Genomic DNA, 115,343 nt, shown 5'->3' with positions numbered 1-115,343 from the left:
AATCGGCTGGTCTGATGGCGCGAACGCATGGGACAGGACTAGTACGACATAGGCGGTCGTGAACATTCCGCCGGCCTGGAGCACGACGGCCCACCACCACTGCCCCGTCCTCGCCGTGTCCTGGAGCAATAACTCCTTCGCGAGTGACGCTCCGCTCGGTTGAACACCCATCAAGGCGATGCCGCCAATCGCGAACGCCAGGACGCTCAAGGGCAGGGCCCGTGCGACACCTCGCAGTCCGGTGATGCGATCGTGGCCGAGCCCGGTGTAGATTGATCCGACGGCCATGAACATCGCCGCCTTGGCAGTCGCATGGGAAACTGCCTGCAATAGGCCGCCCGCCAGGGCCTGGTCACTTTCGAGCTTCCCGGACGCGCCGAACGCAAGAGGAAACATCAGGAAGAGATATCCAATCTGAGCCAGCGTCGAATATGCAATCAGGAGCTTGAGGCGCTCTTGCCGGAGAGCGACAACGCTTCCGAACACGATCGCTCCGGTTCCAAGCGCCGCGAGCAATTGTGCGGCAGCCAAGCCGGGCAAACCTGGCATGACGTCGAACCAGAGCCGCACAAGGATGAAGAACGATCCCTTCACGACCAAGGCGGACAGGATCGCGCTACCTGCGGCCGGTGCGCCGGCGTGAGCGGGCGGCAGCCAGAGGTGCAACGGAAAGAGTGCAGTTTTTGCGAGGAGACCGGTCGTCATCAAGGCTGCCGCGATGAGCACGCCGGAGTCCGCGCTCACGCGATGCGACAACAACTGGATATCAAGGGTGCCGTAGAGACCATAGAGCAGCGCGGTGCCCATCAGGTAGAGGACCGAGCCGAGCAGTGCGAAGAGCAGATACCGCAGCGCGGCCCGAAGCGTCTCCGCGCGACCGTCGAGAGAGACCAGAGGCACTGCGGCGAACGTCAGCAATTCCAGCGCAACATAAAGCGTGAAGAGGTCTCCCGCGACGAAGATCGTGTTCAGCGCGCCCCAGATTGCCAGAAGCAGGATCCAGAATGCGAAAGGTGCGCGCGCTTCGACAGATTGGGGACGAAGATCGGTTGCGGCAAAAATAGCGACCGCGCAGATCACGACCGCCGTCGTCGCGAGCATGACCGCCGACAATCCGTCCGCGCGGAGGGCTACGCCGAGCGGCGGTGGCCAGGCGCCGAGTAGGTAGACGAGGTGGCCGTCGCTCCGAGGCAAGAGCACGAGAACGGCGACAGCAATCGCCAACCCGACCGGTACGACCGTGGAGGCAACGTGCCGGACGTAGCGTTGGCCGAGAGCGAACGCCAGCAAGACGCCCGCGACCGGCATGACGATCGACAGCACCAGCAGGAAGCCGCCGGCGGTGGTCACCAGCGCGGGGGCGGGGGGCAGCATCAGTGACCGGACGGATCGGAGCGCGGGCTCGCCGCCGCCCGACTGTTGAGCGTCGTGGAGCCTGCGATCTGAAAAAGCCGCAGCAACAAGGCGATCGCCAGAGCCGTAGCGGAAAACGCGACCACGACTCCTGTGATCACCAGGGCCTGCGGCACCGGGTCGTTGCCAAAGCCCGCTGCGGCGCCTCGCCGCCCGACGATGCCGAACAGAAGAAACACGCCGCTGCCGAGCAGGTTGAATGCGATGATCTTGCGAAGCGGTTGCGGATTGGCAATCAGGCCGTAGAGCCCGAGCCCGACCGCCGCGGCGGCGCATAGTCCGAACACCGTCACGGCGCTCATCGCTCAGCGCTCCTTTCAGGTGCACCGGCGAGCAGCAGGCCGAGCGTCGTCGCGATCGTCAGGAGCATCGCGACCTCAATGCTCAGAATTAGCGGCTTGGCGAACGCAACGGGATAGGCAAGGAACGCCGACCCAAAACAGAGCCCGCCAAGGCCGATGGCAAGGAATAGGCCGGGGCCGCCCACCAGGATGAGACGTAGCCATCGACTACGCACGGGCGGGGTATCCACCAGCCCGGCCATGATCACCAGCAGCCACATCGATGCGAGAACCGCGCCGCCCTGAAATGCTCCGCCGGGGTGATCAGCGCCCGTCCACAGCATGTAAATGCCGACGACGATGCCGGCGGGTGGCAACAGGCGCGCAAGAAAGGCGAGAACACCATTTGGATCAGCCTGGTGGCGTGGTCCGGGACGACCGCCCCAGGCCTGGTCCGACGCAAGCGACCAGACACCGACGATGGCGAGCAGGAGCACGACCTTCTCGAGCATGGTGTCCATTCCGCGGAATGCCATGAGCACGTTGGTGACGGGGTTGGTCATTCCGGTCGCCCCGGCATTCGCGACGACGGAGGGCGCGAGCGTTGGCGCCGGATCGGGCAGCAGCAGGATCGTGACGGCCAGCGCTGCCGCGATCGACGCGGACAATATGGCCGCGCTCAAGCGCACGATCAGGCTGGGCCCTTCCGTTGTCATCGCCTCGGTATCGCGCAGCCGGGCCGCCGCACCCAACAGCACCACGCCGCCCAGGCCTCCGCCAATTGCAGCCTCGGTCAGCGCGACATCGACGGCGTCAAGACGGACCCAGATCAGCGCAACCAGCAGTCCGTAGGCGATGAAACCGACCGTGGCCGAATAGGTGTCGGGGACGGCGATCGTCCAGATGGCGAGGCCCAGCACCACGGCGGCGAGCGCGATCTCGAACACTGTTGCGATGTTCATTTGCCTGACCCGCTCTGACGTGCCGTGCGCGCGATCAATTGGGAGACGGTGGCGCCAGCGAGCAGCACGAACATCCAGATGCTGATCAGCTTCAGCCCGTCACGCAGGCCTCCTGTTTGGGGGAGCAGCCCGAGCACGACGAAACCCAGGCCGAGGTTATCGGCCTTGCTGAGTGCGTGCAGACGGGTCAGGGTGTCGGGAAAGCGAAGAAGGCCGACGGTGCCGGCGAAAAAAAAGAATACGCCTGCCGACACTCCCGCAACCGTGATGATGTCGCGTGCGACGCTCATCTGTCCTCCCCCGGATCGGCCCCATCGGTTTCGAGGCGGGAGAGCCCCTTCTTGACGAATGCGATGGATGCGAAAGTGGCGAGCAGTGCCAGTATCAATGCCACGTCGACGGCCGCCGGCACGCCTGTCACGGTGCCGAGCAGCAGCAAGACGGCAATGCCGGCAGTCCCGATCAGTTGCGCCGCCATCATCCGGTCGGCATCTGTCGGGCCACGCAAGATGGAGACCAGCCCGAGCCCCAGCATCGCCAGGATCAAGCCGACTGCGGCAGTGAGGAATTCAGTCATTGTAGAGGGCCCGAACCAACGCCGCCTCCTCCGCGGCAAGTTCGGCAACGACCGGTTGCTCGACGTCGAGACAGTGATAGACGAGCTGCCCGTTCTCCTCCCCGGTTGGCACTGTGCCAGGCAAAAGGCTGGTGAGTGTCGTGAACACGTTCCGTTGCATCCCGCGTGAGAGGCCGGTCGGATAGAACACAAATCCCGGCCGCAGCGGCAGCCGGGGATCGAGCGCGCGGCGTGCGACGTCTACGCCGGCGACCACCGATTGGTATAGGAAAAGCAGCGCCAGGCGGACCATGGCAGGAATTGACCGCCGGGATCTGCTCGGCTCCAGCAGGTGCAGGCTTGTCCAGGTTGCTGCCGCGATTGCCGCCGCCGCGGCAGGAATATCTGTCGGATTGGCGCCGGCAAGCACGAGCCAGAGGCAAAGGAAAAATGCGGCTCTGAAAGTCGCAGTTCGCCACGATCCTCCAACCGCGACGACGGCACGCCCATATCGATCACCTGAGGACCCTGTCATCCCGGTTTCCTCGGTTGCTCCCGGATTGTGTCGTCCGGGTCTGCCGTGCTTTGAGGAAGCGCGTTTGCGCGCCCCAGACGAGAATTCAAACGGCGGAGCCGCGGCAGGGGTCGCGACTGCTTCACCTGACGATTGCATCATGCGTCGTGGACGGAACCGGCGACATCGGGTGATTGCCTGATCATGTCTCAGGAATCTGCTGATGGCCGAGCACGGATTCCATCCGGCGCCACCGAGTAGATTTACCGATGTTGACGGCGGACTCCTTCGGCAAAAATGCGGATGTCGGTACCGGGGAAAAGGCGACTGCGGACTGAGCAATCCTCCCGGCAAGATCTCACTCCCGGAACGGAACAGGTCATGTTCATGCACGGCAGCCGATCCGCGCCCCGAAACATCCTCACATCGGCGCTGGTGACGGCGTTCTCGCTGATGCTGGCAGGATGTGGACGGGAAACCGAAACCAAGGACGCATCTCCGCCGCGGATCGTACGCACAGCGACCGTAGAAAAACGCAAGGTCACAACGCCGCTGACATTCTCCGGACGGGTCGAGGCAGAAGACGAGGTGAATGTCGCATTCCGGATCTCGGGACGATTGTTGAGTAATGACACCAAGATGGGCGACCGGGTCAAGGCCGGCCAGGTGCTGGCACGATTGGAGTCGCAGAATGAACTGAGCACGCTGCGGCAGGCGCAGGCCTCCCTTGCCGCCGCTCAGGGGCAATTGACCCAGGCGCGCAATCACTTCGATCGTCAGGAGACGCTGTTGGCGCAGGGGTGGACCACGCGCGTCAACTATGATGCCGCAACCCAGGCACGGCAAACCGCGCAATCGCAAGTCGATGCGGCCGAAGCGCAACTGAGTTCTGCGCATGACCTCGTTGGTTTCACCGAACTCAAGGCTGATGCACCCGGTGTGATAACAGCCACAGGTCCGGTCGCCGGCGAGGTCGTCCAGGTCGGGCAGATGATCGCCAGGATCGCACGGCAGGACGGTCGCGATGCGATCTTCGATGTCCCCGCTCAATTGATCAGGTCGGCCTCCACCGATCCAGAGATTACTGTCAGCTTGGCTGACGACCCGTCGATAACGGCGCAAGGGCGCATTCGCGAAGTCGCTGCACAGGCCAGTGCTGTGACCCGAACCTTCGAGGTCAAGGTCGGCCTGACGGATCCGCCAGCCGCGATGCGGTTGGGTGCGTCAGTGATAGGGCGAGTGAGTACCACTGCAGGGCCGATGATCGATATTCCATCTTCCGCGCTGACCAGGATGAACGAGCAGCCCGCCGTATGGGTCGTCGACCCGGCCACCGCCACGGTCGCGGTGCGCAATGTGGACGTGCTGCGATTCGATGAAGCGCAGGCCATCATTTCCCAGGGGCTCGACATCGGCGAAATAGTTGTCACCGCCGGCGTTCAGGCGTTGCATCCGGGTCAGAAGGTCCGGATTCTTGGATCCGAGCCATGAGCGGAATTAATCTTTCCGACTGGGCTCTGAAACACCGTTCGCTGGTCGTCTATATGATGATGATTGCGGTGGTCGGGGGGGCGCTGTCCTATTTCCGGTTGGGGCGCAACGAAGATCCCGCCTTCATCATCAAGACCATGGTCGTCCAGGCCGCGTGGCCCGGCGCAACTGTGGAAGAGACGATGAAGCAGGTGACTGAGCGCCTCGAACGTCACTTGCAGGAAACGCCGCATCTGGACTTCCTGCGGAGCTTCACAAGGGCCGGTGTCGCGACCGTCTTTGTAAATCTGAAGGGGAGCGCGAATGCGAAACAGGTGGCCGACACCTGGTACCACGTACGTAAGACGATCGGAGACATGCGTCATACACTACCCGCAGGCGTGATCGGGCCGGGTTTCAATGACGAATTCGGTGATACATTCGGCATCATCTATGGCTTTACCAGTGACGGCTTCACTCAGCGTGAGTTGCGCGATCGGGTCGAGGATATCCGCTCAAGGCTGCTTCTCGTACCTGACGTGTCAAAGATTGAGCTTCTGGGCGAACAGGATGAAGTGATCTTCGTCGAGTTCTCCACGAAGGAGCTCGCGGCCCTCGGAATTGATCGGTCCGCTCTTATTGCGGCGCTCCAGTCGCAAAACATCGTGCGTCCGGCAGGAACGATTCAGACCGGCTTGGAAAGCATCTCGATTCGGGTATCAGGCAGCTTCCAGTCGGAGCAGGACATCGCCAACATCAATTTTTCCGCCGGCGGCCGCATGCTTCGCCTGAGCGATATTGCGCAGGTGCGACGCGGCTTCACGGATCCGCCCCAGCCGATGTTTCGGATCAATGGCAAACCGGCAATAGGCCTTGCAATCGCCATGCGGGATGGCGGCGACATTCTCGCGCTCGGCGCCAATATCAGAAAGGCAATGGCGCAAATCACCGCGGATCTCCCCATTGGAATTGAGCCCAGCCTGGTCGCGGATCAGCCCGTTGTCGTCGACCAGGCGATCCGCGAGTTTACGGTCTCGCTAATGCAGGCGATCGGCATCATCATGGTGGTGAGTTTCATCAGCCTGGGCGTACGACCCGGCCTGATCATCGCGCTGGCCATACCGTTCACGCTGGCGATCGTGTTTCCGATCATGGGACTTCTCAGCATCGATATGCAGCGAATATCGCTTGGCGCGCTCATCATTGCGCTCGCATTGCTGGTCGACGATGCGATGACTACGACCGATGCGACGCTCAGTCGGCTCGCAGAGGGCGCCAGTAAGATCGAGGCGGCAACTTTCGCATATCGGACCCATGCAATGGCGATGCTCGCGGGCACGCTGGTGACGATAGCGGGCTTTATACCGGTCGGCTTTGCCGCGAGTTCCGCCGGTGAATACACGTTCTCGCTCTTCGCCGTGGTCACGATCGCACTGCTGGTTTCCTGGTTCGTTGCGGTCATTTTCACGCCACTGCTCGGAGCAGCGATCCTTGTTCCGCCGAAGCAGACAAGTACGGCGGATCCGGGCAGGATCTTCCGCATGTATCGGAGTTTCCTGACTTTCGCGATGCGCGCGAAATGGCTGACGATCGCGATCTCCTTGGCGCTCTTCGTTTGTTCGGTGCTTGCGCTGCCGCTCATCCCGCGACAGTTCTTTCCATCGTCGGACCGTCCTGAATTGCTCGTGGACCTGAGCTTGCCGCAGAACTCGTCAATCCACGCGAGCGAGGCTGCGGCAAAGCGCCTGGATGCTGCCCTTTCAACCGATGCCGATGTGGCGCGGTGGAGCACCTATGTCGGGCGCGGCGCCATCCGCTTCTATTTGCCCCTTAATGTTCAGCTCCCGAACGATTTCTTCACGCAGGCCGTGGTGATCGCCAAGGATGTCGCTGCACGCGAGCGCCTGCATTCCAAGCTCGAAAAGCTGCTCGCGCAGGAGTTTCCTAACGCGATTGCGTTCGTTTCTCCGCTTGAGCTCGGACCGCCGGTTGGATGGCCGGTGCAGTATCGGGTCAGTGGGCCCGACGTGGAGCGGGTGCGCGAAATCGCGCTCAAAGTCGGACAGATCGTAGCCTCCAGTCCGGACACCAAACAGGTGAATTTCGATTGGATGGAACCCAATCGCCAAGTGCGTATTCGCGTGGACCAGAACGAGGCTCGCCTTCTCGGCCTCAGTTCGCAAGCGATCGCGACAGTCCTGAATACGGTCATATCCGGCACACCCATTACCCAGGTTCGCGACGATATCTATCTGGTCAATGTGGTGGCGCGCGCGACCAACGAGCAGAGGGGCTCGCTGGACGGTCTGCGCAACTTGCAGGTGGCGCTGCCGGGTGGGCAGACTGTTCCTCTCAGCCAGTTCGCCTCCTTCGAATATGACCAGGAGTTTCCGCTCGTCTGGCGGCGCGACCGCATTCCGACCCTGACGGTTCAGGCTGCCATTGCCGGCGACAAGCTGCCGGAGAGCGTGGTTACGTCGCTCTCGATGGCGATCGAGAACTTCAGAAAGAGCCTTCCTTCGGGGTACAGCGTCGTCGTGGGTGGCACCGTGGAGGAAAGTCAGAAGTCGCAGGCGTCTGTGCTGGCAGTGGTGCCGGTGATGCTGTTCGTCATGTTTACCGTCCTCATGGTGCAACTCCAGAGCTTTCCGAGACTGTTCATGGTGCTCAGCGTGGCGCCGCTCGGCCTTATCGGCGTGGTTGCAGCGTTGATGCTGTCCGGCAGGCCCCTGGGTTTTGTCGCCATTCTCGGCGTGCTCGCGCTGCTGGGCATGATCAGCAAGAACGCGGTCATTCTGATCGGTCAGATCGACGCCGAACGCGCTTTGGGCAAGACGGCCTGGGACGCTGCGGTGGATGCCAGCAGCTCCCGTTTTCGGCCGATCATGTTGACGGCCGTATCGACTGTTCTCGGGATGATTCCAATCGCGCCAACAGTATTCTGGGGACCGATGGCATTCGCGATCATGGGCGGACTCCTTGTCGCCACCGTTCTGACGCTGGTCTTCCTGCCGACGCTGTATGTAGCCTGGTTTGCGCGGGACGAGAAAGAGCAACCGTCCGCGGGATCGCGCCCGGCCTGACGGCCGCTAAGATCGGAGCAGCCAAGGCACCAGCGCCAGGGTCGTTACCATCACGACGACGGTAAAAGGGACACCAATCTTCAAGAAATCGCCGAAACCGTAATTGCCCGGTCCGACCACCAAGGTGTTCACCGGCGAAGACACAGGCGTCATGAAGGCGGCCGAGGCCGCGACGGCGATAGTCATCGCGAAGGGATACGGCGAGGCGCCGATGTCCTTCGCGACAGCGAGCGCTACTGGCGCCATGAGCACCGCGGTCGCCGTATTCGAGATGAACAGGCCAAGGGCAGCCGTGATCACGAAGAGCAGCGCCAACAGGACTCGCGGTGATGCCTCGCCCGCAAGATGCGTCACCGCGTCGGCGGCGAGATCGACGCCACCGGTTCGTTGCAGTGCCAGCGAAAAGGGCAGCATGCCGACAATAAGAACCAGGCTCTTCCAATTGATCGAGGCATAGGCGCTGTTGAAATCCACGCAGCCCAGCAACCCCATCAGCAAGCAGCCGATCAGAACCGCGTGCACGTTCGGCACCACACCGCTGACCATCATACCGACCGTCAAAGCCAGCACCGCCAGAGCCTGAGGTGCGAGGTTCGCGGCCGGCAGAACCTCTTTGTGCTCGGTCGGTAGGTTCAGGACGACAAGATCCGAGAATTCGGATCGCAGCTTGCGGATGTCAGACCAGAAGCCGGTCAGCAGAAGGGTGTCACCGACCTTCAAGGTCTCATCGAGCAGCCCCTGGCTCACGACCTCGCGACCGTGCCGCAACCCCAGCACCGTCAATCCCATTTCGCTGCGCACCCGCGCTTGCAAAATGCTCTGGCCAATCAGCTTGGACTCCGCCGGGACGATGACTTCGACCATGCCGATCTCCTGCGAGCGATCGGTGAAGTAGCCGCAATCGCCCAAAGGGAGCTTTTCGACCATATAGTCATTCAGCATCCTGTTGGTTTCGGCAGGGGACGCGATGACGTCGAGCAGCAAGATCTGCCCCGCGGCGAGCTCGGTCCTTGCGTTCGGGCGGATCGCCTCGGACCCGAAGCGGCCGGGAAGCTCGATGGCGAGCAAATTCACGCCGCTGTTCCGGAGCGGGAGCTCTTCCAGGCGCTTGCCGACCAGCGGCGAGTCAGTCAGCACGCGCACGCGCAAGGCGCGATCGGCGAGGCCATACTGCGTCACCCAATCAAACAAGTTCGGCTGACGGCGCTCGCCGTCCACACGCTTGGCCGAGACGGGCAGAAACCGCCGCGCGAACAGCATATAGGCAATGCCGAGCGCCAGGAATGTGAGCCCAAAGGGCGTGAAGCTGAAAAAGCCGAAGCCTGCCGCACCCTGGCGGATCAGCTCGGCGTTGACCACGAGATTCGGCGCCGTCGCGACCAGGGTGAGCATGCCACTGATCAGGGCCGCAAAGCTCAAGGGCATCATCAGTTGGCTCGGCGCGGCGCCCGTGTTCTGACAGATGCGCAGCACGACCGGGATGAATATGGCCACCACGGCGGTCGAACTCATGAATGCACCGAGCCCGCTGACCGCGAGCATCAGTAGCACCAGCATGCGCGTCTCGCTGCTGCCGGCGGTCGCATTCAGCCAGTCGCCGAGGCGACGCGCCACACCCGTGCGCACCAGCCCTTCTCCGATCACGAAGAGGCCCGCGATCAGCACGATGCTGGGATCACTGAACCCCGCCAGCGCCTCGTTGATGGTAATCACCCCAGTAAATGGCATGATCACGATCATCAGCAGCGCGACCGCATCCATGCGCGGGCGATTGGCCATAAACATCACGATCGCGGCCGCAAGCAGCAGAAGAACCAAAGCAAGATTGGTGTTCATGCGGAAATACCCGGTCGGTTAAGACGCAAACCAATCATCCTGCGCAAACTGCTCATCCTGCGAATGGCCAGAGCATGGGCACGAGAAACGTGCCTACCAGGAAGAACCAGAGCAGCAACGGTAGACCCATCCTCCAGAAATCGCCAAATCGATAGCCGCCGGGGCCCTGCACCATGAGGCTCGCTGAGGCGGCGATTGGCGTAAGAAAGGAAGCGGCCGCAGCCACCGCCACCGTCACCAGCGCGGTGCGCGGCGAGACACCGACGGCTTCCGCGGAGGCAATCGCTATCGGAATGACGATGAGTGTCGTCGCCGTGCTGCTGATCAACTGGCCGATTAGCGCCGTGAGCAAAAATAGCCCCGCCAGCAGCGCGTACGGGCTCGCATTGCCGACAATGGCAACGAGTGTATCGGCGATGAGATAGGCTGCACCCGTCTTGTACATGGCGGTCGAGAGCGGGATCAGCGAAGCGACCATGATCAGCACGTTCCAGTTGATCGCCCGATAGGCTCGTTCGATCTTGAGTACACGCAACAGGATCACCGCGCAGGCCGCCGCCAATCCAGCGACGACTCTTGGCACGACGCCCGTCGCTAGCAGCGTAACCATGACCGCGAGAATGACAATGGCGCGTATGGAGCCGGTGCCCAGGGGCCTGGCCTGGCTGCGGATCATGTCAGGGGCAGCAACGACGAGCACGTTGGGATCTCGCCCGTACTCCTCAAGCGCTTCCCAACGGCCTTGCAGCAACAGCGTGTCACCCGCCGCAAGAACGGTTTCGCCCGGTCCGAGATTCTCGCCGCCGCGTTGAACGCCCAGGATAATCAGATCGCCACTTTCGGTGACCATGCCGGGGAAGACGGTCTCACCGATCAGACGAGAGCGGGGCGGCAGCACCACCTCGGAAAAGCCATGGCTATCGTTGAACAGTGCCTCCCGCATTTTGCCGATCGTCTCCTGGCAGGGCGTCAGGCCATGCTGCTCCGCGAACGCGTCCATCGCCGCCTGCTCACCGCGCATGATGAGCCGATCGCCTTCCACGAGAGAATGTTGCCACGAGATGCTGTTCTGGCGGCGAGGGCGAATAGCGATGAAGCTGAGTTCCGGGTGGTTCTCGCGCTCCAGCCGCGATTCCAGTACTGCCTGCAACGTGCCGCGATAGGGCGAGGCGGCGGTGATCTCGAGCTGGTACACCTGGTCAAACAGCTTGTATTGCTCGGTCAGCATGCGCGAATGGTGGCTTAGATCCTCCGGCATTTCCCGGCTAGTGCGCACCGGCAGCAGCGTATCGCCGAAAAGAATCACGATGGCCACGGTGCCTGCCAGGAGCGGTACGCCGATTACCGTCATCTCGAAAAAGCCGAAGGGCGCGAGGCCGACATCGCTTGCCGCGTCGGAAAGCAGCACGTTCACAAGGCTTCCGGTCAGTACCAGCATCGAACCCGAATAGGAGGCGAAGGCGAGAGGCATCATGAGTTGCGCAGGCGGCCGCTTGAGCCGGACGGAGACGATCACCAGCATGGGCAGCAGGGCAGCCACTGCGCCACCCGAGCCGATCAGCGCCGTGAGAAAGGCCACTAGCAACATCGACAGCACCAACAGGCGTGTCCGGCTTTCGCCCGCGTAACGGATCAGCACCTGGCCCGCCCACGTGGTGACGCCGGACGAATCCAGGCTGGCACTCACCACGAAGAGCGAAGCAATGAAGAGTATCGTGGTGTCGCCGAAGCCTGCCAGCGCCTCGGAGAGCCCCAGAATGCCGGTCGCGTAAAGCACGAGTGTCGCACTTAGCGCCACGACCGCGACCGGCACCCAGTTCGAGACGAACAGCAGCACCATCGTGGCGATGATGGCGAAGGTAAAGAGTATATGCGGCGTCATCGCACCTCGCGAGGGCGGTCTGGCTCGGAGCCAGCGCTGCTTGCCCGTGCCGCTCTACCGCGACAGCGCTTCCAGAATACGTGCCCAGGAGCGGATGCCCTTATGGAAGCTCTTGAGATTGTACTTCTCGTTCGGGCTGTGGATGCGGTCATCCTCGAGGCCGAAGCCCGCAAGCACCACGTCCATGCCCAGCGATTGTTTGAGCTGATGGGTTACGGGAATGGAGCCGCCACCGCCGATGAAGACTGCGGGCTTGCCCCATTCGGCCGTCAGTGCGTCGCGCGCCTTGCCGAAGGCCGGGGCCTCGATCGGGAAGCGGATCGCCTGACCCGCGCCATGCTCCAGGAATTCCACACGGCAATCGGCCGGGACGCGTGCATGCACATGCTCCCGGAAGGCTTTGCGGATGGCATGGGGGTCCTGATCGAAAACCAGGCGGAAAGACACCTTTGCCGATGCCATGGCGGGAATCACGGTCTTGAATCCGGCCCCCTGGTAGCCGCCGCCCATGCCGTTGATTTCGCAGGTCGGGCGCGACCAGACCATCTCCAGCGCGTCGCGGCCCTTCTCGCCGGCGGGAATCGAAAGCCCGATGGCGCCGAGGAAGGACTTTGCGCTGAAGTTCAGGCTGTCCCATTGCTCGCGCAGCGCCTTCGGAAGTTCCGGTACGCCGTCATAGAAGCCGCGCAGCGTGACGCGTCCGTTGTCGTCGTGCAGGTCAGAGAGGATGCGGGCGAGGATGCGGTTCGGATTGGCCGCGGCCGAACCATAGAAGCCCGAGTGCAGGTCGCGGTCGGCGGCGTGTATGATGACCTCTTCCCCGCAGAGTCCGCGCAGCATGGTCTGGATCGCCGGCGTCTCGTGGTCCCACATGTTGGTGTCGCAGATCAGGCCGATATCTGCGCGCAGCTCCGCGGCATGGGCATCGAGAAAGCCCGGCAGGTTCACGCCACCGGATTCCTCTTCGCCCTCCAGCAGGATCGAAACCGGAATCGGCAGTTTGCCGGTGACCGCCTTCCAGGCGCGGCAGGCCTCGACAAAGGCCATGAGTTGGCCTTTGTCGTCGGCGGAGCCGCGGCCCGTGATGATCTTCGCGCCATCGGACATCGTCTGGATAGACGGGTCAAAGGGATCGCGATCCCAGAGCTCGAGAGGATCGACCGGCTGCACATCGTAATGACCGTAGAACAGCGCCGACAGACCGGGCACGTTGCGGTCATGCGCCACGACCATCGGGTGCCCCGGTGTCGGGCGCACCGAGGCGTCGAAGCCAATGCTCTTGAGGTCGGCCACGTGCCATTCGGCATTGGCGGTACATTCGGCCTTGTAAGCCGGATCGGTCGAAATCGACTTGATGCGCAGGATCGCGAACAGACGCTCGAGAGCCGCATCGAGATTTGCGTCGACGTTGGATAGGACATCATCGAGCTTGGTCATGGAGCCCTCCGGAGGGTCTTCTGAGCCGTTGGTCAGTACGCGGGCGCGATCGCCACATTGTCCGTCGTAGCAAACGCTGTTTCTTGCCAGGAGGTTACGATTGCTATTCGTTCCTTCCGCGCTTACGCGGCGCCGGGTCGGGAATTTCGCCTGGCAGGAAGTTGGGCAGCTTCCCTGCCGGGAAAATCGCAAGCAAGGCAACGCCAGCCATGATGAGGAGGCCAATTTTCAACGCGCGCAATCGCACGACAGTGTTGACGCGCACCGCTTCCGCCACTTGAGCCGGAGAGGCCGTGGTTTGCTCCATCACGCTCTGCAGCCGGTCATTGCTGATGAAGGTGATGTTATCCAGGTCCAGCTGCGCCTGTATCTCAGGCGGCAATTTTGGATTTTCGGCGATGGTCCGCAAAACAGCCGCGCTTAACAGGCCGACGAGGAGTGCCCCGGCCACCGCTGTGCCGACGGCCGCGGCGAGATTGTTAGTCGTGCCGCGCAGCGAGCCGACGTCGCCCGCGAGCTCTTTCGGCGAAGCCGTGACCAGCACGTTGAACAGCAGTGTGACCAGCGATCCCTGTCCAATGCCGAAAATCACCAGCCCAAGGAGAACCGGGACGGCGCTCCAATCATTCCTCACGACAAAGGCGAGCCAAAGGAGCGCCACAGTGCAGAGTATGAAGCCATAGCGTCCGATCTGCCTCGGCGTGAATCGACCATAGAATCGCACGATCAGCATCGCAGCGAAGAAGACGGTGAGGTTGAAGGGCATCATGGCGATTGTTGTCGCCAGCGGCGTGCGCCCCTGCACGATCTGGATGTATAATGGAACCGAGAAATTGAGCATCGCTTCCAGTGCTACGACAGCAAACATCGCATACACCGCCGCCCGCTCCTGCGGGGAGTCGATCACCTCGAGCGCAAGAAGCGGGGTCTTCCCCGCAGCCTGCTGTCTGTGGGTCCAACTCAGAAAGCCCTGACCGAGCACGATACCCATCACGATCATGATCGGGGCGGGAGATACGCCAAAGAGGTCGAATGGCGCATTGGGCCCCGCCAATCCCAGCCCCCACCGATTGAGGTTGTTGAAACCGAAGCTGATCAGAATGATGGCTGCGGCAGCGAGAATGACACCTACGAAATCGATCCGGACCTCCGGACGCGCCTCATCGGGCTTGAGACGAAAGCTCAAAAGGAAAACCACAGCCGACACGGCGATCAGAATCCCGAACGCAGGGCGCCATCCGATGAATGTGCCTAGAGTACCGCCGATGACAAACGCCAGAACGCCCGCAGCGGCGCGCGCGGAACCCAATGCGCCAACGGCTGTTGCCTGCTGCCGCCCCTTGTAGTTTTCCGCGATAAGCGCGACCAACGACGGTACGATCACCGCACCAGCCGCGCCGGACAAGGATTGCGCAGTAATCATGAGATCCGCGTTTGGACTGAACGTCATCAACGCCTGCGCGGCGCCGAACACGGCAACGGCAACGCGGAATACGTGCGTCGCTCCGTAGCGCTGTATCAGCTTCGCACCGAGCATGACGAAGCCGGCAACAAGCATCGAATAAGCCACGATACCGCTGGCGACAGTCGTGGGCGGAACGCCAAAACTGTTGACCATCCCTCCCAGCGCAACTGGCAAGGAGGCGACGTTGAAAGACATGATCATCTGGCCGAGGGCGATAGTGATCATCGGCACCCAGGATGCATTCTCTTCTTCAACGGAGTGAACCGTCGTCGCAGATGCCATCGTCATGGCGTGTCCCCTGTCATTTCTTCTGAAGTCCAGCCACAGTCAGTGCGGGCTGAATCTCGGACAATTGCAAACCTACGCTTCCGGGTTGGACATGAATAAATCCATGCCCAGCCGCTGCGACAGATACTTCGCTACAAGCTGTCCCTTGACGCTGTTTCCGGCGCTGTCAAGCGGCGGCGCAAAAGTCCCCAGACCGCCCTTTCCGGGAGAGACCGTGACGATCCCGCCGCCGATGCCGCTCTTGCCCGGTAGCCCGACATCGTAAAGCCAATCGCCCGATGTCTCGTACATTCCGGCAGTCGTCATGACGGCCAGTGCGTAGTGGCAGACCGACGGATCGACCACGCGCACTTTCGTGATGGGGTTCACGCCACCGTCCGCCAAAGTCGCACCCATCACCGCCAGATCCTTGGCACTCACATTCAGCGCGCATTGTCTGGTGTAAAGATCTGTCGCCTCTGCCGGATCACAGTAAATCCGTTCGAAACTCTGGAGCAGGCGGGCGATGCTCTGGTTTCGGAAGTTGGTCTCCGTCGCCGAGGCATAAACCTCGTCGTTAAGCGCAAGCGGACGTCCGGCGAACTGTGACAATCCGTCGTAGATGAACTTCCATTTCGCATCAGCCGTCGTTCCCGGGACGAGGCTTGTCGTTGCAATCGCGCCCGCATTCACCATCGGATTTGTGCGGCCATCGGGACTTCGTTCGACGGCAGCGAGCGAGTTGAACGGAAGGCCGGTCGCGTTCGCTCCAAGCTTCTGACGTGCCTGCGCCGCGCCGAGGGCCTGACAGACCAATGCAAAGATGAACGGCTTGGAAACGCTCATGATCGAGAACTCGTATTCGGCCGCCCCCACAGCGTAGACCGCGCCGTTGGTGCCGACCACGCAAACGCCGAACAGGTCGCTCGGTACTTCGGCGAGCGCGGGATATACTTGAGAGTTCTTGCCGTCCGTATTTGATTTGTAGCGCGCGTACACCTCGTCGATCAGCGAGATGACTTCCGCTTCGGCCGGCAAGTGTCCGGTTGATACGTAGGAATAGTTGTTGTCGGCATCGGCGTTCGCATTCATTGCGCGTTCCAAGCCTCCATAATGAGAAGCACCGAGGGAGCCCCGACATGTGTCGGGTCAAACGCCCCTCACTCGCCGTTTTCGTTCACTGCCTTTAACGAGGCCCAACGGACCGTCATCTAACGTTGATTTTCCTTGGTGAACAATCAGGCCATTTACCCGGACATCTCGGGGTTTTTCCGGGTTAGGGCTGCCTTGCGCCTCATAATCCCCAAGGCAAGCCCAGCAGGTACCAGACAACGAACAGCACGGTCCAAATGATGGCTATCCAGAGAGTGTACGGCAACATCAGCGCGACAACCGTTCCGACGCCCGCTTTCTGGTCGTAAATCTGGGCAAATCCGACCACCATGGCAAAGTAGGCATTGAGCGGGGTAATCGCGTTGATCGGCGAGTCGCCGACGCGGTAGGCGGCCAGGACGGCCGCGGGATCAACGTTAAGCTGCACGAACACTGGCACGAAGACCGGCGCGAAGATGGCCCATTTGGCGATCGCCGGCGTGAACACGAAGTCCAGGATCATGACGACAATGATGAAGCCAACCAGCAGCCACAGCGTGCCGATATTCGCGCTCTTCAAGACATCGGCCATCGTCAGGGCCATCAACGTTGGAATGTTGCTATAGTTGAAGTAATCGACGAACTGGCTGATGACGACGAAGAGGAGGATGGTGCCGCTCAGCGAAGCCACCGCCTTGGTCATGGCCGCGATGACGGCCGTGGAGCTATTCACCGTTTTCGCGCCGATGCCGTATGCGATCCCGGTTGCAAGGAACAGCACCATGATGACCCCGATCAGGCCGTTCATGAATGGTGAGTTGCCGATCAGGACGCCCGTCGTCGGATTGCGCAGGGGCGCGCCCGACGGAACCGTTAGCAGAAGGAACAGGATCACGACCCCGAGCAGCGCAAAGCCGCTGTACCTCAGCCCACGCGACTCGTCGGCGGAAAGCTGCCCTCCGTTCGCCTCCGGCTGAGTGTTGGCGGTCTTCTCGGTCTGGTAAGCGCCCAGCCGTGGCTCGATGATCCGGTTGTTGATGAGCGCGATGACGATGGTCAGGACAACAACGGAGGCGATCGAGAACGAGACGTTGGCGGTCAGATCCAGCGACGTGGTGGGGTTGACCATGTGGATTGCGTCGTTGGTGATTTCCGTCAGAACGGCATCAAGCGGCTTGATGATCATGTTCACGGTGAATGCACCGGCGACTGCGGCAAATCCCACAGCGAGCCCGGCGAGAGGATGCCGGCCAACGCTCAAGAAGGCGGCGCCGGCCAACGGGATCAACACCACATAGCCGGCGTCTGCGGCAATGCTGGACAAGATGCCGACGAACGCGACGATGTAAACGAGTGCCCAGCTCGGAGAGACGGCCACGAGTTTTCTGATCAACGCGTTGATCAGGCCGGCTTCCTCGGCGACGCCGACGCCCATCATGGCGACGATCAACAGCCCAACCGCGGTGAAACCCATGAGGTTTGGCACGAGCCGGGTGTAAATATGACGAATTCCATCCGCCGTCAGCAGGCTATTGGCGGCAGAGGTCGCGGTCTCGACCTTGTGAGTATCCGGGTTGATGACCTGATAGGTGACGCTTGCCCCCAACATGTAGAGTAAGTGAGACAGCACCAACGCGATGGCGATGAGGATCAGAAATATCACGACCGGGTGCGGGACGCTGTTTCCGACACGTTCGACAGTGTCGAGGGCTCTTTGCGTCATCGTCTTGGATGGCGGCGTGTTGGTGGCGTCACTGCGCGCGCTCATGTCGGAAATCCTCCCGCTCCATTAGCGACGGCTGGAGCAGCGCTGGTACCATGATGATCCATGCTATGAGAACAGCGAGGAAAGATCGGACGCCAATGCGCGCTCGAAACCGCTGATCTCGTAATCAACGCGACGACCCCGCTACTCCTCTGACGAAGATGCCAGCGTCATCGCCGCGAGTGCGGCGACGATCTGAAAGGACCATGGAGACACGGAGGCCTCTCGGGAGAGGATTGCTCATCCTTTCGCGATCTGTCCGTTCACACGCTGCCTTACGAACAATCAATAAGGCGCTTCAAAATCCGGCTGAATACCGAATGCGCCTAGATTGTTCCGGGGCAATTACCGACCCGAACGAACGTCTGTGTCAGCAAGGCTTCCATGTCTGCCTGCGAAGCAACAAGGCTGTCTTCAGAACCGCACAGTGGCCGAGCCAAGGATGCGATTGGCGGTACCAGAGCCGGTGCTGACCGGGGCTGTTGCTGCGGTGCCGCCGTACACGTCCCGATGGGAGTAGACATATTCAAGACCGACGTCGAGCCATCCGGTCCCGACGCTGTTGCCACGAAGCTCGGCGAACGGGCTCCAGATCAAATTGAAGATCCCCTGCTGCATGGTGCTGTTCAACGACGTCGCCGAGACAGATCCCGGCACGAACAATTGCGCATAGGACGGATATTGCTGCCATGCGTAGGAGTAGACGAAATTGCTGCGTAATTGCGGTGTCCAGAAGCGGCGGTAGCCTGCGCTCGCGCCATAGGTCGGCAGGGCGTCGAGGCTGGGATCGACAACGCCGGGCAGGCCGATGTTGGACAGCGCATCCTGGCCGAAGGTATTGGCGCCGAAATAGCGCCCGATGCCTTGGCCGTAATAGGCCATGCCAACCAGCTCGTCCGGACCGAAAGCTGGTGACAGCCATCGCATTGGGAAGCGACCGCTACCTGCGACACCCCAACCGGCGGTATTGCGCTCGACCGCTGGCGGCGCCGCCGCCGTACCAGCCGTGCGGATGGTGAGATCGCGCAGCAGGCCGCGCAGGTCGAGGCCCAGGCCATCGTTCCGGTATTCGAGCCGGCCGAGTAGATCGGGCACGGAGGCAAATGACGGACTCAATCCACCAAAGCCAGCCGGGGTGCTGATCTGCGTGAATACGCCTGCCGCGGACGTGTACTGCGTATCCGGCATCTCGATCGAAACGTGCCCGGTCAATCCCGGAGCCAATGTCGCGGTCGCCCGAACCTGCGCCTGGCGCACGAATGACTGGTTGAGATTGGTCGAGAAGTTCACGGTTTCATAAACGCCCTCGTTCCACAGGCTGTTCGCCCAGCCGACCAGGACACGAAACTGTTCGCTGCCGACCTCGCCCCAGGCCTGACGGAGCCGAAAGACCGCATTGGGTGAGGCTGCCGTGCCCCCGCCGAAGTCGCCTTCAAAGCGGGTTTCTAGAGTGCCCCAGGCGGTCGCCGTGCGCGTATCCATACCGATGCGGCTGAACCGGGCGGACAATCCGGTATCGCCTCCCTGGATGTCGGCGGGGCTTCCGGAAAGCGGAATGGTTTGCACTGTCGGCGCATCGGACTGATTGCGGCCATTGAAGTCGTGGTAGCCATTGACGTTCGCGAAACCGTAGAATCGCACCTCGGACTGCGAACCCGGGATGCGCAAGGACAAGCCCGGGAGATCGGAACGCAGCGCGTCCTCGCCTTCGCCGTCGAACTGACTGCCCATCGGTTCGGGCGGACGCAGGCCCGGAATGGGCGCCGCCGCGGCTTGCGGAGGGACCGCAGCACTCGCAGTCATTCGCGGCTCAGTCGACGCAACCGGAATCGCAGGCGGCTTTTGCCCGGCGGTCGGTACGACGACGTCACGACGTGCGGTGGCGGCTTGGGACTTCGAATGCTTATCGCGCGTTTCGAGTTCGTCGACGCGACGGCGCAGCGCGCTGATCAGCTTGTCACCTTCTGTTGCGCGGGCTTGCAGCGCATCGAGACGGCGCATCAACTCTTCCATGGAAGGTTTCTGCTCCTGACTGGCGGGTGTCTGTGCCAAAGCCGGACTGGAAAATATTGCGATTGATGCAACGCCGCAAAGCGCTCGGAATGTTCGCACGCAAGCCTCCTGTTGGCACGTTCGGGGCACATCGAGTTTTGCGCTTGATTTCAGCGATCGCAAGCCGGCTCCATCGAAGGTCGAAATTTTCCGCGAGATTGTGCCATTTCGGTTGTACCGCAGCGCAGTTGCATCGCGCTCGGTCGGCTCAACATCATCCTGCAGCGCAGAAAGCGATCTCAGGATAGGGAGGGGTGCGTGAAATCGAAATGGCTCACAATCCCACCACTGTGCGCTGCATCCCGTATCGTCGCGTCTTGGGTGTCGCCGCCATATTTGCGTGGCACGAACTGCATAGTCATATGCCGGAATTCATGCCAGTCATGCGAGGTTTTGGTCTTCGGAGAATACAACCTGCTGGCTGAGGGTAAGATCGAGCGTATAATCCGATCTATCCCCTAGGGCGTTTCCTGTAGTCCGGTGATCGATGCTGGGACGACTGGAGAGGGGAGCTTTCGAGATTGAGCGTTGAGTTCGACCTCGAAAAAAGACCCGGAAAGTTGGGTGCGTACCGTGAAGCCACACAGTTCTCCTGCTTGCGAGCCGGCGCGTCCCTTTATCGACGATCACCTGATTGGTCAGGACGCAATTGGCGATCGCTCATATTGGACACACTCCGAAGAGCTCCTTTTCGCGGTCCGCCCCTCACGTGGCGGGCGCTTCGTGTACGAGGCAATCAATCAGGCCTTCGAGGCTCTCCTTGGAATGTCGCAGCAGGAGGTCCGAGAGCTGGACGTCTTCGAATGTCTTGCCAAGGAAGACGCCGAGCGTCTCTGTGAAATCCTCCAGGCATGTCTTGCGGAAGGAACCGAGGCCAAAATCCAGCACAGTCTGATGCTCGGCGGCTTGCTGCGGGATGTCGAGACAACCGTTGTTCCGATCCTCCATCCCATGGCCGGCAATGCGGCCCGGTTGATTGGCGGTCATCGGTTACTCCACAAGGAGGGGCTCGACTGTGTGACTGAAGAGGCTGCTTTCCTTCACGGGGACGTCAGCCTGATGTCCATCCGCGAGGACATCCACCAGCGGATCGCATCGGAGCTTCATGATTCGACATGCCAGGAGCTGGTTGCCGCCAGTCTTGGTGTGATGCGTGTCCGCACTTGCCTCGATAACCCGCGCGGCGTCGAGCGGCTTTGCGATGATATCGACGCGTCGATCGACGCGGCACTCAAGGAAATCCGTTCCCTGACCTATCTGCTCCACCCCCAGGATCTGACGGACCGGGGACTCAAGGCGACGATCGAGCAGCATGCCTTGGGGTTTGGTGCACGTACGTCGTTGCGGGTGAGCACGAGGATACCCGCCGCCGTCGATAAGCTACCTTACGCGAGCCAGCTCTCGGTGCTGCGGGTCATTCAGGAGGCGCTCACGAACATATTCCGCCACGCGAAGGCGACGGAGGTCAGAATCGCCGTCGAGGCGATCGAGGGGCACTTCCATCTGACGATCAGCGACAACGGGCGCGGTTTTCCGGTCGATCACACCAAACGTGGCAACGGTGCGATATCGCCCGGTGTCGGCATTCCCGCCATGAGAGCGAGACTTAAGCAGCTTGGGGGCACGTTCGAGATCCGGTCCAATCCTGCACCGCGACACACCGGCACGACGCTGTGCGCGGTGTTCCCGCATGGTCTCATGAGCAAAAGGCGCAGCCGGCGCGCGTCACTGAAATCATAAGCCAGCGTGTGCACGGAATGACGGAGATCAGGGACCCCGAGGGCAGGCAGTCTCTGTCCGTCGGTTCCCGGAGTTCCCTCCACGAAATGAAGGCTGATCGACGATGATCGTGTAGCGGTCCGATTTGGGCTGCGCGCGGGCAAGACCCGTCGATGTCTGATTGGAAACGCCGATGTTTGGTACATCCGCCCGGAGATATCAGGGTTTTGCAGGATAACCCATTGAAGGATAATCGGTAGATTGGCACACTTGACTGCTGGAAATCTCCATCCATTGCCCGACAGGTTCTGGGCCCGCATACGGGAACGACGCCGTGAAACGCATCGTGATTGCGGATGATCATGAAGTCGTACGTTCCGGGCTCCGAGCGATCGTTGAGACCCGCTCAGACTGGATCGTCAGCGGAGAGGCGACCAACGGCGAGCAGGCTGTGGCCGTGGCGGTGGAGACGCGTCCGGACGTCGTGATAGCCGACTATTCGATGCCGCTGATGAACGGACTTGAGGTCAGCCGCCGCCTCAAGTCGATGCACCTGCGCACCGAAGTATTGATCCTGACGATGCACGAGAATGAGGAATTGCTGACTGAAGCCATCCTGGCTGGCGTTCGCGGCTTCCTGTTCAAATCGGACGCCAGTAGGCACCTGATCTTCGCGATCGAGGCCTTGCTCGATGGCAGACCTTACTTCACGGGCGTTCTGTTGGAGAAGTTGCTCCACGAATACCAGGCCGGCAAGCAAAATACGTCCGATATGCTGCTCACCGCGCGCGAGCAGGGCGTTGTCCAGCTTATTGCAGAGGGACACACCAACAAGTCGATCGGCGTCATCCTGAAGCTGAGCGTAAAGACCGTCGAGACCCACCGCGCGTCAGCGATGCGCAAGCTCAGAATGTCATCGACGGCCGAGCTCGTCCGCTACGCCGTTCGCAGGAAGCTCGTCAATCCTTGATGGAGCTTTCAATGCGAGCCGCCGCCTCGCTAGCGATCAGCGACAACGCGTTCTCCCGTTGGAAATGCCGCGATTTTCGCTGGAGCGACAGCGGTGCTGTCAAGGTCCGGACTTGGGCAGACCCGCACCAGGAGCATCCGGGCATTTCCTTCCAGCGGCCCGAGGCTCGAAAGCACGACGTTGATCTCCCGAATTCGACGATACAACGTCGAGCTCGGCACACCTCGCTGACCGGCAGCGCAATGACGGATTATGATCGTCCGACGGACGCCCATTTTCAGCCGCATAAGCCTGGGATGCGACCGGCAAGTCATTGAAACCGCAGCTGACTCTTAATCAGCGGGTCCCAGGTTCGAGCCCTGGTGCGCCACCAAGCTTTTCAATAGCTTAGGGGTTTGTTACGGTCGTCATTCCGACAGACGCGCCGTGGCTATTCCGACAAACCGGCTGTCTTTGTTCTTTCTTCTCGCCGTTTCTTCGTGCCGGAAATTAGCTGTTTCCGTGTGCGCTTTGCATAGGTCGGCAACTGCCGCGACGAGCGATGGCGGCCGGCGGCTCTGAGCTCAGCGCCCGTCAGATCGCTGTCGGCTCCCTCGGTAAAAGCCGCCGTGGCGGAATGATGTAAAGGACAGCTCTTCACGGAGATCGACTGCACGGACGATCTTTTTCACGACCCCGCGCAGGTAGCGAAGATCCTGCTTGGCTGTGATCCAGGGTAGCGGGGTAGGTGTTAACTCCATCGCATCGGCTTTCCGCCGTTGGCCGCACTCTCCTGAGCAAGTATTGCGATACGCGTGGCGCGCAGGGCCTCGTTTGCCGCAATCTGCAAGGTCTCGCCGCGGGCGAGATGATCAAAGACGAAGCTGGCGGGCGAGGCGCCCACGGGCAGGTCGATTTCGCGCCGGGGTCTCGTCGCCGTCTCGACGAGCAGTCGATTTTCCGCGAACAGAACGTCAGCACGACCCTTTGTCCCGGAGATCCGCATGGCATAGTCGCCGTGCCGTGGCGATGCTTCGGGCTGGATCCAGTCAACTTCGATCGCGAATTCCGGTCCGCCATCGCAGGCGAGAATAGCACGCCCCAGCGCGGGAAAGTTCGTCGTGCCGGCAGCCGGGGTCGACGAAATCCAGCCGCTGATCGTGCCGCTGGTGTATCCCGTCAACCAAAGGGCCAGATCAATATCGTGGACCGTGAGGTCAGCGAGGATGCCGCCATAAGTTGATGGTTCGAACATCCACGCTGGACGTCGGCTTGGGACCAGCTTGTGCGGCCCGGTTGCAGTGATGGATACAATGTCTCCAAGTTGGCCGCTGTCGATCACGGATCGGAGTGCGAGCGTGACCGGATAAAACCGCTTCTCGAGCAGAAGAGTGAGCAAATTGCGCCCGGCGAGCGTCTCCTCGATAAGCGCAAGCTGGGCCAGGGTCACAGCCATGGGCTTGTCGGCGATCGCGAAGATGCCGCGGCGTAAAAGTTCGACGACGATTGGAGCGCGAAGACCGAATTCGGTGAAGACTGCTGCGGCCCGAACCCGATGCGCATCCAGAAGCGCATTCGGGTCGGCGTAGCCGGGCGTCTTCGTACGTCGTTCGAGCTCGGTGCGCCGCGCTGGGTCATGATCGGCGACGGCCACGACCCTGACGTCGGTTCTGACAGCGATCTCTGACAGTACGTATTCGACATGCGGGTGGGCTGCGCCGATGATGGCGATGTCGAGCATCTCGGAGCTAGCTGGCATGAATGGCCTCCGCTGCGATCTCATTGGGGCTGACGGCGCGACCTTCGGAAGCCGAGCGATAGATGGCGTCAACCAGTCTCGCAGCCTCGAATCCATCCCTGAACGTGCTCGCAGGCGGCCGTCGCTCCCGGACGGATTGAACGAAGTCGCGCCATTGCGCGATATGTCCTTCGATCCCGATCGCCTTGGGATCGCTCGCGGCGCTGCCAACCCCGGCCGCGCTTGGCGGCTCGGCAACATCAGCAAAATCCCAGCGCACGATGCTGTCGTTTGCGAGCTCGCAACTGCCGCGATCGGTGAACAGTCGAAGCATGGCCGGCCGTCCCGGAGGCAGCGCCGTACTCGTCACGATCACGCCGAGCGTGCCGGATGCGAAAGACAGCAGCGCCGCCGTCGTGTCCTCGACGGCGTGTGCGTGTCCGAGCGTCGTCGTCTTGCCTTGAACGCTGTCGACGGCTCCGAACAGCCAGAGCATCAGGTCGAGATTGTGAACGCCCTGATTGAACAGCGAGCCGCCGCCATGCTCCGCTTCGCTGCGCCACGGCTTCTCCGCGTAGTAGGCGTCGGAGCGGTACCAATGGATCGCCGCCTCGATCAGGCGCGGCTGTCCGAGCCGGCCAGTGTCGAGCAGGGTCTTGATCGCCTGGTGCTGCGGTTCGAGACGGCGCTGCGAAACCACGCCACAGGTCAGCTGCGAGCGCTCGGCGGCGCGGACCAGTGACGCAGCCTCAATCGGATCGACGCAGAGTGGCTTTTCGACCAGCACGTGCCGCCCCGCCTCGATCGCAGCAAGCGCGACGTCATGATGCGCGCCGCTCGGGGTGCAGACCACGACCGCGTCGATCCCGGCATTCGCGAGCATCGCCTCGGTGGTCGCGAATGCCGGAACGTCCTCGCCATTCATGCACGCAGCAATCTGCTCAGGCGTGCCGCCGGCGATCGCGGACAAGACGGTATCGTCGAGCGCCCGTATTGCCCGCGCGTGTGTTTCGCCGATCGCTCCCGGACCGATCAACCCGATGCGAAGCCGGTTCATGTCTCAGTCCTCAAGAGTTGCAGCGATAAGGACGGCCCGCGACATAGACCGTCTCGGGCACGAGAGATTCATCCTCGCCGAGATGGAAGCGCAGCAGATCGGCCGGCGCACCCACCGTCAGCGCAGGAAGGTTGAACGGGATACGCGGATTGACCGTTGCGAGCCTCAGCGCCTCTGCCAGGGTCAATCCGGCCATGCGTCTTGCCGTGGCTACTCCGAACACGAGGCTGACGGCTGCGCCCGCCAGAAAGGATGTGCCGACGACTTCCAGCCGGCCGTTCGCCTTCAACTCGACCTTGCCGCCGATCGGCGCGTCGTAGATTCCGGGTGTGCAACCCGCGAGCGCGGCGGCATCCGACACCAGGATCGCTCGCTCCAGCCCCTTTGCGCGCAGCATGGCCTTGAAGGTCTCGCGGGGAAGGTGATGGCCATCGGCGATGAAGCTCGCCCACAGCCCGTCCTCGGCCAGTTGCGACCAGATCGGGTTGGGATGTCGCGGCAGCGTGGCGGCGATGCCGTTGCCAAGATGCGTCGACAATATTGCGCCCGCCGCGACGGCGGCGGAGATCTGATCCGGTGCGGCGTTTGTATGGCCGAGGGCAACACGGACGCCGCGCGCATGAAGGCCGCGCACATAGGCGTCCGTTTCCGGCCAATGCGGCGACAACGTCACGAGGCCGACAAGGTTTCCGCAGGCCGCCTGCCACGCGTCGAACTCGTCGAGATCAGGCGGCCTGACATGTTCGGCCGGATGCGCACCGCGCGGACCATCTTCTGGCGCGATGTGCGGGCCTTCGACATGCACGAAGGGCATTGCGTGCTTGAGAAACGGATCGCTGTCACGCGCCTGTGCAATGGCGCGCAATGCATCGATGATCGCATCATGCGATGCCGTGATGAGCGTAGGGGCAAAACGCGACACCCCGCTGTTGTGGACGGCCGCGACGAGATCGCGGACCGTCCGGAGATCAGGGCGGCCATTGAGATCGTAGCCCGCAAAGCCGTTCAATTGCAGATCGAACAGGCCGAGCGACAGCCACAGCCCGTCATCGTCACCGCCGGGAACGATGTCCGTGATCCGGCCGTCCTGAATGACGATGGTGCGATTCTGTCCGGTCTCCGGATCGCGGCCCGAAACGCGCGTTGCCGGATCTGTCATGCGCGTACCGGGGTCAGTGAGAGCTGCGGCGGCGTGGAATCCTGGTCGAGATACAGCGCGCAACGTGGGTGCGTGCGGAGCGCGCTCGCCGGGCACTCGGTCCCGATCGGACCGTATAGCGATCGTTCGACGGCGGCGCGTTTGGACGCGCCGGGCACGACGCAAAACAGCCGGTCGGCATCCAGGAGCCGGGGAATCGTCAGCGTGATTGCATGTGCCGGAACATCTCCGAGCGTCGGGAAGCACTCATCGTCAACCTGCTGCTGCCGGCACACTGCGTCGAGCTCGACGATCTTGACCGACTTGGTGTCGTGCAGATCGGCGACCGGCGGGTCATTGAAGGCGAGGTGACCGTTCACGCCGATTCCCAGGCAGATGATGTCGATCGGGGCTTCGCCGAGAAGGGCCGCATAGCGTGCTGCTTCCCGCTCCGGATCCGGCTCCTGCCCGATCAGGTGAACCGCGCCGAAAGCGATGCGCGAGAACAAGTGACGCGTCAGCCAAGCCCCGAAGCGCTCCGGCGCATCCGCGGGAAGTCCGAGATATTCGTCCATGTGGAAGGCTGTGACGCGCCGCCAGTCGATATCGCGCTCGCGAGCAAGGGCATCCAGCATCTCCGCCTGGCTCGGTGCCGCCGCGAAGATCATCCGCACGTTACTCTGCCGTCCGAGGTGGTTGCGGAGCGCAGCAGCGACGTCCGCAGCGGCCGCCCGGCCCATCGCATCCCGCGTTTTAAACGTCGCGATTGAGGGAGTCACCGAAGCCGTCATGCTCATCCATGGTCTGCCGGGCCTGCACTTTACCCTCGAGCGGAGAGAATGTGATGCAACCGGTTGCATGTCAAGCTTGCGCCCCGGGCCCGGCCGGGGCATGTCTAGGTGAAGGCGATGCAGAGGAGGCGGCCTGCGGTGAAGCGCGATTCCGATAGCGGTGGGGAGGGACGTCCATCGGTCGTGCCGACGATCAGTCAGGTCGCGAAGGCCTCCGGGGTTTCGCGTGCCACCGTATCGCGCGCCTTCTCGCGGCCGGAGATGCTGACCGAGGAGACCGTCCGGCGCGTCAAGGAAGTCGCGGGCAAGCTCGGTTATGTGCCGAACCAGGTCGCGCGTGCGCTTTCGACCGGACGCCACGGCAACGTCGCGCTCATCGTCTCGGATGTCGCGAACCCGTTCTTTCCACCGCTGATCAGGGCGGCGCAACTGCGCGCCGACCAGGCCGGGCTGTGCGTCTTCCTCGGCAATTCGGACGAGGATCCCGCGCGTGAGGAGTTGCTGGTCGGCCGCTTCATCGGCCAGGTGGAGGGACTTGTCCTCGCCTCGTCGCGCCTGGACGAAGAGCGTATCCGCCGTCATGCGACGCGCCGGCCGCTGGTGCTCATCAATCGCGATATCGAAGGCATTACGCGGGTCCTGATCGACACCGCGCCGGGTGTGGCGGCTGCGATCGCACATCTGGCCGAGCTGGGGCACCGGCACATCGCCTATGTCAGCGGCCCCACGACGTCGTGGTCGAACCAGCAACGGCGCAATGCCGTCCGGCGCGAGGCGGAGAAGCGCGGGCTCAAGGTGATCGCCGTGCCCGCGCGTCCACCCTCCTATGACACCGGCCGTGTGGCGGCGACGCAGATCGTCGCGAGCGGCGTCACCGCGGCGATCGCGTTCGATGACCTTGTCGCTCAAGGCTTGATGGCAGGGTTGGCTGCGCTCGATGTCGAGGTGCCCAAATCGTTCAGTGTCGTCGGCTGCGACGACGTCCTCGGCGAAACCACCTATCCGCCGCTCACCACCGTGTCGGCGCGCTGCGCCGATGCAGGCGATGTCGCAGTCGGTCTGCTGCTCAGCCAGATGAATGGCGGCGTGTCGGGCGAGATTCGCCACAAGCTGAATTCCCATCTCGTCATTCGCGCCTCGACCGGGCCGGCGCCAGCGAAGCGGCGAGGCCGCTGACGATTTCATCAAAGGCCTTCGAAAGCGGCAACGGATCGCAATTGACACGCAACCGGTTGCATGCGAGCTTTTTCGCAAGATTTGTCCCATTCTGTATTGCGAGAATGACCCTCATGATGAGACCCGTCGGCAGGTTCGGCTACATCACGCGTTCCGAGGACAACATTCGCCCGGCGAATTCGGGGCGTCGGTCATGGATGTCGGCCGCGCTGTCGCTGGCGCTCGCTGTCGCCGTGCCGGCGTTTGCGTCTCCTGCTTCGGCGGAGAAGCTGACCATCTGGAGCGGGTGGCCTGATCTGGCCCCGTTCTACAAGCGCGTCGGCGACCAGCTGAAGAGCAAATACCCGGATCTCGAAATCAGCGTTGAGGCCATTGCGCTCCGCGAGCACGAGAAGCGGTTGGCACTGTCGCTTCCATCAGGCGCGGCCGGGGACGTCATCGAGATGGAGGTCGAGGCGGCACGGTATCTCGAGGCCGGCCTCATCCCGGAGCCGCCGGCGTCGATCGTCGATTTCGTCAAAGCCAATTACGACATGACGCGCGTGAAGACCGCCATGTACGAGGGCAAGATCTTCGGTGTGCCGTTATTCCAGGGGCAGGGCGCGCTGTTCTACAACACCGAGATGTTCGCCAAGGCTGGCCTCGACGGTCCGCCCAAGACCATGGCCGACTACACCGCTTATGCGCAGAAGCTCGCGCAGCGCGATGCCTCCGGCGTGCCGACGGTGAGCGGATGGAGCTTGCGTCTCAGCGGCGGCGGCTCGGGCATCGCGGAGAAGTACTGGACCATTCTCTATAATCACGGCGGGACGCTGCTCGAGGAGAAGGGCGGAAAATGGCGCGCCGCCTATGCGAACGCAGCCGGCCGCGCCGCACTCAAGCAGTATCTCGACAACGTCGTGGTCTACCGTACCGTGACGCCCGAGATGAAGGCGGATGCGGAGGCCTTCGAGCTCGGCCAGACCGCGATGTTCATCCGGGAATCCTGGGTGATCGGCGACGTCGCCAAGAAGGCGCCCAATCTCAAATACGCCACGGCTCCACTGCCCAAGGGCACGCTGATGGTCCCGGTCGATCTCTACGTGCCGAACAAGGGACCCAAGAGCCAGATCGCCTGGGATTTCGTGCAAAAGGCCAACGAGCCGGAAAATCTGCTCTGGCTGCTCGAGAACACGGCCTGGGTCCCGAACCGCAAAGGCCTCGACTACTCCGCCGTGCTCAAGAAAATCCCGCAGCTCGACGCCTTCGTCAACACGCCGCCCGGCCACGTTTTCTTCACGGTCCCGGCGATCAGCCCTGCCAGCGAAATCCTCACCCGGCTCGCGGCGCGGCTGGAGAAGGCGTTCACCGACAAATCGCTGGCCGGCAACGACGCCGCGATCGATGCTTTCCTGAAGGCCGCGGCTGAGGAGAGCGACAAGATCCTGGCCCGGGAAGACCTGCTGGCCAAACCCTAAACTCCATCGACAGGGACCCACTCAATCCAGGCGCCGGCGGCTGACCGGCGCTTGCCGGAGGATGCATGCGCACCACGCCGAAATGGCTGTTTCCAGTTCTGGCGTTGCTTCCGGTCCTCGGCCTCTATGGCTGTATCCGCGTCTATCCGATCATCGAGACGCTGCGGCTCAGCCTCTTCCAGTGGAATATCATCTCGCGGCGCAAGCCGTTCGTCGGTTTCGCCAACTTCGTCGAGCTGGCGAGCGACCCGCTGTTTCTCGAAGCGATCTTCAACACCACCATCATCGCCTTTAGCGTCGTAGCGATCACCATCCCCGTCGCGCTTGCGCTCGCCGCCTTGATCAACACCCGGCAGGGGCTGCGGCGCAGCGGCGTCTATGAGGCCTCGGTCTTCCTGCCGCACGTCGTCTCGCTGGTTCCGGCGGCGATGGCCTGGAAATGGATTTTCGACGCCCGGCTCGGGCCGCTCAACGCCCTGATCGGCCTCGTCGGGATTCCGGCCCAGTCGTGGCTGTTCGACCCTGTCCTGTCGCTGGTGTGCCTGATCGTTCTCTGCTCCTGGCAGGCGATCGGCTATGCCGTCTTGATCTTCCTGGTCGGACTGAAGAACGTCCCGGAGGCGCTCTACGAGGCCGCGCGCCTCGACGGCGCCTCGTCGTTTCAGGCCTTCCGCCACATCGCCGTGCCGCTGCTAAAGCCTGTCATGCTGTACGTGTCGGTCATCACGCTGATCTCGTCCTACAACATCTATGCGCAGGCCTTCGTGCTGGCATCGGATGTCCAGGGTGCGCCGGGGCGTCTCGTCCGAGTCCTCGTCCTCGACATGCTTGAAAACAGCTTTCGTAACTACCGGGTCGGCTACGCTGCCGCCGAAGCCGTCGTACTGCTCGTCATCGTCCTCATTTTGACCAGCGCGCAGTTCAGGCTGTTCCGCGACAGGAGTCGCGCATGAGCGAGCAGGAACGCGAGCATCCGTCCGTCGTTGGTCAGAACGGTGCCGTCGGCCTCGTGATCGACGCCGTTCTTGGCGTCGTCAGCCTGATGATGCTCCTGCCGCTGGTCTTCCTGATCAGCAACGCGTTCAAGACGCAGCCGGAGCTGCTGGCGTGGCCGCCGACCGTCATCCCGCACCAGCCGACGCTGGAGAACATCGTCAGCGTCCTGCGCGAAACGCCGCTGTTTCGCTGGATCGGCAACTCGCTGATCTTCGCGACACTCTCGACCGCGAGCATCGTCTCCACATCGGCGATCGCAGGTTATGTGCTCGGCAAGTTCGATCTACCGGGGATCCCGGTCATCTTCGGCGTGATCATCGCGACGGCGGTCGTTCCCTTCGAAGTCTACATGATCCCGCTCTATCTCAACGTCCAGTCCGCCGGCCTGTTGAACACCTGGCCTGGGCTCCTGGTCGGCTATCTCATCATGAGTTTCGGCATCTTCCTGGTGCGGCAATATGTGATGACGTCGATCCCTGACGAGCTGCTGGAGGCTGCCCGGGTGGATGGCGCGGGGGAGCTCTGGATCTTCCTGCGGATCGTGCTGCCGCTGATGCGCGGCCCGTTGGGCGCTCTTGCCGTGCTGGCGTTCTTTCAGGCCTGGACTGCCTTCGCGTGGCCGCTCGTGGTCATGACCAACAAGGAAACCTATACGCTCGAGGTTGGGCTCGCCTTGTTTCAGACCGGCTTCACCGTGGACATCGGTCGCCTCAGCGCGGCCGCGGCGCTGGCGCTGGTTCCGAGCGCACTGTTCTTCTCGCTGATGCGTCGAAATTTCGTACGCGGCGTGGCCTCCAGCGGCTTGAAGGAGTGACGCCATGGCAGCATCGGAATAGGCGTAGATTTTCCTAGCAAATCATCCGTCTCTTAATCAGCGGCTCTGTCGGAGCATCTCCAACTGATGAGTGGGCGACGATTACATTCGCCATCATCCAAGTCGGTCTAGCGCCATCAAGCGGATTTGCGATGCGCGAACTTGAACGAAAAGTGCACGTATCTGGTGCGGTAGTCGCGCTGAGGGAAACGAAGACCAAGTAAGATACTGACGTGATTGGTGGGCCCGGCAGGACTCGAATCTGCAACTAGATCGCCATGAGCGGCGGGACAATGGCCGCCTCCGTTGATTTTCCCGCGCATTTCGTTCTGTTGGTGATAGTGTGACAACGCCAGTCATTCCCGGCGACCGACGGCAAGCGAATTCCATTCGCATCCTACCCGCTAGTCGCTGCGGTCTGCCAAGGTCAGCGTCTTGGTTCGCGTTGATAGGACGTGAGTAAAAAGTTCATAGGAAAGCAAGCCAGGCGGGAATGGATCGTGAGTTTCTTCGAGCGTCTAAAGACAGAAGCATCTGCTGAGTGGCGGGCCTACACCGAGCATCCCTTCACGAACGGATTGGCAGATGGCTCGCTCCCTGAAGCCGCATTTCGTCACTACCTTGCTCAGGACTATCTGTTCCTCATCGAGTTTGCGCGCGCCTATGCGCTCTCGGTCTACAAGTCGCCCAAGCTTGCCGACATGCGTGAAGCTGCGGCCGGCCTGTCGGCCATCCTTGATGTCGAAATGAGCCTTCATGTGAAGCTGTGTGCTGGTTGGGGTCTATCCCCGAGTGACCTTGAACAAACTCCTCCGGCGGTCGAGATGCTGGCCTACACACGCTACGTGCTCGATGCTGGAATGCGCGGCGATCTGCTGGCACTCAAGGTGGCACTTGCCCCCTGCGTGATCGGGTACGCGGAGATCGCAACGCGGCTCGCCTCGCGACCCGATGCGGACGCTAGGACGAACTCCTATCGGAGTTGGATCGACGAGTACGCTGGCTTGCCATACCAGGAGGTCGCGGCGAAAGCGCGTGCGCATTTGGAGCATCTCGCCGATCTCTACGCCACGCCGGCTCGCGAGGCAGAACTGATTGCCATCTTCAAGGAGGCCACTCGGCTTGAGGCGGACTTCTGGGAAATGGGCTGGCGTGTGGGCCAGCGTGTTGAATAGCCCTTCGGCAATCGGTTGATTGCAGGGACTCGTTTGACGGCTGCTGTGCACGAGTTGCGGAGGCGCGTTGTTCTAGAGGAACGCAGTGCGCGGGATTGCTGGAGTAACGAAGCACGCGGCCTGGAACAGGCGCGAAAGTCCTCGCCAACGATAGGCGAGATGCAGGATCGCTAAGTCATTAGTATTGTTCAGTCGTGTCCAGTGTTGGAGATGGAGATCCTAGCACGCCATCGCTCTTCAAACGTGTCAGGGCCCTCTTTCAGTGCCAACGCTTGTGCATCGAAAGGATTGCCGGGCTTGTTAGCAATGAGGATACCTGTAGCTTCTCCGCGAGAACCGGGTTGGGGACGCTGCTCTGTAGGCCATTCCAGCAATGCTTTCGACAGCATGGGTTTGCCCGCGTACCAGCATTTTCGTCCGTCGATGATACGGTAGGACCACCATTGCCCTTGCGGATTTGGCGGCATTGCGGCGCTGCATTGTTGCTTGGCATGCAGGCTGGTCATTTCGAGCGATGAGAGCGCAACAATGCCAACGGTTAAAGAAAACGCTTGAAGCGGTTTGCTCATGGGCGCGCTCAATTGCCGTGTTGCTGCAATCGACTTACAGCAACGATCAAAGCAGGCCGCTCGAGAACTTCCACCAACTCTTCAAGGATACGCGCGTGATCCCTGGGATGGGGCCGAAGGAATTCTTCCAATATGAGTTGCGCGTCGCTAATCGCTTCCAGGGCTAATTGCTGATCAGTCATAACTACTTACTCATCAATTAGTTGCGCTAAGAAAGTCAGCGAAGGGTGAGATCAAGTCAGCTTTGAGGAATATCCCCGCTCTTCTATTCACTTTTTATTTCAACTCTCGCGGTGTCACCTCGGTCAATGTGCGAAATGATCCCACTAAGGCGTGTCGCGAGCGTAAGGGATCCCGGCGACTAAATAATCCGCTGCTCGATCCTCCTTCTTCCGCGCATCACCACCTGTTTCCTATCTCGCGGCGGCCGGAAAAAATCTGTTTTGCTATACACCGCCGCGATCCATTGATCTTATTGAATTGTTCCCGACCAGCCTTTCTCACGAACGGAGAGAGTGAAGCCCCGGCGCAAGAGCTAGGCCAGGGAAACCGTAAACTCGGAATGCCGTCGGGGAACGTAGGTAGGCGGCTTCGCCGAGTAAGGCATTTGGGCGGCCAGCTATCTCCACCGCAACTCCACCTGGTCGGGCTGGATCCCGGAACACAGTGACTGTATCGACAAGGTCTCTGATGGCTTCTGCGTCGCCGGTGACACTTTTCCCCGATGCTTCTTCAAGCCGATTGAGTTGCTCCTCATATCGTTTCAGGACGGCGGGATGCTGCGCGACTTCCTTTGAGGCAGGCGGTTCGTTCTGCAGCTCTTGGTATATCCTCTTTCGTTCGGCATCCAAGGCAGCCATGTCCGTTTGCGACCGCATCCACCAGGTGCAAAGGCCATTTTCGAGCTCAGGGCTGAGATGGTCTCGCAAGGGAGGACTCGGATGCGCCGTCGGCGCGATATTGTCCTCGAACAGCCGGGGCAGCCAATTTTGCGGCTGGAAAGACGGAGAGCTACGTCAGGGTCAAGCTGATGACCACCGTGCCAATGGCAACAGCTCTAATGTCCTAGTACGCGCCGGACGCAAAGCATTCTGATTTCGTTAGTTTGGTGTAGTTGCTCAGCACTCGGGGGATCAATGGAGCCGAGAGTCTCGATACTAAACTTCGTTTCCAACTCTGACGCCATGCAGATGCAAATCTTCGAGCAAGCGTCCGTCGAAAAGCCGCTTTGCTGCGCGCAACCGTTTCGGCACGCTGAGAGAAACTGCGGTCGCCATTCTGCAGCCGTGGCGATTGTTATAAAATTGACAGCAGCTATCGTCAGAGCAGGGAGAAACGCAGGCATTGCTTCGCTTCCTTTTTTAGTTTGCTGAGGGGCTGCTCTAATTTGAATCCATCTTTTTCGCCTCTACCAATACCCAGCTACTTGCGTAGTTGTCCCCTGAAGCGGAACCACAAATGACCGATCAGTGATAGGACTATGGCGGCCACAATTATCGGGAGCCAAATCGACGTGGTTATGATGAACAAGGAAACGATGACCACACGTCCAAAGACCGATTCGCTGACCGGATTCTTAAGACGAGCGAAATAGGCGTAGATAATAAAGATGGTGGCCGGCACCATCCACGCGGCGACAAGCACCAGTAACAGGTCAACAAGTTGGCTGGCATAATGGTGCATGAGCGCACCTCCTGACAGCGTCGGCGCGAATTGCTGTCACCGCTGCGAGAGATGCGGTGATTGTCGACGATAATTGGTCTTTGTTCGCGTTGGTGGGCATCTGCACGCTCGGCATCGCTGTCACGGCCGGTGCCCAAACTCTTGCGAGCCCGCAGCCTTCGATTCGCCTGAGCTAGGGCCTCTCAACGCGCGCTCGTTGAGATGGCTCGGGCAAGGGCTCGTCCAATGCAATCATAACCATCGGCGGTGTTGTGCAATCCGTCCCACGTTACAAGCTCGCTTTGCGCAACTCCGGCATTGATCGAGTTACGCATCAGCGCAAAACGAGAGAATAGCCCGACCCGTTCCTGCTTCGCGACATCGGCGATGATGCCCTCCATCGTTGAGTAGCTAGCGGAAGCGAGCACCTGTGGCGCATATTGCAGATCCATCAGCACGACATCGGCAGACCCCGCCTTAAGTGCCCTTACCCCTTCAAGAACGCTTCTTTTGAGCCCTTGGTCCGGCCGGCCACCCCAGGCGACGTCATTAGTACCTAATTGCCAGATAACGAGATCAGGCGTGTGCGCGAAAACGTCACGCTCGAACCGCGCGATGTTGTTCGGAATCGTATCGCCGACTCGACCGCTGTTGATGATCTCGATCGTGGCGTTGGATCTAAGCCTCGAGAGTTCTCGGCGCATCACCTGCGGATATGTGGCCGCGGACCGAAGTACCCAGAGCCCCACCGTCGACGATGATCCGATCGCGACAATCTTTAGCGGCTCACCAGATCTCAAACGCGCCGCCGTGCGGGGCAATTGTGCGCCCAGCGAAACATCCAAATTTGCAGCAAGGCATCTCTCGCCAGATGATGCCCCGTCCTGCGCTTGAGAGGGCGCTGTGCTCGACAAACCGACAATCACGGCAGCACCGATCGACGCTATTGTTCGAGCGGTTCGGCTTACGCATGGTAGAACAAATCGACCCATGTTCCCCAATAACTGGTGGATTCTCTCTTGACAACCCTTGGCGTCAAACGTCTGTTTTTGATTACAGATCGATTGAGGGGGCAGCGAGCAGCACGCATGAGTCCGGGGATAAGACAATGTGCGGCAAGCCTGTAGCGAAACGGTTGGTATTCCATATCGGTGGCTATGATCCAATCACGTCGCATGCCAGCGCGCAACGACGCTTTGTGCGCGAAATTGAGAGGTTCCAACGTACTTGGTCAGTGAAAGCGACCGTCGACGGTTCGCATGATACCGCCGACCAGATACAATGGAACGTGACGACAATCGGCCCCGATTGGCTCGTCGAAACCGATTACCGTCTGGTCCGATGGCACGATGTAATCGAGGTGTTCGGGGGTCGAGGCATCGGCTCACGCATTTCCGTCGGCATTCTTGCGTTTCTGGATTTCGTATTGGCCGGCACTCTTTGGCGTTACTTGCAGACCAATTGGCGCTACGCACTTTTCTTTCTCTATCCATTTGTCGCGTTCGGATTGCTCATCGCTGCCGCCTTTTTGACTGGCGTGGCTGCATTCAAGATCACCGGATCAATTCCCATTGCTACCGGTGGCGGCCTCTTCGGACTCGCAGCCGTGTTGGCGGGTCCGTGGCGCTGGCTGCACCTGGGCGACTTGTTCGACGATTGGATCTTTTCTTGCGAGTACATTCGATTCGGTATTTCGGAAATAGAGCAGAGGCTGGACAGGTTGGCCGCCGAGCTTGTGGTTGCGGCGAGCAACTCTGCCGCAGACGAAATTTTGGTCGTAGGGCACAGTCTTGGCGCCGTACTAGCGGTTGATCTACTTGATCGCGCCTTGAAGCTGGACCCTGCGCTCGGCCGGAAAAAGATTCCCGTCACATTCTTGAGCGTTGGATCATCCATACTCAAGATCGGCCTGCACCCGAAGGCAGTGCGCTTTCGCGGGGCGGTGGAACGCGTCGCCAATTCCCGCGCGATCTTCTGGGGCGACTATCAGGCCCTCACGGACGTGTTGAATTTTTACAAATGCCGGCCAATGGCCGAAATGGGCTTGTCGACAGAAAACGAGGCGACCGTCAGGGTCGTGAAGATTAGTCGAATGCTTAACGACGACATGTATCAACGCATCCGCTTCAATTTCTTCCGCGTGCACTGCCAGTTCGTCAGTGGAAATGACAGGCGAACATCGTACGACTACTTCATGCTCACATGCGGACCTATTTCAGCCAAATCCCAGACGCTCGCCCCGGATGGCGCTGTGTCGATGATCGCTGACGACGGAGGCCTTGTTGCGGGCGCGCCGGTGTCGGAAAGCGAACTGCTGGGAAATCCGGGCGCGGCAGCCTGATTCAAATGACGCCCACCATTTCAAAAGTCATCTTCGTTGCGTTGGTGATCGGCTGGTACCTCATACGCTATAAGTACGCGCGGCGTTCCCGCCGTGCGAGGGTTGTGCGGAGCGCTCGCGGCCCCCTGGAAACTGCGCTCCTGCTCATATCTCTTTCGGGACTCGGACTTGTGCCGCTCGCCTACGTAGCGACAGGAATGCCTCGTTTCGCAGATCACAGTTTTTATCCCTGGTTGGCTTGGCTGGGGTCTTTCTTTGCGATCGCGGCTTGGGGCGTGTTTCACCTGACACACCGTGCACTCGGCCGGAATTGGTCGATAAGTCTCGACGTGCGGGAGAACCATGAGCTTGTGACGGAAGGGATTTACCGGAGAGTTCGACACCCGATGTATTCGGCATTTTGGCTGTGGGCCATCGCCCAGGCATTGCTGCTGCCGAATTGGATCGCCGGTTTTGCAGGCATTGCCGGCTTCGGGATTTTGTTCTTTGGCCGCGTTGCAAGAGAAGAGCGAATGATGTTGCAGACGTTTGGCGACAGCTATCGCGATTATATGGCGCGGACCGGTCGAGTCTTCCCGTGGATACTCTGAGGTAGGTCCCGGCACGTCTCGACCTGTGGTACCCACGAGACTGATTTGGAACCAGACGCCTCAATTTGCGTGCCATTTCCGCAACATGCGGCAGAAAAAGCGGTCGGAACCGCGGACTCCCCGGTCTATTCGTTGGTGCCGTGGCGAGTGTCGGGTTATTCCTATGCGTGTCAGGTGAATCCAATCGTTCCGAACAATGGTGAGAACCGATGTTGAAATTCGTTGTCCTTGGAATCGCTTCTTTGGCTTTCGTGGGAACCGCAGCTGCTGCGGACCTGCCACGGCCTCAGCCGGTTGCCGTCGCGGCGCCGGTTGGCAAAGCTCCGATCGGCAAATATCCCGTGGGTAAGAGCCCCGTGGGCAAATACCCGGTCGCTGCCCCGGCTCCGTTGGTGACCAAGGGTTGATCTGACTATTCATTCGTACGCCAGCGGCGTTCGTTTGGGGTAGCAGATTACCTGTGGCATCGGATCTTGGATCCAAGAGGATTCGAAGATGGCGGGAGTGATTCGGAAATATCCGGGTCTGGGGCTTCTTGCAAAGGCCGCCATGCTGGCGGCCTTTGTAGGCTTGGGGGCCGGGATCAGTAGCGCGCAACCACTCGTGGCGCGTACCGACCAGCAGCAACGGGACGCTCTCCCCAGTTCGGCGATGAAGCATGCAGCGACCATGGCTGCTGCTACGCCGGCGATATCCGATGTAAAGCCAGCTCGAAGAGCTGCCGCCACGGGTCCCTACTACGTTGATTTTCGTGCCCGCACGGCGGCAACGTACGGTCATGCATTCGTCTGGTACGGAAAGACGGGCGAAAAGCAGGTCGAGGTCGCTGGTCTGGCTCCGGCCGGCGACGAGGTGCCCTATATCCTGGGACACATTATGTTTGTCCCTTCTGAGACGGGTGCGACCTACGGTGATCTTGACGAGCAATATCTGACGGCCAGCTATCGCGTCTATTTGTCTGAGGCAGACGCCAAGAAGGTCTTTGCTTATATCAAGCGCCAGCAGGAGTCTTCGCCGCTCTGGAATGCAGCAACGACAAACTGTACTGCCTTTATCGGCCGCATAGCGACGTTCATGGGCCTCAACGCTCCGTTTCATCTGCTAAAGCCTGAGGAATACGTCAACAAACTCAGAGAGCTGAACGGGGGACGAAAAACGGTGCAGCTTGAACCAGGTCGAGGCTAAAATCCTCGGATTGAGTTCATCCACTCTTCCTTGCGTCTGGATGGGTGTGAGGTCTTCAAGAAATTCAAGCGAGCTTGTTCTTTGAGGATGCGGTTCGATACGACCAACCTTCGTGCGCTGCCTCGCCTGGTTGATGAATAGGCCGGGAGATCATGGAACGTCCGTGGCGCTGCGCTGCAAGGCAGCTCCACCTCCGCTTGGTCGTGGCTAAGCTCTTGTTGGAAACCGTTCTGAGGGTGAAGTCCTCCTTGGCGTAGTTGAGGAAGGTTCGCAGAACTTGTCGTCGCAGACGAAGATCACGGCTTAGGCAATGGTTCTGTGTCGAGGCCGAGCATCGACATCAATCGACCAGTGCACGTCGCGTACACGGCAGGATAATAGATGCTCTCCGCGCCGGATCGAGATCTGTACCATCAGCACGCTTGTCGGCGCCGATGTTGATTCGCGATCATGATCGCGGTGTAGCCGACCTTTGCGGCGGTCACGGCGCGTAAAGCTGCGTGTTGTCAAGTCGACAAGGGCTCTCTTAGCTTTGTGGAAATGGAAGAGGTGAGTTCACTTCGCTCCTATTCGAGCGCGGTGGATCAGACGCTTTTTTTGAGCTAAGCCGTCTGAGCCGCCTGGAACGGCGCGGGCGGCGGCTCTCTTGCAGCATACTCAATGCCTGCAAGCTATCGCGCCGGTATTCGGGGGACGCGGATGCGGGTCCATATGATTGTTGCCGGCCTTATCCTAGCGATCATCGGGAAGGCCAGTGCCACGGTTGTCGATAAGGGAACCGACGCGCAAAAGTCTTGCGAGCTGCTTGTCAAGAACTCGCTTCGCAATCAGGACGAAGCTCGGTCCGCAGGCGCATGTGAGGGAATGATCGAGACCGCGATGCTCTTTTCGCCAAATCTGCCCGCTGACGTGCGTGCATGCCCCCCCGCGCAAGGCAGCCCTTTGCAAAGTGCGAAGGTTTTTCTGCAGTATCTTGATAACAATCCGGATCGAGTGAATGAACCGGGGATCACCGTCGCGATCGAAGCATTCAGGGATGCTTGGCCCTGCCGTGGGGACGGTGCCGGAACTGGACCGAAAAAGCGTGCCCCAAAAAAATCCAATTAGAACGCGTATCTGCTGATACTAATACTAGCCTTACGGTCCGCGATGTTCGCGTCCGACCTGATTGATTCGCAATGCACTACTGCCGAGGTGTGCGAGCTGAACCGCAGTGCACACCTCCACGACCAGCACTCAGCGCCTTATCGACGAGCGAAGCGAACCCTTGAGCCCCGATAACAGCGGGGCATTGTGCCATCAACGCCCGGGTTGGAACAGCATGACAATCCCCTGCCGCGTCCTGATGATCTATCCGAAGTTCGTTCCGAATTCGTTTTGGAACTATGCCGAGGCCTGCGAACTCGTCGGCGCGAAGTATCCAACGGCGCCACTCGGCCTGATCACCGTCGCCGCTATGTTGCCGAAGCATTGGGACATCCGACTCGTCAACCGCAATACCGAGGCGTTGACAGATGCGGACCTCGATTGGGCCGATCTTGTGATGATCGGCGGTATGCTCAACCAGCAGCCGGATGCCATCTACCTGATCGATCTCGCCCACCTGCGCGGCAAGCCAGTATGTGTTGGTGGGCCGGACGTCTCCTCCAGCCCGCATCTTTACGCGGACGCGGACTTTCAGGTGATCGGCGAGGCCGAGCATGTCATCGAGCAGTTCATCGCCGCCTGGGAAAGCGGCGAACGCAAGGGCGTGTTCATCGCCGAGAAATTCACGATAGATGTCACGCTGAGCCCGATGCCTCGCTACGATCTGCTCAACTTCGATCACTATCTATACATCGGCTTGCAGTATTCGCGTGGCTGCCCGTTCACCTGCGAGTTCTGCGATATTATCGAGCTGTATGGTCGCGTGCCGCGTACCAAGACCAACGATCAGATTCTCGCAGAGTTGCAGGCGCTCTACGATCACGGTTATCGCGGGCATGTCGATTTCGTCGACGACAATTTCATCGGCAACAAGAAGAACCTCCGCACCTTGATGCCGCGGCTCAAAGCCTGGCTGGAAGACCACGACTATCCATTCGAGTTCTCAACCGAAGCCTCGATCAACATCGCGGACGACAGCGAGTTGTTGCAGGCAATGAAGGATGCGAACTTCTTCGCGATCTTCGTCGGCATCGAGAGCCCGGATCCCGAGACGCTCGTGCAGATGAAGAAGAAGCAAAACACCAGGCGCAACATCGCCGAGTGCATTCACAAGATTTACGGCTACGGCATGTTCGTCACCGCTGGCTTCATCGTCGGGTTCGATAGCGAAAAGGCCTCGATAGGACAGGCGATGGCCGACCTCATCGAGGAGGCGAGCATTCCAGTCTCCATCGTTGGACTGCTTTATGCGCTGCCTGGGACACAGCTTACACGGCGGTTGGCCGCGGAAGGCCGCTTGCACCAGGGCCATGACCTCATGAATGTCGAGCAGACGGGCGATCAGTGCACGCTCGGATGCAATTTCGATACTAAGCGTCCGCTTCGTGACATCCTTGCCGATTACAAGGCCGTGCTCGGGCACGTCTACAGTCCGGCAGCATATGCAGGACGGCTGTCGCGTCTCGCCGCCATGCTCGACCGGTCCGACCGACGCCGCGACCTGCCGGATGGCGACGTGCGCAAGAGGCTTGGCGGCATCGACAGCGTACACAAGATCATGCGGGCCCTGCCGAAGGTTCGCGAGCCGTTCTGGAAGACCTTCGTCGAAGTCGCGGAGACCAATCCGGGCGCGCTACGGTACATCGTGATGCTGATGGCGTTGTACATGCACCTCGGGCCGTTCTCGGAACGCGTGATCGGCGACATTGACCGCCGCATTGCCGAGCTGGACCATGTACCTCCACTAAGGGCTACCGCAGTCAGTCAAGTGCTACCTCCAGCGACGGTGTAGCCACAGCCACTGATCGGGATATTCGCGGATCCAGCCCTCGATGACCGATGTGACCGCCTGCATCGTTCCCTGAATGTCAATTTGTCCGGCGGCATCGCGGACTGGCTTCACTTCTTCAGACAGTTCGCCACGAAAGCGCTGTACGGGCAGACGGATGACGCGCACACCATGAATCGGGCACTCAATCTGCCGCAGCAGTCGGGCAAGCATCGGATTGGCCCTGGTCTTGCGGCCGAAGAAAGTAACCTCGACGCCGTTGGTCAGATACTGGTCGACCAGCATTCCAACGTGCTGGCCACTTTTAAGGGCCTCGGCAAGTCTTAGGGGCGCATCACGACCCGCGGGAATGAGCGTGCCCATTTTCACGGCGCGCATATCCTGGATGATGCGGTCGGCGGACGCGATGTTGGGTCGGCGATACAGGATCGCAGTATCCAACCCGTGCGCGACGGCTGCCAGGGCCGGAAGTTCCCAGTTAGCGAGATGACTCGCAAAGATCAGCGCCGGTTTGCCGTCGAGCCGCAGCTGCGTAAACAATTCATATGAGCGCCTGTCGATTTCGATGCTGCTATCCTCGGGTCGCGCGGGATCGTAGTTCCAGATGTGATCAAGATGCGCGAATTCGGCGCCGACTCGACCGAGATTGTCCCAGACGCCTGCGAGAATGGTCTCGATCTCTGCAGGCGATTTTTCCGGAAATGCGGCGGTTAGATTGGCTCGACCGGTCTTTTGCTCCCGCATCATGGGCCCGATTGAGCGAGTGATCCGAGCGAATAAGTTGGCGGTCTTGGTTGGATCGAAACGGCGAGCGGTACGCAGTATTCCGATCGTCAACGCGCCCACCGCCGCTTGCCCCAGGGGCTTGGTCACGTCGCGAAGTTGGGGCCTGGTCCGCATTGCAACGACAACCTTGGCTTACACTTTCGGCTTTCCACGGGCTTCAGCGCGCATCATCATACCAGCGATACACGATGCGATCAAAGACACCGACGAGTTGCGCAGGGCGCGCCTCTCGAGTCCGCCTGCAACGGAAGATGAATCGTGCGGGTTCGATCGAGTGCTTCGCGCGTGACAATGAGCGTACTGAGGCGTAGGGTGCAGTCCAATCGCGACATGAGCTCCGAAGCCGATTGAGACGTGAGCAGCCGAAGCGACACTTCGGAGCTCGGGTCCTCGCTAGTTCTCAAGCCAGACACTCATGCCCGGCTCAAGGTCTGTCGACTCTCCCTTGGGATCGAGGCGTAAGCGCAGCGTATTGCGGTCATGATGACCGATGACACGCTCTGCCTGCCAGGTGGCAAAGTAAGCGTTTCGGGGCCGTCGGGGCAAAGGCGACATTCAACGTCTGGAGTGATTTCCAGCTTCTGTCTGATCTTCGGATGCTAGCCGGGGAAGTCGCGGAACTCCTTGACGAGATTGAACGGAAGTTTCCACCCGGCGCCTCCCCCGCGCATCAGCATCTTGATGTCTTCCGCCCTGTTTTCTTTTCCGGTTTTCGGATCGGTCTCCAGCGTGTGGCCTTGGCTGTCCCAAGGTTTGCTCGCGCTCTTTGAATAGTAGCCGAGAAAATGGCCGGATTCATGGGCAGACGTGTTAGGCCCGCGTTGCGAGCTGATGAAGGCAAGGTCCAGCCCGCGAGGAAACGAGCCATTGGCGAGGCCGCCATTGGACCAAACCTTATCGACGCAAAAAATGGTTAGATGGGCGCCCTGAACTTTGTGTTTGACGAAGATGCCCTTCAGTTTTTCGACGTCAATCACATCGGGAAAGGTCGCCAGGCTCGCATCCTTCATGCCAGTCGCATTGGCGATCTCCTGTTTGATGGCAGCCTGCGAGTCGTCGATGACCAGCCAGTCGCTTGGCACCCGCTCGAAGTGGATGTTGGCCTGCGGCCTCCATATATTGTTCATCGTCAGCAATTCATCTTGCTCGTTGCAGGGCTTCTTGGCGTGAAACGCCGGAGCGCCGCCACTCCCCGGAACCATGACATTGCGGAACGCCACCTTGATCTTGATTTCCGGTAGCACCACGACATAGAGCTTGGCTTCGATCTTCCGGCCGGCCGACCGGGCCACCACCTCCAGGCCGGGAAAACCAATCGGCTTAATCCGGCCATTGATTTCGAAAAACCGTGCATCGCCATTGAAGGTAGCGGGAATTGACGCCGCCCTGAGCTGCGGATCGATATCGGGTTTGGAGAAGGTTTCTCTGGCCTGCATGACGCGTCTAAGGGTATCGGCGCCATCGATCTCCTTGATCCCGAGGGCATGGGCGTTCGGATCGACTTTGAGCTTTCTTCCGGGATCGATCAGCGCCACGATGTTGGAGCCGCCGAACGGCACCACCATGCCCGGCGGGCTGCGGCGCTCATCGATGCCGGAGCGGCGGAAAACCTCTTGAAAGGCGGCCATGTCTGGTTCTCCTGTCTCAGTTCGGTCCGTCAACGCGAAATTTTGCGCGCGGAAATGAGAGCCTCCTTCGGCGGCGGGAAAACAATCTGGCCGGCCCCCGCGGCGAGACGCAGAAAATTTCGGCGGCGAAGTTTCATGGCCAGTTCCTCCGCAAAAATTTGGCACGGACGGCAATAGGCGTAGCCTACCCCGCTTTCCGGAGAGCGCGGAAGGCCAATCAATGTCCGCTAATGGCCCTGTTGAGGGCGCCCGCACCTCGCCTTTGAACTTCCCCGACCGCTCACGTCACTACTAGTCATAGCCGTGGTGGGAGCCGACGCTCCCTCCAGTGCTTAGCTTTGGGCAGGCCACGCCAGCAACGGGAGAAATTGCCATGGGACGCGCGCCGCAGCCACTGCCGCAATACACGCCGCCGGGCCCGGTGGAACAGATGCCGAATATGGCGACGCAACCGCAGTGCTCTGCGCTTGCCAAGGTTCACAGCGCCGCCGTCTTTCCCTACGTGGCCAATGAAGTCGCGACGTCCCGTACCGAGGTCGGCCATCTCGGTGTGGACGTCAGTCTGGTCCCGCCGGCCGGCATCTGCCAATATCTCATCATCTGGGATTTCGGCGTCGACTGGCGGCATCTCAAGAACATCGCCAAGCGCGATCCGCTGTTGGCGGCGCAGCTCATCCGATTCGAGACCGACAAGTCGTTGCAGTTCCAGATCGTCGGATACAGCGACAGCACCGGCGGCGAACGGAACAACAGCTTCCTGCGCACGGGCCGGGCCAAGAACGTCTTTCACCTGTTCGGCCCAAGCGCCCGCTCGCGCGTCTTCTCCGTCAAGCCCGCCTCACACTACGAGTATCTGAAGGACAACACGACCGTGATGAACAGGGCCGCCAATCGCGCTGTGGTCGTCGAAATCTTCGGCGGCGGCGGCGTGACGATCTAGCCACCTTCCACAACGCGAACGGAGGGGCAGGCGGCTCCTATTAGTGCAGTACAGCGTTTCAGCGCTTGCGGGGCCTAGCCGGACCACTATTGCTCGACCACGCAAGGGAGGTAGGTCATGCCACTGACCGAAGGCGACGTCCTGGACACACTCAGTGACTCGGTAGCGCTTGGCATCGAGTTCTACGTCGACAAGATCCATATCAAGGGCGAATACTTGACGACAGTTCGCGATCACATTCGTGCCGGCAATATATTGGTGAAGGGCGGCACTCAGGATCTCGCCTTCTACGATCAGGTTACGGATGTTCTGTTGACGCAGAAGAAATCGCCGCCCGCAAATGATAGCGATCGGGCGCTGCTCCTGCATGAGTGCGTCCACGCCATGATCGACGTCTATGATCCTGACGGCGCTGTTACGCGCCACATGGGCGAACTGGCGGCCTACCTCACTCAAACCACATATAGCGTTCGCAAGAATCCCTCGTCTAACCGCAACGGCACCGCCCCCTGGGACAAATTCTGGGGCGACCTCTACGCCACGGTGCGCGCCAATAAGCTCGACACCAGCGCGGGCAACGGCGTCCGGATCCCGTCGGCGACGCTCGAAAATCTGCGCCGGCAACTCGCAGCGCTGCCTTTTGTGAACTATGGAGATTTCACAAAAGAAGCGACGGGCGTATCGGATGGGCTGACCCGCAGGAACTTATTTCTGTCGAGCGATGAACCTGTGTCGATGCGATCATCGAGCGTTTCCCACGAAACTTATGTTGATCCGAGCGACGACTATTTGGTGCGCACCCTGATGGAGGCCTACGCGAGCGCCGATGTTAAAGGGTATGGCAGCCGACTGCGCCGGCTACGTCGTGATTTTCTCTATTGCTCGCTGTCTCGCGCCCATGAGCTCCGGAAGAGGTTTTCGGTGCGGAAGCGTGGAGACCGGCTCTCCGAACTGTTTCACGATCGCCTGTCGCATGGCGGCCGCGCAATTTTTCTCCGTGTGCTTGCGCTGCGAAGCTGACCAGCACGCAAGTCGGAAAAATACTTTTGAGAGGAAGAATGCGCGACCGCACCGCGTCGAATGCTCGGCGTGTCGGTGCTTCAGTTAAGTAGACTCCCGACCACTCCCTTGCAGCGGGTTCTAGTCCAGGTGCCTTGCGCGCAGATCTTGAAGGTCCTTTTTCAATGCCACAAGATCCAGCCCGCGAGGAAAAGTGAGGCGTCCAGAGCGGATCACGAGCCGGATGTACGGATAGCGCTCCTCGGCAAGCATCGGAGAACTGATTTTGTATTTGTGCCAATCTTCAACGATGTGTGCCTGTTGCTCGACGTTGTATGAGTCCCAGGAATCGCCCGGCGTGTACTCGTAGCCGGAACCGATTGTCTGCGCCCAGAAGGAGCGCGCCATCGTCCAGTTTGAATCGTTGAACGCCTGCCACACATGGGTCATTTCGTGCACGAAGAGGTCGCAAATGCGGCCGAAGTCGTCGCACAAGAGACCGAAGGTGGGGCTAGGCGATGCCAGGTTACTGAACGCGACACTGCCAAGATTGATGGCATACCGCATGCTCGGCACCATGGGATTGCTCCCCCTGAAGAACGGTCCATCGTTCGTCCACGGTCTTCCGCCTGCTCCCAGGCCATTGGTAATCGCAATTGTCTCCCACGGCGGCAGCGTCGGGCCAAAAACGTTGCGCGCGAAATCCCGTTCGCTCACGTCCAGCACGCGCGCGAAGTCGGGTCGGCTTCCTTCACATGCCGGCGGGGTCGGAGCCGCTGGGGTGGGCGCAATCGGTGGAGTGGGCGCGATCGGCGGGGGAGGCGGCGTACCTGGCGGCAGATAGATGAATCCCCCTCGCCATCCACCTCTCCCGCCGGTCGTACCGGAGGAAAACGCGAAATTCTGGCGATCGGGCGACATCGCGCGGCAGCCTACATACTCGGCCAGGTACCAGTTCACCTGCCTTGTGGCTTGTTGGAAATCGCGCTGCTTGACGAGCTTGATGCCCGGAAAATTGAACTCGATGAGGTCCCAGGGTCGATGCCGATCCGCTTGGCGAGGGATATCCAGGTCTCGCCTGCCGTCACCGCATGCCGGATTCCCGCGGGCGGTACATAGCTTTCGACGACGGGCTTCAACGGCCTTTCCTGGTTCGGCAATGTAAGACCTCGCCCGCTGATTCCTGCGGAACTACGCGTTCTCGCCACCAATACTTATTCGTCGCCGCTACCTCGAGGCGGTTCGATAGCTCCATTCATTCGGGTTACCAACGGGCAGTCGCAGATCGAAGAGCCTCATTCGTAGGTTGGAGGCGTCGACACGAAGCAATGTCGAACGAGCGATATCCGCTTTAGCGCCGGCCTTTTGACTTCGAGCCGAGCAGGTCATGCGTGCCGCTGATGCTCACGGTTCCGGAGCACTCGAAACCGCCGAAAATCCCGCAGGAGCCGGTGACCGTAACGCGCAAGTCTTTGCGCTGGTACATGTCGACCGAAATGCCAACGCGCGAAAAGTCGTTCGCGCTGTTCGGCAGGATCAGATCGATGTGCTCTGCGGCCCATTGCGGTATATGCTTGTTGCTCTTCCAGAACAGCTCATTGCCGGCGTGATGCACGAAGTTCGGCCCGACCGTAAGGGCGCCGTCCACGCCTTCGAATACGAAGCCTGTTTCGTCGATGTGCACGTTCACCCGATCAGGTGCTACGGCGAAATGCAACGAGGTGATGTCCTGGGGCTGCGGGTCCTTGCCGAATTGCGAGCTGTAGGCGTCGCTCCATTGTCCGCGGTCGCGCCCGAGCCCGAAGCCATGGCGGCCCGGGAGATCCCGCGTTGAGAGCGGCCTGTCCGACAGCTTTGGGCGCCAGATCTCCCGAAACCCCTTGCCGATCGTTGCCGCCATCGACAGATCGAGGGCCCAATGCGACGCTTTCTCCGGGCTTTGCCCTTCGGCGAAGGCGTCGAATCCGTCCGTCGTCTTGGCAATGCGCAGCTTCTTGATCAGCTCTTCCCAGTCCTTGGGCAGGAAGGTGACCCCGTCGAGCGTGGTCGTCGCGGCAGCGACACCATACTTCTCGAGCTGGTGTCGGATGTAGGGCTTCTCGTCATAAAGGCGCACATCCGGGTTGGGGCCGGCAAAATAATTCTTCAAATCGATCTGCGGCCGCAGCATGGTCAGTCGTGCCGCGATCTTCCGGTAAGTGTCGGTCGTCGTCGGATCGGTCGTCGTCATGGGGCGCACTCCGAGGCAATCCTCGCCCCAAATTGGTCTCGCCCGGACGGGTTCGGGTTCAATGCCGGCTCGTTCGACCAAGCTGCTGCCCGGCCCAGGTTATTCGAATTCCTGTCGCGCCGATGCAATGACTGTTTGAACCTGCTGATCGGAAACGGCGACCACCAACCGTGGGCTAGTGCGAACAACGAGGACGATCAAATGTCACTGCGAAGCAGGGTGTTGGACGTACTCCATGGCCCGGCGGTCGCACGCATGCGCTTCCGGTTTCCGATCCGCGGCAGCCATGTGACGATTGCGCCGCAAACGTTCCATCACGTCGCCCGCGCGATCCGGTTGGGGCAGGTCACCGTCAGACCTCCGACGGATCTCGCGGCAGGCGTTGCTGCACAATACAACGATGTCGCGAGAACCAGGGCGGACGGCACGGCGGTTGCGGCGAACACGCTGGAGGTCGTGTCGGCGGCGGGGCGGCTGGACGAGGCCTATATCGTCCACGAGAGCCTGCATGCGGCATACGATCTGTTGCGTACAGGCCTTGATGCCAATGCCGAAGAGGCGTCTGCCTACGTCTGCACGGCGCTCTATTGCCGCATGACGGGCCTGCCCCGCCCTCGCTGGGCCAACGGGCCGATCTACGCCAATGCCGCAGAGGTCGCCCGAACGCTGCTGTCCCAGTATCAGAAGGGCGATCCCGGGATTCCCTGGGTCGGCGAGCATGAATGGAAGATGCTGCGTGCAGGTGTTGGCCTTGATCCGGTCTATGCCAGCGGACCCGGTGGTATTCTCACGGGATGGCTCCTCGGCCAGCAATATACCCACGACGGCTAGAGTGCCTGGGGCCGCATCCGTTTCAGGAATTGGCAGGAGCCTCCAACTCCTGCCTTTCATGCCAAAGGAGCCGCCACACTTGAGCGCGTCACGCGACCAGCAGGCCCAGCTTGCCGACCATCGCAAGCGAGCGCTGAACGCTTTCTCGTGTCGACAGCAATAACGGCTCGGCAGGCTGCCCGGCATTATCCTTCTGGTCTATCCGGATGGTCGGGCCGAATTTTTCCGTCATTTCAGCCGTGATCTGGTCGATGGTCCGCGCTCCGTCGAGCAATTGCAGGAAATCCCTGGTCCGGTCGTCCTCCAACTGCACCGTTTGGTGGAGGAGGTTGGTGACGAGCGGACCTGTTTGCGCTTGCCTTCGCGCGAGCAGGCTCGCCTGCGGATGCTCGGTAGCTTCCTTCAACAAAAAGGGACGCGACAGCAGGAACGAAACCTCGCCGCTGCAAGCCAGGATGAACATCGCCTCCGTCAACACCTTTTGGTCACCATCCGGCCGCCGGTCGCCCAGCAGCGCGCGGGCCCCATCGAGCAGCTCGTCGAATGATAATGCTCGCGGCCAGGCCCGGCCCAGACATAGATGCGCGGCCTTCAAGAGCGGATTGGTTACCGTGACCCTGCTGCCGTCCTGGTTCTCGAATTCCATCGCGGAATCGTCGGTCACGCAGGCGTCGGGGTCGACCGGGTTGGTCGTGCTCAGCAAATGGAACCGGGTGACGAAATCGAGGTCGACCTGGCGGGATAGCGAAATGCTGTCGTGGCAGAGCAAGGTGCGCCGAAAGCCGTTGCCGTCGATGAAGTCCTGATATTGATCGCGCGCCATGAACTCGCTTTCGGGGAAGCGCTGCAGCGTCGCGCGAACTTCCTCGGAATAGCCGGCAAGATAGCGTCGTGAGAAATCAGCATCGCCCAGATATTGCAGGCCATGGCGGCTTGCGTCCTCGGCGACCTCATGCAGCAGGAACGCCTCGGCGCCATCATCGAGATCGTCGTGAAACAGAAGCTCGTCGGGGGACTTGAGGACGCGGTTGTACTGGTCGCGCATAACTGCGCCGTGCACCGAGTTGGCCTTCGAGCCGTCGCTCAGGAATTTCAGGATCGCGCGGGCCTGTCCGACCTTCTCCTTCATGCCGGTGAGACGGCGGGTGTGATACCGCATCATGTCGCGGACCATGTCGCGAAGATGCGAGAACGGGTGCGCATTGTAGCTGACGTAGCAGACCCCGCGGGGAGCCAGGTTCTGCTTGAAGATCATCATCATCTTCTCGCGCACCGCCGGCGGCACCCAGGAATACACGCCATGCGCTAAGATGTAGTCGAACTCCCCGAAGCCTGCGTCGACATTCATGATGTCGCAATGGAGGAGCTTGATGTTGCTCAGGCCCAATGTGGCGATATTTCTCTGGCCGCGCTCGATCGTCACGCCGCTCAGGTCGACACCGACGAATTCGCTGCTTGGATATTGAAAGGCCATCGGCAACAGGTTGCCGCCAACGCCGCAGCCAAGCTCCAGCACCCGGCAATGCTCCACCGGCGCTGACTGCATGCCGTAAACGGCGGCAATGGTAGCAAGGTGGTTCGGATGAGTGAGCCCGTAGACGTGGCCGGGGTAGTAGACCTCGTCGTACGGCGTGGGACCGGTGTTCGGGGGGCGATGCTCGGTTTGAATGTTCATCGTCCTCAATTCCACGAATATGCGAACTTGTCGTTCTCGATCGAGACCCGCGCTTGCTTGATTTCTTCCTTGGCAAGCGACTTGCTGAGGAACTCGCGCGACAGCTCCGGGAGCAGGGTGTTGGTGATGATGTTGTCAATCATTCGCCCGCCGGAATCCGGGTCGTTGCAACGTGACACAATGTGCTCCACGACCGCGTCATCGTAGTCGAAGGACGCGTTATGATTGTCGCGGAGGCGTCGTCCGATCCGGTCGAGCTGCAACCGAACGATCCCGGCGAGCATCTCGTCGGATAGCGGGAAGTACGGTATCGAGACGATGCGTCCGAGCAGCGCTGCAGGAAACACCTTCAGCAATTCCGGCCTCAGCATCTTGGCGAGCTCTTCCGGCTCGCTGCGATACTTTGGATCGCGCGAAAGGCCCATGATCAGATCGGTGCCGACGTTGGTGGTAAGGATGATCAAGGTGTTCTTGAAGTCGATCCGCCGCCCGTTGCCGTCCTCCATGGTTCCCTTGTCGAACACCTGGAAGAAGATCTCGTGGACGTCGGGATGAGCTTTCTCTACCTCGTCGAGCAGGATGACGCTGTAGGGCTTGCGCCGGACAGCCTCGGTGAGCCGTCCACCTTCGCCATAGCCGACATAGCCGGGAGGTGCACCCTTCAAGGTCGAGACGGTGTGCGCTTCCTGGAACTCCGACATGTTGATCGTGATCATGTTCTGCTCGCCGCCGTAAAGGGTCTCGGCAAGTGCCAGGGCGGTTTCGGTCTTGCCCACGCCGGACGGACCAGCCAGCATGAACACGCCGATCGGTTTCGACGGGTTGTCAAGCTTAGCGCGGCTGGTCTCAATTCGCTTGGCGATCATCGTCAGCCCATGAGACTGGCCGACGACGCGGCGGTTGAGGATCTCCGGTAGCTTCAGCACGGTTTCGATCTCGTCGCGCATCATCCGGCCGACCGGGATGCCGGTCCAGTCAGAGACAACGGACGCCACCGATTGCTGGTCTACATGGGCATAGACCATCCGCTTCTCCGGATGGATGCTCTCAAGTGTGTCGAACTTGCCGCGCAACTCCGCGCGCCTGACAGCCGGATCTTCGCCTTCTTTGGGCTGGGACAGAATCTCTCGGATGCTCCGGATGTCCTTGACGAGTTCCTGCTCTGCGGCCCAATCGGCTTCGAGGTTCGTCAGCTTGTCCTTCAGTGCCGCAATGTCGTTGTCGATCGCCGTGATGCGGTCGCTGTCCTTAAGCCCAAGATCGCTGTCGCTGACGAGTGCCGATTTCTCGGCTTCACGAGCGGTAATCGCAACGCGTGCATCCTCGATCAGGGCTGGCGTCGCGCTCTGGCTGATGGCCACGCGCGCCGAGGCGGTATCAAGCAGGCTGACCGCCTTGTCCGGCAACTGCCGTGAAGGAATGTAGCGGTGGGACAGGTTGACCGCCGCGACGATCGCAGCATCGGAGATGCGAACGCCGTGGTGCTTTTCCATCGGGCCGAGAAGTCCGCGCAGCATGATGCAGCAGGTCTCCACTTCCGGTTCATCGATCTGGATCGGCTGGAAGCGTCGTGTGAGCGCGGGGTCTTTCTCGATATACTGGCGATATTCTGCCCATGTGGTGGCGGCGATCGTGCGCAGCGTGCCACGGGCGAGAGGGGGTTTCAGGAGATTGGCCGCATCACCGGTGCCGGCCGCGCCGCCGGCGCCGATCAGTGTATGGGCTTCATCGATGAACAGTATGATGGGGGTGGGTGAGCTCTGGACCTCGTCGATCACCGAGCGCAAGCGCTGCTCAAACTCACCCTTCATGGAAGCACCGGCCTGCATCAGGCCGATGTCGAGCGCACAAAGCCTTACACCGCGGAGCGGTGGCGGCACGTCGCCGGCGGCGATTCGCTGGGCGAATCCCTCGACAACTGCGGTCTTGCCGACGCCAGCCTCGCCGGTAAGAATTGGATTGTTCTGCCGCCGTCGCATCAACACGTCGACCAGTTGGCGGATTTCTTCGTCCCGGCCAAGGATCGGATCCATCTCACCTGATTTGGCCTTGGCGGTGAGATCCTGGGAGAACCGGTCGAGCGGCGTCGTCCCCTTGGGACCCGCTTGGGCCGCGCCTTCCGTGCCTGCGCCGACCAGGCCCGAACCGTCCATCGGCCGCATGGTTTCCTCGTCGGAGCCGGCCCAGACGTTGCGGCGCTCCGCGGCGAGTGCGTCGACGTTGACCTTGGCGAATTCCTGCGAGAGGTTGTTCAGCGTCCGACGAATATCGTTCGATTTCAGGCCCGCCACGAGCAGATGACCGGTGCGGATCTGGGTTTCGCCAAAGAACAGCGTGGCATAGTGCCAGCCCCGATCGAGCAGGTCGATGACCGGATTGGCGACGCCCGGCATGTCGGTTTCGTTCTTACGAAAGCCATTGATCACGCCGGCAAGGTCCGACAACAAGCGTGCCCGGTCGAGCTTGTAATGATCGACCGAGAGGCTGAGATCGTTGCGTTCCTGCTGCAGGATATGAAACAGCCAGTGCGCTAGCTCGACGTTGCGATTGCCGGCGCTCTTTGCGTGGCGCAGGGCCTGTATGAAGGCATCATAGCCGGCCCGGTTCAGCTTGCCCGTTACAGCCTCAATGCTGATGTCGGTCACGGCGGATCCTCCTGCTTAATCCATCCGCGGATGCCTGGCATCAAGCGGAAATTTCATCGAATCCCATAGCTTTAGGCAATCGGCGCTACGGATAGGTTCAAATCGCCGGGGCATCGGCTGCGGCGGCCCGACGGGCGCTCAAGCGCTCGCCGAGCTGAAAGCGGGCATCGCGGCGATATTCTTCCGTGGAAGTCCAGTTCGGCGAGACCCAGGTGGTCCATCCAAGTCGTCCGCTCTGTCCGAGTCTGACCGGGACGACCTCTCCCGCCGGAATGGCGAGCTCCACCTCCCATTCCAATTCATCGCCGATATAGAAGAACACGGCGTCCGCCAGAGGCTCCGACAAGTTGCGCGCTTCGGTCGGCAAGAACTGTTCGTACTGGGTGAAGTTCTTGACAAAGACCCGCACCCTGATCTTGTCCTCGACGCTGAATACGCGTGAGCCCAGAAGCGCGTCCCGGCCGAGCCTGGCATGGGTTCCGCCGAGCCGGCTGCAATGACTTGGGTCGAATGACAGCCAGGTGCCGACAAATTCGTCGATCTCGACCTTGACGTCGAACAGCCCCTGCAGGAACCGCGTCAACCGTGACGCACACTTCGCTTTGGGGGAGATCAGTCCGGCAAAGCTGAGCTTCGCCATATCCGGTACGGTGTCTCGATCGGCGAAAACATCGGAGCCGAGGCCGGTGAAGGAGCCGACATAGGCGATGAAGCGATCATCCGCCGGACGGTCGTGCTGAGCGATCGGCCGCGCATCGGCCCAGGCGCGAAAGAAGAGTTGCAGAAAGCGTCCGTTGAGCAGATCGAGAAAGCGCGGGAAGGCGTCATCCCGCATCAGCCACCAACTGAGGCTTTCGTCGGTGGTGGCAAGCGGCAGCGCGCCCTGCGGCCCCAGGAGACCGAGAAATTTGACGAATATCCTGAGCCGGCCACCCACGTCGTCGACGGCCGCAAGGTTGGAGGCGGGGAACTCCAGATAAGGCACTTGGCCGAGGTCGATATACTCCTCGCGGCGTGCAGCGCTGTCACCGATCCGCGGTCGATCCGAGTTGGCGCGCTCGAGCTGGCGCAACGTATTGAAGAAATCGAACCGCCAGGGCTCCGCCTTCATCTGGTCGATCAGCGTCATAGAGGTCTCCGCGTGCCCATGCGCGGCGGCCAACGCATGATCTCGCCGCGCTCCGGCGTCGAGACGACCGTCTGTGTGAAGGTATTGAAGCCCGAATAGTCGGCGAAGAAGCGCTCCAGCACGGCTCCGAGCAAGAACACGCCGCTGCCCTCGAATGCCTTCTCGTCGAGCGTGATGGTAATCTCCAGGCCGCGCGCTGCGCCGCTGCCGGTGCGCTCGCGCACCCGCCGTACGACGGGCCGGCTTTCTATGCTGCGCACGCCGCGGATCTTGCGTTCCGTGGCGTCGTCGAACTGGTCGGCGAACAAGGACAGCATTTCGCGCAGGGCTCCGGCGTTCTTGCCGCCACCGCGCTCGACGAGGCCAAGATAGTTCAGGCTCAGCATGTTGATCAGCCGCCAGCTGACGATTCCGCTGTTCGCGATCTCGCTGCGGCTGCGCATCTGGGCCACGATCGGTTCGCGTGGTCGGGTGGGACCAGCGACGCACATCAGATCAAGGGAAGTATCGTCCAGCAGGCGGAAGTCGGCGCCGCCCTGGCCGACCGGCAAGTGTTCCGTGAGATGCCGGTTGGAGCACAGCGCCCGGACGCTGAGTTCGGCGACCGCACCTTCGCCGCTTAGTTCACCGGGCTCCAGCAGAGACAGGAACATGTCCGTCCCGGTGTAGTCCGAGGATGCGCCATACGTCTTTTCTCCCACTGTACGGCGCCGGGGCAACCGTCGAACGGTGAAATAAAGCCCCTCGACCGATCCGCTGGTCCGGTCGACGGCGGCCGAATACAGCGGGCGCACCGGCCGCTTGTCCTTGTCGGCCGGAAAGTGCGCGTAGACTTCGAGTACCTGGTGCGGTTCGTATTCCAGATAGCGGCTGCGATCGGGCACCACATGGTACTCGTGCGTATTCGACTTGACGGGGATGCGATCGCTCGTCTTCTCGAACAAGTTGATTGCCGGCGCGCTGTAGAGCCTGAAGGTATCGGGACGCACCGCGGCGGCAAGCCGTGAATTGTGTTCATCGAAAGCGAAGACGATATCGATCGATTTGCTGCGCAGCCGGGGCATCACGCTGCGAAGTCCCGTCAGGTTGAAGCCGAGGAACTTGCGTGGAAACATGAAATATTCCCGCAGCAGCTCCGAGCCGCGAAAGACCCGGTTGTCGTTGGGAAACAGCGACTCGTCCTCGTCGAAACCAATCTGCTGCACGCAGTCATGGGGCGCACGAGTCACCACCGGATCGCCGAAATCATCGAGATGCCGGAAGTAGACGCCCCTGCAGTTCGAGATCAATTGCTCGTAAAGCGCAATGGCGTCGGACTCCGCGCCTGAAAGGTAGATCGGAAGTTCGCTCGTGCGGCAGCCTGCAAACCAGGTATCCGGCTTGGCCCTGGCCTCTGCGTCCGGCAGCTCCTCATCGAGCCGGGCCGCGGTACGGTGGGTCAACGACAGCCTGAGCCCGGCGATGACGTCGCCGCCGACGGGAATCCCGAGCGCCTGCAGCGCGCCTGCCGTCGAGAAGTATTCGGCGCCGGTGACGTCAAATGGCCAAAGAGCGATATCGCGGCAAAGTCGAAATCGGCAGGAAAGACTTCGTTCTCTCTCGCGATAGGTGGCATCGAAATAGGCGCCGCGCGCGATCTTCTTGCCATCGCGTAGCGCTGGGTCGGCATAGGGGGGGCGTGCCGTGACCAGCATGGCCGACGGAGTCGGGGCAAGGTAATTCGGAACCAGCTGCTCGAGCAGGTTTGCAGTGAACTCCGGAAACTCGTGCTTGAGCTTGAGCTGAACGCGAGCGGCGAGAAATGCGGCACCTTCCAGCAATCCTGTGATCATGGGATCTGAGCGATCCCGGATCAGCCCACCGAGGCGTTCTGCGATGCCGGGATACTCTTCGGCGAAATCCCCGGCCTGCTCGTAGAGCAGTGACAGTTCACGATTGTAAAAATCCAGGAATTCGCGGTTCATGCTAAAGTCGGTTGATCTGGATATCGCCGCTGTCGAGGTCGACGTCGGCGACGAACTCCACGGGGACGTTGAGCGGCTCGGCCTTCAGGTCGGCGTGAACGATGAAGCGCAGCTTGAGTTGCTCGGGGCCGACCGAGCCGTCGCGTCGGACCCGGATGGTGTTGCGATCGAGCCTCGGTTCATAAGTCGTGAGCGTCTCGCGCAACGCGTCGGTGAGCTCGTCGTCGGCGACCTCGTCGATCGAACGGTGGGCAATATCAGGGAAGCCAAAGTTCAGGATTGAGGTTCGGACGCAATCGCGGCCGTCCAGATCCAGGGTCGATTCCAGGGCAATGGTATTGAGGAGCGTTTCGAGGTCATGGGAGACCTCGCGCCGGAGCAATGTTTCCGAGATTGGAAATCGGCCCGCGCTCCGCCGCCCTGCAATGACCCGCTCGCCAGACTCATCGCGCAGATTGAGCTTCTTGCGTGCGTCGCGCGCTTCATGGGCTGAGCGAAATGCCAGCATCAGTGGGGGAGAGAGCCGATCCTTCTTTGGTGCAATGGTCATTCACGGTCCCCATGACGCCCAACTCGCATGCAATCCCGGGGGGCGCGCGTTGGTGTCCGACTTGGCGTCGCCCAGCAGGCTTTCGGGCCCGCAACCGGGCCGGACGAGAGGTGCGATCAAAATCGCACCGCTTGGCGCCGGTTCGCCATTCGCAACCGGCGCCAGGCGAGGGGCCGACAATCAGGCCCATTCCTTGTTGGCAGGAACATCCCAGCCAAACGTCGGCGAAGCTCCGGCGCCACCCTTCTCCGTCTGGGTCTTGTAGATCATCTTGACCTTCGCGAAGTTCAGACTCACGTTTTCGGTAAGGCGATCTTCGCCGTGCGATCCGCCTGTCGATACGCTCGTCACGAGAACCTGCTTCATCTCGATCTTGAGATATTCCAGCGGGTTTTCGCCGGCCTTGCGGACCGTCAGGATCGCGCTGTCGATATGCTTGCCGTTTGCGCAGACCTTGAAAAGTTCCGGCGTGGCCTTGTCAACGAAGTGCGTGAAGTGAAGATCTTGCACGCTGACCTTGCCGGCGCCGCCGCCCGATCCGCTGTGGAAGGTGCCGGTCTGGCTCTCGCCAAACGACCAGCTCAAAATATCGATTTCGTCTTTGTGCTTGTCGTCCAGCGACTCGCCCTTGATCGGATCGAGTTTCAGGAAGATGTCGACAGCCATAGCATGGTCCTCTCAAATTTCTGTGTGTACGGTTGCGATGCTGCAGCGTCAGGAGCTGGGACCTGGCAGGCGTGAAACCAGACTGAGGCCGACATCCATCGCTTCCAATTGAAAGTGCGGACGAAGAAAGAAGCGCGCGTTGTAATATCCCGGGTTCTCCTCGTTTGCTATGACCTCTACCTTCGCAGCGGCCAGCGGCTTGCGCGCTTTCTGAGCTTCTGACGATAGGGCTGGGTTGGCATCAACGTACTCGTTGATCCAGGTTTGCAGCCAGACCGTCAGCTCATCCTTCTCCTTCATGGATCCGATCTTGTCGCGAACCATGCACTTCAGATAGTGCGCAAAGCGAGACACTGCGAACATGTAGGGCAGACGTGACGACAGGTTGTCGGACGCGGTTGCATCCACGCCCTTCTCGCCGAAATACTTCTTCGGCTTGTAAAGCGACTGGGCGCCGATGAAGGCGGCCTTGTCGGTGTTCTTGCGATGGATCAGCGGGATGAGGCCCGCCTTTGCAAGTTCGTGCTCGCGGCGATCGCTGATGGCGATCTCGGTCGGGCATTTCAGATCGACGCCACCGTCGTCGGTCGGGAATGTGTGCGTCGGCAGATTGATGACCTCTCCGCCGGATTGCACACCGCGGATGCGCGTGCACCAGCCGAACTCCTTGAAGGCGCGGTTGATGTTGACCGCCATCGCATAGGCGGCGTTGATCCAGCCGTATTTGTCACCAGTGTGCCCGTCTGTCTCCTCCTCGAAGGCGAACTCTTCCACAGGCTCCGATTTCGCGCCGTAGGGGAGGCGACCCAGCGCGCGCGGCATGCACAGGCCGAGATAACGCGAGTCGTCCTGGTCGCGCAGTCCCTTCCATGCGGCATATTCCGGCGTGTCGAACACCTTGCCGATATCACGAGGGTTGGACAATTCGGTCCACGAGTCCATTCCCATCAGCGTCGGCTCGGCGCCGCTGAAGAAGGGGGCGTGTGCGGCACCGGCGATCTTGCTGAGATCGCGCAGCAGCTGCACGTCGGTGGGGAGGTGGCTGAAATAGTAGTCGCCGATAAGGCAGCCGAACGGCTCGCCGCCCAACTGGCCGAACTCGTATTCGTAGATCTGCTTGAACAATGGGCTCTGGTCCCAGCGCGCATCGGGGTAAAGCCGCAGATTACGGTACAGCTCGTTCTTCGAGACGTTCATGACCCGGATCTTGAGGTTGGCGTCGGTCTCCGAGTTGAAGACGAGGTAGTGGAGGCCTCGCCAGGTACTTTCGATCGCCTGGAATTCGGGTGCGTGAATGATCTCGTTCATCTGCGCGGTCAGCTTCTGGTCGATCCGCGCGATCATCTCCTCGATAGTGTCGAGCACGTCCGACTTGATGACGCTCGAGTCCTTCAATGCCTCTTGAACGAGCGTGGATACCGCGTTGTCGACCTCGGTCGCTGCGCGCTCGGTGCGCGGTTTGAAGCTTTGCTTCAGCAGAGTGGCAAACTCGTCAGCTTCGACGGTCTTGACCTGGGTGGTGCTCTCTTTGTGAACAGCTTCTTTTGCCATGGTCCCCGTTCCTTCCTTAGCTCTCGGTGCCAGGTTCGGTCGACTGGCTGATCGCGCGTTCCCGAAGCGCTGCCATCAGTTGAGGATCGGCCAGAAGTTTTTTCAGCTGGTCCTCGGCGGCTACCTTGCCATCCATGTAGCGCAGCAGGTTGGCAAGTTGTTCGCGCGCCTCGAGCAGCTTGGCTGTAGCCGGTACCTGGCGGGCGACGGCCACGGGCGTGAAGTCGGCCATCTTGTTGAAGCGCAGATTGACCGAAAGTTTTTCGTCTGATCCGTCGCTGAGACGATTGGCGACGCGCGCCGTCACGCCGGGCTGGATTGCCGCCATGCGACTGTCGAAATTGTCCATGTCGAACTCGAGGAATTTGCGCTCCTCGACCTTCGTCTTCTCGACGCCGGGGTTATTGCCGGAAAGGTCAGAGAGGACGCCCATGACGAACGGCAGTTCGATCAGCCGCTCGGCGTCGTATGGATCTTCGTATGTGATGTGCACGCGTGGTGCGCGATTTCGACGAATGAATTTTTGACCGCTATCTGTAGCCATGGTTCCCTCACTACGAAATCGCTTTAGACGTCGAATTTGCGCGACGCAGATCGGCTAGGGGACTTCAAGTTGCTGCGGTCGGCAAACATCCTTGTGTCCATTTAGTGCCCTCGAGCGAAAGCTGGGTTCAATGCGATCTGTCGATTGTTTTAAGCGCTCCCTCAGGAAGAACATCATTCAAAAGGCTGAGAAAGTCTCGTTGCGCGAGGTCGCGCGCGCGATCTGCCAAAAAGGGGATGGGGCTGGACGGCTCTGCGGTTCGGAAAAACGACGCCACCTTCGCCAGCAGGCCCAAGGCTTGCGTTCTGCTTTCCACTGAAAATACAATGTCTTGCGTGTTGTTCTCGGCCGTCGATGAGAGCGACGTGGCGAGTTCCGCCATCCGTTCGATCGGCAGGTCGAAGACCTTGTCGCGCCCGATGTTGATCGCAGCGCTCTCCACGTGCGCAGGCACCAGCATCCGCATGACTTCAATGAATGACTTGCCAACCATCTCCTGCGCTTGACGCACCAGCAACAGTGCCGGGTTGGACGGTTCCATTCGGGCAAAATAGTCTGCCACTGCTGCAAGCGCTGCAGATGCCTGTGCGGATGAAGTCACCACACCGGTCGTGTCTGACGGCGCCTGTGTATCGACAGGTCCGACATCTTCCGCGGTTGCGGCGATCGCGGCCGGATCGCGCGACGCGACAAGACCCGCAAGCCAGGCAGCCATGCCGTTAACCAAGCCAGAGAGCCTGTCGAGGCTGATCGGTTGCCCCGCGTTCAACTTCTCGTGCCAGGTTTGCTTGATACCCGCGATTTCAGCAGCGACCGCGGAGCACCGCCCGCTGGTTGCCTTGAGAGTGTCGAGATCTGTCTCGCTGACGATGCGCTCGATGGCCGCCAGATCAGGCCCGTCGGCGTCGGCGTCGCCGGCGGGAATTTCGCCCTGAGCGATCTGATAGGCACGGTAGTTGAGGTTGCCGTGTCTGCGGTTCTCGATCAGGGGAAGGAACTGGAGCGGGTTGATCACGGTCGGGAACACGTCGATCGCCTCGACTGTGACGGCGCGAAGTGCGTAGTCGCCGTCCTCGCCCTTCGGATGCACCGCCTCCCACTGCTCGCGCAGCAGCAGGTTGGTCGCCTTCAGGCAGCAGAGAAAGCCGTCGAGATCGCGGTTGAGGATTGAAAACTTGGCCAGCAGCAGGTTCAGGCGCAGATCGCGGGTACGCGCCAGAAGGGGCTGCGCGGCGGCAAACTGGCCGGCAAAATCGACTGCCTTTGGATCGAAGCGTCCACGCTCTCCGTTGGCATTGACGACCTCGAAGAACGACATCGGTAGCAGCGATTCCGCACCTGCGAAGAAGTTCAGATATTGGACGTCTCCGATGGCGTCGAGATCCGGCCCGCAGGGATCGTCAGCGGCAATGGGCTGCGTCAGGGAGGCGACGTCAAGCATATGCGGACCGTCCATCTGCTCGATCACGGCCCCGCTGCCGAGCCCGTGGCGACTAGGGGATCGCGCGGGGGCGCATGATCCGGAATCTATACCTATGGGTCAGATGCCTGCCGACCTTGGTTCATTCCCGAAGATCATGCCATTTTCGCGTGAACCGGCAAGCTCTTGGAGCCGACTACTTGATGGCCCGGGGTAGTTCTTTGGCGGCCGTTGTGGAACGTCAGGAAGCCCAGCCCTGGGGCGGGCTTGCCGGCACAGCCGGCGGCACGCAGGATTTCCGTCGTTCTTGCATAACGTCTGATCAGCTTTTTTTGCAGCGGGTCATTCGATCGAAGGAGGGAGTTTAAGCCCACATGGGCCAGCTTACTCAGGATACCCGCCTCTGCGAACTCAAGACGCCTCTTGGCAAGGACGTTTTGGTTTTTGCCGGATTCGAAGGCTCGGAAGGTCTCAGCGAACTGTTCGAGTATCGCATCGAGTGTCTCAGTGAGGATGCCGACCTCGACTTCGACCGCGCTATCGGTCAGCAGTGCACGCTGACCATAAAGCTGCATGAAAAGGAGCGTGAGTTCAGCGGCATTCTGACGGAAGCCCAGTGGCTCGGAGTGAAGAACGATTATTTCAGCTACCGGATCGTGCTGAGGCCCTGGTTATGGCTGTTGTCGCGGACCACCGATTGCCGGATCTTTCAGGACAAGAAGGCGCCCGACATCATCAAAGAGGTCTTCAACGAACGCGGCTTCACCGACTATGAATCCAAACTGACCGAAGAGGGTTCTTGTCCGAAGCTCGAATATTGCGTTCAGTACCGCGAGACCGACATGAACTTCGTGTGCCGGCTGATGGAGCAGCACGGCATCTACTACTTCTTCAAGCATGAGGGCGGCAAGCACACGCTGGTGTTGGCGGACTCCAAATCGTCGCACAGTCCGATCAAAGGTCTTGCTACGATTCCCTACATCCCGCTGGCGGGTGCCGACCGGCGAGGCGAGCAGCACATCTATGAATGGGTATCGGAGCGACGGTTTCGTACCGGCAAGATCGAACTCAACGACTACAACTATCAGAAGCCCAACGCTCAGATGATCAGCGACGCCAAGGGCTCCGAGCATTACACTCGGTCGGAGATGGAGTTTTACGACTATCCCGGGAAGTTCAAGGAGAAATCCGACGGCGAGCGCTACGCGAAGATCCAGCTCCAGGCAGAGCAGGCGATGGATCGGCGTCGCCGCGGCAATGGCGACGCCGTCAACCTGTTCCCCGGTGGGCTGACGAAGCTCGAAAAGCACTCCAAGGACTCGCAGAACGTCGAATACCTCGTGGTGCGAGCTGTGCACTCGTTCTCGATCGAATCCTATCGCACCGGCGGTCCGAGCGACGCAGGGCAACACGTCTATTTCGGCAGCTACGAGTTCTTGCCGAGCGACCGGCCGTTTCGACCGCTGATGATGACGCCGAAGCCAAGGATCAACGGCATCCAGACGGCCAAGGTGGTGACCAAAGACGATAATTCGAGCGAGGAAATCGACGTCGAGTCTCTGGGCGAAATCTATGTCCGCTTTTTCTGGGATCGGAAGAAGAAGCGGTCGTGCCGGTTGCGCGTGGCTCAGGTTTGGTCTGGCAAGCGCTGGGGCGGTCAGATCATCCCGCGCGTCGGACAGGAAGTCGTTATCGAATTCCTGGAGGGGGATCCGGACCAGCCCCTGGTGATCGGCACCGTGTACAACGACGAATACAAGCTGCCCTACGATCTGCCGTCGAAGAAGACGATTGCGGGACTGAAGTCGGACTCCACCAAAGGCGGCGGCGGCTTCAACGAGTGGAGCTTCGAGGACAAGAAGGGATCCGAGAAGATCACGGTGCATGCCGAGAAGGACCACGACGTAACGGTCCGCGACACCGAGACACGTACCATCGGCGAAGCTGCATTTGGCGGCGACACGCGCAACACCACGCTCAAGAACGGCAATGATAAGCTCGATATCCAGTTGGGTGGTCAGCACATCACTTTGGCCATGGACCAGTCTGTCAATGCAGGCATCAGCATCACGCTCATGGCCAATGCCAACATCACCCTACAGGTGGGTCCTAGTCAGATCATCCTGACCCCGGCGGGCATCGTCATCAACGCGCCGACGATCGCCATGACGGCGCAAGCCGGCATGGCGCTTGCTGCCGGTGGTCCGCTGGTCGCCCACGGTACTCCAACCCTTGTTGGTTGACGATCATGGGACAAGTTCGGTTCGGTACGGTTCAGGATCTGTTTCAGGCCTATCCCTTGGCGCGTTATGATGTCGGCAAAGCCGACGCTGACAAGCCTTCGCTGGACTTCCTTCAGGAGGCCGCCGATGCGCGGAATTGGCACCCGGCCGTGTCTTACTGTGCCTATCTGCTTCCCAGGCGCGTAGCAGTTGCCTGGGGATGTCGCTCTCTGCGACTGATGTTCGACCATTTCGACGCCAGCGATACCAGGTCGCTCAATATTGTGGAGACCTGGGTCCGGCAACCGGACGAGCAGTCCCGGAACAAGGCGCTGGCTGTCGGCAATGCCAATGATCCTGAGCAGCCGGCGACATGGCTGGCGCTGGCGGCCGGCTGGTCCGGCGGAAGCGTGGTTCCCCCGGAATTTGCGCCCGTGGAAGCTAAGCCAGATCAGGCCGCGCGGGCGGTGCGTGCAGCACTGCTGATCGGCCTCTGCCGGCTCCCCCGTGACTCCCGGGACCGGATAATGACGTCATGCCTAGAGGATGGTATTCAATTGGCACGCGGCGAACCGCGCCCTCCGCGCTAACGAGACGATGTGATGGTGCTTCGCTTTAATATCGAGAACGAGCCGAACCTTCCGGATGGCGGACCTGTGTCGTTTACGGTCACCGGCAGGCGTTCAGTCGATATTGGCCGGGACCGTCACCTCGACTGGACGCTGCCGGATCCGGCGCGGACGATTTCCGGAAAGCATTGCGAGGTGCACTTTCGCGACGGTGGCTATTGGCTGCACGACGTTTCGACCAACGGCACCTTCCTCAATGGTGCCGACCAGCGCATGCGGGGGCCGCACCGCTTGCGCGACGGTGACCGTCTCACGATCGGCCACTACATCATCGGAGTTTCGCTGGAGAATGAGGCTGGCGGGGGCAGCCCAAACCACGAGGCGCAACTGCGCGAACCCTCGGTCCAGCAGCATGCCGACTACGGAGAGCTTTGGACAGCCGATCGTGACGTTCCGCCGCCGATCGATCCGCAATTGCTGAAGAAGCCACGCGAGGCTGCGCGGCCCGTCAATCCGGGGTTCCTGGATTGGGCGGCGAGCGTCCCGGCACCGGGTGTAGACCCGTTCCGACGGTCACAGCCGGCGTCTCCGTACCAACCGTCCGAGCAGGACGACGACATGAACTGGGCGGCCGGTCCAGCCAACGCGCCGAAACCGCAAGTCGAGCGCCCGCCCATCATGCCGACCCCACGCCGGCCGTCGGTATGGATCGATGATGAACCAGCCGCTGCCCAGCCGCCAGCATCGCCATCGCGCCCGGCGCAAGCGGCAGACGAGGGACCTGTCACGGCCAAGCCAGTCGGCGGTACCGAGTTCGCGCGACTGGTGGCGCGCGCTGCAGGATTGCCGGACAATTTCTTTGCCAGCAAGTCCGATGCCGAACTCGCCGAACAGCTTGGCGTCATCTTGCGTATGACCGTGGATAATCTGATGGCGCTGCTGCAGGCGCGGACCCAAGCCAAGCAGCTGACCCGTAGCACCAGCCAAACCACCGTCCAAGCCCTCGAAAATAATCCGCTGAAGTTCTCGCCGACCTCGGAAGAAGCGATGCGCATTCTCTTTGGGCCGCCGACGCGCAGCTACCTCGACACACAGCGCGCCTTTGCGCAGGGCTTCAGTGATCTCAAGTCACATCAGTTGAAGACCTACATGGCGATGCAGCACGCTGTCCATGAACTGATTGCGGGCATAGATCCGACGCTGATGGCCCGCGAGCTCGAGCTTCAGCGTGGCGCAAGCTCCTGGCTCGGCACGAACAAGGGCAAACTCTGGGACGAGTTCTTGACGCGCTGGAAGGCGCATCTCGGCCGCGACAACAGCGCGCCGATCGAAACCTTTATGTTGCATTTCTCGAACTATTACGACCGCGGTGACAAGCCCGGTTCAAAATAAACTATCGGCGACCACGCGGCTGCCGACAATTTCTAAGTGGATGTAGGAATGTCTTGGTACAGCAAAGTTTTCTGGTCGGAAGGTCTGTTTCTGCGGCCGCATCATCTGCAGCAGAACGACCGCTACATCGAACACTTGCTGGAAAAGCGCGTTCGCTACACGACACCATACCCGTGGGGCTTTGCCCAGCTGGAGATCGACAAAGATCTTACCGAACAGAGCAAGTTCGCGGTGCGCAATGCGTCCGGCGTCATGCCGGACGGTACGCCATTCGATATCCCAGCGGACAGCCAAATTCCCGAAGCGATCGACGTGCCGGAGACGGCCGCAGGCCAGGTCGTCTGGCTGATGATGCCGGTCGCGGCGCCAAACACCCGCGAGGTCGACGAGGATCGCACCGACAGCGCCAGTCGTTATGTTCGTAGTTCGGAAACCTTCATCGACTCGACCTCTGCGCTACGCATCGAGGAAGAGATCGACATCGCCTATCCGCGCTTGTCGTTCGAACTGCGCAAGAGCAGCAAGCCCGGATACATGGGGCTCGGCATCGCGCGCATTCTCGAGGTGCGCGACAAGAACATCCTGTTCGACGATAAATTCGTGCCGCCGATGCTGATCTGCGCCGCGCATCCGATCATCGATGGCTGGCTCAACCGCATCATCGGCTGGGTCGAGACCAAACTCGACGAGCTCGCGCGTTACGCGGTCGATCCGTCATCCGGCGGTGGGTTGCAGAGCGTCGACTATCTGGTCCTGCAAGTACTGAACCGTACCATTCCCGTCCTGACTCATTTCCAGCGCTCCGGCAGCGTGCACCCCGAGCGCCTGTACGAGGAATTGCTGAGATTCGCGGGTGAACTTGCGACATTTTCTACGGCGGAACGGCGGGCGCGCAACTATCCGGCTTACGATCACGACGATCTCGAGAACGTCTTCACACCCTTGGTGAGCGACATCCAGGACTTCCTGAGCGCGCGATTGGGCCGGCGTGCGATCCGCCTGGAGATCATCGAGCGCGCACAGAATGCGTTCGTGTCGCCGATCCGCGATCGAGCGCTATTCCGAAACGCGACCCTGGTGCTGGAGGTTGCCGCACGGAGGCCGCTCGTGGAGATCCAGAACGATTTCCCGCACCTGTTCAAGGTCGGGCCGAACACCAAGATGAACGAGATCGTGCACGCAAACTTGCCGGGCCTGACCTTGGCGCATTTGCCGACGCCGCCGCCGCATATCCGGGCCATCACGGATCACGTCTATTTCTATCTCGACCGCAAGTCGCCGCTCTGGCCCGAGTTCAGCACGGCGGCCTCGATCGGAATGCATTTCTCCGGCGACTGGCCGGAGCTTGAGCTGTATCTTTGGGCCATCCTGGAAGACAGGCCATGAGCGACAGGGACAAGCCGGTCAATCCTTTCGGTCGGGGCGAACGGACGATCATCCGTCCCAACCCCGGCGGGAAGTTGCCGCCGGCGCCGACCTCTCAGCCTCCGCCGGGCGAGGGGCCTGCGGCACGTCCAGGCTATTCGCCATCACCGGTACCCTCTCCCGGCGCGCCGGCGCCACCGTCATCATTTTCTCCTGTCCCGCAGGGCTCGAACTACGCCTCCGCGCCGGCCAGCCATCCCGCTGAGGAATGGATATCGACACCCGCACAAGCCCAGGCGCAGCAGCCCATGCTACCGCCAGGACCGCCGTTGCGCGTCGACGATCTCGTCGCGCCAAATGCTAATCCAGTGATGCGCGCTGCGGGCCCGTTGCTGCAGCTGCTTGGTCGGTTGCGGGTGGCGCTCATGCGCGCGTCATTCGCGAGTTTGATGGAGCAGGTTGCAGACGCGATCAAGTTCTTCGAGAAGGACATCCGTTCCGCGGGCATATCCGAGCACCAAGCCAACACAGCGAAATACATCCTGTGTGCCACTGCCGACGATATCGTGCAGCACATCCCGACCGAGGAGCGCCACGTCTGGACGCAATATTCGATGCTGAGCCGGTTCTTCGGCGAGCGTGTCGGCGGCGTCCGTTTCTTTGAGATTCTCGACCATTTGAAGGTTGATCCACTGGTCAACTATCCGGTCCTCGAACTTCAGCACGCCTGCCTTGCGCTTGGTTTTCAGGGCATTCACCGGACGTCAGCGGGCGGACTTGCGAACCTGCAGCTGATCCAGCGTAACCTCTATGAATTGCTGCGCCGGGTCCGGCCGAAGACGATGAGCGACCTGTCGCCCAACTGGCGCGGCCAGGCGCTGGCGGGGCGCCGGCAGCGTCTGCGCGTTCCGGTCTGGCTCGTTGCGGCTGTCGTCGCCGCGCTGCTGACCGGGTCCTATTTTGTCCTGCGGACGCTCCTCGCCGGCCGGGCAGAGAATGCTGCCGAGGTAGCGCTCGCGCTCCATCCAGCCGGCCCGATCGAGCTCAAGCGCCAGATCGTTGCACCACCTCCGCCGCCTCCACCTCCGCCGCCACCGGATCGCATCACCCAGTTGCAACGCATCCGCAACGCGCTCGCGAAGGAGAACACCGCCTGTGCCATGACGGCGGACCAGACCCCGAGCTTCATCGTGATCAGGGTCTGCGATCTGGCCTTGTTTGCATCGGGCCAGGCGACCATTCTCGACGGCTTCAAGCCGATCGCACTCCGCGTCGCGGCAACCCTCGACAAGGAGCCGGGACGGATCCGGGTCGTCGGCCATACCGACAGTTCGCCGATCCGCACAGTCCGCTTCCCGACAAATTTCGAGTTGTCGGTCGAGCGCGCCAAGGCGGTTGCCGCGGCACTGAAGCCTGGCTTGACCGATGGTTCGCGCGTCGACGTCGAGGGCAAAGGAGCAGATGCGCCAATCGGCAGCAACACGACACCCGAGGGACGCGCCAAGAACCGGCGCGTCGAGATCTTTATCGAACGCAGCGAATAGGCAGATACCGCCGGGTCAGGTGGTTTGCGACAGGTACGGTTAGATGCTTGCCAAGGACATTCTTCGCATCGTTCTCTACGGAGTAGGGCTCAGCTCGCTCGGAGCGGTGATCTATCTCGCCGGTCCCTTCATCGCGTTCGGCGACTGGCGGCCGCTGGAGAACCATATCGTCCGGCAGATCGCTATCCTGCTGCTCACCACGGTCGTGGCAGGCATCGTTGGCCTCAATCTGTTCAAGCGGCGCAAGGGTGCCAAGGAGATTGCCGATGGCATCGCTGGTGCGGACCAGCCTGTCAGCGATGAACCGGTGCTCAAGGAGCGCATGAAGGATGCGCTCGCGACGCTGAAGACCGCCAGCGGCAACAAGTCGGGCTATCTCTACGATCTGCCGTGGTACGTCATCATCGGTCCGCCCGGCGCCGGCAAGACCACGGCGCTGGTCAATTCCGGGCTCAAATTTCCGCTCGCGCGCGGGGCGACGCCCGCAGCGATCGCGGGGGTCGGCGGTACGCGCTACTGCGATTGGTGGTTTACCGAGGAGGCGGTGCTGATCGATACCGCCGGCCGCTACACGACCCAGGACTCCAACAGCAAGGCCGACAAGGACAGCTGGCTGGCGTTCCTGGACATCCTGAAGAAAAGCCGGTCGCGCCAGCCGATCAACGGCGTCCTTGTCGCCATCAGTATCGAAGACATCCTGACGCTGCCGAAGCAGGAACTCGCACTTCACGCCGATGCCATCAGGATGCGCCTGCTCGAGTTGCATCAGAGGCTCAAGGTCAGCTTCCCGGTCTACGCGCTATTTACCAAAGCCGATCTCGTTGCCGGCTTCACCGAGTATTTCGCCTATCTCGGCGAGGCCGGCCGCCGCCAAGTCTGGGGTGCCACGTTCCAGACCGCAGACAAGACCCAGAATCTGGTGGGGCAGATCCCGGTCGAGTTCGACCGTCTGCTGGAGCGCCTGAGCGAGGAGACGCTGGACCGTCTGCAGGACGAGCCGACGCCCCAGCACCGCGTGCAATTGTTCGGCTTTCCGGCACAGATGGCGCGGCTCAAGCCCCAGATCCACGACTTCCTCAACCAGATCTTCGAGCCGACGCGCTATCATTTGAACGCGAACCTGCGCGGTTTCTACTTCACCTCGGGTACGCAGCAGGGCACACCGATCGACCAATTGATCGGGTCGCTGGCACGTACGTTCGGCGCTGAGGAGGTCGGTTCCGGATCCTATTCGGGCACGGGCAAGAGCTTCTTCCTCGCCGATCTGATTTCCAAGGTCATCATCGGCGAGGCCGACTGGGTCTCGACCGACCGTGCCGCGGTGCGCCGCGCGCTGATCCTGAAAACCGCGGCCCTGTCGTTGATCGGCCTGGTCTCGATCGGACTGATCGCAGCCTGGCTGATGAGCTACAAGCGGAACTCCGATTTGATCGAGCAAAGCCTGCAGGCGGATAGCGAGTATGCGGCTGCCGGCGCACCACTTATCAAGCAGACGCTGATTGCCGATCATGATCTCGACAAGGTGCTGCCGCTACTCTACCGGCTGCGTAACGCCCCGGCAGGCTACGGATCGCGCGGCGAGTCGGTGCCTCTGTCGGCCCGCTACGGGCTCAGTCAGCACGCCCGGCTGCTGTCGCCCTCGAAGGCGGCCTATCATACGGCGCTTGAGCGCATGTTCCGGCCGCGCCTGCTGTATCGCCTCGAGGAGCAGCTCAATGCGCGCATCAACGAACCTGCCTTCGTCTACGAGGCGCTCAAGGTCTATCTGATGGTCGGCGGCCTGCAGTCGCCGGACCGCGAGCTGATCCGCTCCTGGATGCAACGTGACTGGGCGGACAACCTCTATCCTGGCGCCACCAACGCGGAAGGGCGGCGTCTGCTCGACGAGAACCTCGTGGCAATGTTCGACCTCGAGACCGAGCAGCCGCCGCTGGTCGAACTCGACGGCCGGTTGATCAAGCAGGCCCAGAGCTCCTTGGCGCGCCTGAGCGTGTCGCAACGTGCCTACGAGTTTCTGAAATCGGAGGCTCGCGCATCGACCGCTGGCGACTGGATCGCTAGCCGCCATGGCGGACCCGACATGGGTGTCGTGTTCGAAACCACGACGGGGCAGCCTTTGGACGTGGTGCGGGTACCTGAGTTCTTCACGTATAACGGCTTCCATCAGAAGTTCGTCGCCCGGCTGTCCGGATTGTCTGAGCGGATGAAGCGGGAGCGATGGGTTTTGGGTGATGCAGGCCAGCAGTCGGCCATCGACCAGCAGTACGACAATCTGGCCGGTGATCTGCTCAACATCTATTCCAACGATTTCGTGACGACCTGGCGAACGGCGCTCGGGAGCCTGCGCCTGAAGAAGCTGCTCGCCGACAAGCCGAAATACGAGGTGCTGCGGGCGCTTTCGGCGCCGACCTCGCCGATGCGGCAAATTCTGGAATCGGTGCGCGACGAGACTGTGCTGACCAAGGAACGGGCGAAGCCGGCAAACGCTTCGGCGCCAGCTGCCGCACCGGCGCCGGCACTCTTCACGAATGCCCAGGATGGACCGCCTGGCGCGACGATCGAGGCGCAGTTCAAACCTTACCACGCGGCGCTCGAGGGCGAGAGCACCCGCCGGCCGATCGACTCGACCGTCGCGAACCTGAACGACATCGCGCAGAACCTGACGTTGATCGTCGAGAATCCCCAACTGACAGCACAGGCCACGGCTGCGCTTCAGACCCAGGTCGCAGCGCTCCGCAACAATGCCTCGCGCATGCCGCCGCCGTTCTCCGACATGCTGCGCGCAGCAGCCGCGGAGTTCGAAGGCAGCATCGCGGCTTCAACCGCCGGGCAAATCCTGCAAACGTTGCGCGATCAGGTCACGCCGGTCTGCCAACAGACCGTGACCAACCGCTACCCGTTTGTCCGCAGCAGCGGCCAGGAAGTCCCGCTGGCGGATTTTGCCAAATTGTTCAGTCCGAATGGCGTTATGGACAAGTTCTTCACCCAGTACCTGGCACCTTATGCCGACACGTCGCGGTCGGACTGGGCTTGGCGCAAGGAGAGCCCCGTTGGTCGGTCGTTCTCGCCCGACACGCTCAAACAATTCCAGAATGCGGCCTATATCCGGGATGCGTTCTTCCAGACGGGCGGCGGTGTGCCCGCCGTTTCTTTCGCGATCCGGCCTCCTGGGGCACCGGGGCCAGGCGTGACCGTTAAGACCGAGATCGGCGGCACCACGATTGCGAGCCCAACCATTCCCGGACCGGCCACGTCGTCCTTGTTCGGCGGTCCGCAACCGACGCCACCGCCACCACCACCGCCACAGAGCAACTCGCCAACGACCGTCCTATGGCCGGGCCCAGCGCCGCGAACGGCAATTTCAGTTAGTAACGACACCGGCGCGCCATCCGTGCTTGAGCGCATTGGTCCCTGGTCGCTATTTCGGATGCTGGAGGCGGGCTCGTTGGTTGTGAAAGCGGAAACGGCCAGCGCGACTTTCATCGTCGCGGGGCGCGAGCTCAACTATCAAATTTCGACTGGGTCGTTGCGCAACCCGCTGAACCTGTCAGTGCTGCGCGAGTTTCGTTGCCCGACCGGGATATGACCATGCGTTGCGGGCTATTCGGCAAGATCGGCGCCAAGCGCGATTTCATCGCGATCGCGACCCCGCGCAGCTTCCTTGAAGCCTGGGAGCCGTGGGTACAGGCCGCGCTGTCAGCAAGTCGCCACCAGCTTGGCCCAGGATGGCAGCAGGCCTTTCTGACCGCTCCGGTCTGGCGGTTTTGGCTCGGCGCCGCGATCTGCGGCACGACAGTGGCGGGTGCGATCATGCCCTCGCTCGACGGGGTGGGGCGATACTATCCCTTGACCCTGCATGCGGTGACCGGCGAGGCCGTCTCGCTGCCGCCGCCGAGCATTGATCCGCAGGACGAATGGTTCGGGCAAGTGGAAGCGTTCATGCTTTCGACCCTGGATCGGGCCGCAACCTTCGAGCAGATCTCCGATGCATTGGATCGGCTTGCGGTGCCACGACTGCAGGAGACCATCGCCGGCGATCCGCCGATCACGTCGCTTGGTACTGCGGCAATGGGAAGGGCTTCGGCGGTCGACGCCTTCGCGGGGTCGTTTGCAGCACTTTGCGCCGCCAACCCACAGGTCTACGCCGCGGCTAGCTTCTGGTGGACCGCCGGAGGGGAAGGCTTTCCACCAATGGCGCTGAGTTGCCGCGGACTACCAGATCCGTTTCACTACATCACGCTGCTGACCGGTGATCTCGGCCACGCGGCATCCGGGAATGGATGACACGCGATGGTACATATTCCATCCTTGTTCGATGTTGGTAGCGTCACCCATCCCGGACGGGTGCGGGAGCGGAACGAGGATTCATGTTTGGTACGAACCGACGTCGGCCTTTGGGCGGTCGCCGACGGTATGGGTGGTCACGAGGCCGGCGATCTCGCCAGTCGCATTGTCGTGCAGTCGCTTGACGCGATCGGCACGCCAGAATCAGCCGCAGACCTGCTGGCGGAATGCGAGGAACGGCTGTTCAGCGCAAACCAGCAGATACTGGCGCTAAGTCATGAACGACAGGGGGCCACCGTCGGGACCACAGCGGCGGTTCTGCTCGTTCGCGATAGCTACTATGCCTGCATATGGGCGGGTGACAGCCGGGTCTACCTGATCAGTCGTGGCGCAATTAGCCAAGTGTCGCATGATCACAGCGAACTGGAGGAACTGATCGCCGAAGGTGCGCTTTCGCGCGAAGACGTGAATGATTGGCCGAGCAATGCCATTACTCGTGCCGTCGGTGTCGCCGATGATCCGGAATTTGAGGTGGTGACAGGCCCGGCCGAGCCGGAAGATATCTTCGTGATCTGCAGCGATGGCCTGACCAGGCACGTGCAGGACGACGAGATCCTGCAGCACGCGGCTACGCGACGCGCCCAGGCGGCTTGCGATGACATGCTCGCGCTGGCTCTTGATCGTGGCGGGCTTGACAACGTGACGATTGTGATCGTGCGACTGCTGACGCCACGATCTCAGGAGGCGACAAGATCTCCGCTCAATCGGGAGCCGCAACCATGACCCCGAACGATGCGTTCCGATCGTCCTATCACGGCGTGCCGCCCGGCACGCGTCTCAACGGCATTTACGAGATCGAAGCGGTGATCGGCGCGGGCGGCATGGGTGAGGTCTACAAATGCCGCGAGATCCAGACTGGATCGCCTGTTGCGGTGAAGATGCTGCTGCCCGACATGGTTGACAACGAGGCGGCGCTCGCGCTGTTCCGTCGAGAGGCCGCGGCACTCCACAATCTTCCGCATGACGCGATCGTTCGCTACTTCCTGTTTACCGTGGAGCCGGCGCTGCAGCGACCTTATCTCGCGATGGAATTCGTGAATGGCCGCTCGCTCTCGAACATGCTCGATGATGGGCCGTTGACCTTCGAGGCGCTGACCAGGCTGATGCAGCGCGTCGCATCGGGACTGGAGGCCGCCCATGAGCACGGCATCATCCATCGTGACGTTTCTCCGGACAACATCATCGTTCCGCTCGACGACGTCAGGCGGGCCAAGATCATCGACTTCGGCATCGCGCGGTCGACCCAGATGGGTGACAAGACCATCATCGGCTCGGGCTTCGCCGGCAAGGACAATTACGCATCGCCGGAACAGGTTGGGTTGTACGGCAATGACGTGACTGCGAAATCCGATGTCTACAGCTTCGGTCTTGTGCTGTTCCATGCGCTGACCGGACAGAAACTCGACATGGGCGGCAGCCAGTTTCAACTGGTGGAGAAGCGCCGGCGTGTGCCCGATCTCGGTGCTGTTGATATGCGAATCCGGCCTTTGCTGGAGCGGATGCTGCAGCCTGATCCGGCATTGCGCCCGACCATGGGGGAGGTCGCCAGCTGGACGCCAACCGGTTCGGCCCAGACACCGGCCGCGCCGTTATATGGCTTCGATCCGCTACGGCGGCCGGAAAGCGCGGCGCCGGCGTCGCAGGACAGGATGCCGTCGACCGCGCGGAGCGCGCGCGGCCTCTGGCTGGGGGCGGGCGTGGCGGCATTGTTGCTGCTGGTCGGCGGTAGCGGATATGCCTTCTACAAGCTGGTCTGGTCAGCGCCCGGTACCGCGGTCTTGCCGCCACCTCCGAAACTCGCTGGAACAATGGTGCCGCCGAAGGTCGAGCCCGCTGGACCACAGTCCGGACGCCAGGAGACAGAGAAGTTGTCCGCGCAGCCGACGGCAACGCCGTCTCCGGCGCTCGATGGGCCGGGGCGAGCTGAGCGCATCCGCAAATACGTGGCCCAATATTCTGGCGGTGACTGCTTCTTTGTCTTGCCGATTGCTGTGAGCCCAAATGCGGCTGTCATCGAAGGGTTCGGTACCTCGACCGCCCCATTCGAAACCTTCGACAAAGCGTTTCGGCGTGAGCAGGGTTTCGAAGCCTCGGTCGGCGTCAGGCAAGTGACCCAGGCGCAATGCCCAGCCGTCAAGTTCTTGAGTCAGGTCGGGAGCGATCAGGCGCGAATGCCACGCATCACCCTGTCAGCGACAGAGCTGAAGGGCGGCGAAACCCTCAATGGGACCATTGAGAACTTTGCCAACCGCGTGGTGGAGCTGCTCATGGTGTCGGATCGCGGCGAAGTCCAGAGCCTCTCTTACCTTCTGAAGCCGGGCATCGACTCACTTTCGTTTACGCTCCCGACAGCGCGCGCGAGCGGTCCGCAATTGCTGTTGGTCGTGGCGGTTCCGCAGGTTCTGGACTCATTGCGCCAGCCGCGACCGATGGCTGCCGACACGTTCTTTCTGCAGGCGCTAAGCGAGGCTCAGCGCAACAAGGTGACCGTCATCGCGGCCGCGCGCTACGTGCTGCTCACCAATTGACCGGCACGCTCAGAATGTTCCGATCACCAGGATTTTCAGGTCGGCATCCGGCTTGAAGTCGCTTGCCGTATATTCAAGCATGTTTCCAGTAGCAGACGATGCCTTTAGCCGCCCGGGACAGAAGCTCACCAAACGGTCGCTGCCGCCTGGGTCGATAGTCAGTTTGAATGAGCGGATCGGCCCGGCCCAATTCGCGCCGGTCTTGAGCACATACGATATGCGCCGCTCCTGCAGCTTCGCGCTGTTGGTCTGGTTACTGCCCGCGCGCTTGTCGAGTTCGGCGAGGAACGTATCCTGGACGCAGTATTCTTTCCGGTAACGGGCGACTTCCTGAGCGAGTGCGCCGCTGCGGCGCAGGCTTGAGCGCAGGATGGTGTCGGGACTGGAGCCGACGCTCGGCCGGTACTGGTGTTCGACCAAGACGGTGCGCATGGGCGGAAACACCTGCTGGCGCACAGCCGAGGTCTTGATAACCCAACCCGGCGCATATTGCTGCCGACCGTTGTCGCTCATTCCCGCAGGTATCAGAAGTCCGTCGTCCACGAGCCGGGCCCGGGTCGCCTCGGGCAGGTCGTTCACCCGGATCTCGCGGCTACCAATCGGCAGCAGCGGCAATTTGAGTTCGTGGAGCAGGGCACTGACATCCCTGTTGCCGACCATGGCGCGCTGATCGACGGTCAGCGGCGCCGGGCTGCCATCGACCTTGGTCTCGAAGTCGACGAAGTTGATCGGATCATTTGACGGCAGTGCGATGTTCTCAGCCTCCGACAGGTCGATGTTGGGCAGCGGGAAGGCAACGGTAAGCGTGACCGGCTTGGCGGTGACGTTGGCGAATTGGTAGCGAACGCTAATCCTGTCGAGCGCGATACGAAGGTTCTCGCTCTCCATGGCCACGTCATTGGTGCGTACGAACTGGAGCCCGCCGATCGACAATTCCGCCGCCGAGTCGTTGGCGCGTGCCGGCCAGCCCGTCGCAACCAGCAGCGCGACCATCAAGGCCCGTATCCAGAACGATGGTCGGGGGGAGGGTCCGTTCGGCAAGCTCGTCTCGATGCGGCGTCGCAGCATATGCTGGTTCCATCCGATGCGGGTCATTCGATCGGCTGATAAAGATCGCCCCACTCGGACTTCCAGACCCCGTCTGGATCGCACACTACGAGCGCGAGCTTTACGTCGTTTGCCAGCCGGATCGCGCCGCGAAAAGCATCCTGAGCCGGCAACTGCGCGCTGACCTGGTCGGTGGTCAGCCGTCCCCCGCTCGCGGCGGCCGGCAGCACGATCGATCCGGAGATGCCGTCATTGTCGCGTTTCAGGACAAGCGTGATCGCGTCGGGCTGGACTTCGCTCACCTGCTCAAATCTATTCCGGGCCATGTTTTGCACCGCAAGCTGAAGACATTCGGACTATCACCGTCCAGTGATAGATTGAACGTGATTGAGATTGCTCACCACTAATTGACGCGCCGCATCAACGGCATCTCGGATTAGTCGATCCGACGCGGCGATCGGTTCGGGGTACATTGAGGCGAACATGCTTCGTCCAAATCATTGGATCTGGGTCTTCATCGTTGGCGCTGGCATGCTTGGAACCAAGGCGTACGCCGACGATACTGTCGTACGCAGCTTTGCCGGCGGTTCGGCTGCTTCCATGGTCGGCATCGTCCCGGCCAGCGAGGACGTGGAACTCGCGGGACCGCAAGCACTCAGCGCCGACGGGCAGGGCAACCTGTTTGTGCTCGATCAGATCAACGGTCGCATCCTCCAGTTTGATCCGAAACAGCCGAGCTCAGATCCTGACGTCCTCAACATGCCGAAAGACGTCCAGCCGACGGATCTCGTCGTCCACAACGACGACATCATGGTTTGGGACGGCGGCGTACGGACGCTGAAGGCGGCGCCGGGGCAATCCACGCGCGGCCTCGGTGGTGATGTGATCCAGCTTGAAGAGGTCTCGAGCCGTGGCGCGGACGACCAGGTCGCCGTCTCGGCTTTTGCCCAGATGGGATCACAGGCGCCAGGCAGCGCCACCGACTTGCTCGACCAGAACACCCGCGCGGCCATCATCAAGACGACGCGGCAGCCCGACCGGCAATATGTTGCTACTCGAAGCAAGGGCTCGGTGATCGCCGATATCATTCCGGACAAGGGCAATGCCAGCGTACGGGTCGAAATCCAGACCATGGTCACCAACGAGACGATCGGCCAGCTCGGCCTGCGGGTGCGCAACCAGCTCGGCACGGTAGAGTTTCTCGAGATTGACAACAGTGACCGCTTCTATGTGCTGGCGGAGGACGTTCCGCCGTCGGGAAAGAATGCCTCCACGTTCGTCGCACGCTATGCCGCGAACGGGCGTCTCGAAGGAATCTACGAGCTTCCTTTGGAAAACACGCCGCTGACCCGGCGGTTCGTCACGGTTTCGGGCGATGGCGATGTCTATTTCCTGCGGACCAAACCGGACGGTATTGAAGTGGTCGGCGTGGGCTTCAGGCCTCTGACCAACGCTTCGATTATCGACGTGCGGCCGTCGCGAACGGCAGCCGCGCCGGCACCGCAATCCGGCGTCAAATTCGACGCGTCGGCCGCCGTGAGACCGTCCAATCGCCAGCAGGCGATCGAGACAGCGTTTGCGTTCGAGGGCATCCAGTGGAAGCTGACGCAGGCGAATTACGGCAACGATCCCGACAGCCAATGCAGCGGCTTCAGCCGTGTTCGTCGGCCGTGGTATCTGCAGGGAAAGGTGAATCAGGAGGTCCGCGGCGTACCCTATTGCTGGGGCTGCCACGGTTCGCTCGCGAACTTCCGGCAGCGGATCGAGAGCGGAACGCTGGCTGGCAATGTGTGCACTCGCAATGCGCCACGGCCGGATGTGGCTGGCGTCGACTGTTCGGCCTTCGTCAGCGCCGCGTGGGGGCTGTCCGTCCACTACACGACTGCCGCTATCCCCGCGATCGCAGCCCCGGTGGCAAATCCCTGGGACCTGAGGCCGGGCGATGCGCTGAACAAGCCGGGCTCGCACGTGATGTTGTTCCTGCGGTTCACGCCTGATCGCAAGGCCGAGGTGATGGAATCCTCGACCGGCGGCTGCAACGGCCGCGTCTGCCGCAACGTCTACCCGTTGGCGAGCCTGCTTTCGCGCGGCTACGTTCCGGTCCGCTTTCGAGCCTTCGCGGACGATCAGACGGCAGTTTCAGCGAGCGCCTATCAGGAGACCGAACAATCGCCGGCGGGCCGCAAAACGGCAAGCAAAAGGCGCTGAACCCGGTGTGTCGCCAGAGCTACAAAATGGGTAGGCATGATGTCGAGGTGGATCACGATGCGGATGCCCAGAGGATTTGATTGCGGGATCAGGCGGCTATGCGCCACCATCGGGCTCGCTGCGTTGATCGGGCTGATAACCCCTCACGCATATGCGGCAGGAGGACTGTCGATCAGCAATCCGGACGGGGCGGCGGTGCGCGCGCTCGTGATCGGGATCGATGATTATCAGCACGTGCGGAAATTGAAGGGCGCGGTCGCTGACGCCACTGACATCGTGACCAGCTTGAAAGGCATGGGGGTTGGCGACGTCGTCGTACTGACGAACGCCCAGGCCGACAGGGCAAGCGTCCTGCGCGAGATCAGTGCACTGGTGGAGCGGACCAAGAGCAACGACCTCATCTTTCTGTCGATCGCCGGTCATGGCACCCAGGAACCGGAGCGCGTCAAGGGCTCGGAGCCGGACGGAATGGAAAACGTGTTCTTGCTGCCAGGCTTTGAAACTACGCCAACCGGGTCGGTTGAACGTGTTCTAGGCAGTGAGTTCAACCATTTCATCCGGCAGTTCGAGCTGCGCGGGGCGAGGGTGATCTTCGTGGCTGATACCTGCCACGGTGGCGGTATGGTGCGCGATATCGATCCGCGTGCCGCTGAGATGAGCTTCCGGCAGGTTCCGCGCTACACGTTGCTGGTCGACGAACTGAAGCCGGTGTCGGACAGCAACGATCCGAAGTCAGAACTCGATCTTGACCACACGGCGTTCCTGGCTGCGGTGGACCGCTACACCAAGGCGCCGGAAGTCCGCATCCCTGGCATCGATGGCCTGCGCGGGGCTCTCAGCTATGCGATCGCGCGGGCGGTGGAGGGGAGCGCAGACATCAATCACGATGGGAAGGTGACGCTCAAGGAGCTCTTCAGCAATGTTCGACAGGTGGTCTATCAGCTCTCGGACCAGCGCCAGAACATCGTGACCATATCATCGCCGCCTCAGACGCCGGATACCGACGTCGCCTTCGAATTGACGCGCGGTGTCGTGCTGATTCAGGGGCCGGCCGCGAGAGCGGCCTCTGGGCCGGCCGGATCCGGGGCCATCGAGGGACAGGCGCCCGCGCCGCCGTCTGTCACGGCCAAGGCACCAACCATTCCGACCCTTGCCGCGGCGGCGACCAAGGAACTTCCGACCGGCGACGCGCCGGGGCCTCTCCGCCTCGCTGCACCAATCCGGCTGGCGGCGCTCGACGGCAAGACAAGCTATTTTGTAAGCGTGAAGCCAAAGGATGTTCCCGTGCAGGCGGTTCAACCGACGGACAATCCCGACCTGATCTGGGATCCCGTGTCGCACGACGTGATCGCGTGGGGCGACGTGGTCGCCTACGGGATCGACGTTGCAAACTTGCCGACGGTAGTCGATCGGACAGCGGCAATTCGTGAACTGAAACGCATTGCGACCCGGTCGCCGCAGATCATGCGCATCTGGCCAGACGATCGCCAACAGCGTGCTGGTCAGACTGTCGAAGTTGACCTGTCTGATGTGGCGTCAAGGGCGGTGCTGCTGTTCAATGTGTCTGGCGATGGCACCATCCAATTGTTGTATCCGGTGGGTTCTGATGCGGCGCTGGCCCGCTCGGCGAGTTTGCGCCTACCGCTCAGGGTCGGCGAGCCGTTCGGTGCGGAACAGATTGTTGCGGTGACCTCGCAGCAACGCATGGTAGATCTTGAGACGGCCCTGATGCAGTTCAACCGGCGTCGCGCCTCGGGGCAAGTGATCAAGAGTCTCGAGCGTTACTTGCCCGCAGACGCGCGAATCGCCTCGATCGGCTTCTTCAGTGCTCCCTGACGCTTAGGGGAGCAGGCCATGCCGTCATCGCAGCCGATCCGCCAGGCGCGACCATGGCTCGCATTCCTGCTGCTACTGGCGGGTAACGGAGCTGCGCCCGCAGCACCATTGCCGACGGCGTCGTTGCATGTCGGCACGACGTACGCACGTTGGCTTTGGCCTGTACAAGCGGTGCGCGGGCAGACCAATGCCGCGAGTGTGTCCCTTCAGATCCTGCCGAGCCAGACCGTCAACGTCGGCGGCAAGGTCTCGTTCGGCGTCACCGCCAGGAAGACTGGATATCTCATTTTGGTCGACGTCGACGCGGAAGGGCGGATGTCCCAGATCTTTCCGACCCCCGAGCTATTGGCGCAGTCGAACGAACGCGACATCAATCTCGTCAAGCCGGGTGTCGAATTTGTTGTTCCTGCCCCGGCGGCGCGACAGCGTGGTTTTGAATATGTCGTCGCACCGCCGACGGGGTCGGCAGTGATGATCGCCATCCTGAGCGAGCGACGCGTGCAATTGCTCGATTTGCCTGATATGCCCCGCAAGCTGGAAGGTCAGGCCGACGCGTTGAGCTATCTATCGGCCTGGACCAGCGAGCTGCGCGTGCCGGACAACAGCAGCGGAAAGCTCGTGACGAACAATTGGTCGTTCGACGTCAAATCTTATTCAATCAAGTGAGTCCTGTGAAGCTTGGGTCATAGCTTGCTCAGTCGGCTGAAAAAGCCACCCCGGGCGATCATGTAATGAATGTCCTTTGGAAAGGGGAAAGCGCTGCGAACGTTGGAAATTGCGTGCTGGAGGAATTCCCCGCGCTGCGGCGCTGGCTTATGCCGCGGCTGGTCCGCGACCTGCGGTATCATGAAGCGATCCACGAAAGCCGGGTCAAGATCGTTGACCCTGACCATCTGGCCAAATGCCGGGAATAGATCGTGATGACCCAAGCTTACGCTGAGGTTCTTGAGGGCAGGGCGCTGAGGCTGAGTTTGATTGCCATCGGTCGTCGCCAGCCCACGCCCGATCAGGTCCAGCTTCACCGATTGCGGCAGAGTTGATGGACCATACACGATCTCGAGCGCCCGGCCGCTCTGTCCGGACAACCATTGGTACCAGAAGGTCGCATCATCGGGCCGCGCATTGGCACCGTAGAGGCAGTCAAATCCCCAACAGGCCGTCAGCTTGCCCTGATACTTTCCAAGGCTTCCGACGAGATTGCGCATGCCGTTACCGCCGCCGGAGTGGCATGCGATGATGAGTTTGCCGATCTGGAGCTGAGGAATGGACGTCGAGGAGAGACTCAGGAACCTGGCAAGAGCTCCAAGGATCTCCTCAATATAGCGTTCGCCCCAGTTCGCGGTTGCCAGGTCAGACACGCTGTAGTTTCCGGCAAAGGTGTCGCCAACGGCATATTCGTAGCCCAGGAACGGCGCGATAAGCACTACGTCCTTGCCGGAATCCCGGACCTGTTCGCGCAGCCGCGCTGGATCGCTGTGGAAGAGGAATTCATGGTTTTTGACATAGAAGCCGTGAAGCCAGATCACGACGTCGAACTTGGTGGCAGATGTTGGGTGCTTTGGCGGAAGATAAACCGCCGTCGGCTTCATGCCGGGGGCCTGCCGCTTCGTGAAGAGCGTCACCCCGGGAAAGGCGTTGGCGTCCTTTTGCTCAAGGTCACACGCAACCACGCAGGTCGCTCCGCTTCGGCCAATCCAGGCACGGACCTGGATGACCCAGTGTTAAGCTCTGCCGCCCGTCACACCTTCTCGACACCAAGATCCGCGCGGCCTCCTGGCCTTCCATGACGCCGTGGCAGCCTTGCGCGTTGCTAGTTGCAGGACTCGACATTACCCACGTTGCCCCCGGGGCCGCCGCCGCCACGGTATTCGAGGTGGCAGCCGCTTCTAACCTGACGGCACAGAGATTGATCGCAAACGACCTGACCACCGCCGCCGCCGGACCTCGCAGTTGCTTGTCGCCGCGGAACGTCGGCTGCCGGCGCCGGCCTCTCGCGTGCCGAACGATCCGCACGTGACGGACGCTCGTCCGTGTTGCGCTTTGCAACCGGTTTCTTCTCGCGTCGCTTCTCGCATTCATTGTCGTCGTTGAGGAACGAACCCTCGGCACAGGTGATCCTGCTGCACTGGTCACCGTCAGCCTTGTAGCCATGATCACAGATCAGGGGACAGATCCGGGACGGCTTGAGCTTGATTGCGTCAAGCGCGTCGAGACTTGCGAGCTTGGCGTCGAATTTGGTTCCCGCGTGCTGGTTGAAGAGAGCCAACGAGCGCTGTGAGGCCGCATTCCATTGGCCATTGACGGCGCCGGTGAAGCAGCCGACGCGGCTCAATTCGCCTTGTACAGACTTGGCGATATCTACGGACTTGGAGAGATCGGCCTTTGCGATATCGGTCTGGCGCGGCTCGTCGCTCAGCGCGGCAAGCTTGGGCGTCTTGCTGTCCTCAGCGGGCGTAGTGGCCGCTGGCTTATCCGCGACGGTACTCTCAACAGCCGGCTTATTCCCGGAGAGTGCAGCGACGATTGTAGATTCGGATGCAATACGTTTCCGTTCCGCCTCTGCGGCCTGCTCCTGCGCCGCTTGCTTCGTCTTCTCGGCCGCAATCCGGGCCTCTTCCGCAGCCTTCAGATCCGCGGCCGCCTTCTCCTGGTCGGCACGCTGGGCGCCCTGGGACATCAGGCGAGCTCGCTGCTGCTCGGCCTCCTGCGCTTTCGCCGTGGCCGCGACACGTGCGTCCTCGGCGTCGAGCTGATTGAGCTGCAGCTTGGCCAGATTTGAGTAGTATCCGTCCGGATGTTGGGTCAGGAACGCGTTCAGAGCAGGCTTGTTGCGGAGCTGCAAGGCCAACTCGTAATCACGTCGAATTTCCGACTGGGGGTTGGTTGCCTGTACCGGCTCCTCGGCCTTGGTCGCCGGAACAAGCGCAACGTCTTCGCCGCCGAGCGAGCCGTAGACATAGGGTTCCTGTCGGTTGCCCGTGGCTTGCAAGACATCGTCGCGGACGAAGCCGAAAGCCCTTCGCAAGTCGAGCCCCGGCTTTGCGATGTACTTCACGAGGGCCGTCGCGTACGGGCTATTCTGGCTGTTGCCATCGAGTGCGGTTAGTCCCGCTTTGGCGGCAAACGCGATCAGCGTGTTGGAGACGGTGGGCTCGACCCTGGCCAGTCCGCGGCTGATCGATCGCGAGGCAACTGTACGTTTCATCGAGTCGGCAAACGGATTGTTGCGGCACGCGTCGACGATCACCACGCGTAGTTGCCTCGCAGGCTCAATCGCCAGCAGGACGCGGTCGAGCGAGAATGCTTCGTCGTAGATGTCCGTGTCTCGTTCGAGTCTGGCGTCAGTCGGGATCAGATAGTTTGTCCCGTCGATCTCGATACCGTGGCCGGCGTAGTACACCAGGGCTATGTCGGCATTGCGGGCCTGATCGGCGAATTCTCTCAAGGCCCGCCGCATATCGGTCGCGGCGAGGTTAAGTCTTGAGTCAACCACATCGAAACCTGCCCCCTTCAAGGTTGCGGTGATAGCCGCAGCGTCGTTGGCCGGGTTTGGGAGCAGAGGGGCGTTTTGATAGTTGGCATTGCCGACCACCAAAGCCACGCGCTTTGTCGCCCAGGCTGGCTGACAGGCCAGGAACAGCGAAGCGGCGAGAAGAAGCAAAACTCGAAGGTGCCTGTACACTCTCATGGCGAACACCCAACCTATGCCCGTAGAATGGCGACGTCGCGAAGATGGCCGCATAAGAAATGACTTTTGAATTCGTACGCTACCGGCGGCTGCCTATCTGCATACAGTACCAAACTCGAGCCCGATCCATTCCTATGTGTTGTTGCGAAATGCGGACGCGTTCAAAAGGCATGGAAGATATTGCGCCGGGCGCTGTCCGCCGATTCATGTGGATGATAGGCGCCCGCCAGTGCTCTGCTGAGGGCGCGATCACAACATAAGATATTGATATAAAACGGTTATTTTTCTGGAGGCTGCTCGTGGCAGCGCGGCACAAGGCCTCCGGCTTGGTTCAAACTCGAGTTCCGCTGAGCCGCACATCGAGGAGACGTGAAGCGCGGTGTCAGGCCTGCGGATCGATCGCCTTGGTCGAGAGCTCCGGTCCGGCCTGATGAGCTCGCCGCCCGAGTCTCGCGGGGATCAGACCTGCAGGGATCAGAAAGGGCGTTGCCGCGGCATAGACGTCATATTCAGGGAAGGCCAGTCTTAGAATCCGCTCTTCGTTGATCATTCGTCGGCACTGAATCATCGCAACTACGATGGCGATGAGCACGGCAAGTGGTGAAAGGACCTGAAGTGTGACACCGACCAACGCAATCCCCTCACATAGGTAGAGGGGATGCCGGACGACTCGATAAGGCCCTTCCGTCACAAGGCGCCTCGCCTCCGGTAGAATGCTGAAGGATTTGCCCAACCAGCGGAGTACCACGATAGAAAGCGAGATCCCCACCAGGATCAACGTCGTGGACAGAGCCGACCAGATCGGGCCGAGCTCTGCCTTCGGAAGAAAAGCGAGTGCGACGGTCGGAAATGCGCCCAGCAAGGCCGAGACCCGCATCTCAACGCCCATCGACTTCATTGTCGGGACCAGCCGGGTCATGGTTGTCAGTGCAACGAGTCCGAGGAACAGGACGTTGGCAATACTGGCTGCGATCATCAGCAAGTTGTCCACGCTGCCCAACGGAAGGCGATGGATGCTGGCGGCGCCAATGAGAGCAGACCCGCCATAGACGATCACGATGGCCACCCTGGAGGTCCAGTCCAGCCAGGGATTGACGCCGCCGGCGATCCGGTTCCTGGCTGTCCCCTCCTGGCCGACCTTCGCGTCAGTCACAGCAGTGATCTCGCTCGCTCAAAATCTGCCTCACTAGACGCCAGGCCCCTGGAGAGGTCAATTGGCTGGCCACATCTCCGGGCGCGGCCACACCAACCGGTCCCGTGCGGTTCCACATTCCGCGGACCTTCCGGATCGTCGAGTTGTCATTGAACCGAACCTGTCGTGGCGACACGAATGATAAAGCGCATAATTAAACAGTAGTACTGCCATGGGTTTGCACGGATTCGTGAATTTGCGCCGAATCTTGTTCCTTCTTCCTGTGCTGCTGCTCTTCTTCTGTCAGCCGGCATGGGCGGGGAATCGCGTCGCACTTGTCATTGGCAATTCTGCCTACAAAAACGCGGCGCCACTTTCGAATCCCGTCAATGACGCTGCGATTGTCGAGGCGACACTAAAGAACGCAGGTTTTGACGTTGTGCAAACCCGCCGGGATCTTCAGGCGATCGAGATGCGGCGCACGCTGCGCGATTTTGCCGATCAGGCTCGCGACGCAGATGTGGCCGTCATCTACTACGCCGGTCATGGTATGGAGATCGAAGGTACGAACTATCTGATCCCGGTCGACGCCACCCTCGAGCGCGATACGGATGTGTACGATGAGGCGTTTTCGCTCGATCGCGTCATGCTGGCCATTGAACCGGCAAGGCAGCTGCGACTTGTGATCCTCGACGCTTGCCGCAACAATCCTTTCTCCGAAAAGATGAAACGGACGGTCGGCTCGCGGTCCATCAGCCGGGGCCTTGCCCGAATTGAGCCGGCGACGGCGAATACTCTGGTTGCCTTCGCCGCCAAGGCTGGCTCGACAGCGTCGGACGGCAACAGCAAGAACAGTCCCTACGCTGCCGCATTGGTCAAATATATCGGGACTCCGGGTCTGGATTTGCGCAGAGTGTTCGGCTTCGTTCGCGACGACGTCATGAAAGCGACGGGCAATCGGCAGGAGCCCTATGTTTACGGCACGCTTGGCGGCGACGACGTGCCGCTGGTGCCCGCCAAGGAAACAGCCAAGGAAACAGCCAAGGAGCCAACCAGGGAACCAGCCAAGGAGGCCGCGAAGGAAGCTGCTCCATCGCCAACGCTGCGATCCGAAATACGGCGCGACTACGAGCTCGCGCTGCAGGTTGGCAACAAGGATGCACTGAACTTCTTCATCGTCCAATATCCGGATGGTTACTACGCAAGTCTCGCAAAGCTTCAGCTCGCCAAAATCGATGCGGAGGAGAAGCGTGTTGCTGCGGCCGAAAAGGCGCGTCAGGCCGAGCAGGAGCAGGCGCGGCTCGTCAACGAGGGCGCACAACAGATGCAACTTGCCAAGGCGGCGTCGGATCTGAAGGCAGCGCAGGAAGCTCGGGCCGCCGCCGAGGCCGCCAAGGAAACCGCGCAGCATCAGGCTGCTCAAGCCGAACAAAGGCGTGTCGCGGCTGAAACGGCACCTGCCGCGAAGAACGCTGCACCATCAGCAACAGGGCAGCCGCAAGAGGCGAAGGCAAACACGGACACAAAAGTGGCAGCGCTCCCCAATCCACAGGCTCCCGTGCCGCCACCTTCGCCGGCTGAGCTGGCAAAATCGGTGCAAACCGAATTGCGCCGGGTCGGTTGCCTCACGGGATCGGCCAGTGGGGAGTGGGATGCGGCGTCGCGGCGCTCGCTTGAGCTGTTCAATCAAAGCGCCGGCACCAAGTTCGATACCAAGATGGCGAGCGCCGATGCGCTCGATGCGATCAAGCTCAAGCCGGCGCGGGTTTGTCCTTTGATTTGCGGATCCGGCCTCAAGCGTGACGGCGATCGCTGTGTCAAGATTACCTGCGCTGCGGGTTACTTTCTGAATGGCGACGATGAATGCGAGAAGCGCAAGGTCCGTCAGGCCCCGTCCGCAAGACTTGAACGAAGGGAGAGGGAGGCTGCTCCTGCAAGACCCGCAAGACCTGAGGCCAGCGCAAGCAACAAGCCGGAAGGCGGCGGAATGCCATTCATGTTCTTCCTGCCCTGAAGATTTCAGCCGATATCGTGTAGCGCCGTGTTCAAGCATGCCGTTCGAGTCTGCATCGGCCATTCTGAACGTAAGCCCGGCCCCAGTCTTTCCTTGCGAAGACTTCCGGGTCTTCGCGACACATTTTCCAGCTGGATTGGCCGACCCGCGCACCGGGTCACATGCTCGTCTGACCCGTTTCATGTTCAGTCGATGAGGCGGGAGAAACGTGGCTCGTTAGTCGCCGTTGTGGCTAACAAGGGTCAAACAGACCGCTCACGCGATTGCTGCCGCGAAAGCGCATAGGAACGCGAAGTGAGCATATTTGATTGCCCTCTGGCCGGCAGCTGTTGCCGTAGCTGAGGACCGGACAGCGTCTTTCCGGCTGTGACCATCTTCGAAAGACGGCGCAGGGAGATACGATCGCAATTTCGGACTTCGGAGAAGCTGATGCCCATTCCGTTGAGGATTTACATCACGCCATTTGCCGACAGGGGGGTCGTTGAGCCCGGGCAATGGAGCAGCGACACGGCCAAGAAGGCGCTCGACGTGGTCAATACGATCTGGTCAAAGGCCAAGATCGCGTTCGTGATCAGCGATTGCTTGATGGAGAAGCCGCTCGACATGGCAAAGAGCGCGCGCAGCAATGATCAGCGATTGCTGGGTGTTCTTGCCTCTCGGCACGATCCGGACAATGCCATCCACATCTACCTCGTCAATTCGATTGAAAATCTATCCGCCGGCGGAAGTTCATACCCCAATAGCGAACCCGAGCCGGCAAGCTTCGTCCAGTGGTATGGCAATGACCACGCCAATGGACGCGCCTGGGCTCACGAGCTTGGCCATCTGATGAGCCTCGATCATGTCGAGATCGACTATTCCAATGAGAAGCAGGCGGCGCAACGCGTCAAGAACCTCATGACGAAAGGATTGAGCGCCGGCTCCGACTTGACTGGCCAGCAGATCGATGCAGCCAAGGGCTCAAAGCTGATCAAGCGATTTGGCGGATAAGTCGTCGGCCGACCGCCGAAGTCGCCGTCGTCCTGCAGATCGCGTGTCCGAAGCGGGGGAACGTCCTCCTCGCGTGGCGATCTCCGCCGAATTCAGAAAAACGACTACATTGTGGCAATCGGCGCGGTCATTTCGGCACGGGTCTGGAGCCCGATCTAATCCGCCCATCCAGGCATGGGCCGGACAACGGCGCGCGCTTAATGGGCGCTTAATGCTTTTGCGCAACAGATAGATCACCAGCGCGGAATTAGTCCTAGTTACGAGTGCGAGCCGAGCTCCCGGAGGAGGGGAATCGGATGGGACTGCTTTTTGTCGGAGTGCTGGCGGGAGTCCTGATCGGCTTTGGCTGGTTTGCGCCTTCCCGAGGGTATTTCCTCGGATGCGCGTCACGACCCTGTTTCGCTGTCGCCCAACCCGCGCAGCCAATGCCGACGGCGTTGGCGCAAGAGCCTGCGGCTGTCAGATCGAGTTCCGCAACGCCGGCAAGGCCCGGCAAGACATCATCTCCGAAATCTCCGAAGAAACGCGGATCGACCGACCTTGCCAAAGCGGCGTCCCCGCGGACGAGCATCAGCGTCCCGGCATCCGAACGGCCCGCGGAAATGCCGGACCCTGCTCTGGACAAGGCGAAGGTTGCGATCGCGACGCAGATGAAGGGGCCGGAAACGGTCGAACTCAGCGACGTGAAGCGCGCAATGCGAAAGAACATGTTTGGACGCCCCGTGGATACGATTTGCGGCCGCGTGAAAGGAAGAAGCGCGTCAGGCGGCGAGACTGGCGAGAGGCCGTTTCTGTATCTCGTGAAGGAGGATGAAGCATATGTCGTCGACGGCAAGTCAGGGTCGGCGGCATCAACGGCGTATCGAAATATCTGCAATTAGGGATGCGTCGACTGCGCCACCGCGCGGTACACGCCCAGATGATTTGAGCGGAAAGAATTTCCCCCCAGGTGTCGAGTGATCCCGCAGTGGATACGGCACTAACGCGGCACTGCGCCGCTCTCGTGATGATGCATTCAGGATGAATGCAGCAGCAGGGGAGACGCAATACGGAATGGGAATATCGCGGAAGTTCTTTTCATCTCGAGGACATCATGCACGACATAACCAACGCTTCAAAACGGCTCAATGAATCGCTTCACTTGCCGGTTCTGGTGATCATCGAGCCGCTCCTGTTGCCTCGTACATGCATTCTGCACGTCCTCAGGCGGGAGTTGGACGAACTTGAGATCCTCGACATGGCATCGGTCCAAGGCCTGGACTGCACGTCAGCCCGCGATGTTCGTCTGGTGATGCTGAGTATCGCGGACAAGCCGATCGGCGATCCCTCGGTTGAGGACGATCTCGCCTTCGTTGCGGAGTGTTGTCCCAACGCCGCCACTGTGGTCCTGTCAAACCACGAGGACGAGCCGACCGTGCAGGCCGCGATGCAGCGGGGCGTGCGCGGCTTTCTTTCCACCTCGCTACCGATCGAGATCGCCATAGCCGGCCTGCGCCTTGTTCTTGTCGGCGGCGCCTACAGGCCGTTGCCCGTGGCCGGGATGAACAGGATACCGGATTTCGAGCCGCCGGATGCGCGCGGGCTCGCGCCCGCATATCTGATGAACGAGGGAGCCAGAGCGGCTATCGACAGGAGCGTGACCGATCTCACGCCTCGTGAGCAACAGGTTCTGGCGGAACTGGAGCTCGGCCTGCCCAACAAGCTGATCGCCGCCAAATTGGGCCTGTCGGAAAGCACGGTCAAAATGCACATTCAGCATATCATGAGGAAATGTGCCGCGCACAATCGCACGGAGGCCGTGCTCCGCTGGCGCGGCCGGTTGCCCGCGCCGAGTCGCGATCACGTCCCCGGCGTGGCTCTCATGCCGGAGACCTAATGCATGATCCGGACCCGGAAGGCGCGATGACGATTCACCCCAATCTCATCGCGCTTCAGTCCTCTCTGAATGCACCACGGAAGCTGTCGAGCAGGGGCCTGAGCGCGTAGAGAGCCACGGTGCCGCGCCCCGTCGTGATGAACACCTGAACCGGCATGCCGGGGACGATCTGGATGTCGTTCGCGACGATCTGTCCGTCGTCGATCCGGATCCTGGTCGCGTAGTATGGCTGGTCGGTACGCTTGTCGAGCAGCCGGTCTGCGGATACGTGCACGACGGTTCCCTTCAGGCGAGGCACGCGACGCTGATTGTACGGTACGAGTTGAACCTCGGCATTGAGGCCGGGATGAACCACATCGATGTCCTCGGGCCTCAGGCGCGCGGTCACGATGAGACGGTCTTGCCGGGGCACCAGGTCCATGAGCGGAGCGCCCGCTCCGATGACGCCGCCGGCCGTATGAACCCGCAGATCGGTTATCACGCCGTCCTCGGGCGCCTTGATCTCCGTTCGCGATAGCTGATCTCTGGCCGCAAGCAACCGCTCGCGGAGCTGGAATATCTGGTTCTGTGCTTCACGAAGCGACTGTGCGATCTCGTTCTGCCTCTCGCTTTCGAGCTTGAACATTGTGGCCTGCTGTTCGCTGATGACCTGCCCGGCGCGGGCAATCTGCGCGGCGATCTCGCCGCGGCGGCCCTCAACGTCGGCCAGCTCCCGCTGCAGGTTCAGCAGCCGCGGCCGCCGTTCGAGTCCCTTGTTGACGAGGGTCGCGACCATATCCAGTTCCTCCCGAACGATGTCGACCCGTTGCCCGGTGGCGGTTTCCTGAGCCTTGAGACCTTCGATCTCCTTCTCGACTTGACGCCTTCGTTCGCGAATGACCGCAAGCTGCGACTCGTGAACCTGGAGGCGTGCCTGAAAAATGAATTGCTGCGCCGACACCGCGGCGGCCGCCACCTCGCTCTGCCTGCTGTCCTGTTCCAGCGCGTCCGGGATTGCGATCCTCTCGAATCTCTGCTGCTCGGCTTGAAGCCGTGCGGCACGAGCAGCGGCATCCCAGAATTGGCCTTGGAGGCTTTGCATCTCCGAGCCGGCCCGGGTGTCGTCCAGCTCGATCAGTGTTTGGCCGCTGCGCACGATATCGCCATCCGAAACCAGGATCTTCCTGATGATACCGCCTTCCAGATGCTGGATCGTCTTGCGGCTCGATTCCGATTCCACGACGCCGGACGCGATCGCGGCGCTCTCGAGAGGCGCGAGGCTCGCCCATGTCCCAAGCCCCAGCATGAAGCAGAGCACCAGCAGATTGCCCGCGACGGTGATACCGCGGAGCCTTCCGCGCGGAGAGGTCGGCGTGGGCGTCGAACACCATGGAAATTCCAGAGGCTCGAAATCGTCGATTGCGGTCACCACGACGCCAGATCGCCGGGCGGGCAGGGGGCTCGCCGGCGCTCGCATGAGCTGGTCCCAGACCAAGGGAAGTCTCGAGACGGCGGGAAGCTTCCAGATGGTGAGAGAGTTCCAGATCATGGCGCAATCTGCGAAGTAACCTGGGGGCGGCTCAGGTGCCGTTCAAAGATGTCCTCGCTGTCGCCGAACGCGGCGACCGCACCGCCCTCCATGATGGCAATCTTGTCCGTGGCGGCGAGGAGACCCATCCGGTGAGTGACGACGACAAGGATGACGCCTGCGAGCTTCATGTGCTCGATGGCATCCAGGAGCATTCGCTCGCCCCCGTAGTCGAGGCTGGCGTTGGGTTCGTCGAGAACGACGAGGCGTGGACTGCCGAAAAAGGCGCGGGCGAGACCGAGGCGCTGCCGATACCCGCGCGAGAAGGTTGCTTCGCTCTGAACCACCGTGTCGTACCCCAGCGGCAGGCCCATGATCGCCCCATGGATACCGACGAGCTTGGCCGCTTCGATGACTTTCCGTCGGTCGGCATCTTCAAGGCGTGCGATGATGTCGTTGATCGTGTCGCCGAGCAGGTTGATGTCCTGGGGGAGATATCCGAGGCGGTCGCCGCTTCGGCCCTCGCGAAGCAGCGAGACGTCGGTATTGTCGAGGAGGATACGGCCATGCGTTGGCATCGACAGCCCGGCGATCACCTGGCCGAGCAAGGACTTGCCTGACCCGGACGGACCGATGATGCCAAGGCATTCTCCGGGCATGAGGCTGAGCGAGACACCGTTCAGCAGAAGACGGTTGGTCCCCGCAAGCCTCACGTCAACATTGTCGACGACGAGGCCGCTTCGCGCCTGCGGCGGAGAAACCTCCGCGTTCTGCTGCCGGGTGACGGGGAATGCGGCGAGAAGCGCGCCGAGCCGCTGACAGGCGCTCACGGCCGTCACGAGTGATTTCCAGCCTGCGACCGCACTTTCGACCGGCGCGAGCGCACGGCCGAACATCAGCGTGGCAGCAAAGATGATTGCCGGACTCTTCCCGTGATCGAGGACGAGCCATGCGGCAGCCCCCATGATCAAGACCTGCGACAGCGCGCGAACCGGCTTGGTGGCCAGCGAGACGATCTCGCCTCGCCGGAGTGCCACATCGTGCTCTCTGCGGGCGTGCTGCGCGTCACGGTGGATCATGCGCGCAGCGCTATCGAACATTCCCATGGCGCGGATCATGTGGATGTTGCTCGCTGCAGTCTGGAGGCGGCCGCAGCTTCTGGACAGCGCGGCGCCCGATCTGAGCAGAACGTCTTCGGTGACCAGCTCTCCGGCAACCGTGAGCGCGAACAGGAAGGCGACGCAACAGGCGCCCACCACGCCGAGCAGGGGATGGATCAGAAAGAGGACAAGGAGGAACAGGGGTGCCCAGAGCGCGTCGAACAGCATCGGACATGCGCCGGACTCGACGAACTGGCGCAGCACCGTGAGATCCCGATACGCGCCCGACGCTTGCGTCCAATCGCTGCGAAGCGCCGATTCGAGGCCGGCCGAAAGTACGCAAGGACGAAGGCGATCGTCGAGCCAGGCGCCAAGGCGTCCCAGGACGGCGCGCCGCAATGCATCGAACACGCCGCCGACGACCACCGTGATCGCGACAATGAGCGTGAGCAGGAGCAGGGTGTCGCCACTACGGCTCGACAACACCCGGTCGTAGATCTGAAGAAGATAGATCGAGGGCGCAAACAGGAGCAGGTTGTAGCTGCAGCTATACGCGAATACGAGACCGAGCGGTCCCGCGCAGGACCGGAGGGCCGCGTGCAGTGGCGTCCCGATCTGCGGCAGGATAGGCAGCCGAATGGGCGGCATCAGCATGATCGTCACCGCCTGAAATCGAGGTCCGGCGCACTTGACCGATGGCCAACGCAATCCGGCAACGGCATCGGTAGATCATTGGCGTGAAATCCAGGACCGGCGGCCGCGGCCGCCGGTCCCGCCAGTCGGACGAGCGGCTGGTTAGAGCGTATCGAGATGGAAGGTCACTCCGCCACCCCATGCGAAGTTGCCGTCTCCGCCATCGCCGCCGATGCCGGCCACAACTTCCTGGTGCTGGTCCACCATGACCTTGTTGATCTGGGTGGCATCCGTATTGGCGTAGACCTTGGAGGTATCGTAGCCGCTGTAGGATTTTTGGCTTCCGTTCGACTCGGCGTCTCCGCCATGGGCCTTCGAAAAATACGAGGCCTTGGCGTTTGCGCCGCCGGCATCCCAATCCGCCGTCTGTTTGACGTGATCGCCGGTGTTCACGTGCACGTCGGCACCTTCCGCCTTGTTGGTCGGATCGTAGTTGACAGTCGGCTTGCTGATGATGGCTCCCTTGAAAGTACCGTCGCCGCCATTTCCGGCACTTTGACCACCGGTGTCGATCGATTTGACTTTGATCGTATCCGAGATGTTGATTGCCTTTGGCATCATTTGAGGCCTCCGTCGGTTTGTTGGCTGTCGTGCAACATCCATCCCGATCAGGCGGACGCGCGCGGCAAGTCTGGTCCGCCCACGCGCGATGGCGATAGATGTCAAATCGGACACCATCCGGTTTGGTGGGCCTACGTACGAAAGTACGACACTTCGTCAGGAGAGGCGCCTCTGCGCGGGCTTTGCATGCGAAGAGTGGCGACGGCGCGTGCCGCGATGCGATCGGCTATGCGAGCGATGCGACGTTTCGCTATGCCACCAGGTGAAGATCCGACAAGAGATGCGCGGCATCGCCACCCAGTGCGAGATTGCCGTGGCCGCCGTCCGCGCCAACGCCGGCGATCTGGACCGCACTCTGGTCGATGTGCACGTTGTTGACCTGATCGGCTACGGCCGTCGAATGCGGACCCGCGATTGCGATGTTGATGGGTGCATAGATCGCGACGCTGACGTCGATCAGACTGCCGGCAAAATAGCCGTTGCCGCCATTGCCTGCGCTGTTCGAGCCGGTCGCGATCGTATCGGAACCGCCCCACAGATTATGGGAGAGAAGGCTTGCATGGCCGCCCGCTGCGGCGTTGTCGTTGCCGCCGTGCCCGCCAATGCCAGCGATCTGAACCGCGGATTGATCCACGGAGACATCATTTATCTGGACCGCGTAAGTGCTGGAGCCATAGCCCGCGATTGCGATGTTGATCGGGTTGTACACTACAAACGAGGTATGGACGAGTTCACCGTAGAACACGCCGTCACCGCCATTGCCGGCCTGGCTTCCGCCCGTTTGAACGCCAAAGACGCCGCCTCCGTTGCTTGATCCCCAGCTGGGGTCGAGCGTCATGACGCTGCCGCCGGCGGCCAAATTGCCATTTCCGCCACTTCCGCCGACGCCCGCGATCTGAGTGGCCGATTGATCGATATCCACCGTGTTCGATTGACTTGCATGCGCAGTGCCGCCCGAGGCCGCCACCGCAATATTGATCGGATGATAGATCACCACGGGAGCGTCCACGATCGCACCCGAGAAATAACCGCTGCCGCCGTTTCCGGCGCCGTTGTCGCCGCTCGCGATCAGGCCGGCGCCTAAGGACGTACTGACGCTGCCGCCTGATGCAATGTTGTCATTGCCGCCATGGCCGCCGACGCCGGCCATCTGAAAAGCGGACTGATCGACATTCAAATTGTTGGACTGGTTGGCCAGGGCGACCGAGCCGTATCCCAAGCTCACCGAGATGTTGATCGGTTGATAGATCAACAGGGACGCGTGAATGATGCTTCCGTAGAAGTAGCCATCTCCGCCGCTTCCGGCCGTGTTGGCTCCGCTCTCGACCGCAGCAATGCCCATCCCGGGATGTGATGCGCCGGAAGCGGGCGTGGTGGACGAAGCATCCAGGCCCGCCGCAGCGTGGTTGCCGACGTGGCCGCCCGTGTCGCCCACCGACGTGGGATGTTTGGATTGAATCGGGTCGGAGTCATTGTGCTGGGTGTTCGCGCTCGCGGGGTGCGCTCCAGAATCTGCAAATTGACCTGCAAACGGGCGGGGACCATGGACCAGGGCGCCACCGCCAACCGCGTCAGTCAGGAACGGTGCGCTCGGTGCCGGACCCGCTTCGTCGTCACCATCGTACCCATCGTGGCGATGGGAGGCGTGATGCAGCCGGATTCCATCCGACATCCGCGAAAAATCCATCGTAGCCTCCCTCATCGCAATCGCTCCGCGCGATCGGACGGGTTCTGCACTCCGGACAGACTGTCATCCCGGGAAGGTCGAATGCCCAGTCGTCAGTTCGGATATAGCGCTTCGTCTGGCACCCGTAACATCGGCTACATCCGTTCGGGTAAACAGCCTTTGCAACTTTGCGTGGGCCGATGCTTGAAAGTGCGACCTTGAGGGGATGGCGAAAATGGACAATCGAGCTGACGGCCAGATCGCCTGCGGCCAAAATGAATCCACGGCGTTGCCGGATTTAAGTCGCATTGCGACCTAGGTCACGGCCAACGCTCCCGTCCGGGCAGGGGCGCAACACCGGGGTTTTCCATGTCCGGTCATTTGCGAGTTTATTGCGCCGCTTTTACGCTTATTGCAGGTCTCTCGACATCATCCGCGTTTTCGACGCCTCTTTCCGAACTCTTCAATGCCGGTCCCGCCACAGCCCCTGCGCCCGCTTCCGCGGAAGCAGAGTGCTTGACGCGGCCCGGCAAGTCGACCGCCGATGGCCAGCACTGGGTCTATCGGGTGGAAGGCCAGCGCAGATGCTGGTTCCAGATCGCCGAAGGAACTGAGAGGGCGAAGAAGCTGGTTCAGCAACGCGCCACCAAACATCGTGTCGCCGCGGCCGAAGAGAACCAGACCGCGGCGCGCAAGCGGAAGACGGTGGTGGATGCGCGCGCGGAGCTGCCGCGCTCCGCACCTGCGGATACGTCCCGGCCGAGCCCGTCCGTGCCCGCGCAGGTGGTTGATGCCAGTCCCGTCCTCGCCACCGGGATCGCAACCCGCGCGTCGCCGGCCCCCCTTTCCAAACGCGACCGGCTCACGGCCGACGAGTTCACGCCGCGCCAGGTCGACGTGGAGGCACTCCTTGCGGCGGCGCCAGCCGCCAGTGACGTGGTTGCCGCCTCGGCGGCGCCGCTCGCCTTTTCCGCCGCAGAGGCGGGCGATGACGGACGGGTTTGGACCTGGCTTGGCATGCTGCTGATGGCTTTGGGGCTTGTCTCCGTCTTGAGCGCGAGTCTAACCATTCGGCGGGCCGCGCTGCTGCCCCAGCTATTATTCGCTTGCCAGCGGCGAGTTGACGCCGGCAGGCAGAATGGGCCTCGAGCTCCCTGGCGGCGCGGCTCCCTGGTTTGGGCCCAACAGGGCTTATGGGGCAATGCCTGGCGTCGCTCAACACCACAGCTTTCAGCACCGATCGCGGTGAGTATCTGGAGGCTTCTCTTGTCGAGGGCGAGTTCTCTCGAGAAATTTCATGCGTTCGCTCAATCGCGAGCCGCCGGGCGCCGTGCCTATTCGGAAACAACCCAGTTTCGCAGACCATCGATCGTGCGAAATCCGTCGGCGGCGTAGCAGCGGATCGATGGATGGAAGCCTTGCGTCATCTCGGCAAGCGCGTGTCCTGGACCGAGGTCCAGGACTTGATCGACCCCGAGCTCTACGAGAGCCTCCAGCGTCGCCGCCCAGTCGATCGGGCGCGCGATCTGGCATGCGAGCTTTGCTGTCGCATCGGTCACGGAGAAGATGCGCTCGCCGCCATCCCCTGCGAGGAGGGTTCGTTGGTCTGCGACAGGAGCGCGTCTGCTGGTCGCAAGCGCTTGCTGCAAGGGCGTGCAGGCCGGTTCGAGACGCGTCGTATGCGAGGCGATTTTAACGGCGAGAAGACCGGCGCGGGCGGCGCCCTGTGTCGTCGCCTCCTGACAGAGGGCGATGACATCGCACTCCGCGCCTCCAACCACGACAAGAAGGCCGGGATTCCTGATTGCGATCTCGCAGCGGTGCGTCTCGAGCAGGTGTTCGAGCGTAGCTCGTTCGAGCCCGCGGACATAGCCGAGCCGCCCATCCGGCCCCGCCACGCCGTCCATCAATCGGGCGCGGATATCGGTCAGTCGCAACGCTTCGGCGGCGGTCCATATTCCCGCAACGCTCCAGGCCGCCATCTCGCCGACGCTGTAGCCCGTGACAGCGGTGCCCTCAGTCAGCAAGTCCGCGATACAGGCGTGGATCGCGAGCGCCGATGTGACGGTTAGGATCTGGCTGGCATGGTTGGCGGACAGCTCGTCCGCGCGGCGCGTCCTTATGAACTTCCGCGGATCTTCGCCGAGACAAGCGGTCGCAGCGGCGAAGACCGATTCCGCAGCAGGCCGATCGGCGACGAGATCGAAGATATTGTCCGACAGGGTGCCTTGTCCGCCGCAGAGCAGTGCAAGCATCAGGGGGCCAGCCGATCGACGAAGAGAGCGTCCACAAACAGAGCCATGGCGAGCAGATCTGCCGATCCGCCCGGACTGAGATTGCGCGCGACGAACGCCTGGTGAATGCCGTCGGCGTGCTTGCGCCAGCCTGGGCAACCGATTCCGCCTGCGGCAAGGAATGCGGATGCGCTAGCCTGCGCGAAGCGCAATCCGTCAACTCCGCCCCTGTGCAACAGATTGGTGTCGGCAACATCTGCGATCAGCGCCATGCAGGTCTGAACCCGGACCGCCTCCTCATCCCGAGGCGCGAGCGTCCGCGCCGCATGCAGCGCGGGAAGGGCGATGTCATAGACGGAGGGGAAGCCACAAGCCGCTTCCGCCCTGGCGCCGCCGGCGCCGTAGCGACGTGACGCCACGGCGCCGTGGCTACGCAGGGATATCGGGCCTGCGTAGATGGCGTCGCCCCAACGTTGCGACACCAATTCGCCGAGCGGCTTGCGAATGCCGAGAGCGCCGCGATACCCGGCCGCGGCGCAGAGCAGACCCAGTCCGAAGATCGCGCCGCGATGCGTGTTCACACCTGAGGTCGCCGCCAACATCGCGCGCTCCGCCGCAACCCCGATCGCGCGCAACCGGTCCATGCCGGCGCCCTCGGCGCCCGCGGCTGCGAGGTCGTGGAAGAACGGAGCCAGCGTGTCGGCACTTCGGCACAGGAGCCCGGCGTCCATATCGCGATGCGCGCCGTTGTCGACGTGGCTGACGAGCCCCGGCTTCGGATAGGTCTCGACTTCGAGCTTCAGGCACAGTGATGCGAGATGACCGAGCTGCTCCGCGCGGAGCGCGCGTTGCGGCGGCGCTTGCCATCTCAGCGCGACATTCATGACGCGCCACCCGCGAGAAACGCCGCACGCATGGTGACATGAACGCCGGCCGCGCCCTTGACGAGGACTTCGTCCTCGTTAGCGCCGGTCAGCTCGCGCCATTGCACGCCGCCGGCGTGATAGACGATCTCGCCGTCGAGCCGCATCGGCGCCGTCTCTGCGATCCGCGCGATGTCGGACGGTAGGGTGTTCGCGTGCCTCGCCGACGACAGCGGCCAGAGCAGGTCGAGGTCCGATCCATCGGACAGATAGGGCAGGCCGGTGAGATGCTGCCAGGCCAGACTGCCGAATGTGCGCGTCTCCGGCAGAAGGCGGACGAGCAGGTCGATGGTCTGGCGCCACGACGCGGGCGCCGATGTTGCCGCATCCGCCAGCAATGGCGGTGGAGCATGCGTGATGAGTTCGCCGGGGGCGAGCGCGACGGCGATACGCCGCTTGCCGTGGCTCGGCGGCAGCGGCAGGCCAAGCGGAATCATGCCTGCGAGATCGTTGCAGGCCGGCCTGCGAACCACGAGCGGGCGGCCGGCGCGCGCCCAGCCCTCGATGATCGGCTCGCTGGCAAGCGCGGGATTTCGGCTCATCGCGGCCGCCCATCCGGTGGCCGAGGCCGTCACCATCGTATGGCGCTGGAGGGCTTCAGCCATGTGGCGCCCCCTGATGCGCGGCTGCCGCGAGCGTGACAACCCGATCGGCGATCTCGGCCGCCTTCCGCCGGCCGCCACGCTCGGCGCCGAGCCGCGCGCGATCGTCCTCTCCCTGCGGCCGTTGCAGCACGGCCGCAAGCTGCGGCGCCAAGGGGGCGCTTTCGTTCCAGACAGCGTGAATGCCGCCGGTCTGCACCATGTTGTCGAGGCCCGGCGCGAACACCGGCGTCGCTTCCGCCTTGGCCTTCAGCACATCAATCGGCAGCTTGGTGACCCGCGCCATCGACGGCAGGTCCATCACCGCGGGATGCGCACCGGGCAGCGCCACCAGCGTGCCGGTGGCGAGCGCGGTGGCGATGAACGCACCGGCCGCGCTGGCGCCATAGAGCAGGCCGACGGTGCGGTGTCCCTCGGCTTCCGCCAGCAGCAGGGCCTTGGCGAGATGCGACAGGTACTCGCTGAGCCCCAGCAGCTCGTCGCGCTTGCTCATGCGCTGGCTGGCGGAATCCACCAGGACCAGGATCGGCGCGCGATCGCCGAATTTGACGATCTCGATCACGCGCCCTGCTAGCACGATCGCCTCGTCGACGCCGAGCGGCTGACCCTGCGTGATGCCCAGCACGTGGACGCGACCTCCATCGGGAAGGATCGCCTGTCCCGCGATTATCGCGCCCGTGGTTGCGATCTTGCTGCCGTTCGGAAAGAGACTGGCCAGGATGTCATCGAGCGTCATCGGCGTTCTCCCTGTTGCTTGCCGCGCGAAGAAATGCGCCGGTCGGAAGTGCGGGGATCTGGGTCGGCTGGTCGATGCTAAGCGTCTGCCAGATCTCGATGGCGTCCTCGGCCTCGCCGAAACGCTGCAATCGCCGCTCGAGGCGCGTCTGCTCGGCTTCGAGCACCGCCACGTCGCATCGTCTGTTGGCTTTGAGCGCGTCGACCGCCGCCTGACGAAACGCCTGCGCCTCGTCGTCGACGAACGCATCAGCGCCGCCGATGAGGTAACGGTGCTTGCCACCCATCGTGCGCCACACCAGCGCGCGATCGCGCGAGTCGAACTCCTCGATGCCCTTGTTGGTCTCGATCACCTCGGGGCCGCTGACACTGAGCCGGCCTTGTTCCGAGATGATCAGGCGCGAACAGGTGCCGGCGATCAGGCTGCCGCCGCCATAACAGCCGGCACGGCCGCCGATCAGGCCGACGACGTGGATGCCGGCGCGTCTCGCCTCGATCACCGCGCGCATGATCTCGGCGATGGCGAGCTCGCCCGCATTGGCTTCCTGAAGCCGCACGCCGCCGGTGTCGAACAGGATCAGTACGTCTTGATGAAGCGCACGCGCGGCGCGCAAGAGGCCCGTGAGCTTGGCGCCATGGACCTCGCCGAAGGCACCGCCCATGAAGCGTCCCTCCTGCGCCGCGACGAGCACGGGCGTGCCGTCAAGGCGGCCGCGGCCGACGACGATGCCGTCGTCGAACTGCTCCGGCAGATCGAAGATCGCCAGATGCGGGCTCATCTCGCGCAGCTCGGGGCCAATGAGTTCGGCAAAGCTGCCGGCGTCGACGAGCGCGTCGATGCGCTGGCGGGCGCTGGCCTCGTACCAGCTCAGCGAAACATTGTCGGCTGTGGCCGCTGTCATCGTTCCGGCTCCTCGATCTTGCGGACGCCTTGCGCAAGGCGCAGCGCCACTGTGTCGGGCCTCGCGCCGCCGTCATTGATGGAGATACGTAAGCCCCCGGCAGAGCGGCGGGCGACGAAGTCGCGGACCACGGCGTCCCACACCGCACCGAAGCCATGGGCCGCGGTTGCGATGTCGATCGTGCACATGTCGGCCGGCGAGACCCGTTCCAGCAGCACCTCGAGATTGCCGGAGGCGACGACGCCGACGATCGCCTGGGTGCGGGTGCCGCCGGCGCATCTCGGGGCAGTCAGTCTGAAGCTGAGCTTTTCCATGCAAAACTCCTCACCAATTGCGGAAGCGGCTGGGCGGGCGGTAGAGACCGCCGGAGGCCAGCATGAGGTCCTTGATCGAGCGGGCCGCCAGCAGGCGCCGGTCGGCGTTGAGCGGGTCGATGCCGAGATCCTCGGGGCGCTGGATCACGCCGCGCTGCCTGAGCTGTTCGACCAGCTTCGCATCACGCGCGCGTCCGATGTCGGTGTAGCCGGCAACGCCGCGGATCGCCTGCTCGCGCTCGTCCTTGCTCCGGCACATCAAGAGGTTGGCGATGCCTTCCTCGGTGACGATGTGGGTGACGTCGTCCGAGTAGACCATCACCGGCGCGAGATCGAGCTTGAGCTCGCGCGCCAGATCGAGCGCATCGAGCCGCTCGACGAACAGCGGCGCATTGCGATCGCCGAAGGTCTCGCCGATCTGCACCACCAGCTTGCGGCCGCGGCGCAGCGCCGCGTTGGAATCGGGATCGGCTTCGGCGCCGGCCTTGAGCCAGGGCTCGCTCGGGTGGCGCCGGCCGCGCGGATCGGAGCCCATGTTAGGCGCACCGCCGAAGCCGGCGATGCGGCTGGTCGTCACCGTCGAACTGTGGCCCTCGAGGTCGATCTGGAGCGTCGATCCGATGAACATGTCGCAGGCATAGAGGCCCGCCGTCTGGCAGAAGGCGCGGTTCGATCGCAAGGAGCCGTCGGGCCCGGTGAAGAAGATATCGGAACGCGCCGCGACGTAATCCTCCATGCCGACTTCCGAGCCGAAACAGTGGATCTGGTCGACCCAGCCGGATTCGATCGCCGGAATGATCGTGGGATGCGGGTTGAGCGCGAAATGGGTGCAGATCTTGCCCTTGAGGCCGAGCCTCTCGCCATAAGTCGGCAGCAGCAGCTCGATCGCGGCGGTGTTGAAGCCGATGCCATGGTTGAGCCGGCGCACGCCGTAGGGCGCGTAGATGCCCTTGATCGCGAGCATTGCGGTCAGGATCTGGGTCTCGGTGATCGCGGCCGGGTCGCGGGTGAAGAGCGGCTCGACATAGAAGGGGCGGCCGGCCTCGACCACGAAATGCACGAGGTCGCCGGGAATATCGACGCGCGGCACCTTGTCGACGATTTCGGTGACCTGCGCCACGACGAGACCGTTCTTGTAGCTCGTCGCCTCGATCACCGTCGGCGTGTCTTCGGTGTTCGGCCCCGTATAGAGATTGCCGTCCTTGTCGGCGCTCACCGCCGCGATGAGTGCGACGTTCGGCGTGAGATCGATGAAATACCGGGCGAACAGCTCGAGGTATGTGTGCACGGCCCCGAGCTCGATCTTGCGGCCGAACAGCATGCGCGCGATGCGGGCCGCTTGCGGCCCCGAATAGGAGAAGTCGAGCCGTCGCGCGATTCCCTTGTCGAAGATGTCGAGATGGGCGGGCAGGACCACCCCCGACTGCACCATGTGCAGGTCATGGACATCCTGGGGGTCGAGGTTCGCGAGCGCCGAGGCGAGGATGTCGGCCTGCTTCTGATTATCGCCCTCCAGGCACACCCGGTCCCCTGACCGGATCACCGCCCTCAGGAATGCAGGCAGGTTCGCAATGGGCACCATCTTGCCCTTCGCGTGCTGGCCGCCGGCCGCCAGGCGCTCCGCTAGGGCGGCCTTTTGCATACCCCAATCGCTCATTTCGGCTCCTTGGCATGCGGGGTTGGCTTTCGATTGCCTTAATGTATGCGTATTGCTCTCGAATGTCAATTAGTGTATGCACAAACTCATAAGCGATGGATATTCGCATACACAGGAGGGAATTTACAATGCGAATGCATGCAGATAGTCCAAGTCCTGGGGATCGTGCCCTGCTCGCCGAGGGGAGGCGCCCGTGACCATTTCCGGCGTAGCGCTGCTCGCGATCTGCACCCTCTTAGGGGGCCTGTTGGGGGACCTGCTCGGCATCGCCCTCGGTGTGAAGGCCAATGTCGGCGGCGTGGGCATCGCCATGATGTTCTTGATCGCGGCCCGGCTCTGGCTGATGCGGCACGGCATACTCAGCCACGGGCTCAAGACCGGCGTCGAGTTCTGGGGCAGCTTCTACATTCCGATCGTGGTCGCCATGGCCGCGCAGCAGAACGTGGTCGCCGCGGCAAAGGGCGGTCCGATCGTCGTTATTGCGGGGATCGGCGCGGTCGCGGTGTGTTTCGCGATGGTGGCCCTGATCGGGCGGTTCAGCGGTCGTGTCGAGACGATGGACGAGATCGAGGCGCGAGAGGCCGAGGCACTCGCTGCACCTGTGCCCCACTTCAAGTCCGGGAGGATCGGATGACCATGATGTCTCACATTCTCGCCGCCAATGCGCTGATCACTGCGTTCGCGGCCGTCGGAATCCTGATGTGGATCTCCGGAGCGATCTCGAAATATCTCACCTTCGGGCGCATTCACGCCTCGGCGATTGCGATCATGCTGGGCCTTGCGCTGGCCTTTTGGGGAGGCATCTCCACCGGCGGCGAGAAGGGCGTGGCCGACCTGCCAGCCCTGGCCGGGATCGGCCTGATGGGTGGAGCGATGCTGCGCGATTTCGCCATCGTCGCCACCGCCTTCGAGGTCGATGTCGTCCATGCGCGCAAGGCCGGGGCGATCGGTGCGGTCGCACTCGGACTGGGAACGGTGGTGCCGTTCATTCTCGGCGTGTTCGTCGCCGCGGCGTTTGGCTACACTGACGCGGAATCGTTGACGACGATCGGCGCCGGTGCGGTCACCTACATCGTGGGCCCGGTCACGGGCGCGGCGATCGGCGCATCCTCACCGGTTATTGCGCTCTCGATCGCGACCGGTGTATTCAAGGCGGTGATCGTCATGATCGGCACGCCCTTTGTGGCGAAGATGATCGGCCTGAACAATCCGCGTAGCGCGATGGTGTTTGGCGGCTTGATGGGAACGGTCAGCGGCGTGTCTGGAGGGTTGGCGGCGACGGACCGGCGTCTGGTGCCCTATGGTGCGCTGACGGCGACATTCCACACCGGGCTCGGGTGCCTGGTCGCGCCCTCGATCCTTTACTTCGCGGTGCGCGCGATCACGGGAGGCTGAATGGCAGAAGTATTGAAGGTCGCAGTCGACGCGGAGGACGATGGCGGGCTGCTCTCCGATCGCATCCGGAATGCGCTCACGGACGAGATTGCCTCAGGTGCGCTCGTCGCCGGTTCGGCCCTGGAAGAGCAGCAGCTTGCCGATCGTTTTGGAGCTTCCCGCACGCCGGTGCGGGAGGCGCTTCGCCAGCTCGTGGTCAGCGGCCTCGTCGAGGTGCGCGGCCGCCGCGGCCTCGTCGTTGCGCGCATGACGCCGGAGCGCATCATGGACATGTTCGAGACCAGCGCCGAGGTGGAAGCCATGTGCGTCAGGCTCGCGACCTACCGCATGACGCCGCTCGAGCGCAGCCATCTGATCGAGCTCCATGACGCTTCGCTCAAGATGGTCGAGGCCAACGATGTCGATGCCTATGACGCGTTCAACCGGGAATTCCACGAATGCATCTACCGCGCAACGCACAACTCGTTTCTCGCCGAGCAGGCGCAGGACGTGCGTTCGCGGCTCAGCGCCTTCCGCCGCACTCAATTGCGGCAGGGCGATCGCATTCGCAGGTCCCGCGACGAGCATGACGCCATCATGCAGGCGATCGCGGAAGGTGACGGAGAGACCGCAGCGCGCCGAATGCGTGCGCACATGCTGAATGCCGCGTCCGCGCTCAGGCGCTACATCGATGATCGCCTCGGCTGAGTAGCCTGATCGCACGATCGACCCGATAGCTTGACCGCATCCGGCGGCCGCAGGCATGGACTATTGGTAAGGTCGCGTGCCCATTCTGCCTGATCGAGGCGCGCCGCGCTCGCATCGCGCCGAGCGGCTTGAGCGCGGCGTCAAATATTTCTACATCCACTCAGATCCGTTCCTGCGTGCCGGTTTGACAGGTATCAGGAAGCTGTTAGGCCAATAGTCCGAAGCAAAACATACGCAACGAACCGTACTCCTGCGGCTTGGGCCAGCGCCTGGCTTGAGACGCGGGTCCTTGTCCCTAGGCATAGGGACAGACACGGCCCTGCGATCCGCTTAGGGTCGCTCGCCTGGTTGCTCGTAACCCCGGGACAGGGCTTGAACATCGGACGATCTCCTCCGGGTCCTTGATGCTGCCCGCGGGGGCCGATGCAACTGGCCGAAGTACCGGGGCGGACAAGGAGGAGCTGCATGACGATCGGTTTCACGCGAGTTTGTCTTGTTGTGGCCTGCGTACTTTATGGATACGCGGCGCATGCGGAAATTAAAGTCGGAATTGTGATTTCGGCCACCGGCCCGGGATCTGCGTTGGGGCAACCCCAGCTCAAGACTGTCGCAGCTCTGCCAAAAGAGATCGGCGGAGAGAAGGTGACCTACATCATCTTGGACGACGAGTCTGACTCCACCAAAGGGATCCAGAACGCGCGCCGGCTCGTGATCCAGGACAAGGTCGATGTGCTGGTCGGGTCTTCTCTGACGCCGGTGACCATGCCGATGCTCGACGTCGCGCTGGAGTCGAAGACGCCGTTGCTATCGCTTGCAGCCGCCACCGCCATCGTTCAGCCGCTGGACGACAAACGGGCCTGGGCCTTCAAGGTCGTCCCCAACGATGACCTGATGGCGAGCGCTATTCTCAAATACATCGCGAAATCCGGCGCGAAGACGCTTGGCTTTATCGGTGTTTCGGATGGGTATGGCGAAGGTTACTATAAGGAGGTGAGCCGCCTTGCGCCGACCTTGGGCCTGACGGTGACGACACATGAAGTCTACGCGCGTGCGGACACCAGCGTCACCGGCCAGGCGTTGAAGGTGATGTCGACGAATCCTGACGCCGTCTTCATTGCTTCCGCAGGCACCCCGGCGGTCCTGCCGCAACAGGCGCTCCGTGAGCGCGGATACACCGGAAAGATCTTTCAGACGCATGGCGTAGCCAGCGAGGAGTTCATCAAGCTCGGAGGCGCGACCGTCGAAGGCGCTATTTTCGCCGGCGAGGCCTTTACCGTTGCGGCCGATCTTCCGGCGGGAGATCCGTTCCGTCACGCGACGGAGCAGTTCGTGACGGCCTATGAGGCGGTGAACGGTCAGAAGCCCAATATGTTCGCGGCTCACCTCTGGGATGTCGTTGCGCTGATCGGGAAAGCTGCTCCGAACGCGCTGAAGACGACGAAGCCGGGTACGCCCGAGTTTCGTGCAGCTCTGCGGGACGAACTCGAGCGCGGGGAGAACGTCTATCTCAACAACGGGCTGTCGAACATGAGCAAGACCGACCACAACGGCTATGATGAACGCTCAGCCTTTTTGATCAAGGTCGAGGGTGGGAAGTTCCGCTTGGCTAAATAGCAGAGCGCCATCCTCGGGAAGACGCGATGTTGAAGCCGAGCTTCTCGTCGGTGATCTCGACTCCTCAGCCTGGAGGACAGGGCTTCACGCCGTCAGCGCGCCACGAGAGGAACATAGTGTTCGAGTTCGGGATCGGGGAAATGGATGGTCCGGCCAAGCTCTGCGGAGCGATAGAGTCCCATAAGCATTTCCATGACGCCGACCCCGTCATCGAAGGTTTCTGCCGGACTCATGCCTCGCCTGAATGCCTCCACCATATGGCGGTTCTCGTCGGTGTAGCCGTAGATGCCGGCTTCGTCCTCGACAACCGGCATCAGACCTTGCTCGGAATTCTGCTTCTCGACGAGGTCCTCGCCCTCTGATCCGCTGATCGCGCGGGAGAGGAAGACCTTGAGGCCCGTTGAGAGCGAGGAGAACTCCATCGAATATTCGGGACCAAGTAATTCAAGCTGGATGCGCAGGCCCGCGCCGACATACGCCCATGAGGTTGTCGCCTCGATCATCAATTGATGCCCGTCTCTATCTTCCATCGTAAGTATCCCGCGCGCGAAATCTTCGACCGGACGATTGGTGAAATCGACCCCCATTCGCCTCTTGAGGTCGGCAGCGTAGTAGGGGCGCGTCCATTTGAGATTGGCCGTCGTGGCGCTGGCACTGACCAGCCGTAGGGAGTCGCGCTTTGCGCCTGGCGCGGTCAGCATGAAGCGTGCGACCTCGACTGAATGGCACATCATGTCGGAGAGCACACCCCCTCCTTGTTTGTCGCCCTGCCAGAACCATGGCTCGTGCGGCCCTGAATGCTCCTCGGCGGCACGCGCGAGATAGGGGCGTCCACTTCCGGGTACGGCTCGCCGCCAGATGATGTCCTTGCCGCGCATCACCGCGGTCGAGAAAAGCTGGTTCTCCAGATAACCGTGAAGCAGGCCTGCATCTTCGACGAGCCTGCGCATTTCCCGTGCTTCGGCAAGCGTGCGGGCGAGTGGCTTTTCGCAGGCAATGGCGCGCAGGGGAGCTCCGGCCTTGGTCACGCGGTGGATCTCGCGCATGATGTCGAGGCGGCTGTCGTTCGGCGTCAGCAGCCAAAGCGCGTCGATCTCGCCGGACATGGCCATCGCCTCGATGCTGTCAAACACATGCGCCGGCCCAAGGCCAAGATTGCGCGCCTTGTCGGCAATGCGCGTCCGCCGCTCGGCGGAACGGCTGTAGACGCCGCCGACGCTGACGTTGCGCACGCCGAGCATGGATTGCAGATGGAATGCGGCAATGAAGCCGCTGCCGACAAGGCCGATGCGCAGCATTGGAAGTTCCGTGAGCTTCTGCATGTCAGAGACCTCCTTCAATGAAAAATGTGGTGGTTCAGACCGACGTGGGCGTTCTGCGTTGTCTGCCCGGGATCGCGGCCAGCAGTGCCTGCGTGTAGGGATGCTCCGGCCGTGTCAGCAGATCTGCCGTCGGCCTGATCTCGACGATTTCTCCGAGGCGCATCACTGCGATCCGATCGCAGACCTGGGCCGCGACGTTGAGATCGTGGGTGATGAACAGCACCGCCAGCCGCAGCCGCACCTTCAATGTCTCGAGTAAGGTGAGCACCTGCGCCTGGACAGAGACGTCGAGCGCCGACACCGGTTCGTCGGCCACGAGCACCTCCGGGTCGAGCGCCAGCGCGCGCGCAATTCCGATCCGCTGGCGTTGCCCTCCGGAGAATTCATGCGGAAAGCGTCGCGCGGCGCTCGGGTCGAGACCCACGAGCGCCAGCAGTTTCTCGGCACGCGCGAAGGCCTGCGCCGGCGGGACGCCGTGCGCGATCGGCCCGTCGGCGATAATTCGCCCGACGCGGCGACGTGGATTGAGCGAGGCGAAAGGATCCTGGAATACCATTTGGACATGCTTGCGGGCGGCCCGCAGGCGGGCACCGCGAGCCTCGGAGAAATCCAGCTCGCCGATACGGACCACGCCCGCATCGGCGTCGGTGAGACGCATCACCAGCCGACCGATCGTGCTCTTGCCCGAGCCGGACTCTCCGACGAGGCCGAGCGTCTCGCCGCGCCGGATTTCGAAGGTCACATTCTTTACGGCTGCGACCTCGGTCTGCGAGTTGAACCAGTCGCTGCCACGATAGATCTTCGCAAGTCCAGTCGCGGCGCAGGCGATCGGTTCGTCCTCGACCCGGACCCGAACCGGCGGGGTCCCGCCGGGCACCGCGGCGAGCAGCCGGCGCGTATAGGGATGCTGCGGGCGTTCGAGCACGTCCTCCACGGACCCCTGTTCGACGACGCGACCCTTCTCCATGACCGCGACGCGGTCCGCGATGTCGGCGACGACGCCGAAATCATGGGTGATGAACAGCACCGCCATGCCGCGCCGCTGCTGAATGTCCCGGATCAACCGAAGGATCTGCGCCTGTGTCGTGACGTCGAGTGCCGTGGTTGGTTCGTCCGCGACCAGGATCGATGGTTCGAGCGCAAGGGCCATTGCGATCATGGCACGCTGACGCTGGCCACCCGACAACTGATGCGGGTAGCTATGGATGATCCGCTCGAGGTCGCGCATGCCTACCTCTTCGAGGAGGGCGCGCAAGTGGGCCTGCCGCTCGGTTGGCGTGAATTGTCCGTGCGCCTCGAACGCTTCCATGATCTGGTCGCCGATCCTGATCACAGGATTGAGCGCTGTCATCGGTTCCTGGAAGATCATCGCGATGCGTCGCCCGCGCAACGTCCGCCATTCTGCTGCGGGGAGGTTCAGCAAATCGCGCCCCTCAAAGTGTATGGCCCCTGCAACCGGGCGAATGGCCCTGGGCAGCAGGCCCATGACAGCAGAGGCGCAGACCGATTTACCGGAGCCGGATTCCCCGACGACGCAGAGGATTTGTCGCGGATGCAGAGCAAGCGAAACGTCCTCGACGGCAGAGGCACGATCCCCGCCGGCGGGCAGCGCCAGCGTCAGCCGCTCGATCGAGAGGATCGCCTCCGTTGTCTCGCTCATGCTGTCCGATCCGACATCACGTCTTTCTCATCCTGGTCACGCCGCCAGTGCAATGCCGTCCTTGCGATGGTCGGACGCGCCGAGAATGACGCCCCTGGAAAGATCGACGTGCACGGCCTGACAACCTCCGAGCGGTTCGTCCGCCCAGATCACGCGATGACCGCGCGCAATCAATTCGTCGGCGACGGAGCCGGGAATCGTGGGTTCGAGGCTCAGCGTGGCATCAAACGCAAAGCTGCGCGGCGCATCCGAGGATTGCTGAATGTCGAGCCCACGGTCGAGCACGCCGCTCAGGATCTGCATATGTCCCGCCGCCTGGTATTGTCCACCCATCACGCCGGAGGCCATGATCGGCTTGTCATGCTTCGCCAGCAGACCCGGAATGATGGTGTGAAAGGGACGTTTTCGCGGCGCAATCGCATTGGGATGTCCTTCGAGAAGGGAGAATCCCGAACCCCGGTTCTGCAATAGCACGCCAGCGCGCGGAGCGTAGATGCCGCTGCCGAACGCGAAGAAAAGCGAATTGATGAAAGATACCATGTTGCCGTCGCGATCGGCGACCGCAACGTAAGCCGTGTCACGATGAACAGGCATGTCAAAATCCGCTGATGCGCTGGCACGCCTCCGGTCGATAGAGGAGCGCAATGCCGCGACTGACGCCTCCGAGAGTAGCGAGTCGACATCGAGCGGACGGAATTCCGGATCGGCGACCAGCGCGTCGCGCTGCCGGTAGGCCGCCTTGGTTGCCTCGGCAAGGAGGTGAATGCGATCCGCCTCGCCGAGCGCCGGACTGGCCATGTCGAAGCCGGCAAGGATGCGGGCGATCAGCAGCGCCGCGACGCCCTGTCCGTTAGGCGGGCATTGCAGGATTTGATGATCGCGGTAGTCGGCGCTGATCGGCTCGACGTACTCCGATCGGGCACTTGCGAGATCTTCAAGCTGCATCACTCCGCCCAGCGCCTTCAATGTCGCGACGATTTCTTCGGCGACGGCACCTTCGTAAAACGCGGCGCGTCCCTCGCGTGCAATCCGGCGTAGCGTCGCGCCGAGTGCGGGATGATTGAGCTTGCTGCCGACGGCGGGCGCAGCGCCACCGGGCAGATAGACCGGTACGCCAGTCTGATGTCGTTCGATGCGATCGGCGTAGCGTGCCCAATCCAGTGCGGCGCGGGGCGTCACCACAAAGCCGGTCTCGGCCGCGCGGATCGCCGGCGCCAGAACCTCGTCCAGGCCTTTTGAACCATAGTCGCCAGAGAGGCGGCACCAGGCATCGACCGCACCCGGAACTGTCACTGCATGGGGTGAATCGTCCGGGATCGACGCCAGCTCGCGTTGCCGAAACCAGCCGAGCTCGGCCTTCGCCGGCGCTCGGCCCGAGCCGTTGACAGCGACGGGTTTGCCGGAGGCGGGAGCATAGATCGCAAAGCAGTCGCCGCCGATGCCGGTCATATGCGGATCAATGACACCCTGGAGGGCGATCGCGGCAATGGCGGCATCGACTGCATTGCCGCCACTGCGCAGGATCTCGACCGCAGCGAGCGTGACAGCCGGATGAGAGGTCGCGGCCATGCCCCGGTCGCCCACCGCCAGCGAGCGCCCCGGCACCATGAAATCGCGCTGTCCCCAGCTCATGCCCTTCTCCGATTGTTGTTGTGAGGCCGCGTGGCGAGGGCTGCGGCAGCCGGTTCATCGCAAAGGATATCGACGTTGCCGTGCAGGCGGAGTGCCGAGGCAGGACATGCTGTTGCGATCGGACCCTCGATCGCGGCTGCGACCGCGGCTGCTTTCTCCGGTCCCCTGGCGATAAGGAGGATGCTCCGAGCCTCCAGGATTGTCGCTATTCCCATTGTGATCGCACGTTCGGGAACCGACGCCGGATCGGGAAAATTGATGGCATTCGCGATGCGGGTTGCTTCGTCGAGCCTGACCTCGCGGGTACGTGAGGCGAAATCCGAACCTGGCTCATTGAAGCCGATATGGCCGTTGGCGCCGATGCCGAGGAGCAGCAGGTCGATGCCCCCGGCAGCCGCAATCTTCGCCTCATAGCGCACGGCCTCGGCGGCGACGTCGTCGGCCGTGCCATCGGGGATTGCTGCCCGACCGGCTTCCATATCCACATGCCCAAACAAATGCTGCTGCATATAGGCATGGAAGCTTCCGGGCGATTGGGGGGCAACGCCCACATATTCATCGAGGTTGAAACTCGACACCGTTCGGAAAGAGATGAGGCCGGCGCGGGTCGCGGCGACAAGGCGGGCATAGAGCGGCGCCATTGTCGCTCCGGTCGCAAGACCGAGGGTAACCGGCCGCCGATCGTGCAGCCGCGCGATGACGAGCGCGGCTGCGCGTTCCGCGACGGCGGCGGCATTGCCGACAACTTCGATTCTCGGCGCCTGCTCCTTCATGCCGCGACATCTGCTGCCGTGAAAGGAAGGGCCAGCGGGCCCGCATCCTTGCCGATGCCAAACAACGAGCGATGCACGAGGTCGATCGCGCTGCCGATCGCGCCGATCAGCGTGGCGCGATTGCCGAGCGCGCTGAGCTCGATACGAACAGGCTCGCGCATGCAGCGTCCCAGATGTTCATCGATCCGGACCTTCAACTCGGGCCGCGCGCCGATGCTGCCGCCCATGATGATGATTTCCGAATCGAGGATGCTGTGCACCGCCAGGATCGCGGTCGTGAGGATCCGGCCGATCTCGTCGATCGTCACTCGTGCCGCCTCCTCGACCGCGAGCCGATCGAAGACATCGCGCACGGTACTGCCGGGCGCGCCGCCGAGCCCGATGTAGCGTTCGACAATGCCGGCGCTGCCGATCGCGGTTTCCAGGGTGCCGAACCGAAGACCGCGCGCATCGTAGGGATCGCCCCCAAGCGGCAGGTAGGCTATCTCGCCGGCCGCCCCGCGTGCGCCGCGCACGAGATAGCCGTTCGAAAAGATGCCCATGCCAATGCCGGTGCCGACTGCGATGAAGGCGAAACTGCGCGCCTTGCGGCTGTTGCCGCGCCAGTGCTCCCCGATTGCGGCGAGATTGACGTCATTTTCGATGGCGACGTCGATTCCGAGCCGTTCGCGCAGCGCGGCCCTCACGTCCAGGCTATCCAGTCCGGGGATATTGGGCGCGATGACGATGCTGCCCGACGCTGGGTCAACCATCCCCGGACTTCCCATCACGCCGCCGCGCAAACGTTGCGCCGATACGGACGCACGCTGAAGCAGGGCATCCTTCATGCGATCGATCTGTGCGACCACGGCGGCGCCGCCGTCGCAGGATGTCGGTTCGATGCTCTCGGCGACGATCTCACCGTGCAGATCGGCAAGTGCGACGTGCAGTTTCGTGCCGCCAAGGTCGATACCCAACACGAAGGCGGCATCCGGCCGGAGCGCATAGGTGACGGCGCTTCTCCCCACGCTGCCCTGGATTTGACCGTCCTCATGGACCCAGCCGTCGCGCTCGAGATCACGCATCACTTCGGAGATGGTCTGCTTGGACAGGCCCGTGCTGCGGGCGATTTCGGCGCGCGATACCGAGCGATCGCGCAGCAGGCGCTCTACCACAAGGCGCACGGATTGCTGTCGCGCAACGGGCGATGAGGGGGCGTCTGGCATGGGCCTCAATCCAATTAGTCAACATACCGAACTAATACCTCGCGTGATCTGTCGTCAAGGGGTGCGGTGCGAGGATTTTGCGCTCTCGAAAGCGACGTATTGTAATTTAGTTCCATGATTTGTTCGAGACATTTACAAATAGGTTCAGTCGTGCTTGTCTTGACCTTCAACAGCAGAGCCTTGGAAGCCTTGGGATAGGCGTGCGACGAAAGGAATTCCGTATGAAGCGGACGGGCACGGCGTTGGCGGCAATTCTGATGATCGCATCGGGCCTTGTCTCGGCGAGTGCCGCGACATTGCGGGTCGGCATTCAGGACGATCCCGATGCGCTCGACCCGGCACTCAGCGGCACTTACTCCGGCCGCTTCGTGTTTGCGGCGCTGTGCGACAAGCTTGTCGATATCTCCCCCGACCTCAAGATCGTGCCGCAGCTGGCGGAGGCATGGGAGTGGTCCGCGGACGGCAAGTCGATCACGTTTACGCTGCGCAAGAACGTCACGTTCCACGATGGCACCGCGTTCGATGCAGCGGCAGTCAAGTTCAATATCGAGCGCATGAAGTCCATGCCGGATTCCAAGCGCAAGGCCGAGCTGGCGCCGGTCGCGAGCGTCGAAGCGCTTGCCGCGGACAAGGTGAAGTTCAACCTGTCGGAGCCGTTCGTGCCGCTGCTTGCCAATCTCAGCGATCGTGCCGGCATGATGGTCTCGCCCAAGGCCGCCACGGAGAAAGCCGGGGAATTTGCAGCCGCGCCGGTCTGTGCCGGTCCGTATCAATTTGCCGAGCGCAAGTCGCGCGACCTCATTCGGGTCAAGAAATATCCCGGCTACTGGGACGCTGCACGGGTCGGCTATGACGAGGTCGTCTACTACTACGTTCCCGACTCGACCGTGCGATTGTCACGCGTCCGGGCGGGCGATCTCGATCTCGCGGAGCGTATCGCGCCGACCGATCTCAAGACTGTACGCGACGATCCCAACCTCGCCCTGCATTCCGGCCAGGGACTTGCCGTCTCGCATCTGATGTTCAATGTCGGCGCGGGCGCGAAGGCCGATACGCCACTCGGCAAGAACTCGACGCTGCGTCAGGCCTTTGAGCTGGCGATCGATCGCAATGTCATCAACCGCGTTGCCTTCAACGGCGAGTTCCTGGCGGATAACCAGATGATCCCGCCGTCATCTCCGTTCTACGATAGCGCGCGCAAGGCGCCGGCTCGCGATGTTGCCAAGGCCAAGGCAATGATTGCCGCCGCCGGAATGACTCGCGTGCCGGTCGAGATCCAGTACGAGAATACGGCCGGCGATTCCCGGGTCGCACAGATCATACAGTCGATGGCGGGCGAGGCCGGTTTCGACGTCAAGCTGCTGCCCATGGAAACGACCACTGCCATCGAGCGCTACATGAACGGCAATTTCGAAGCCTATATCGGCAACTGGAGCGGCCGCGCTGACCCGGACCCGACGCTGGTCGCCTTTTTCAGTTGC

Annotated in this window: 95 protein-coding genes and 1 tRNA gene (2 of these 96 cut by a window edge); 41 read left to right on the top strand and 55 right to left on the bottom strand. The window is 61.7% G+C overall.

What is annotated here, in order from left to right; all coding sequences use genetic code 11:
• The 6 genes in view from ABIB99_RS37880 to ABIB99_RS37855 are tightly spaced (at most 23 nt apart) and all read right to left on the bottom strand, a layout consistent with a single transcriptional unit that may run on beyond the window.
• Positions 1 to 1,350, bottom strand: the 5' portion of a protein-coding gene (locus ABIB99_RS37880; protein WP_354180749.1) for a complex I subunit 5 family protein. Its footprint begins 399 nt before the window's first position; only the first 1,350 of its 1,749 coding nucleotides appear in the window; its start codon is at positions 1,348 to 1,350; the stop codon falls past the left edge of the window.
• 23 nt (positions 1,351 to 1,373) lie between these two features.
• Positions 1,374 to 1,715: an NADH-quinone oxidoreductase subunit K gene (locus ABIB99_RS37875; RefSeq protein ID WP_014493399.1), complete on the bottom strand. Its 342-nt coding sequence runs from the start codon at positions 1,713 to 1,715 to the stop codon at positions 1,374 to 1,376.
• Positions 1,712 to 2,641 carry an MnhB domain-containing protein gene (locus tag ABIB99_RS37870; protein WP_354180747.1) on the bottom strand — a complete coding sequence of 310 codons (930 nt, stop codon included), beginning with the start codon at positions 2,639 to 2,641 and terminating at the stop codon, positions 1,712 to 1,714. The genes ABIB99_RS37875 and ABIB99_RS37870 overlap by 4 nt, the downstream gene beginning before the upstream one ends.
• An 11-nt stretch (positions 2,642 to 2,652) precedes the next feature.
• On the bottom strand, positions 2,653 to 2,946 hold the full coding sequence (locus ABIB99_RS37865; protein ID WP_028152034.1) for a cation:proton antiporter: 294 nt from the start codon (positions 2,944 to 2,946) through the stop codon (positions 2,653 to 2,655).
• On the bottom strand, positions 2,943 to 3,233 hold the full coding sequence (locus ABIB99_RS37860; RefSeq protein ID WP_071911305.1) for an MrpF/PhaF family protein: 291 nt from the start codon (positions 3,231 to 3,233) through the stop codon (positions 2,943 to 2,945). The genes ABIB99_RS37865 and ABIB99_RS37860 overlap by 4 nt, the downstream gene beginning before the upstream one ends.
• Entirely contained in the window at positions 3,226 to 3,747 is a 522-nt protein-coding gene (locus tag ABIB99_RS37855) for a Na+/H+ antiporter subunit E (protein ID WP_028152036.1), read from the bottom strand. Before ABIB99_RS37855 ends, ABIB99_RS37860 begins: the two co-directional genes overlap by 8 nt.
• Positions 3,748 to 4,113: 366 nt before the next feature.
• Here ABIB99_RS37855 and ABIB99_RS37850 point away from each other — a divergent pair, with 366 nt between their 5' ends.
• Positions 4,114 to 5,217, top strand: a complete 1,104-nt coding sequence (locus ABIB99_RS37850; RefSeq protein WP_502917544.1) for an efflux RND transporter periplasmic adaptor subunit — start codon at positions 4,114 to 4,116, stop codon at positions 5,215 to 5,217.
• Positions 5,214 to 8,279, top strand: coding sequence for an efflux RND transporter permease subunit (locus ABIB99_RS37845; protein ID WP_354180741.1), 3,066 nt, complete (start codon positions 5,214 to 5,216; stop codon positions 8,277 to 8,279). The genes ABIB99_RS37850 and ABIB99_RS37845 overlap by 4 nt, the downstream gene beginning before the upstream one ends.
• 6 nt (positions 8,280 to 8,285) lie before the next feature.
• Here the strand turns inward: ABIB99_RS37845 and ABIB99_RS37840 are convergent, their stop codons facing one another.
• The 7 genes from ABIB99_RS37840 to ABIB99_RS37810 form a co-directional block, all read right to left on the bottom strand.
• Complete coding sequence (locus ABIB99_RS37840) at positions 8,286 to 10,115, bottom strand: SLC13 family permease (RefSeq protein WP_354180739.1); 1,830 nt, start codon at positions 10,113 to 10,115, stop codon at positions 8,286 to 8,288.
• A 52-nt stretch (positions 10,116 to 10,167) separates the two neighbouring features.
• Positions 10,168 to 11,997 carry an SLC13 family permease gene (locus ABIB99_RS37835; RefSeq protein WP_354180737.1) on the bottom strand — a complete coding sequence of 610 codons (1,830 nt, stop codon included), beginning with the start codon at positions 11,995 to 11,997 and terminating at the stop codon, positions 10,168 to 10,170.
• 54 nt (positions 11,998 to 12,051) lie between these two features.
• Complete coding sequence (locus ABIB99_RS37830; RefSeq protein WP_354180735.1) at positions 12,052 to 13,434, bottom strand: M20/M25/M40 family metallo-hydrolase; 1,383 nt, start codon at positions 13,432 to 13,434, stop codon at positions 12,052 to 12,054.
• A gap of 103 nt (positions 13,435 to 13,537) precedes the next feature.
• Positions 13,538 to 15,187 (bottom strand): MFS transporter, encoded by a 1,650-nt coding sequence (locus ABIB99_RS37825; RefSeq protein WP_354180733.1) that lies wholly within the window; start codon positions 15,185 to 15,187, stop codon positions 13,538 to 13,540.
• 72 nt (positions 15,188 to 15,259) lie between these two features.
• On the bottom strand, positions 15,260 to 16,258 hold the full coding sequence (gene glsA / locus ABIB99_RS37820) for a glutaminase A (RefSeq protein ID WP_231142855.1): 999 nt from the start codon (positions 16,256 to 16,258) through the stop codon (positions 15,260 to 15,262).
• Between the two features lie 202 nt (positions 16,259 to 16,460).
• Complete coding sequence (locus ABIB99_RS37815; RefSeq protein WP_354180730.1) at positions 16,461 to 18,026, bottom strand: AbgT family transporter; 1,566 nt, start codon at positions 18,024 to 18,026, stop codon at positions 16,461 to 16,463.
• A gap of 411 nt (positions 18,027 to 18,437) precedes the next feature.
• Positions 18,438 to 20,036 (bottom strand): DcaP family trimeric outer membrane transporter, encoded by a 1,599-nt coding sequence (locus tag ABIB99_RS37810; protein ID WP_354180728.1) that lies wholly within the window; start codon positions 20,034 to 20,036, stop codon positions 18,438 to 18,440.
• A gap of 567 nt (positions 20,037 to 20,603) precedes the next feature.
• On the opposite strand from ABIB99_RS37810, the gene ABIB99_RS37805 reads away from it, so the two are divergent.
• The 3 genes from ABIB99_RS37805 (at position 20,604) to ABIB99_RS37795 (ending at position 23,134) form a co-directional block, all read left to right on the top strand.
• Complete coding sequence (locus ABIB99_RS37805) at positions 20,604 to 21,815, top strand: sensor histidine kinase (protein ID WP_354180726.1); 1,212 nt, start codon at positions 20,604 to 20,606, stop codon at positions 21,813 to 21,815.
• Positions 21,816 to 22,128: 313 nt separating this feature from the next.
• The gene (locus ABIB99_RS37800; protein WP_028152046.1) at positions 22,129 to 22,764 is read left to right on the top strand and encodes a response regulator transcription factor; all 636 of its coding nucleotides are present in this window, start codon (positions 22,129 to 22,131) and stop codon (positions 22,762 to 22,764) included.
• 294 nt (positions 22,765 to 23,058) lie between these two features.
• A tRNA-Lys gene (locus tag ABIB99_RS37795) sits at positions 23,059 to 23,134 on the top strand.
• Between the two features lie 360 nt (positions 23,135 to 23,494).
• Here the strand turns inward: ABIB99_RS37795 and ABIB99_RS37790 are convergent.
• Genes ABIB99_RS37790 through ABIB99_RS37775 form a run of 4 tightly spaced genes read right to left on the bottom strand, consistent with a single transcriptional unit; the run spans position 23,495 to position 27,536 of the window.
• Positions 23,495 to 24,484, bottom strand: a complete 990-nt coding sequence (locus ABIB99_RS37790) for a Gfo/Idh/MocA family protein (protein ID WP_245343956.1) — start codon at positions 24,482 to 24,484, stop codon at positions 23,495 to 23,497.
• Between the two features lie 7 nt (positions 24,485 to 24,491).
• Positions 24,492 to 25,538, bottom strand: a complete 1,047-nt coding sequence (locus tag ABIB99_RS37785) for a Gfo/Idh/MocA family protein (RefSeq protein WP_354180721.1) — start codon at positions 25,536 to 25,538, stop codon at positions 24,492 to 24,494.
• A gap of 10 nt (positions 25,539 to 25,548) precedes the next feature.
• Positions 25,549 to 26,697 (bottom strand): N-acetylglucosamine-6-phosphate deacetylase, encoded by a 1,149-nt coding sequence (locus ABIB99_RS37780; protein ID WP_135214220.1) that lies wholly within the window; start codon positions 26,695 to 26,697, stop codon positions 25,549 to 25,551.
• On the bottom strand, positions 26,694 to 27,536 hold the full coding sequence (locus ABIB99_RS37775; RefSeq protein WP_354180719.1) for a glucosamine-6-phosphate deaminase: 843 nt from the start codon (positions 27,534 to 27,536) through the stop codon (positions 26,694 to 26,696). The genes ABIB99_RS37780 and ABIB99_RS37775 overlap by 4 nt, the downstream gene beginning before the upstream one ends.
• Before the next feature lie 69 nt (positions 27,537 to 27,605).
• Between ABIB99_RS37775 and ABIB99_RS37770 the strand changes: the two genes are divergently transcribed.
• From ABIB99_RS37770 to tenA, 5 genes are all read left to right on the top strand, one after another.
• A complete protein-coding gene (locus tag ABIB99_RS37770; RefSeq protein ID WP_135214221.1) occupies positions 27,606 to 28,643 on the top strand; it encodes a LacI family DNA-binding transcriptional regulator in 1,038 nt (345 codons plus the stop codon).
• Positions 28,644 to 28,756: 113 nt separating this feature from the next.
• Positions 28,757 to 30,100 (top strand): ABC transporter substrate-binding protein, encoded by a 1,344-nt coding sequence (locus tag ABIB99_RS37765; RefSeq protein ID WP_135214222.1) that lies wholly within the window; start codon positions 28,757 to 28,759, stop codon positions 30,098 to 30,100.
• 65 nt (positions 30,101 to 30,165) lie between these two features.
• Positions 30,166 to 31,053 (top strand): carbohydrate ABC transporter permease, encoded by an 888-nt coding sequence (locus ABIB99_RS37760; RefSeq protein ID WP_063981792.1) that lies wholly within the window; start codon positions 30,166 to 30,168, stop codon positions 31,051 to 31,053.
• A complete protein-coding gene (locus tag ABIB99_RS37755; protein WP_354180716.1) occupies positions 31,050 to 31,910 on the top strand; it encodes a carbohydrate ABC transporter permease in 861 nt (286 codons plus the stop codon). Before ABIB99_RS37760 ends, ABIB99_RS37755 begins: the two co-directional genes overlap by 4 nt.
• A 500-nt stretch (positions 31,911 to 32,410) precedes the next feature.
• Positions 32,411 to 33,085: a thiaminase II gene (gene tenA / locus ABIB99_RS37750; protein WP_354180714.1), complete on the top strand. Its 675-nt coding sequence runs from the start codon at positions 32,411 to 32,413 to the stop codon at positions 33,083 to 33,085.
• Positions 33,086 to 33,273: 188 nt separating this feature from the next.
• Here tenA and ABIB99_RS37745 read toward each other — a convergent pair whose 3' ends face one another.
• From ABIB99_RS37745 to ABIB99_RS37730, 4 genes are all read right to left on the bottom strand, one after another.
• Positions 33,274 to 33,654: a hypothetical protein gene (locus ABIB99_RS37745; protein WP_225005345.1), complete on the bottom strand. Its 381-nt coding sequence runs from the start codon at positions 33,652 to 33,654 to the stop codon at positions 33,274 to 33,276.
• An 8-nt stretch (positions 33,655 to 33,662) separates the two neighbouring features.
• Positions 33,663 to 33,836 (bottom strand): hypothetical protein, encoded by a 174-nt coding sequence (locus ABIB99_RS37740; protein WP_247303764.1) that lies wholly within the window; start codon positions 33,834 to 33,836, stop codon positions 33,663 to 33,665.
• A 1,240-nt stretch (positions 33,837 to 35,076) separates the two neighbouring features.
• Positions 35,077 to 35,337, bottom strand: coding sequence for a hypothetical protein (locus ABIB99_RS37735; RefSeq protein WP_071911332.1), 261 nt, complete (start codon positions 35,335 to 35,337; stop codon positions 35,077 to 35,079).
• 182 nt (positions 35,338 to 35,519) lie between these two features.
• Complete coding sequence (locus tag ABIB99_RS37730) at positions 35,520 to 36,242, bottom strand: SGNH/GDSL hydrolase family protein (RefSeq protein WP_354076942.1); 723 nt, start codon at positions 36,240 to 36,242, stop codon at positions 35,520 to 35,522.
• Positions 36,243 to 36,424: 182 nt separating this feature from the next.
• Between ABIB99_RS37730 and ABIB99_RS37725 the strand changes: the two genes are divergently transcribed.
• The 6 genes from ABIB99_RS37725 (at position 36,425) to ABIB99_RS37705 (ending at position 42,370) form a co-directional block, all read left to right on the top strand.
• A complete protein-coding gene (locus ABIB99_RS37725; RefSeq protein ID WP_354180710.1) occupies positions 36,425 to 37,657 on the top strand; it encodes a hypothetical protein in 1,233 nt (410 codons plus the stop codon).
• A 5-nt stretch (positions 37,658 to 37,662) separates the two neighbouring features.
• A complete protein-coding gene (locus tag ABIB99_RS37720; protein ID WP_354120275.1) occupies positions 37,663 to 38,247 on the top strand; it encodes a protein-S-isoprenylcysteine O-methyltransferase in 585 nt (194 codons plus the stop codon).
• Positions 38,248 to 38,456: 209 nt separating this feature from the next.
• Positions 38,457 to 38,654, top strand: coding sequence for a hypothetical protein (locus ABIB99_RS44545; RefSeq protein WP_071911340.1), 198 nt, complete (start codon positions 38,457 to 38,459; stop codon positions 38,652 to 38,654).
• Between the two features lie 88 nt (positions 38,655 to 38,742).
• Entirely contained in the window at positions 38,743 to 39,432 is a 690-nt protein-coding gene (locus ABIB99_RS37715) for a hypothetical protein (protein WP_063981798.1), read from the top strand.
• A 660-nt stretch (positions 39,433 to 40,092) separates the two neighbouring features.
• Positions 40,093 to 40,539, top strand: a complete 447-nt coding sequence (locus ABIB99_RS37710) for a Rap1a/Tai family immunity protein (protein WP_247303753.1) — start codon at positions 40,093 to 40,095, stop codon at positions 40,537 to 40,539.
• A gap of 214 nt (positions 40,540 to 40,753) precedes the next feature.
• Positions 40,754 to 42,370, top strand: a complete 1,617-nt coding sequence (locus ABIB99_RS37705) for a B12-binding domain-containing radical SAM protein (protein ID WP_354180774.1) — start codon at positions 40,754 to 40,756, stop codon at positions 42,368 to 42,370.
• Here the strand turns inward: ABIB99_RS37705 and ABIB99_RS37700 are convergent.
• Complete coding sequence (locus ABIB99_RS37700) at positions 42,350 to 43,267, bottom strand: lipid A biosynthesis lauroyl acyltransferase (RefSeq protein ID WP_354180709.1); 918 nt, start codon at positions 43,265 to 43,267, stop codon at positions 42,350 to 42,352. The genes ABIB99_RS37705 and ABIB99_RS37700 overlap by 21 nt on opposite strands.
• Before the next feature lie 485 nt (positions 43,268 to 43,752).
• The gene (locus ABIB99_RS37695; RefSeq protein ID WP_354180707.1) at positions 43,753 to 44,781 is read right to left on the bottom strand and encodes a hypothetical protein; all 1,029 of its coding nucleotides are present in this window, start codon (positions 44,779 to 44,781) and stop codon (positions 43,753 to 43,755) included.
• Between the two features lie 373 nt (positions 44,782 to 45,154).
• Between ABIB99_RS37695 and ABIB99_RS37690 the strand changes: the two genes are divergently transcribed.
• Positions 45,155 to 45,721, top strand: coding sequence for an OmpA family protein (locus ABIB99_RS37690; RefSeq protein WP_354180705.1), 567 nt, complete (start codon positions 45,155 to 45,157; stop codon positions 45,719 to 45,721).
• A gap of 117 nt (positions 45,722 to 45,838) precedes the next feature.
• Complete coding sequence (locus tag ABIB99_RS37685; RefSeq protein ID WP_354180703.1) at positions 45,839 to 46,741, top strand: hypothetical protein; 903 nt, start codon at positions 45,839 to 45,841, stop codon at positions 46,739 to 46,741.
• Between the two features lie 120 nt (positions 46,742 to 46,861).
• Here the strand turns inward: ABIB99_RS37685 and ABIB99_RS37680 are convergent, their stop codons facing one another.
• Both ABIB99_RS37680 and ABIB99_RS37675 read right to left on the bottom strand, forming a co-directional pair.
• A complete protein-coding gene (locus ABIB99_RS37680; protein ID WP_354180701.1) occupies positions 46,862 to 47,446 on the bottom strand; it encodes a hypothetical protein in 585 nt (194 codons plus the stop codon).
• A gap of 625 nt (positions 47,447 to 48,071) precedes the next feature.
• The gene (locus tag ABIB99_RS37675) at positions 48,072 to 48,950 is read right to left on the bottom strand and encodes a hypothetical protein (protein WP_167770483.1); all 879 of its coding nucleotides are present in this window, start codon (positions 48,948 to 48,950) and stop codon (positions 48,072 to 48,074) included.
• Positions 48,951 to 49,151: 201 nt separating this feature from the next.
• Here ABIB99_RS37675 and ABIB99_RS37670 point away from each other — a divergent pair, with 201 nt between their 5' ends.
• On the top strand, positions 49,152 to 49,781 hold the full coding sequence (locus tag ABIB99_RS37670; protein WP_071917287.1) for a hypothetical protein: 630 nt from the start codon (positions 49,152 to 49,154) through the stop codon (positions 49,779 to 49,781).
• Between the two features lie 88 nt (positions 49,782 to 49,869).
• Here the strand turns inward: ABIB99_RS37670 and ABIB99_RS37665 are convergent, their stop codons facing one another.
• The 9 genes from ABIB99_RS37665 to ABIB99_RS37625 form a co-directional block, all read right to left on the bottom strand.
• Positions 49,870 to 51,456 (bottom strand): methyltransferase regulatory domain-containing protein, encoded by a 1,587-nt coding sequence (locus ABIB99_RS37665; RefSeq protein ID WP_354180698.1) that lies wholly within the window; start codon positions 51,454 to 51,456, stop codon positions 49,870 to 49,872.
• 5 nt (positions 51,457 to 51,461) lie between these two features.
• The gene (gene tssH / locus ABIB99_RS37660) at positions 51,462 to 54,101 is read right to left on the bottom strand and encodes a type VI secretion system ATPase TssH (protein ID WP_354180696.1); all 2,640 of its coding nucleotides are present in this window, start codon (positions 54,099 to 54,101) and stop codon (positions 51,462 to 51,464) included.
• A gap of 97 nt (positions 54,102 to 54,198) precedes the next feature.
• A complete protein-coding gene (tssG, locus tag ABIB99_RS37655; protein ID WP_354120285.1) occupies positions 54,199 to 55,263 on the bottom strand; it encodes a type VI secretion system baseplate subunit TssG in 1,065 nt (354 codons plus the stop codon).
• On the bottom strand, positions 55,227 to 57,194 hold the full coding sequence (gene tssF, locus ABIB99_RS37650) for a type VI secretion system baseplate subunit TssF (RefSeq protein ID WP_354180693.1): 1,968 nt from the start codon (positions 57,192 to 57,194) through the stop codon (positions 55,227 to 55,229). The genes tssG and tssF overlap by 37 nt, the downstream gene beginning before the upstream one ends.
• 1 nt (position 57,195) lies before the next feature.
• Entirely contained in the window at positions 57,196 to 57,744 is a 549-nt protein-coding gene (gene tssE / locus ABIB99_RS37645) for a type VI secretion system baseplate subunit TssE (protein WP_175627381.1), read from the bottom strand.
• A gap of 180 nt (positions 57,745 to 57,924) precedes the next feature.
• Positions 57,925 to 58,410 (bottom strand): Hcp family type VI secretion system effector, encoded by a 486-nt coding sequence (locus ABIB99_RS37640; RefSeq protein WP_014493489.1) that lies wholly within the window; start codon positions 58,408 to 58,410, stop codon positions 57,925 to 57,927.
• A gap of 48 nt (positions 58,411 to 58,458) precedes the next feature.
• Positions 58,459 to 59,961: a type VI secretion system contractile sheath large subunit gene (tssC, locus tag ABIB99_RS37635; protein WP_028150765.1), complete on the bottom strand. Its 1,503-nt coding sequence runs from the start codon at positions 59,959 to 59,961 to the stop codon at positions 58,459 to 58,461.
• 16 nt (positions 59,962 to 59,977) lie between these two features.
• A complete protein-coding gene (gene tssB / locus ABIB99_RS37630) occupies positions 59,978 to 60,505 on the bottom strand; it encodes a type VI secretion system contractile sheath small subunit (RefSeq protein WP_028156839.1) in 528 nt (175 codons plus the stop codon).
• A 127-nt stretch (positions 60,506 to 60,632) separates the two neighbouring features.
• Positions 60,633 to 61,946 (bottom strand): type VI secretion system protein TssA, encoded by a 1,314-nt coding sequence (locus tag ABIB99_RS37625; protein ID WP_354180772.1) that lies wholly within the window; start codon positions 61,944 to 61,946, stop codon positions 60,633 to 60,635.
• 353 nt (positions 61,947 to 62,299) lie between these two features.
• Between ABIB99_RS37625 and ABIB99_RS37620 the strand changes: the two genes are divergently transcribed.
• The 9 genes from ABIB99_RS37620 to ABIB99_RS37580 are packed head-to-tail and all read left to right on the top strand — an operon-like array spanning position 62,300 to position 75,889.
• On the top strand, positions 62,300 to 64,168 hold the full coding sequence (locus ABIB99_RS37620) for a type VI secretion system Vgr family protein (protein WP_354180689.1): 1,869 nt from the start codon (positions 62,300 to 62,302) through the stop codon (positions 64,166 to 64,168).
• 5 nt (positions 64,169 to 64,173) lie between these two features.
• Positions 64,174 to 64,737 carry a DUF6931 family protein gene (locus ABIB99_RS37615; protein WP_038935432.1) on the top strand — a complete coding sequence of 188 codons (564 nt, stop codon included), beginning with the start codon at positions 64,174 to 64,176 and terminating at the stop codon, positions 64,735 to 64,737.
• A gap of 12 nt (positions 64,738 to 64,749) precedes the next feature.
• Positions 64,750 to 66,108, top strand: a complete 1,359-nt coding sequence (tagH, locus tag ABIB99_RS37610) for a type VI secretion system-associated FHA domain protein TagH (RefSeq protein WP_354180687.1) — start codon at positions 64,750 to 64,752, stop codon at positions 66,106 to 66,108.
• Between the two features lie 48 nt (positions 66,109 to 66,156).
• Positions 66,157 to 67,494 carry a type VI secretion system baseplate subunit TssK gene (gene tssK / locus ABIB99_RS37605; RefSeq protein ID WP_014493496.1) on the top strand — a complete coding sequence of 446 codons (1,338 nt, stop codon included), beginning with the start codon at positions 66,157 to 66,159 and terminating at the stop codon, positions 67,492 to 67,494.
• The gene (gene tssL / locus ABIB99_RS37600) at positions 67,491 to 69,017 is read left to right on the top strand and encodes a type VI secretion system protein TssL, long form (RefSeq protein WP_354180684.1); all 1,527 of its coding nucleotides are present in this window, start codon (positions 67,491 to 67,493) and stop codon (positions 69,015 to 69,017) included. Before tssK ends, tssL begins: the two co-directional genes overlap by 4 nt.
• A 43-nt stretch (positions 69,018 to 69,060) precedes the next feature.
• Positions 69,061 to 72,603: a type VI secretion system membrane subunit TssM gene (gene tssM / locus ABIB99_RS37595; RefSeq protein ID WP_354180682.1), complete on the top strand. Its 3,543-nt coding sequence runs from the start codon at positions 69,061 to 69,063 to the stop codon at positions 72,601 to 72,603.
• Positions 72,600 to 73,301 carry a type VI secretion system-associated protein TagF gene (gene tagF, locus ABIB99_RS37590; protein ID WP_354116447.1) on the top strand — a complete coding sequence of 234 codons (702 nt, stop codon included), beginning with the start codon at positions 72,600 to 72,602 and terminating at the stop codon, positions 73,299 to 73,301. The genes tssM and tagF overlap by 4 nt, the downstream gene beginning before the upstream one ends.
• 6 nt (positions 73,302 to 73,307) lie before the next feature.
• Positions 73,308 to 74,084: a PP2C family protein-serine/threonine phosphatase gene (locus ABIB99_RS37585; RefSeq protein WP_354180680.1), complete on the top strand. Its 777-nt coding sequence runs from the start codon at positions 73,308 to 73,310 to the stop codon at positions 74,082 to 74,084.
• Positions 74,081 to 75,889: a serine/threonine-protein kinase gene (locus tag ABIB99_RS37580; protein WP_354180678.1), complete on the top strand. Its 1,809-nt coding sequence runs from the start codon at positions 74,081 to 74,083 to the stop codon at positions 75,887 to 75,889. The genes ABIB99_RS37585 and ABIB99_RS37580 overlap by 4 nt, the downstream gene beginning before the upstream one ends.
• Before the next feature lie 9 nt (positions 75,890 to 75,898).
• Here the strand turns inward: ABIB99_RS37580 and ABIB99_RS37575 are convergent, their stop codons facing one another.
• The gene (locus tag ABIB99_RS37575; RefSeq protein WP_354180770.1) at positions 75,899 to 76,882 is read right to left on the bottom strand and encodes a DUF4424 domain-containing protein; all 984 of its coding nucleotides are present in this window, start codon (positions 76,880 to 76,882) and stop codon (positions 75,899 to 75,901) included.
• 98 nt (positions 76,883 to 76,980) lie between these two features.
• Entirely contained in the window at positions 76,981 to 77,262 is a 282-nt protein-coding gene (locus ABIB99_RS37570; protein ID WP_166343409.1) for a hypothetical protein, read from the bottom strand.
• Positions 77,263 to 77,419: 157 nt separating this feature from the next.
• Here ABIB99_RS37570 and ABIB99_RS37565 point away from each other — a divergent pair, with 157 nt between their 5' ends.
• From ABIB99_RS37565 to ABIB99_RS37555, 3 genes are all read left to right on the top strand, one after another.
• Positions 77,420 to 79,144 (top strand): NHL repeat-containing protein, encoded by a 1,725-nt coding sequence (locus tag ABIB99_RS37565; protein WP_354180675.1) that lies wholly within the window; start codon positions 77,420 to 77,422, stop codon positions 79,142 to 79,144.
• Positions 79,145 to 79,201: 57 nt separating this feature from the next.
• On the top strand, positions 79,202 to 80,980 hold the full coding sequence (locus ABIB99_RS37560; protein WP_354180673.1) for a caspase family protein: 1,779 nt from the start codon (positions 79,202 to 79,204) through the stop codon (positions 80,978 to 80,980).
• A 123-nt stretch (positions 80,981 to 81,103) separates the two neighbouring features.
• Positions 81,104 to 81,646, top strand: a complete 543-nt coding sequence (locus ABIB99_RS37555) for a DUF4384 domain-containing protein (RefSeq protein ID WP_354076898.1) — start codon at positions 81,104 to 81,106, stop codon at positions 81,644 to 81,646.
• Between the two features lie 17 nt (positions 81,647 to 81,663).
• Here the strand turns inward: ABIB99_RS37555 and ABIB99_RS37550 are convergent, their stop codons facing one another.
• The 3 genes from ABIB99_RS37550 to ABIB99_RS37540 all read right to left on the bottom strand — a co-directional run bounded on the left by ABIB99_RS37550 (position 81,664) and on the right by ABIB99_RS37540 (position 85,821).
• Positions 81,664 to 82,650: an alpha/beta hydrolase family protein gene (locus ABIB99_RS37550; protein ID WP_354180671.1), complete on the bottom strand. Its 987-nt coding sequence runs from the start codon at positions 82,648 to 82,650 to the stop codon at positions 81,664 to 81,666.
• Between the two features lie 140 nt (positions 82,651 to 82,790).
• Positions 82,791 to 84,668 carry a caspase family protein gene (locus ABIB99_RS37545; RefSeq protein WP_354180669.1) on the bottom strand — a complete coding sequence of 626 codons (1,878 nt, stop codon included), beginning with the start codon at positions 84,666 to 84,668 and terminating at the stop codon, positions 82,791 to 82,793.
• A gap of 382 nt (positions 84,669 to 85,050) precedes the next feature.
• Positions 85,051 to 85,821, bottom strand: coding sequence for a methyltransferase family protein (locus ABIB99_RS37540; RefSeq protein WP_354096554.1), 771 nt, complete (start codon positions 85,819 to 85,821; stop codon positions 85,051 to 85,053).
• A 211-nt stretch (positions 85,822 to 86,032) separates the two neighbouring features.
• On the opposite strand from ABIB99_RS37540, the gene ABIB99_RS37535 reads away from it, so the two are divergent.
• From ABIB99_RS37535 to ABIB99_RS37520, 4 genes are all read left to right on the top strand, one after another.
• Positions 86,033 to 87,814 carry a caspase family protein gene (locus ABIB99_RS37535; protein WP_354180666.1) on the top strand — a complete coding sequence of 594 codons (1,782 nt, stop codon included), beginning with the start codon at positions 86,033 to 86,035 and terminating at the stop codon, positions 87,812 to 87,814.
• Positions 87,815 to 88,243: 429 nt separating this feature from the next.
• Positions 88,244 to 88,804, top strand: a complete 561-nt coding sequence (locus ABIB99_RS37530) for a hypothetical protein (RefSeq protein WP_071911392.1) — start codon at positions 88,244 to 88,246, stop codon at positions 88,802 to 88,804.
• A 296-nt stretch (positions 88,805 to 89,100) separates the two neighbouring features.
• The gene (locus ABIB99_RS37525) at positions 89,101 to 89,685 is read left to right on the top strand and encodes a hypothetical protein (RefSeq protein WP_354180664.1); all 585 of its coding nucleotides are present in this window, start codon (positions 89,101 to 89,103) and stop codon (positions 89,683 to 89,685) included.
• A gap of 212 nt (positions 89,686 to 89,897) precedes the next feature.
• Positions 89,898 to 90,680 carry a response regulator transcription factor gene (locus ABIB99_RS37520; protein ID WP_354120297.1) on the top strand — a complete coding sequence of 261 codons (783 nt, stop codon included), beginning with the start codon at positions 89,898 to 89,900 and terminating at the stop codon, positions 90,678 to 90,680.
• A 55-nt stretch (positions 90,681 to 90,735) separates the two neighbouring features.
• Here the strand turns inward: ABIB99_RS37520 and ABIB99_RS37515 are convergent, their stop codons facing one another.
• The 4 genes from ABIB99_RS37515 to ABIB99_RS37500 all read right to left on the bottom strand — a co-directional run bounded on the left by ABIB99_RS37515 (position 90,736) and on the right by ABIB99_RS37500 (position 96,228).
• On the bottom strand, positions 90,736 to 92,088 hold the full coding sequence (locus tag ABIB99_RS37515) for an HlyD family type I secretion periplasmic adaptor subunit (RefSeq protein ID WP_354180661.1): 1,353 nt from the start codon (positions 92,086 to 92,088) through the stop codon (positions 90,736 to 90,738).
• A 116-nt stretch (positions 92,089 to 92,204) separates the two neighbouring features.
• Entirely contained in the window at positions 92,205 to 93,941 is a 1,737-nt protein-coding gene (locus ABIB99_RS37510; protein ID WP_354180659.1) for a type I secretion system permease/ATPase, read from the bottom strand.
• Positions 93,942 to 94,082: 141 nt separating this feature from the next.
• On the bottom strand, positions 94,083 to 94,541 hold the full coding sequence (locus ABIB99_RS37505) for a hypothetical protein (RefSeq protein WP_028150787.1): 459 nt from the start codon (positions 94,539 to 94,541) through the stop codon (positions 94,083 to 94,085).
• Between the two features lie 250 nt (positions 94,542 to 94,791).
• Complete coding sequence (locus tag ABIB99_RS37500) at positions 94,792 to 96,228, bottom strand: hypothetical protein (protein WP_354180657.1); 1,437 nt, start codon at positions 96,226 to 96,228, stop codon at positions 94,792 to 94,794.
• Positions 96,229 to 96,576: 348 nt separating this feature from the next.
• Here ABIB99_RS37500 and ABIB99_RS37495 point away from each other — a divergent pair, with 348 nt between their 5' ends.
• Positions 96,577 to 97,602, top strand: coding sequence for a hypothetical protein (locus tag ABIB99_RS37495; protein WP_354180655.1), 1,026 nt, complete (start codon positions 96,577 to 96,579; stop codon positions 97,600 to 97,602).
• On the opposite strand, the gene ABIB99_RS37490 is transcribed toward ABIB99_RS37495, so the two are convergent.
• From ABIB99_RS37490 to mdcA, 7 genes are read right to left on the bottom strand one after another with little or no spacing between them, the layout of a single operon-like run.
• A complete protein-coding gene (locus ABIB99_RS37490; protein WP_084795019.1) occupies positions 97,542 to 98,462 on the bottom strand; it encodes an acyltransferase domain-containing protein in 921 nt (306 codons plus the stop codon). The two genes, ABIB99_RS37495 and ABIB99_RS37490, sit on opposite strands and share 61 nt — an antisense overlap.
• Complete coding sequence (gene mdcB, locus ABIB99_RS37485) at positions 98,462 to 99,325, bottom strand: triphosphoribosyl-dephospho-CoA synthase MdcB (RefSeq protein ID WP_063981834.1); 864 nt, start codon at positions 99,323 to 99,325, stop codon at positions 98,462 to 98,464. Before mdcB ends, ABIB99_RS37490 begins: the two co-directional genes overlap by 1 nt.
• Entirely contained in the window at positions 99,322 to 99,969 is a 648-nt protein-coding gene (gene mdcG / locus ABIB99_RS37480) for a malonate decarboxylase holo-[acyl-carrier-protein] synthase (protein WP_354123485.1), read from the bottom strand. The genes mdcB and mdcG overlap by 4 nt, the downstream gene beginning before the upstream one ends.
• A complete protein-coding gene (gene mdcE / locus ABIB99_RS37475) occupies positions 99,962 to 100,702 on the bottom strand; it encodes a biotin-independent malonate decarboxylase subunit gamma (RefSeq protein WP_354180651.1) in 741 nt (246 codons plus the stop codon). Before mdcE ends, mdcG begins: the two co-directional genes overlap by 8 nt.
• Positions 100,689 to 101,603 (bottom strand): biotin-independent malonate decarboxylase subunit beta, encoded by a 915-nt coding sequence (locus tag ABIB99_RS37470; RefSeq protein WP_354180649.1) that lies wholly within the window; start codon positions 101,601 to 101,603, stop codon positions 100,689 to 100,691. Before ABIB99_RS37470 ends, mdcE begins: the two co-directional genes overlap by 14 nt.
• Complete coding sequence (gene mdcC / locus ABIB99_RS37465; protein WP_354180647.1) at positions 101,600 to 101,917, bottom strand: malonate decarboxylase acyl carrier protein; 318 nt, start codon at positions 101,915 to 101,917, stop codon at positions 101,600 to 101,602. Before mdcC ends, ABIB99_RS37470 begins: the two co-directional genes overlap by 4 nt.
• Positions 101,918 to 101,927: 10 nt before the next feature.
• Positions 101,928 to 103,574: a malonate decarboxylase subunit alpha gene (gene mdcA, locus ABIB99_RS37460; protein WP_354180645.1), complete on the bottom strand. Its 1,647-nt coding sequence runs from the start codon at positions 103,572 to 103,574 to the stop codon at positions 101,928 to 101,930.
• Positions 103,575 to 103,767: 193 nt separating this feature from the next.
• On the opposite strand from mdcA, the gene madL reads away from it, so the two are divergent.
• The 4 genes from madL (at position 103,768) to ABIB99_RS37440 (ending at position 107,270) form a co-directional block, all read left to right on the top strand.
• Complete coding sequence (gene madL / locus ABIB99_RS37455) at positions 103,768 to 104,208, top strand: malonate transporter subunit MadL (RefSeq protein WP_354180643.1); 441 nt, start codon at positions 103,768 to 103,770, stop codon at positions 104,206 to 104,208.
• Positions 104,205 to 104,969: a malonate transporter subunit MadM gene (madM, locus tag ABIB99_RS37450; RefSeq protein ID WP_354180641.1), complete on the top strand. Its 765-nt coding sequence runs from the start codon at positions 104,205 to 104,207 to the stop codon at positions 104,967 to 104,969. Before madL ends, madM begins: the two co-directional genes overlap by 4 nt.
• Positions 104,970 to 105,656, top strand: a complete 687-nt coding sequence (locus ABIB99_RS37445) for a GntR family transcriptional regulator (RefSeq protein WP_354180639.1) — start codon at positions 104,970 to 104,972, stop codon at positions 105,654 to 105,656.
• Positions 105,657 to 106,121: 465 nt separating this feature from the next.
• On the top strand, positions 106,122 to 107,270 hold the full coding sequence (locus tag ABIB99_RS37440; protein ID WP_259256507.1) for an ABC transporter substrate-binding protein: 1,149 nt from the start codon (positions 106,122 to 106,124) through the stop codon (positions 107,268 to 107,270).
• Positions 107,271 to 107,362: 92 nt separating this feature from the next.
• Here ABIB99_RS37440 and ABIB99_RS37435 read toward each other — a convergent pair whose 3' ends face one another.
• From ABIB99_RS37435 to ABIB99_RS37415, 5 genes are read right to left on the bottom strand one after another with little or no spacing between them, the layout of a single operon-like run.
• On the bottom strand, positions 107,363 to 108,592 hold the full coding sequence (locus tag ABIB99_RS37435) for a Gfo/Idh/MocA family protein (RefSeq protein ID WP_354180636.1): 1,230 nt from the start codon (positions 108,590 to 108,592) through the stop codon (positions 107,363 to 107,365).
• A 34-nt stretch (positions 108,593 to 108,626) separates the two neighbouring features.
• The gene (locus tag ABIB99_RS37430; protein WP_354180634.1) at positions 108,627 to 110,252 is read right to left on the bottom strand and encodes a dipeptide ABC transporter ATP-binding protein; all 1,626 of its coding nucleotides are present in this window, start codon (positions 110,250 to 110,252) and stop codon (positions 108,627 to 108,629) included.
• Between the two features lie 36 nt (positions 110,253 to 110,288).
• A complete protein-coding gene (ggt, locus tag ABIB99_RS37425) occupies positions 110,289 to 111,884 on the bottom strand; it encodes a gamma-glutamyltransferase (RefSeq protein ID WP_354180632.1) in 1,596 nt (531 codons plus the stop codon).
• Positions 111,881 to 112,657 (bottom strand): glucosamine-6-phosphate deaminase, encoded by a 777-nt coding sequence (nagB, locus tag ABIB99_RS37420; protein WP_354180630.1) that lies wholly within the window; start codon positions 112,655 to 112,657, stop codon positions 111,881 to 111,883. The genes ggt and nagB overlap by 4 nt, the downstream gene beginning before the upstream one ends.
• Entirely contained in the window at positions 112,654 to 113,862 is a 1,209-nt protein-coding gene (locus ABIB99_RS37415; RefSeq protein WP_354180628.1) for an ROK family transcriptional regulator, read from the bottom strand. Before ABIB99_RS37415 ends, nagB begins: the two co-directional genes overlap by 4 nt.
• 221 nt (positions 113,863 to 114,083) lie before the next feature.
• Between ABIB99_RS37415 and ABIB99_RS37410 the strand changes: the two genes are divergently transcribed.
• Positions 114,084 to 115,343 carry the 5' portion of an ABC transporter substrate-binding protein gene (locus ABIB99_RS37410; protein ID WP_283017296.1) on the top strand. It continues 252 nt past the right edge of the window, so only the first 1,260 of its 1,512 coding nucleotides appear in the window; its start codon is at positions 114,084 to 114,086; its stop codon lies off the right edge, out of view.

It is taken from the genome of Bradyrhizobium sp. LA6.1 (genome assembly GCF_040547805.1).
GTDB classification, from domain to species: Bacteria; Pseudomonadota; Alphaproteobacteria; order Rhizobiales; family Xanthobacteraceae; genus Bradyrhizobium; species Bradyrhizobium barranii.
The sequence above is the reverse complement of the archived record's forward strand: the minus strand, read 5'-3'. Positions and strand labels throughout refer to the sequence as shown.

Excerpts from the sequence above, each read along its gene's own strand:
- ABIB99_RS37875 (WP_014493399.1), bottom strand. The coding sequence starts at position 1,715 with ATGAGCGCCGTGACGGTGTTCGGACTATGCGCCGCCGCGGCGGTCGGG.
- ABIB99_RS37865 (WP_028152034.1), bottom strand. The coding sequence starts at position 2,946 with ATGAGCGTCGCACGCGACATCATCACGGTTGCGGGAGTGTCGGCAGGC.
- ABIB99_RS37860 (WP_071911305.1), bottom strand. The coding sequence starts at position 3,233 with ATGACTGAATTCCTCACTGCCGCAGTCGGCTTGATCCTGGCGATGCTG.
- ABIB99_RS37855 (WP_028152036.1), bottom strand. The coding sequence starts at position 3,747 with ATGACAGGGTCCTCAGGTGATCGATATGGGCGTGCCGTCGTCGCGGTT.
- ABIB99_RS37850 (WP_502917544.1), top strand. The coding sequence starts at position 4,114 with ATGCACGGCAGCCGATCCGCGCCCCGAAACATCCTCACATCGGCGCTG.
- ABIB99_RS37845 (WP_354180741.1), top strand. The coding sequence starts at position 5,214 with ATGAGCGGAATTAATCTTTCCGACTGGGCTCTGAAACACCGTTCGCTG.
- ABIB99_RS37840 (WP_354180739.1), bottom strand. The coding sequence starts at position 10,115 with ATGAACACCAATCTTGCTTTGGTTCTTCTGCTGCTTGCGGCCGCGATC.
- ABIB99_RS37835 (WP_354180737.1), bottom strand. The coding sequence starts at position 11,997 with ATGACGCCGCATATACTCTTTACCTTCGCCATCATCGCCACGATGGTG.
- ABIB99_RS37830 (WP_354180735.1), bottom strand. The coding sequence starts at position 13,434 with ATGACCAAGCTCGATGATGTCCTATCCAACGTCGACGCAAATCTCGAT.
- ABIB99_RS37825 (WP_354180733.1), bottom strand. The coding sequence starts at position 15,187 with ATGACGATGGCATCTGCGACGACGGTTCACTCCGTTGAAGAAGAGAAT.
- glsA (WP_231142855.1), bottom strand. The coding sequence starts at position 16,258 with ATGAATGCGAACGCCGATGCCGACAACAACTATTCCTACGTATCAACC.
- ABIB99_RS37815 (WP_354180730.1), bottom strand. The coding sequence starts at position 18,026 with ATGAGCGCGCGCAGTGACGCCACCAACACGCCGCCATCCAAGACGATG.
- ABIB99_RS37810 (WP_354180728.1), bottom strand. The coding sequence starts at position 20,036 with ATGGAAGAGTTGATGCGCCGTCTCGATGCGCTGCAAGCCCGCGCAACA.
- ABIB99_RS37790 (WP_245343956.1), bottom strand. The coding sequence starts at position 24,484 with ATGCTCGACATCGCCATCATCGGCGCAGCCCACCCGCATGTCGAATAC.
- ABIB99_RS37785 (WP_354180721.1), bottom strand. The coding sequence starts at position 25,538 with ATGAACCGGCTTCGCATCGGGTTGATCGGTCCGGGAGCGATCGGCGAA.
- ABIB99_RS37780 (WP_135214220.1), bottom strand. The coding sequence starts at position 26,697 with ATGACAGATCCGGCAACGCGCGTTTCGGGCCGCGATCCGGAGACCGGA.
- ABIB99_RS37775 (WP_354180719.1), bottom strand. The coding sequence starts at position 27,536 with ATGCAACCGGTTGCATCACATTCTCTCCGCTCGAGGGTAAAGTGCAGG.
- ABIB99_RS37765 (WP_135214222.1), top strand. The coding sequence starts at position 28,757 with ATGATGAGACCCGTCGGCAGGTTCGGCTACATCACGCGTTCCGAGGAC.
- ABIB99_RS37760 (WP_063981792.1), top strand. The coding sequence starts at position 30,166 with ATGCGCACCACGCCGAAATGGCTGTTTCCAGTTCTGGCGTTGCTTCCG.
- ABIB99_RS37755 (WP_354180716.1), top strand. The coding sequence starts at position 31,050 with ATGAGCGAGCAGGAACGCGAGCATCCGTCCGTCGTTGGTCAGAACGGT.
- ABIB99_RS37745 (WP_225005345.1), bottom strand. The coding sequence starts at position 33,654 with ATGAGCAAACCGCTTCAAGCGTTTTCTTTAACCGTTGGCATTGTTGCG.
- ABIB99_RS37740 (WP_247303764.1), bottom strand. The coding sequence starts at position 33,836 with ATGACTGATCAGCAATTAGCCCTGGAAGCGATTAGCGACGCGCAACTC.
- ABIB99_RS37735 (WP_071911332.1), bottom strand. The coding sequence starts at position 35,337 with ATGCACCATTATGCCAGCCAACTTGTTGACCTGTTACTGGTGCTTGTC.
- ABIB99_RS37725 (WP_354180710.1), top strand. The coding sequence starts at position 36,425 with ATGTGCGGCAAGCCTGTAGCGAAACGGTTGGTATTCCATATCGGTGGC.
- ABIB99_RS37720 (WP_354120275.1), top strand. The coding sequence starts at position 37,663 with ATGACGCCCACCATTTCAAAAGTCATCTTCGTTGCGTTGGTGATCGGC.
- ABIB99_RS44545 (WP_071911340.1), top strand. The coding sequence starts at position 38,457 with ATGTTGAAATTCGTTGTCCTTGGAATCGCTTCTTTGGCTTTCGTGGGA.
- ABIB99_RS37715 (WP_063981798.1), top strand. The coding sequence starts at position 38,743 with ATGGCGGGAGTGATTCGGAAATATCCGGGTCTGGGGCTTCTTGCAAAG.
- ABIB99_RS37710 (WP_247303753.1), top strand. The coding sequence starts at position 40,093 with ATGCCTGCAAGCTATCGCGCCGGTATTCGGGGGACGCGGATGCGGGTC.
- ABIB99_RS37705 (WP_354180774.1), top strand. The coding sequence starts at position 40,754 with ATGACAATCCCCTGCCGCGTCCTGATGATCTATCCGAAGTTCGTTCCG.
- ABIB99_RS37700 (WP_354180709.1), bottom strand. The coding sequence starts at position 43,267 with ATGCGGACCAGGCCCCAACTTCGCGACGTGACCAAGCCCCTGGGGCAA.
- ABIB99_RS37695 (WP_354180707.1), bottom strand. The coding sequence starts at position 44,781 with ATGGCCGCCTTTCAAGAGGTTTTCCGCCGCTCCGGCATCGATGAGCGC.
- ABIB99_RS37690 (WP_354180705.1), top strand. The coding sequence starts at position 45,155 with ATGGGACGCGCGCCGCAGCCACTGCCGCAATACACGCCGCCGGGCCCG.
- ABIB99_RS37685 (WP_354180703.1), top strand. The coding sequence starts at position 45,839 with ATGCCACTGACCGAAGGCGACGTCCTGGACACACTCAGTGACTCGGTA.
- ABIB99_RS37675 (WP_167770483.1), bottom strand. The coding sequence starts at position 48,950 with ATGACGACGACCGATCCGACGACGACCGACACTTACCGGAAGATCGCG.
- ABIB99_RS37670 (WP_071917287.1), top strand. The coding sequence starts at position 49,152 with ATGTCACTGCGAAGCAGGGTGTTGGACGTACTCCATGGCCCGGCGGTC.
- ABIB99_RS37665 (WP_354180698.1), bottom strand. The coding sequence starts at position 51,456 with ATGAACATTCAAACCGAGCATCGCCCCCCGAACACCGGTCCCACGCCG.
- tssF (WP_354180693.1), bottom strand. The coding sequence starts at position 57,194 with ATGAACCGCGAATTCCTGGATTTTTACAATCGTGAACTGTCACTGCTC.
- tssE (WP_175627381.1), bottom strand. The coding sequence starts at position 57,744 with ATGACCATTGCACCAAAGAAGGATCGGCTCTCTCCCCCACTGATGCTG.
- ABIB99_RS37640 (WP_014493489.1), bottom strand. The coding sequence starts at position 58,410 with ATGGCTGTCGACATCTTCCTGAAACTCGATCCGATCAAGGGCGAGTCG.
- tssC (WP_028150765.1), bottom strand. The coding sequence starts at position 59,961 with ATGGCAAAAGAAGCTGTTCACAAAGAGAGCACCACCCAGGTCAAGACC.
- tssB (WP_028156839.1), bottom strand. The coding sequence starts at position 60,505 with ATGGCTACAGATAGCGGTCAAAAATTCATTCGTCGAAATCGCGCACCA.
- ABIB99_RS37625 (WP_354180772.1), bottom strand. The coding sequence starts at position 61,946 with ATGCTTGACGTCGCCTCCCTGACGCAGCCCATTGCCGCTGACGATCCC.
- ABIB99_RS37620 (WP_354180689.1), top strand. The coding sequence starts at position 62,300 with ATGGGCCAGCTTACTCAGGATACCCGCCTCTGCGAACTCAAGACGCCT.
- ABIB99_RS37615 (WP_038935432.1), top strand. The coding sequence starts at position 64,174 with ATGGGACAAGTTCGGTTCGGTACGGTTCAGGATCTGTTTCAGGCCTAT.
- tagH (WP_354180687.1), top strand. The coding sequence starts at position 64,750 with ATGGTGCTTCGCTTTAATATCGAGAACGAGCCGAACCTTCCGGATGGC.
- tssK (WP_014493496.1), top strand. The coding sequence starts at position 66,157 with ATGTCTTGGTACAGCAAAGTTTTCTGGTCGGAAGGTCTGTTTCTGCGG.
- tssL (WP_354180684.1), top strand. The coding sequence starts at position 67,491 with ATGAGCGACAGGGACAAGCCGGTCAATCCTTTCGGTCGGGGCGAACGG.
- tssM (WP_354180682.1), top strand. The coding sequence starts at position 69,061 with ATGCTTGCCAAGGACATTCTTCGCATCGTTCTCTACGGAGTAGGGCTC.
- tagF (WP_354116447.1), top strand. The coding sequence starts at position 72,600 with ATGACCATGCGTTGCGGGCTATTCGGCAAGATCGGCGCCAAGCGCGAT.
- ABIB99_RS37585 (WP_354180680.1), top strand. The coding sequence starts at position 73,308 with ATGGTACATATTCCATCCTTGTTCGATGTTGGTAGCGTCACCCATCCC.
- ABIB99_RS37580 (WP_354180678.1), top strand. The coding sequence starts at position 74,081 with ATGACCCCGAACGATGCGTTCCGATCGTCCTATCACGGCGTGCCGCCC.
- ABIB99_RS37575 (WP_354180770.1), bottom strand. The coding sequence starts at position 76,882 with ATGGTCGCGCTGCTGGTTGCGACGGGCTGGCCGGCACGCGCCAACGAC.
- ABIB99_RS37570 (WP_166343409.1), bottom strand. The coding sequence starts at position 77,262 with ATGGCCCGGAATAGATTTGAGCAGGTGAGCGAAGTCCAGCCCGACGCG.
- ABIB99_RS37565 (WP_354180675.1), top strand. The coding sequence starts at position 77,420 with ATGCTTCGTCCAAATCATTGGATCTGGGTCTTCATCGTTGGCGCTGGC.
- ABIB99_RS37560 (WP_354180673.1), top strand. The coding sequence starts at position 79,202 with ATGCGGATGCCCAGAGGATTTGATTGCGGGATCAGGCGGCTATGCGCC.
- ABIB99_RS37545 (WP_354180669.1), bottom strand. The coding sequence starts at position 84,668 with ATGAGAGTGTACAGGCACCTTCGAGTTTTGCTTCTTCTCGCCGCTTCG.
- ABIB99_RS37535 (WP_354180666.1), top strand. The coding sequence starts at position 86,033 with ATGGGTTTGCACGGATTCGTGAATTTGCGCCGAATCTTGTTCCTTCTT.
- ABIB99_RS37530 (WP_071911392.1), top strand. The coding sequence starts at position 88,244 with ATGCCCATTCCGTTGAGGATTTACATCACGCCATTTGCCGACAGGGGG.
- ABIB99_RS37525 (WP_354180664.1), top strand. The coding sequence starts at position 89,101 with ATGGGACTGCTTTTTGTCGGAGTGCTGGCGGGAGTCCTGATCGGCTTT.
- ABIB99_RS37520 (WP_354120297.1), top strand. The coding sequence starts at position 89,898 with ATGCACGACATAACCAACGCTTCAAAACGGCTCAATGAATCGCTTCAC.
- ABIB99_RS37510 (WP_354180659.1), bottom strand. The coding sequence starts at position 93,941 with ATGCTGATGCCGCCCATTCGGCTGCCTATCCTGCCGCAGATCGGGACG.
- ABIB99_RS37505 (WP_028150787.1), bottom strand. The coding sequence starts at position 94,541 with ATGATGCCAAAGGCAATCAACATCTCGGATACGATCAAAGTCAAATCG.
- ABIB99_RS37500 (WP_354180657.1), bottom strand. The coding sequence starts at position 96,228 with ATGGATTTTTCGCGGATGTCGGATGGAATCCGGCTGCATCACGCCTCC.
- ABIB99_RS37495 (WP_354180655.1), top strand. The coding sequence starts at position 96,577 with ATGTCCGGTCATTTGCGAGTTTATTGCGCCGCTTTTACGCTTATTGCA.
- ABIB99_RS37490 (WP_084795019.1), bottom strand. The coding sequence starts at position 98,462 with ATGCTTGCACTGCTCTGCGGCGGACAAGGCACCCTGTCGGACAATATC.
- mdcB (WP_063981834.1), bottom strand. The coding sequence starts at position 99,325 with ATGAATGTCGCGCTGAGATGGCAAGCGCCGCCGCAACGCGCGCTCCGC.
- mdcG (WP_354123485.1), bottom strand. The coding sequence starts at position 99,969 with ATGGCTGAAGCCCTCCAGCGCCATACGATGGTGACGGCCTCGGCCACC.
- mdcE (WP_354180651.1), bottom strand. The coding sequence starts at position 100,702 with ATGACGCTCGATGACATCCTGGCCAGTCTCTTTCCGAACGGCAGCAAG.
- ABIB99_RS37470 (WP_354180649.1), bottom strand. The coding sequence starts at position 101,603 with ATGACAGCGGCCACAGCCGACAATGTTTCGCTGAGCTGGTACGAGGCC.
- mdcC (WP_354180647.1), bottom strand. The coding sequence starts at position 101,917 with ATGGAAAAGCTCAGCTTCAGACTGACTGCCCCGAGATGCGCCGGCGGC.
- mdcA (WP_354180645.1), bottom strand. The coding sequence starts at position 103,574 with ATGAGCGATTGGGGTATGCAAAAGGCCGCCCTAGCGGAGCGCCTGGCG.
- madM (WP_354180641.1), top strand. The coding sequence starts at position 104,205 with ATGACCATGATGTCTCACATTCTCGCCGCCAATGCGCTGATCACTGCG.
- ABIB99_RS37445 (WP_354180639.1), top strand. The coding sequence starts at position 104,970 with ATGGCAGAAGTATTGAAGGTCGCAGTCGACGCGGAGGACGATGGCGGG.
- ABIB99_RS37440 (WP_259256507.1), top strand. The coding sequence starts at position 106,122 with ATGACGATCGGTTTCACGCGAGTTTGTCTTGTTGTGGCCTGCGTACTT.
- ABIB99_RS37435 (WP_354180636.1), bottom strand. The coding sequence starts at position 108,592 with ATGCAGAAGCTCACGGAACTTCCAATGCTGCGCATCGGCCTTGTCGGC.
- ABIB99_RS37430 (WP_354180634.1), bottom strand. The coding sequence starts at position 110,252 with ATGAGCGAGACAACGGAGGCGATCCTCTCGATCGAGCGGCTGACGCTG.
- ggt (WP_354180632.1), bottom strand. The coding sequence starts at position 111,884 with ATGAGCTGGGGACAGCGCGATTTCATGGTGCCGGGGCGCTCGCTGGCG.
- nagB (WP_354180630.1), bottom strand. The coding sequence starts at position 112,657 with ATGAAGGAGCAGGCGCCGAGAATCGAAGTTGTCGGCAATGCCGCCGCC.
- ABIB99_RS37415 (WP_354180628.1), bottom strand. The coding sequence starts at position 113,862 with ATGCCAGACGCCCCCTCATCGCCCGTTGCGCGACAGCAATCCGTGCGC.